We start from the raw sequence: 110,909 nt of genomic DNA on the forward strand, positions 1-110,909 counted from the left end.
TCCAGCTCGCGCTGGATGGTCCGGCGCAGCGGCCGGGCGCCCATGACGGGGTCGTAACCCCGGTCGGCCAGCAGCTGCTTGGCCTCGGGCGAGACCTCGAGCCCCATGTCGCGGTCCTTCAGCCTGGCGTCGACCTGGGCGAGCATCAGATCCACGATCTTGATGATCTCGGCCGGCGTGAGCTGGTGGAAGACCACGATGTCGTCGACACGGTTGAGGAACTCGGGCCGGAAGTGCTGCTTGAGCTCCTCCTGCACCTTCGCCTTCATCCGCTCGTAGTTGGACTCGGTGTCGTTGGACTTGGCGAACCCGACCCCGATGCCCTTGGAGATGTCGCGGGTGCCGAGGTTGGTGGTCATGATGATGACCGTGTTCTTGAAGTCCACCACCCGGCCCTGGGCGTCGGTCAGGCGACCGTCCTCCAGGATCTGCAGCAGCGAGTTGAAGATGTCGGGGTGGGCCTTCTCGATCTCGTCGAACAGCACCACCGAGAACGGCTTGCGCCGCACCTTCTCGGTGAGCTGGCCGCCCTCCTCGTAGCCGACGTAGCCGGGAGGCGAGCCGAACAGCCTGGAGACGGTGTGCTTCTCCATGAACTCCGACATGTCCAGGCTGATCAGAGCGTCCTCGTCACCGAAGAGGAACTCCGCCAGCGCCTTGGACAGCTCGGTCTTACCGACCCCGGAGGGACCGGCGAAGATGAACGAGCCACCGGGACGGCGCGGGTCCTTCAGACCGGCGCGGGTGCGCCGGATGGAGCGCGACAGGCCCTTGATGGCGTCGTCCTGACCGATGATCCGCTTGTGCAGCTCGTCCTCCATGCGGAGCAGGCGCTGCGACTCCTCCTCGGTCAGCTTGAAGACCGGGATGCCGGTGGCGGTCGCCAGGACCTCGGCGATGAGCTCCTGAGTGACCTCGGCCACGACGTCCATGTCGCCGGCCTTCCACTCCTTCTCCCGCCGCTCGCGCTTGAGCTGGAGCTGCTTCTCCTGGTCACGGAGGGCAGCGGCCTTCTCGAAGTCCTGCGCGTCGATCGCGGACTCCTTGTCGCGGCGGACATTGGCGATCTTCTCGTCGTATTCGCGCAGGTCCGGCGGAGCGGTCATCCTGCGGATGCGCATCCGGGAACCGGCCTCGTCGATGAGGTCGATCGCCTTGTCGGGCAGGTAGCGGTCGCTGATGTAGCGGTCGGCCAGCTGCGCGGCGGCCACCAGGGCGTCGTCGGTGATCGACACGCGGTGGTGCGCCTCGTAGCGGTCGCGCAGACCCTTGAGGATCTCGATCGTGTGGCTGAGGCTGGGCTCGGCCACCTGGATCGGCTGGAAGCGCCGCTCCAGCGCCGCGTCCTTCTCCAGGTACTTGCGGTATTCGTCGAGCGTCGTCGCGCCGATCGTCTGCAGCTCGCCGCGGGCCAGCATCGGCTTGAGGATGCTGGCGGCGTCGATCGCGCCCTCGGCGGCGCCCGCCCCCACGAGCGTGTGCAGCTCGTCGATGAACAGGATGATGTCGCCGCGCGTGCGGATCTCCTTGAGCACCTTCTTCAGGCGCTCCTCGAAGTCACCGCGGTAGCGCGAACCGGCGACCAGAGCACCGAGGTCAAGCGTGTAGAGCTGCTTGTCCTTCAGCGTCTCGGGCACCTCGCCCCTGACGATCTTCTGCGACAGGCCCTCCACGACGGCGGTCTTGCCGACGCCGGGCTCGCCGATGAGAACCGGGTTGTTCTTGGTCCTCCGGGAGAGGACCTGCATGACCCGCTCGATCTCCTTCTCACGGCCGATGACCGGATCCAGCTTGCCCTCGCGGGCGGCCTGGGTCAGGTTTCGGCCGAACTGGTCGAGCACCAGGGAGGTCGACGGGGCCGACTCCTGCGGCCCGCCCGCCGCGGCAGGCTCCTTGCCCTGGTAACCGTGCAGCAGCTGGATGACCTGCTGCCTGACACGGTTGAGATCAGCTCCAAGCTTGACCAGCACCTGGGCCGCCACACCCTCACCCTCGCGGATGAGCCCGAGCAGGATGTGCTCGGTGCCGATGTAGTTGTGACCCAGCTGCAAAGCCTCACGGAGCGACAGCTCGAGGACCTTCTTGGCCCGCGGGGTGAACGGAATGTGCCCCGACGGAGCCGACTGGCCCTGGCCGATGATCTCCTCGACCTGCTGGCGCACACCCTCAAGGCTGATGCCGAGGCTCTCCAGAGCCTTGGCGGCTACGCCCTCACCTTCATGGATCAAACCAAGAAGAATGTGCTCAGTGCCGATGTAGTTGTGGTTGAGCATCCTGGCCTCTTCTTGGGCCAAGACGACAACACGCCTCGCTCGGTCGGTGAACCTCTCGAACATCTCGTCGCTCCTCACAGAGCGGTCAGTCAGGCCGGTAAATCCGGTCCCGTCCTCCCGCATGCTAGCCCTGGCTCGGCGAACCGTGCCCACTCGCCGCTGACACGCTCTATAGCAGACACGTTCCCCGAGAGCAGGGCGTTCACCCTCCATCCAACTACTGTTCGGGGGTGACGTGTTCCCGATACGCCGCAAGCGAACGATGTTTAGGACCCTTCGCGGAAGCGGCTGTAAATTGCCGCCCGCGGCGTACGCGGATCCGCACGGGCCGGCCATCGGACGCCGGGGCGTGAAGCCGGCGCAGGGACGCCTCTACTCCCATGCATCTCAGATGCCGCGCCCGTATCTTGATACCTAATCATCCTATGTCCCACCGCAATGCTTGGCCAAGCGAGCGCGCTACGCCCTGAGCACAACACGGTACGGACCGCACATCCGTACGGCGGGACACATACGGTACACACGGTAATCGATAATCCGGCATCCGGTCAGCCCGGTTACCGGATCCATCCCGCATCATGAGACGCCATCCCCGGGCGGCGGCGGGATTCCGGCACTCTCCTCACTCTTGCAGTTGCGTGGCAATCGCACTCTGAGGGGCCGAAGATTGTGCACCGGTGCCCCGGGAAGCGACATTGTGCGAGGGATGCTCATACTTGCGGGTTATGCCCCGCTCCCGGCGGCCGTTATACCCAGCGCCCCCGCAACCCGCCGAGCGAGGCGACGCTTCCGCACAGAGCGGGGTTTGGGCGGCCGGACGCCCATGAAGATCTCGCGAAAAGCGTTACAGCGAGTGATGATCGCCACCGGGTTAACCGCGCCCGCGATTTTCGCGATGGCCCGTTCCACGGGCGCGGTTGGATGGGGGCGGCGCCCGCCCGCCGCGGCTGGCCAATGTCGCCGCCTCGTGGCAATGCACGGCGGGGAACGCCATGCCGCGCGTGCCGGGCGTTCGTTGAATGCGGCGTGGGCACACCACACGGCATTCGGCCGCGCGGAGCATGGCGCCATCACATATCTGGCACCGCCCGGTGAATCAGTGCCGGGGTGGGCAGGAACGTGTGCCCAAAACGCCCGCATATGGGGCCCAGGAGATCAACATCCGGGGAGGATCCCGGTTTCGGGAACACCCCAGAAACGATCATGCGCTTATGGCGGCCGCCGGGGTCCAAGGCGAACATCATAAGCGCATGGTCGAGAGCCGGCTCCTTAGTGAGCAGCTTCGTACTTCTCCACGACGGTGGAGGCGATGCGGCCGCGCTCGCTGACCGGCAGGCCGTGAGCCTTGGCCCACTGCCGGATCTCCGAGCTCTTCTCGCGGCTCATCGCACGGTTGCCGCCGCGGCCACGGCGACGCGTGGGTACGGCGCCCGCCCTGCGCGCATGCTGCACGAAAGGCGTGAGAGCGTCCCTCAGCTTCTTCGCGTTAAGGTCGCTGAGGTCAATCTCATAGGAGGAGCCGTCAATAGCGAAGCTGACCGTCTCATTGGCCTCGCCCCCATCGAGGTCATCGATGAGAATCTCCTGGATCTGCTTGGCCATCTACGCAATCCTTTCGCGGAGCATTGTTTCATTCGCCTGCCCAAACATATACCCGGAAAGGCGTGGAGACAATTCAGCGCTACGGGGATTCGGCTGACTAGCCGATCAGTTCTGGCTCTCGGGCTGATCCTCGCGGTTTCGACGGCCTCCCAGGGCCTCCGACCGGACCAACTTCACTACGCCAAAGATGAAGGCGCCGCCCACCACCACAGGGGGGATGAGCGCTGACAATACGTCTGTAAGGGCTTCCATTCGTCCTCGCCTCCACGGCTAGCGGGGTTTCGGGGGCGCATTATGCGCTGGGAGCGCGGCCCGGTGAGCCCGGCTCCTCATGACAGCGCAGGCGACTACCGCCCGCACCCGACCATAGCGGCACACAGATGCCCTGCGCGTCGCAGGGGCGCCAACATCCGGCAACCCGGACGCCCCATAGCCTAATGCCAGTCTCTCCAGGCTCCTTACCGGATCAAGCGAAAATTTTGCGAAAAGGCACCCACCAGGCATCTGCCCAGGTACGGATGGCTCAGCGAAGATCTTTTACCACCCGCGTACCGGCCAGCCGGTCGTGCGGGCCCCGCTCCAGCGGCTTGTCGATCAGGATGAGCAGCCCGACGCCGAAGAGCAACATTCCCGCCAGCAGATTGGCGACCGGAATGCCCATCAGCATCACGGGGGCGGGATAGACCAGGGCCCGTTTGAGCAGTGCGCGGGACGGCAGGTCACCCGGCGCCAGGCGAATCCTCATGATCGCCTTACCGAACGTCCGCCCGTACCGGGAATGCGCCCACCAGTCGTAGCCCGCATAACCCAGCCCGGCCACCAGCCACGCGAACACGCCCGGGAGCCGCCCCTCGAACACCTCCATCATCCCGACAGTTCGGAAGATGCCCCACAGCGCGATGAACAGAATGTAATAGAAGACCCCGAAGACGAGTGCTTCAATCAACCGGGCGGCGAGCCGTTCCCACCATTCCGCGGGCGGCGCGTCCGGCCGCGGGACCGTCCCGGCCATAACTTCCCACCTCGCGTCATCGTCGGCTTGGATCTCCATTCTGGTACGGGCACGTGGACAAAACACAGGGGCCGGCGGGAAGCCGGCCCCTGTTTTGTGTGTGCGGAGGACTACTTGATCTTCACCACCACGGTCTTCGCGAACTTGTCCGCGAAGGTCAGGTGCAGCGGCTTGTCCCAGAGCTGCGATGCACCATTGAGGGCGTAGATCACAGCGGCGAGCAGGGGGCCGAGCAGAGGCACCCAGTAGAGGATGTAGCCGCCCACCGTCACGAGCGCCCGCTTGAGCGACACGTCGGTCGGCAGGCCCTCCGGCTGCACGTGCCCGCCGATCTGGACGACCTTGATGCCCATCACCATCTTGCCGACCGTCTGGCCCTTCATCTTGACCAGGAGGAAGTCGTAGGCGACGTAGATCAGGGTCGCGACGATCGAGACCACGAGGTAGTACAAAAGCCCGAAGGTGAGGCCGCTGGTGATCCCGGTGATGGAGCTGTAGGAGGGATAGAGCGGGGTGAGGACCAACTGCACCAGGAACAGCACGATGCCGAAGATGACACCGTCGATGATCCTGGCCACCAGCCGCTGCCACCACTCCGCCAGCGGCGCCGGCGCCCCGGGCGGCTGGACGCCGACCGGCTGGCCGTAGGGCTGGCCGTAACCGGGCTGCTGCCCGTAACCGCCCTGGCCGTAAGCCTGGGGCTGCTGCCCGTAGGCCTGGCCGTACTGCTGCTGGTCGCCGTACTGCTGCTGGCCGTAGCCGGGCTGGGCGTAGCCGGGTTGGGACTGCTGCTGCTGCCCGTAACCCTGCTGCTGACCGTAGTCAGGCTGGGACTGGGGCTGCTGGCCGTAGCCCTGCTGCTGACCGTAACCCTGCTGACCGTAGTCGGGCTGGGACGGCTGCTGCTGTCCATAGCCCTGCTGGCCGTAACCCTGCTGCTGACCGTACTGCGGCTGCTGGCCCGACTGCGGCTGCTGGCCGTAGCCCTGCTGCTGGCCGTAGTCAGGCTGGGACGGTTGCTGGCCGTAGCCCTGCTGGCCATAGTCGGGCTGGGACGGCTGGGACGGCTGTTGCTGCTGGCCGTAACCCTGCTGGCCGTAGTCGGGCTGGGACGGCTGCTGCTGCCCGTAACCCTGCTGGCCGTAACCCTGCTGCTGACCGTACTGCGGCTGCTGGCCCGACTGCGGCTGCTGACCGTAGCCCTGCTGCTGGCCGTAGCCCTGCTGACCGTAGTCGGGCTGGGCCGGCTGTTGCTGCTGACCGTAGCCCTGCTGCTGCTCATAGCCCTGCTGGCCGTAGCCGGGCTGGGACGGCTGTTGCTGTCCGTAGCCCTGCTGGCCATATTGCGGCTGCTGCTGGCCGTAGCCCTGCTGCTGGCCGTACTGAGGTTGCTGGCCGTAGCCCTGCTGCTGGCCATAGCCTTGCTGGCCGTACTGGGGCTGCTGCCCGTAGGCATCGTCCGCCCGGTAGCCGACCACAGTGACGTCGGGATCGGGCTCGCCGGGGTGGCGGCCCGTGTTCTGCTGCCCGTAGGGGGTGGCAGGCGCAGAATTTTCGCCGGATTCGTCCTGTGGATACGGCGGCTGTCCGGTGCTCACCGTGTCACCTCGCTTCGAGTGCGCATGTGGCACGTGTCAGGACACATGCCTGTGCTGCCCAACGTATCGACATAGGTATCAACAATCACCTTTCCATCTGGTCAAGGTCCGCGTCACCCGATGTCAGATGGAGCAGCATGCGGGTGTTGCCCAGGGTGTTCGGTTTGACGTGTTCCAGGTCGAGGAACTCCGCCACACCCTCGTCGTACGAGGCCAGCAGTTCGGCGTACACCTCAGGGGAGACCGGTGTGCCCTGAATCGGGCGAAAGCCATGCCTCGCGAAGAAGTCGACCTCAAAAGTCAGGCAGAATACACGCCGCAGACCCAGATCCTTCGCCTGCTGTATGAGAGCTGAGACGATCCGATGGCCGACGCCCATCCCCCGGCACTCGGGGTCCACGGCAACGGTGCGGACCTCGGCGAGGTCCTCCCAGAGCACGTGGAGTGCGCCGCAGCCGACGACCTGTCCGCCCAGCTCGGCCACCCAGAACTCCTGTACGTCCTCGTACAGGGTCACCGTGGCCTTCTCCAGGAGCCGCGGTCCCGCGCCCGCGTAGGTGTCCACCAGGCGCCTGACCGTCCGCACGTCGGGCGTGCGGGCACGCCGGACCACCACCGCGGTCTCGGGCACTGTCAGTTCGGCCACCTGCTCCATGGCTCTCCAGAGTACAGATGTCATTACGGCTCAGCCCTAACTCCCATCTCTGGGCTCATCCTGTTACATCCCGTTGCCATGCGGGCACGCACCCCGCGGATCTCTGCATTCGGCCCCATCGACGGCAAACAGGACATAAAGTCGGTTCTGCACGAGCGTGCACGAGATCACCTTGTGACCCTTCGGTTGTGAAACCTCTACAGACTCGGCAGTTCTGGTTGAGCACGAACCCGGAGTGCATTAGTGTCCTGCGACGATGTTCCCCGCGTATCGCGACGAGGGGGACACGCCCAATCCCCGCGAGGGGAGCCGGGGACCCGCCGGTGGCGTCACCCGACGCCACCACTGGGGTGAATCCGAATCATTCGGTAGGGCTGCTCCGGCCCGAACCCGTCAGCTAACCCGGTAGGCGTCTATGAGAGGAGCTGGTTGGTGGAGCTCACGCTCAACCGTGGGGGGAAGGCGGCGGGCAAGCACGCCCGCCCTCCGGAACGGGCCCGGCGACCGCGCCGCTTCGGTGTGGTAAGTGTCACAATCGCCGCGCTGCTGATAGCCATCCCCGTCGGTTCGGCGTCCGCGGACCCCAAACCGTCGCTCCAGGACCTGGCCAAGCAGGTCGAGAAGATGCACACGGAGATCGAGACGCTGTCCGAGGAGTACAACGGCCAGCGGGAGAAGCTCAAGACCGCCAAGAAGGCCTCCGAGGCCGCGCAGAAGACGCTGGCGACCAGTGAGGCCGATCTCGAGGCCAAGCGCGCCAAGGCCGCCCTGCTAGCCGAGAACGCCTACATCACCGGCGGCCTGGGCAAGGCGCTGGCGTTCGCCACCTCCGAGGATCCCGACACCTTCCTCGACCGCGCCGCCACCACGTACGTGCTCGAACAGCAGCAGGGCGAGGAGGTCAACCAGGTCGCCAGGGCCAGGGAGGCCGCCGAGCGCGCCAGAGCCGGCGCCAAGACGCGCATCGAGGAGGTCCAGGAGCTCGTCTCCGAGCTCGACACCAAGCGCGACAAGATCACCAAGCTGGTCACCAAGGTCGAGAGCAACCTGTTCCAGCGGGCGCTGGGCGAGGCCGGCCGGCCCGGCACGCGGGCGGTGCGCGTGAACCTGCCGATCATCGGCGGCGGCAAGGCGGCGCAGGCCGCCCGGTGGGCGCTCACGCAGCAGCTCAAGCCGTACGTCTGGGGCGCAGAAGGCCCGAACTCCTACGACTGCTCGGGCCTGGTCATGGCGGCCTACCAGCAGGTGGGCATCTCCCTGCCGCACTACACGGGCAGCCAGTGGACCGCCGGCAGGCACATCTCCCGCGAGGAGCTGCGGCCGGGTGACCTGGTCTTCTTCTACAACGACCTGCACCACGTGGGCATCTACCTCGGCGGCGGCATGATGGTGCACGCGCCGCAGACCGGTGACGTCGTCCGCATCGCCTCGATCGCCCGGCGGCCGTTCGCCGGCGCCGTCCGCATCGCCGACTGAGCCCCGGGCACCGCCCGCCGCTAGATCAACTGGCGGCGGGCAGCCCAGGCCACCGCCTCGATCGCCGTGGCCACGCCGATGCGGTCGCAGATGCCCCGCAACCTCCGGCGTACCGTCCGCCCGCTGATATCCAGTCGTCTCCCCACCCGGTCGACCGTGACCCCCTTGGCCAGCTCCGCCAGCAACGCAAGGTCCGCATGGCTCAGCTCAACACCTTCAGTGAGCACATCCATCGGGAGCCCTCCCCCCCAACAGCAGAACTTGGACCGATCGACCCGGCCAAAGTTGCTCCTCGCAGACGGTAAACGCATCCTGGAAAGGTCGTCAAGCATGACAATCTCCACCCTTGACGAGCACTATTGACATGATCCGAAATATGTGACGTACTCGCGATATGTCGGCACCGATCGTCGCCCGATGAGTGATCTCGTCGAGTCTTCTCCAGCTCCGGATCCGGCGTCGATGAGCGCGGCGGACGTCCTGGGTTTCGACCCGTTCGACAAAGGGTTCCTGCGCGATCCGTACGCCCGTTATCGCGAGATGAGCGCGCGCGGGCCTCTCTTCCGCACGCGCGGCGGGCTGCTCGTCGCCACCACCCACGAGCTCTGTACGGTGCTGCTGCGCGACCCGCGTTTCGGCCGCGGCTCCGCCGAGGCGAACCGGAACAACCCAGGTCAGCCCGTCGAATCGTTCCTGTGGCTGGACCCGCCCGACCACACCAGGCTGCGTGCCCTGGTGAGCAGGGCCTTCACCCCGCGCATGCTGGAACGGCTCCGCCCGCGGATCGAGGCGATCACCGCCGAGCTGGTCGCCGGGTTGCCCGAGGAGGCCGATCTCGTGTCCGGCCTGGCGTACCCGCTGCCGGTCATGGTCATCAGCGAGATGCTCGGGGTGCCTCCGGAGGACGAGGAGCGCTTCCGCGGCTGGAGCGAGATCCTGGCTCGCGGCCTTGACCCGATGCTTACAGACGACCTCGTATCGGAAACCGGGCGCGCCAGAAGGGAGTTTCGCGACTACTTCCGCGAGCTCTCCGCGATCCGGCGCGAGCGCCCCGGGGACGACCTCCTGAGCGCCCTGACGCAAGTACGGGAGCTGACCGAGGGCGAGCTGCTGGCCACCTGCGTGCTGCTGCTCGTGGCCGGGCACGAGACCACCGTCAACCTCATCGGCAACGGGGTGCTGCACCTGGCCCGGCACGGCCTGCTGGCGCACGCCGCGGAGCGGCCCAAGCAGGTGGTCGAGGAGGTGCTCAGGTACGACCCGCCGGTCCAGCTCACCTCCAGGCTCACGATGGAGGACGTGGAGCTGGCCGGCGTGCCGGTGCCCAAGGGCACCCTCGTGATGGCGGTGATAGGCGCGGCCAATCGCGACCCGGCGGCCTTTCCCGATCCCGACCGCTTCGACGTCACCCGGGAGCCCGGGCGGCACCTCGCGTTCGGGCTCGGCATCCACTTCTGCCTCGGCGCCACGCTGGCCAGGATGGAGGGCGAGATCGCGCTGTCCGCCCTGGCCGCGGCGGCGCCCAAGCTGGAGCTGGCCGACCCGGCGCCGCCGTACAAGGAGAACGTGGTGCTACGCGGCCTGGCCGCGCTGCCGGTGCGCCTGCCCCGGCCCTAGTGGGTGGGCTTGACCAGCGGGAACAGGATGGTCTCGCGGATGTTGCGGCCGGTGAAGGCCATGATCATCCGGTCGATGCCCGCCCCCATGCCACCCGTCGGCGGCATCGCGTATTCGAGCGACTGCAGGAAGTCCTCGTCGAGCTGCATCGCCTCCAGGTCGCCCCCGGCGGCCAGGAGGGACTGCTCGACCAGGCGGCGGCGCTGCTCGATCGGGTCGTTGAGCTCGGAGTAGCCGGTGCCCAGCTCGGTGCCGAAGCCGATGAGGTCCCACTTCTCCGTCAGCAGCGGGTCGTCGCGGTGGGTGCGGGCCAGCGGCGAGGTCTCCAGCGGGTAGTCCATGACGAACGTGGGCTGGACGAGCGTGTGCTCGACGAGCGCCTCGAACAGCTCCTGCACGAGCTTGCCCGAGCCCCACTTCGGGTCCCAGTGGATCTCGCGATGGTCGGCCAGCTTGCGGAGCTCCTCCAGAGTGGTGGAGGTGGTGATGTGCTCGCCCACGGCCTGCGAGACCGCGTCGTAGAGGGTGACGCGGGGCCACTCGGCGATGCCGAGGTCGATCTCGGTGCCCTCGTGCACGACCACAGAGGTGCCCAGGGCGGCCATGACGGCCTTCTGGTACATCCGCTGGGTCAGGTCCGCGATGCCGTTGTAGTCGAGGTAGGTGCCGTAGGCCTCGACCATGGTGAACTCGGGGTTGTGCGTGGAGTCCGCGCCCTCGTTACGGAAGTTGCGGTTGATCTCGAAGACCTTCTCGATGCCGCCGACCACGAGCCGCTTGAGGTAGAGCTCGATCGCGATGCGGAGGTAGAGCTCCATGTCGTAGGCGTTGATGTGGGTCTTGAACGGCCGGGCCGTGGCGCCGCCGTGGATCGGCTGCAGCATCGGCGTCTCGACCTCGAGGTAGCCCTCCTCGTGCCAGAAGTCGCGCACCGCGCGCACCGTGGCGCTGCGGACCCGCGCCATCTTCCTGGCGTCGTCGTTGACGATGAGGTCGACGTAACGCTGGCGCACTCGCGCCTCGGGGTCGGTGAGGCCGACGTGCTTCTCCGGCAGCGGGCGCAGGCACTTGGCGGTGATCTCCCAGCTCTCGGCCAGAATCGACAGCTCGCCCCGGCGGGAGGTGATGACCTCGCCGCGCACGCCCACGTGGTCGCCCAGGTCGACGTCGCGCTTCCAGCGGGCCAGGGACTCCTCGCCCACCTTGTCGAGCGAGATCATGACCTGCAGGTCGGCGCCGCCGTCGCGGAGCGTGGCGAAGCAGAGCTTGCCGCCCACGCGGTTGAGCATGACGCGCCCCGCGACCGCGACCGTGTCGCCGGTGGCGGTGTCGGGCTCCAGGCCCTGGTATTTCTCCCTGACCTCGGCGTTGGTCGCCGTGCGTGGGAAATTCACCGGGTAAGGATCGACGCCCTCGCTGCGAAGGCGGTCGAGCTTCTCCCTCCGGATGCGCATCTGCTCGGGAAGTTCGTCGCTCACAACATCAAAGGGTAGGGGATATGGCGAACTGCAAGGGCTCGTCGGTTCTCTGCAGGACCGCTGCAAGAGCCCTCGCCTATCAATATCTCACGAGCTCAGGGGGGAGCCGGCAGGGAGCCGGCCCAGGGGAGCTCAAGGAGAGAAGATGTTGAAGAAGATCGCGACCGGTTTCCTCGCTGTCGCCGCGACCACCGCCGTGGCCCTGTCGCTTCCGTCGGCCGCCAGCGCCACCACGTCGGACCACGACGACTACTCCGAGTACTGGGGCCCGGTCTACTCCAAGTACCACCTGGCCAAGGCCGAGGGCCGGGTCAGCGTCGACTGGGACCACCAGGGCGACTCCAACGAGGTCTCGGTCAGAGGCCGCCTGTACGACCTGGACAACCGCTCCTACGGCCAGGGTGGCAAGTGCGCCTTCGTGAAGTTCGAGGCCAGCGACTTCGACCACGACTGGTCCCCGGTCTACTACAAGAAGTACTGCGGCTACCCGGGCTACAAGAAGTTCTCCTTCCAGGAGCACGACGTCTACAGCCTGCGCGCCAAGGTGTGCCAGATCGGCCCGCACAGCAACTACCCCAGCAAGTGCGGCCCCTGGGAGTACCTCTACACCGCCGAGAGCGAGTGACGTCTGAAGACACGAGCGGCCCCCTGCCCGAGCGGGGGCCGCTCGTTCGCCTTGTCAGGTGGTGTTGCGGTGGTAGACCAGGCGCAGCCCGATGAGCGTGAGCCACGGCTCGTGCACGTCGATCGACCGCGACTCGCCCACGACCAGCGCCGCGTGCCCGCCGGTGGCCACCACGGTCACCTCGTCGGGGTCGTCGGCCAGCTCGGCCGCCATGCGCTCCACGATGCCGTCCACCTGGCCGGCGAAGCCGTAGATGATGCCGGCCTGCAGCGCCTCGACCGTGTTCTTGGCGATCACCGAGCGCGGCCGGACGAGCTCCACCTTGTGCAGCTGGGCCCCGGCGGCGGCCAGCGCGTCCACGGAGATCTCGATCCCGGGGGCGGTGACCGCGCCGACGTATTCGCCCTTGGCCGAGACCGCGTCGAACGAGGTCGCGGTGCCGAAGTCCACGATGACGCAGGGGCCGCCGTACTGGTCGATGGCGGCCAGCGCGTTCACGATGCGGTCGCTGCCGACCTCTTTGGGGTTGTCCATGCGTACGGGCACCCCGGTGCGGATGCCCGGCTCCACGATCACCGCGGTCACGTCGCCGTAGTAGCGGCGGCACATCTCGCGCATCTCGTTGAGCACGCTCGGCACGGTGGAGCAAATGGCGATGCCGTCGACGTCGGCCCCCTTGAGCAGCGGTGACTGGGTCAGCAACCCCTGCAGGACGACCGCGATCTCGTCGGCGGTGCGGCGGGCGTCCGTGGCCAGCCGCCAATGCTCGATGACGTCCTCGCCCTCGAACAGCCCCAGCACCGTGTGCGTGTTGCCGACGTCGATCGTGAGCAGCATCAATTACCCCCGCAAATCCAACGCGATGTCCAGGGCCGGCGCAGAGTGAGTCAGCGCGCCTACCGCAAGGTAGTCAACGCCAGTTTCCGCTACATCACGGGCCGATTCCAAGGTCAATCCCCCGCTCGCCTCAAGCGCAACCCTGTTTTTCGCCCGATTTTTCACGACATGTACCGCATGTGCGGTGTCCTCAACCGTGAAGTTGTCCAGCAAGATCAGCTCCGCGCCTTCCTCGAGAACGGGGCCGAGCTGGTCCAGCCGGTCGATCTCCACCTCGATCGGCAGGTCGGGGTAGCGCTCCCTGACCGCCCTGAACGCCTCGGCCACGCCACCGGCGGCCACCACGTGGTTGTCCTTGATCAGGGCCGCGTCCGACAGCGACATCCGGTGGTTGACGCCGCCGCCGCAGCGCACCGCGTACTTCTCCAGCGAGCGCAGCCCCGGCAGCGTCTTGCGGCTGTCGCGCACGCGCGCGCCCGTGCCGTCGATCGCCTCGACCCACCTGCCAGTCAGCGTGGCCACCCCGGACAGGTGCGTGAGCAGGTTGAGCGCGGTGCGCTCGGCCGTCAGCAGCGCGCGCACCGGGCCCTCGACCGTCATCAGCACGTCGCCGGCCCTGACCCGCTCGCCGTCCTTGGCCCGGCGCTCGGCGCGGGCCGCGCCCAGCCGCACGAACACCGCCTCGGCCACCGCCAGGCCGGCCACCACGCCGTCCTTGCGAGCCACCACGTCGGCCACCGAGCGCTGCTCGGCGGGGATGGTGGCCAGGCTCGTCACGTCGCCCGCCTCCTGCAGGTCCTCGGCCATCGCGCGGTCGATCAGCGCGTCCACCTCGGCCGGGTCCAGCCCGGCGGCGGTGAGCTCCTGCGCCAGGCGCGGCGGCATCGCGTCACCGTGGGGCGTGTACGTCATGAAGGGGCCCTCCTCTGCCAGGGTCACGTCCAGGTGGCCCAGCCATTCGTGATCGTCGCGCTCGTCGTGGTCCTCGCGCCAGTGTGAACCGCGCGTCTCCAGCCTGGCGGCCGCCGCGCCGGTGAGCACGGTGGCGACGGTGAGCAGGTTCGTGGTCTCCCAGGACTCGGTGCAGGCCGGCACCTCGACGGGGGTCCAGCGGGCGTCGCGCAGCGCCCGCGCGGTGGCGATCAGCGACTCGCGGCTGCGCAGCACGCTCGCCCCGGTGCTCATGTGGGCCTGGATCCTGGCCCTGACCCTCGGGTCCACCAGCCCCTCGGCGGCCTCGTTCGCGACCGGCTCGCCCGGCGCCGGGCGTACCTCGTGGATGTCCTCGGCGATGCGCTCGGCGAAGACGAGCCCTTCGAGCAGGGAGTTGGAGGCCAGCCGGTTCGCGCCGTGCACGCCCGTGCAGGCGACCTCGCCGCAGGCGTACAGGCCGTCGATGGAGGTACGGCCGCGCAGGTCCGTACGGACGCCGCCGCTGGCGTAGTGGGCGGCCGGCGAGACCGGGATCGGCTCGGTGGCCGGGTCGATGCCGTGCTCGCGGCAGACCACGTAGATCGTCGGGAAGCGGGACTCCCACTTGTCGCGGCCGAAGTGGCGGCCGTCCAGGTACACGTGGTCGCGCCCGGTCAGGCGCATCGTCCGCATGATGGCCTTGGCGACGACGTCGCGCGGCGCCAGGTCGGCCAGCTCGTGCGCGCCCTCCATGAACCGGTTGCCCTCGTGGTCGATCAGGAAGGCGCCCTCACCCCTGACCGCCTCGGAGATCAGCGGCTGCTGGCCGGTCGAGCCCTCGCCGAGCCAGAGCACGGTCGGGTGGAACTGGACGAACTCGATGTCGCGCACCACCGCCCCGGCCCGCAGGGCGAGCGCCACGCCGTCGCCGGTGGAGACCACGGGGTTGGTGGTGGCCGCGTAGACCTGACCCATGCCGCCGGTGGCCAGCACCACCGCCCTGGCGCGCACCGCGCCCACCCCGTCGCGGGCGCCCTCGCCCATGACGTGCAGGGTCACGCCCCTGGCCCGGCCCCGGGCGTCCTTGAGCAGATCGAGCACCAGCGCGTGCTCGATCACCTCGATGGAGGCCGCGCGGACCGCCTCGATGAGGGCCCGCTGCACCTCCGCGCCCGTGGCGTCGCCGCCCGCGTGCACGATCCGGCGCCGGTGGTGCCCACCCTCCCTGGTGAGCTGGAGCTCGCCGTCGGGCGTACGGTCGAAGCGGGCGCCGCGCGCCATGAGCCGCCGCAGCGCGCCCGGCCCCTCCGTCACCAACGTGCGCACCGCCCGTACGTCGCACAGCCCCACCCCGGCGACCAGCGTGTCGTTCAGGTGCTCCTCGGGGGTGTCGCGCGGGTCGAGCACGGCGGCGATGCCGCCCTGGGCCCAGCGGGTGGAGCCCGACGACAGCACGTCCTTGGTGACGACCAGGACCTTGGCCGCCGGTTCCAGCTCGGCGTAGCGCAGGGCCACGGTCAGGCCCGCGATGCCCGAGCCCACGACGACCACGTCCGCCTCTACGGTCCAGCCGGGTGCGGGAGCGGTCAGACGCAGGGGAATCGCCGGTGCACTCATTGGGGGTCTCCTCACTGAGGCGATTTCGTCACTATGACGATAACGCCTGGCGTGGCGTGAGCATGCCCCGGGGGGCTCAGAGACCCTCGGTCTTCTTGATGAAGGCCTCGTACTCGGCGAACGGCTCCAGCCCCATGGCCCTGCGGCGCTCGTCGAGCAGGCCGGGGTCCTCGATCTGCATGGGTTCCAGGCCGTCGCCGCCGTCGTGGAACTGGGTGCCGTAGAGCTGGGGCCGGCCGGAGCGCACGCGTACGCGGTCCTCCAGGTACGCGAAGTCGTGCGCCGAGGCCTCGTCCGACTCCACGGCGTCGGCCATCACGTAGTGGAACAGGCGCTGCACCTCGGGCGAGGTGGCGTGCTGTGCCAGGAGCCAGGCCGCCCGCGCCGCCCGCTCCCCCACCTGGGAGATCAGCGGCCAGCCGCGGTTGGCGACCACGGAATAGAGCCAGGCGGTGTTGCCCTCGTCGAGCCTCTGGAGGCGCGCGAGCCGCTTGTCCCCGGGAAAGCCCTTGGCCGGGTCGCGCATCGCCTGGTCCATCTCCATGCGCCGGAGCAGCTCGGCCCGTAACTCCTCGTCCGTCATGCTCCCGACGGTAATCCGCCTCAGGCGGGATTCAAGGTGAGGGTGACGTTGTCGATCAGCCGGGTGCTGCCCACGCGGGCGGCCACCGCCAGCACGGCCATGCCCTGGTAGGAATCGCTCACTTCGACGAACGTGGCCGGGTCGACCAGCGCCAGGTAGTCCACGTCGAGCTCGGGGCCGGCCTCGTCGAGCACCGCCCGCGCCGACGCTCGGATCTCGCCCGGCGTCAGCTGGGCCGCGCCCGCCCGCAGGGCCCGCGAGAGCGCCAGCGCCATCCGCCGGTCGTCCTCCGACAGGTAGCGGTTGCGGCTGGACAGGGCCAGGCCGTCCGGCTCGCGTACGGTCGGCGCGCCCAGGATCTCGATGGGCAGGTCGAGGTCGGCGACCATGCGGCGGATGAGGGCGAGCTGCTGGGCGTCCTTCTGGCCGAAGACCGCCAGGTCGGGCTGGACCAGGTTGAACAGCTTGAGCACGACCGTGAGCATGCCGTCGAAGTGGCCCGGCCTGAAGGCGCCCTCGACGATCCGGCCCATCTCGCCGGAGGAGACGCTGATCTGCCGGTCGGGGGCGTACATGTCCTCGACGGCCGGGTGGAACACGACGTCCACGCCCTCGCCCCGGCACACATCCAGGTCGGCATCAAATGTACGGGGATAGCGTGAAAAATCCTCGTTAGGAGAAAATTGCAGAGGATTGACGAAAATGCTGACCACAACCTGATCGGCGCGCACCCGAGCCTGCCTGATCAGCGACCTGTGGCCCTCATGGAGCGCGCCCATGGTGGGGACCAGCGCCACCGGCCCATTGCGGCGCGCCTTGACCAGGTCTTCCCGGCTCCTGGCGACGATCAGCTCCATAACTGCCCTCCGAACGCGACGGTCAGGTCCATATATTGCCCCCCAGCGCGTCGAGCAGCCGCTCCGCCTCCTCCGGTTTGAGCAACCCCGCAGCCAGCGCCCGGTCCGCCGTGAGCCGGGCCAGCGCGATGTAGGCGTCGGCCGCCTCGGGAGCCGCCAGGATCAGCGCGTCGACGTGCTTGCGCACCGTGCCGGCGTCGCCGCGCACGACGGGGCCGGTCAGCCCGGCGATGCCCAGCCGCAGCACGTTGTCGAGCGCGGCACCGAGCAGCGGGCCCAGCATCCGCCCCGGGTGCTCGACGCCGATGCCCCGCAACAGGTCGGACGACTCCGCGATGAGCGTGACCATGTGGTTGGCCGCCCCGGCCAGGGCCGCGTGGTAGAGCGGGCGGTCGGCGTCGGCGATCCACACCGGCTCGCCGCCCATCTCGATCACCAGGGCCTCGGCGACCGGGCGCAGCATCTCCGGGGCGGTGACGCCGTAGGAGATGCCGGTGAGCTTGTTGAGGTCGTCGTCGCGGCCCGTGAACGTCATCACGGGATGCAGCGCGAGCGGCAGCGCCCCGGCCCGGGCCGCCGGGTCGAGCACCGACAGGCCGTACGCCCCGCTGGTGTGCACCAGCATCTTGCCCTGGAGGTCGGCCCCGGTGGCGGCCAGCCCGTTGACGAGGTCGGGCAGCGCGTCGTCGGGCACGGTGAGCAGGACGAGCTGGGCCGCCGCCACCACCTCGTCGGGACGGCACGGCGTCACGCCGAGCCGGTCCGCCGCCCACCGCTGCGAGTTGTCCGACACTCCGCTGGCGGCCACCACCCGGTGTCCCGCCTGCGCCAACGCGGCGCCGAGGGCCGAACCGACCTTGCCTGCCCCGAGCACGCCGACGGTCAGCCGTGCCGGGCGATCACCTGCGTCCATGACGTCTCACCCCTGTCGACCGTGATGGCACTGCCGACCAGCGTAACGGCCTCTCAGGAGTGAGAGCGTGACCGGTGCTTTGCCGCGCGTTGAGTTAACGACAAAAGCGACAAGGGCATACAAAACGTGCACCCCCTGTCGGAAGAGATGAGGAGAGGGGTTCATCGCATGGCAGCGGGCGCCGAGGCCCCGGATCGGGACCTGACGCCCGCACGATGCGACCTCTTGGAGGTGCGCCGGCTGGTCACCCGCCGAATGACCAGCGGGGAGACGAGCCCGGGGCGGCCTGCGCCGACCCGGGCTCTTTCCCTGCTCAGTGGTGACTGGGCGCGTACGCGTTCGCGCCACCCTTGCAGCCCGCGACCGCGAGGCCGATGACAGCCACCGCGTTGCCGCAGACGTTGATCGGCGCGACGATCGGGATGTGCACTTGGTTGCCGGAGATCACGCCGCCGGTGCCGTTGGTGATGTCGGCGTGCGCCGGAACGGCCAGCGACATCATGGCAACGGCTCCGGTGACGACCATGACCTTCTTCAGCACGAGGGCTCCTCTCAGTTTCGCGGCCTGCGCCGCAGGTGCTTGCTCGAGAGTGAAGTGCTCCGCCACTTGGGGGTTGGCGCAACGCGATCACTCGATGACAATGGGTAAACGTTATCGCAAGTTGGCGACGTTGAGTAGTCATTCGATGACGATGCGTATCATCGGCCAGTCATGAGATAGTCCAGACATGTGGCTCACCTGGCGCGTCGCAACGGAGCGCGCGCTGTACGGCGAGGAGGGCTTCTACCTCCGCGAACGCCCGTCAGGCCACTTCCGCACCTCGGTCAGCGCCTCGGCGGCCTTCGCCGGGGCGGTGGTGGCGCTGCTGGCGGAAGTGGACGCCGAACTGGGCGAACCCGACGTGCTCGACCTGGTGGACATCGGCGCGGGGGAGGGCGTGCTGGTCACCCAGGTGCTCGACGCCGCCGAGCCACGGCTGCGCGACCGGCTGCGCGTCACGGCCGTGGACCTGTCCCCCCGGCCGGAGGGGCTGCCCGAGCGGGTCGAGTGGTCCAGCAGCCTGCCCTCCGACATCACCGGGCTGGCCATCGCCAACGAGTGGCTGGACAACGTGCCGCTCGACGTGGTGGAGCAGACTCCCGACGGGCCGCGGCTCGTCATGGTCGACGTGCACACGGGCGAGGAGCGGCTCGGCGGGCCGCTGCGACCGGCCGACCGCGCCTGGCTCGAGCGGTGGTGGCCGCTGACCCGCGTGGGGGCGCGCGCGGAGATCGGCCGCCCCCGCGACGAGGCGTGGGCCTCGGTCCTCGTCCGCCTCACCAGCGGCCGGGCGATCGCCATCGATTATGCACACCCTGTGGACAACCGGCCGCTGCACGGAACGCTGACCGGATACCGCGACGGGGCGGTCGTCGCCCCCGTACCCGACGGGACCTGCGACATCACGGCTCACGTCGCGCTCGACGCGTGCGCGGAGGCCGGGCGGCGGGCCGGCGCGATATCCACAACCTTGTCCACACAGCGCGCGGCGCTGCGGGACCTGGGGCTCACCGGCACGCGTCCGCCGCTCGACCTGGCCCGCACCGATCCGCGCGGCTACCTCCGGGCCCTGGCGAGGGCCTCGGAGGAGGGCGAGCTGATCGACGCGTCGGGGCTCGGCGGCTTCGGCTGGCTCAGCCAGCGCCGCTGAGCTCCGCCTCGGCCGGCGCCGCTGAGCTCCGCCTCGGCCGGCGCCGCTGAGCTCCGCCTCGGCCGGCGCCGCTGAGCTCCGTCTCAGGCGGTGGCGCTGAGCTCCAGGGATTCGAGTCCGCGGATGATGTAACCGGGCTTCCAGGCCGGCTCCTGCCGCAGCTCCAGCTTGGGGGCCCGGTCCAGCAGCGCGCCGAACGACTCCACCAGCTCGATGCGGGCCAGCGGCGCGCCCAGGCAGAAGTGGATCCCGGCGCCGAAGGAGATGTGCGGGTTGTCGGCGCGGCCCACGTCGAGCCGGTCCGGGTCCTCGAACACCGCCGGGTCCCGGTTAGCCGAGCCGAACAGCAGCGCCACCTCCGAGCCGCGCGGGATCCGTACGCCGTGGACCTCGATGTCCTCCAGCACCCAGCGCTCGAACATCTGCAGCGGCGTGTCCCAGCGCATCAGCTCCTCGACGGCCGTGGGCAGCAGCGAGCGGTCCTCGCGCAGCCGGGCCAGCTCGCCGGGGTTCCTGAACAGCGACCACCAGCCGTTGCCCGTCACGTTCACGGTGGCCTCGTGGCCGGCGTTGAGCAGCAGGACGCAGGTGCCGACCAGCTCGTCGTCGGTCAGCTCGTCGATCTGGGCGAGGGCGCTGATGAGGTCGTCGCCGGGGTCGGCCCGGCGCTCGGCGGCCAGGGACTTGAGGTAGCCGGCGAACTCCGACGCCGCGCGTACCGCGGTGTGCTGGGCCTCGGGGGCGGGGTTGAGCTCGTACATGCCGCAGATGTCGGCCGACCAGGGGCGCAGCAGGTGGCGGTCCTGGTCGGGGATGCCGAGCATCTCCGCGATCACGGTGACCGGGAGCGGCTCGGCGACCTCGGCGATCAGGTCGCCGCCGCCCTTGTCCACGTACGCGTCCACCAGGCCCCCGGCGATGGCCCGGACCCGGGGGCGCAGCGACTCGACCATGCGCGGCGTGAACGCCCTGGAGACCAGCCGGCGCAGCCTGGTGTGCACCGGCGGCTCCACGTCGAGCATGCCCGCCCTGATCACCCGCCAGAACGGCTCCTGGAACTCCGGCTCCGGCTCCCTGCCGAACTCCTCGTGGGTGGCCACGTGCAGGTAGGAACGGCCCAGCCGGCGGTCTCTGAGCAGCGTGTTCACGTCGGCGTGCCGCGCGATGAGCCACTGGCCCGTCGGCTCGAAGTAGCTGACGGGCGCCTCGCGTCTCAGCTGGTCATAGACCCGGTACGGGTAAGCGACAAAATCCGGATTCCAAGGATCAAAGCCCACTATTGCATCTTAGGAGCGGGGTCCTCCTGCTTCGCATGCCTGCCGCGCATCCGGATGTTGAGCAGCTCCACGATGACCGAGAACGCCATCGCGAAGTAGATGTAGCCCTTGGGGATGTGCTGGTCGAGACCCTCGGCGACGAGCACCACGCCGATCAGCACCAGGAACGCCAGCGCCAGCATCTTGATGCTCGGGTGCGCGTCCACGAACCGGCTGATGGGCCCGGAGGCGAACAACATCACCAGCACCGCCACCACGACGGCCGCGATCATCACGCCGAGCTCGTCCACCATGCCGACGGCGGTGATGACGGAGTCCAGCGAGAACACGATGTCCAGGATCATGATCTGCACGATCACCGAGGTGAAGGAGATGGCGGCGGCCTGCTTGCCGTCCTTGCCGGGGCCGGGCTCCATGCTGTGGTGGATCTCGGTGACGCTCTTGCCCAGCAGGAACAGGCCGCCGAGCAGCAGGATCAGATCGCGTCCCGATATCTCCTGGCCGAGGACCGTGAACAGCGGCTCGGTGAGCTGGACCACCCATGACAGGCCGAGCAGCAGGAGCAGGCGGCTGATCAGGGCCGCGGCCAGACCGAGCACGCGGGCCCGGTCCCGTTGTTCCGGTGGGAGTTTCCCGGCCAGGATGGAGATGAAGATGATGTTGTCGATCCCCAGCACGATCTCCAGGGCGACCAGGGTGAAGAAGCCGATCCAGATCTGTGGGTCGGCCACCCATTCCAGCATCTGCGTACCTCCATGACTCATGGCTGACGGGGGTTTCCGGTAGCAACGAGTCAGGGGCCGGATTAGTTCGCGGCTTGCGATTCCTACCCTGGTGTCGGTTATAGTGCCGAACGTAGGTCATGAGTGCCAGCGACAAGCCCCGGCTAGCTGGCCGGCAACCCTCGCGTCCGCGGCGGGGTGCCCCGGGTGAAGACCTGGTCCGTCACGAGGTGTGGCGGGCAAGCGCGGGCTCCGTGGCTGCTCCCAGGGGTCCGACGACCCTGAGGAGGTTCGCCGTGTCCACTCTGACGATCTTCAGCTCCACCCCTGCCGCCGGGACGACGGCTCCCCCGGCCGCCACCGGCCGGACCATCCCCGCCGTGCTCGGCGCCGACCTCGAGGTGCCGGTCAAGGGCGGCCGGCTGGTGGGGTACGCCAACCTGGACTACGCCGCCAGCGCCCCCTGTCTGGAGCCGGTCAGCGCCGCCGTCGCCGCCGCGCTCCCGGCCTACTCCAGCGTCCACCGCGGCGCCGGCTACGCCTCGCAGCTCACCACCGCCAGGTACGAGCAGGCCCGCCACACGGTCAGGGCGTTCGTCGGCGCCCGCCCGGACGACGCCGTGATCTTCACCCGCAACACCACCGACGCCACGAACCTGCTGGCCGGCTGCCTGCCTGCCGGGACCACCACCGTGGTCTTCGACACCGAGCACCACGCCTCCCTGCTGCCCTGGCAGCGGTCCGTCCGGCTGGCGCCGCCCGCCTTCCCCGGCGAGGCCGTGCGCGCCGCCGACGAGGCGCTGGCCGGGATCGACGGGCCGAAGCTGCTCGTGGTCACCGCCGCCTCGAACGTCACCGGCGAGCTGTGGCCGATCGCCGCCCTGGCCCACATCGCGCACCGCCACGGGGCCCGCATCCTGGTGGACGCGGCGCAGCTGGTGCCGCACCGGCGGCTCAACCTCACCGCGCTCGACCTGGACTACGTGGCCTTCTCGGGGCACAAGCTGTACGCGCCCTTCGGTGCCGGCGTGCTGGTCGGGCGGCGGGACTGGCTGGCCGACGGGGAGCCGTACCTCAAGGGCGGGGGTGCGGTTCGCTCGGTCGGGGAGAGCGCCGAGTGGCACGACGACCCGGAGCCGCGCCACGAGGCGGGCACCCCGAACGTGCTGGGCGCCATCGCCCTGGCCGCCGCCTGCGACGCGCTGACCGCCACCGGCTGGACGGCCCTGGTGCGCGAGGAGGAGCGGCTGATCGCCCGGCTGCGCTCGGGGCTGGCCTCGATCGACGGCGTGCGGGAGCTGTCGCTGTGGGGGGACGATCACCCGCGGGTCGGCATCGTGTCGTTCACCGCGGACGGCTACTCGGCCCGTGAGGTGGCCGAGGTGCTGTCCAGCGAGTACGGCATCGGGGTGCGCGACGGCAAGTTCTGCGCGCATCCCTTTGTCCGGCACCTGCTGGGTACGGCCGACGGCGGGTGCGAGGACGACACGGCCTCCGCGGTGCGGGCCTCGATCGGCATCGGCAGCACGCAGGAGCACGTGGACCGGCTGATCGAGGCGGTGCGCGACCTGGTCACCCGCTGACGCTCAGCGGTTCGGCGGCTTGCGGTGCTGCGGCGGCTCGTCCGAGACCAGGGCGTCGATGTCCCTCATGTCCTCGTCGTTGAGCCTGCCGGAGGTGGGTGCGGCCGGCTGCCTGGGCACGTCCGGCTGCTCCCGGGTCGTCTCCGCGGGCGTCGTGGGCCCGCCGACGTGGCCGGTGGGCGTCGTGCCCGTGGTCCTGCCCGGGGTGTAGGCGGCGAGGTCGTCCTCGGCCGCGCGCCGCTCCGAGCGCCGGCGGAACATCGCGTTGAAGATGCCGTCCAGCCCGATCCGGCCGCCGCCCAGCGCCAGGAACAGCAGGCACAGCGCGCCCAGCGCCCCCGGCAGCTCCCAGCCGCCGCCCTCGGTCAGGATGCCCCTGCCCCCGTGCACGAACGCGATCGCGCCGAGCATGTTGAGCAGCAACAGCAGCGCCACCGGGCGCACCAGCAGGCCGAGGATCAGCAGGATGCCGCCCACGGTCTCGACGAACATCGCGTACCCGGCGGCCAGCTCGGGCATCGGGATCTGCATGTCCCTGAAGCCCTGCGTGGTGGCGCCGTGGCCGCTTGCCCACTTCTGCCACCCGTGGGCCACGAAGATCACGCCGGTGGCGATTCGCGCGATCAGTGCCGCCACATCAAAAAGAACTCTCTTCATGGTGATTTCTCCCCCCGTTCCCGATATTCCTCCCCATGTCCGGCTTCGGGATGCATTTCCATACCATGTCTTGACCAACCCCCCTGCTGGATCACCAGCGGCGACGGTGGCAGCATGGCCGTATGACGGAACGTGTGGTCGGAATCGGCGCGGGCGCGAAAGAGCTGGCCACCGAGGACATGATTCTCAACATCGGCCCTCAGCACCCGTCCACGCACGGGGTGCTGCGGCTCCGGCTGACGCTCGACGGCGAGCGCATCGCCACCGCCGAGCCGATCATCGGCTACATGCACCGGGGCGCGGAGAAGCTGTTCGAGGTACGCGACTACCGTCAGATCATCATGCTGGCCAACCGGCACGACTGGCTGTCGGGCTTCGCCAACGAGCTCGGCGTGGTGCTCGCCGCCGAACGCCTGCTGGGCATGGAGCCGCCGGTCAGGGCCGTGTGGGCGCGCACGCTGCTGGCCGAGCTCAACCGGGTGCTCAACCACCTGATGTTCCTCGGCTCCTACCCTCTCGAGCTGGGCGCGATGACGCCGCTGTTCTACTCCTTCAACGAGCGCGAGCGCATCCAGGCCGTCATGGAGGAGATCTCCGGTGGGCGCATGCACTACATGTTCAACCGGGTCGGCGGGCTCAAGGAGGACCTGCCGCTCGGCTGGCTCGACCGGGTGGCCGAGGCCGTCGCGGAGACCCGGCGCCGCGTGCCCGACATCGAGAACCTCATCCTGCACAACGAGATCTTCGTCGCCCGGACCAAGGGGGTGGGGGTGCTGACGCGGGAGCAGATCATGCAGTACGGCGTCAGCGGCCCCGTCTCCCGCGCCTCCGGGGTGGACTTCGACCTGCGCCGCGACGAGCCGTACCTGGCCTATCCCGAGCTGCCGGTGAAGGTCGTCACGCGGAGCGGGGGCGACTGCCACGCCCGGTTCGAGGTCCTGCTCGAACAGCTCAAGGTCTCGCTCGACCTGGCCGAGGCGTGCGTCGAGCGGCTGCGCTCGCTGCCGCCCGGGCCGATCAACCAGCGGCTGCCGAAGGTGCTCAAGGTGCCGGAAGGGCACACGTACGCGTGGACGGAGAACCCGCTCGGCATCAACGGCTACTACCTGGTCTCCAAGGGGGACAAGACGCCGTGGCGGCTCAAGCTGCGCTCGGCCTCCTACAGCAACATCCAGGTGCTGCGCGAGATGCTGCCCGGTCACCTCGTGGCCGACATGGTGGCGATTCTCGGCTCCATGTTCTTCGTGGTGGGTGACATCGACAAGTGAAGGCCGCCGACGCCACCGACCGCGACAAATACGTCGACTGGCTGCGGGCGCTCAGCCTGATCGTCGTGGTGGTGTGGCACTGGGCGTTCACGATCCTGCAGTGGAAGCCGCACGGGCCCGAGCCCACCAGCCCGCTGGGCTTCACCTCGGGTCTGTGGATCCTCACCTGGCTGCTGCAGGTGCTGCCGCTGTTCTTCTACGTCGGCGGGCATGTCCACCTGCTGTCCTGGCGCCGGGCCCAGACGCGCGGCGTGGGCATCGGCTCGTTCGTCTGGCGGCGCATCCGCGCGCTCGCCTTACCGGCGCTGTTCCTGTCCGGGGTGTGGGTCGTCATCGGGGCGGTGGTGACGTACACGTTCGGGGTGGACTGGATGTGGCGGGTGGTGCTGCTGGTGCTCAGCCCGCTGTGGTTCCTCGGCGTCTACCTGGTGCTCATCGCGCTGCTGCCGGTGTCGCTCTGGCTGCACCGGCGCTACGACGTGCTGACCCTGATCTGGCTCGGCGGCGCGGCACTGGTGGTGGACGTGCTGCGCTTCCGGTACGGGATCGACGGGGTGGGCTGGCTCAACATGGTCATCGTCTGGGGGCTGGCGCACCAGGCCGGGTTCTTCTACGACCGGGTGGTGGTCCTGCCCAGGCGCTATGACGTGGCCCTGCTGTGGACGGGGCTGTTCGCGCTGTTCGGGCTGGTCTACTCGGGCATCTACCCCGGCTCGATGGTGGGCGTGCCGGGTGACAAGTGGTCGAACATGGCGCCGCCCACGTTCGTGATCGTGGCGCTGCTGCTGTTCCAGATCGGGCTGGTCGAGGTGCTGCGGCCGGCCATGGAACGCGTGCTGGAGCGCCCGGGCTGGCAGCGGGTCAACGACTTCATCAACCGGTACTCGCTGGCGCTGTTCCTGTTCCACACCACCGGGATGGCCATCTCGCTGGGGCTGTCGTGGTGGTTGTTCGGCAGCCTCGGCGACCGGATCCCGCCGGACGTGGTGTGGTGGCTGGAGCGGCCGATCGCCGTCCTCGGCCCCCTCATCTGCACGGCCCCGGTCATATACCTCTTCGGCCGCCGCCGCACCCCGGTCAGGCAAATGCAGGACAAGGGTGTCGGCGGGTCCATAAGCTCTGAGCATGGCTGACATCGCCTTCCGGGCCAACGCCGAAGACGAGCGGATCATCCGCGCCGCCCTGCGGGAAGGTGAGCGGCCCAGCGACGTCCTGCGCCGCGCATTGCGCCTGCTCCAACGCGAGATGTGGCGCGACCGGCTGACCACCGGCGCCCGCCCGGCCGTCGAAGGGCTGGGCGAGCACAACTAAGAGCTGTTTCTCAGTCCCGCTTCTGGTCGTCCGGCTCCTTGGGGACGCGGCAGGCGTGCTCCAGGTAGAGGGCGGCGCAGATCAGCACGACACAGGACACGAACGACGCCGTAGCGACGAAGAACTCGCCCCGTGGCGTGTCCCGCTCGAGGATCCGGACCGTGTAGAGGGCGAACCCGGCGAACACGCCGCCGAACACCGCCCCCGCGTACGCCGACGCCTTCGCCAGCGCCGCCAGCCGGGCCACGGCCAGCGGCTCCACCGGCTTGGTGCCCGGCTTCCGGTCGATCCTGGCCTTGGTCGCCCAGGCGGTGTAGCCCTCGCCCAAGGCCAGCAGCAGCACCGTGGGGATCGCGGTCCACGGCATGAGGGGCAGCTCGGAGTAGAACGGGCTGATCGCCGCCATCGTGAGCAGGGCCACGACGACGACGATGCCGACCAGGTGGCCGGGGTGGGTGGGCTTCAGCTTCAATCGGGCCTCTGCAGCTTCAGGTCTTCGCGCAGGCGTACACCTTGCCTGTCGACCCCCTCCAGCAGCTCCGCCACCCGGCCGTGGCCGGGCAACCGGCCCTCGGGGTCGGCCTTCGACCAGGGCACGAGCACGAACGCGCGCTCGTGTGCCCGCGGGTGCGGCAACGTGAGGTCGGGGTCGTGGCAGACGGTCTCGCCCACGACGATCAGGTCGAGGTCGAGCGTGCGCGGCCCCCAGCGCTCCGCGCGTACGCGGCCGAAGGCGTTCTCCACGCCCTGCGCCCGCTCCAGCAACGTGCGCGGCTCCAGCGTGGTCTCCGCGATCACGATCGCGTTGAGGTACGGGCGCTGCCCGCCGGGCCCCCCGACGGGGTCGGTCTCGTAGACGGGCGACGCCTTGACGAACTCCAGCCCGGGGGCGTCGAACAGCGTGTCCACGGCACCCTGCAACGTCTGGAACCGGTGTCCCAGGTTGCTGCCGAGAGAGAGCACGACCTTCATGCGCGGCTCCGCTCGATGGTCACGATCACGTCGTCGAACGGCAACGGGATCGGCGCCGCCGGTTTGTGCACGCTCACCTCGACCTTGTGCACCAGCTCGCTGGCCAGGCACACGTCGGCCAGGCGCTGCGCGAGCGTCTCGATCAGCTCGACCGGCTCGCCCGCCACCACCTCGACCAGCGCCTGCGCCAGCTCCCCGTAGTGGACGGTCTTGGTGAGGTCGTCGCCGGCCGCCGCCGGCGCGGTGTCGAGGAACAGCGTCGCGTCCACCACGAACTCCTGCCCGAGCTCCCGCTCGGCAGCGAGCACGCCGTGCCTCCCCCGGGCCCGCAGGCCCTTGAGAGCGATGCGATCAGCGCTCAAGCTCGCCTTCCTCCTCCTCGTCGTCGTCTCCCTGGAGCACCGGCGAACCGTGGTGCATCCACAGCCGCCAGCCCTGCGAGGTGCGGATGTAGACGTTGCTCGCCACCACCTTGCCCGCGGCGAAGCTGGCCTCACCCTCCTCCCCGGCGGTCAGGATGTTCTCCACGCAGGTGAGGACGGCGACGTCACCCAGCACGGTCGTGTTGACGTCGGTCAGCACGAACTGGATGTAGGTGGTGTTCGCCATGATCAGGGCCCATGACCGCAGCACCTCCGAGCGGCCCGTCAGCAGGGTCCAGCCCGGGTGCACGCAGCTCACCTGGTCGTCGGTGGAGTCCTCGGCCCAGATCTCGGTCATCTTGTCGAGATCGGCGCTCTCGATCGCGGCGTAGAACTCCTGGTTGACCGTCTCGATGGCGGCGGTGTCGACGCTCATGTGTTGGCTCCGGCTCTCTTCCATGCGGCGGCCACGCGCACGGCATCGGCATTGGGACCTACCTCGTGCACGCGTACGCACCAGGCGCCCGCGTCCGCGGCCAGCGCGGTCACGGCCAGCGTGGCGTCGTCGCTGCGACTGAACGGCCGGGGCGTGCCGTCGGGACCCGCCAGCAGCCGCCCCAGGAATCGCTTGCGCGACGCCCCGATGAGCAGCGGGTAGCCCAGCTCGGCCAGCCGCGGGATCCCGGCCAGCAGCGCCCAGTTGTGCTCGGCGTTCTTGGCGAAGCCGAGGCCCGGGTCGAGCACGATCTGCTCCTCCGTGACGCCCTCGGCCAGCACCAGATCGACGCGCTTGCTCAGCTCCTCGCGCACCTCCGTGACCACGTCGGTGTAGACGGCGCGGGTGTCCATGTCATGGCTGTGACCGCGCCAGTGCATCACCACGTAGGCGACTCCGGTCGCGGCCACCACGCGCGCCATCTCCGGGTCGGCCAGCCCGCCGCTCACGTCGTTGACGAGCTGCGCGCCCGCCTCGACCGCGGCCCTGGCCACCTCGGCCCGCATCGTGTCGACGCTGACCGGAACTCCCTCGGCGCGCAACGCCCTGATCACCGGGACGACCCTGGCCAGCTCTTCCTCCAGGGGCACCCGGGCGGCACCCGGGCGGGTGGACTCGCCACCCACATCGACGATGTCGGCGCCCTCCTGGACCAGGTCAAGGCCGTGCCGGATGGCGGCCGCCTCGTCGAACCACATGCCGCCGTCGGAGAACGAATCGGGCGTCACATTGATCACACCCATGACGAGGCACCGCTCCGCACCTCCCGGCACGCTGATGGGCACGCTAGTCATGGGCCAAGCCTAGGCGCTTCCCCACACCTGGTGACATCGTGGGTACCCCGTTCGGTCTTCAGCGGCCCAGGATGAGCGCCATGGCCTCGGATCGGGTGCTGTCACTGGTGCGGAAGCTGCCGCGGACGGCCGAGGTGACGGTCTTGGCGCCCGGCTTGCGCACGCCACGCATCGTCATGCACAGGTGCTCGGCCTCGACCACCACGATGACCCCGCGCGGCTCCAGCACCCGCATCAGCGAGTCGGCGATCTGGGAGGTCATGCGCTCCTGGACCTGGGGCCGGCGGGCGAACACGTCGACCAGGCGAGCCAGCTTCGACAGGCCCGTGACCTGGCCCTTCTCGTTGGGGATGTAGCCCACGTGGGCCAGCCCGTGGAACGGGACGAGGTGGTGCTCGCAGGTCGAGTAGACCTCGATGTCACGGACGAGCACCATCTCGTCGTGGTCGACGTCGAAGACCTTGTTGAGCACCTCTTCGGGCGTCTGGCCGAGCCCCGAATACTGCTCGGCCATGGCGCGGGCGACCCGGGACGGAGTCTCGAGCAGGCCGTCGCGATCGGGATCCTCGCCGATGGCGTAGAGGATCTCGCGAACGGCCTTCTCGATCCGCCCCAGGTCGACGTGGTCCTGCGTCACGCACTGTCCCCTGACGGCAGGGCGTCCTGGTGCCCCGTGGTGAGCGAGCCGTTGGCCGACTGCTCCTTCGGGGTCAGGATCGGCGGACGGTCGGAGGGGAGCCGCTTGCCGTAGCCCGCGTAGGACGGACGGTGCTCCTTCACCACCACCGGCGCGAAGATCTGCAGCACCATGTCGCGGGAGAGGGTCTCCTTCTCCATGAGCTGCAGGACCAGGTTGTCGAGCACGTCGCGGTATTCGACCAGGATGTCCCACGCCTGGTCGTGCGCCGTCTCGATCATCCGGCGGACCTCCTCGTCGATCGTGGAGGCGATCTTCTCGGAGTAGTCGCGCTCGTGGCCCATCTCGCGGCCCAGGAAGACCTCGGCCTGGCCGGTGCCGAACTTGCGGGCGCCGAGCTGCTCGCTCATGCCGTATTCGGTGACCATCCGGCGGGCGACGGCGGTGGCCTTCTCGATGTCGTTGGAGGCGCCGGTGGTGGGCTCGTGGAAGACGAGCTCCTCCGCCGCGCGGCCGCCGAGCAGCATCGCGAGCTGGTCCATCATCTCCGACCGGGTGGCCAGGAACTTGTCCTCCATCGGCAGCGTCATCGTGTAGCCGAGCGCGCGGCCGCGGGACAGGATCGTGATCTTGTGCACCGGGTCGGAGTTGGGCAGCGCGTGCGCCACCAGCGCGTGACCGCCCTCGTGGTAGGCGATCATCTTCTTTTCCTTGTCGGACATGACCCGCGTCTTGCGCTCGGGCCCTGCCATGACACGGTCGATCGACTCCTCGAGGACGTCCATCGAGATCAGCTTCTGGTCGGCCCGCGCGGTGAGCAGGGCCGCCTCGTTGATCACGTTGGCCAGGTCGGCGCCGGTGAACCCGGGGGTGCGGCGCGCGATGACGTCGAGGTCGACGTCGGGCGCGAACGGCTTGCCGCGGCCGTGGACCTTGAGGATGCCCTTGCGGCCCTCGAGGTCGGGGCGGTCGACGGTGACCTGCCGGTCGAACCGGCCGGGACGCAGCAGCGCCGGGTCGAGGATGTCGGGCCGGTTGGTGGCGGCGATGAGGATCACGCCACCCTTGACGTCGAAGCCGTCCATCTCGACGAGCAGCTGGTTGAGCGTCTGCTCGCGCTCGTCGTGACCGCCGCCCAGGCCGGCGCCGCGGTGGCGGCCGACGGCGTCGATCTCGTCGATGAAGATGATCGCCGGGGCGTTGGCCTTCGCCTGCTCGAACAGGTCGCGAACACGTGAGGCACCGACACCGACGAACATCTCGACGAAGTCGGAGCCGGAGATGGAGTAGAACGGCACACCGGCCTCGCCGGCGACGGCGCGGGCCAGCAGCGTCTTACCGGTGCCGGGCGGGCCGTACAGGAGCACGCCCTTGGGGATCTTGGCGCCGATCGCCTGGAACTTGGCCGGGGCCTGCAGGAACTCCTTGATCTCCTGGAGCTCCTCGATGGCCTCGTCGGCACCCGCGACGTCGGCGAACGTGGTCTTGGGGGTGTCCTTGGTGATGAGTTTGGCCTTCGACTTCCCGAAGTTCATCACCCGCGAGCCGCCGCCCTGCATCTGGTTCATGACGAACAGGAAGATCAGCACGATGATGACGATCGGCAGGAAGCTCACCAGGATGCTGACGAGGAAGTTTTCCTGCGGCACGTCGGTGGTGAAGCTCTTGGTCTTCTTCGCGGCGACCTGAGCTTCCAGCTCGTCGGTCAGCTTGGCGCCATAACCGGTGACCCAGTAGGACTGGATGAGTTTGGTCGGGGTGTCGCCCTGCTTGACCACGATCGGGCTGTTCAACGTCAGCTCGATGCGCTGGTCCTTGTCGACGATCTTGGCGTTGCTGACGTTTCCGGCGCGAATCTGCTGAAGAACCGTGGACGTGTCCGCCTGCTTGAAACTACCGCCGCCACTCCAGAGCTGGGTGACGAGCAGGAGCAGCACGACGATGCCCAGGATCCACAGCAGTGGCCCACGTGTAAATCGCTTGAGATCCATCCGATGCGGAACCCCTTGCGGGCCCGTCCCTTCCTGACCATGGCCTGGAACCCCGGGCATGCCCGGGGCCGCGGCATCCGACACCGCGACTTCTGACTACCCGAAGGGGACGCACGGTCACCCTTCCGGAGTCTGAAGGTACACCGGCAGAGCGCACGGAGGGACCCGCCGCTACACCGGCCTTGCCCTATCAACGTACGTCACGTTGCGCGATGTTCCCGGCCATGGCGGAGAGTGCTACTTATAAACGTGTGGTGCCAGAGTTCCGATGAACGGCAGGTTCCGGTATCTCTCGGCGTAGTCGAGCCCATAACCGATGACGAACTCGTTGGGAATGTCGAAGCCCACATATTTGACGTCGATCGGCACCTTCACGGCATCGGGTTTGCGCAGCGCGGCGCAGATCTCCAACGAGGCCGGATTGCGCGACTTCAGGTTTTCCAGCAGCCAGTGCAGGGTCAGGCCGGAGTCGATGATGTCCTCGACGATCAGCACATGACGGTTCAAGATGTCGGTGTCGAGGTCTTTCAGCACGCGCACGACGCCGGAGGACTTGGTGCCCGCACCGTACGACGACACCGCCATCCAGTCCATCTGCACCGGGACGTGCAACGCTCTGGCCAGGTCGGCCATCACCATGACGGCGCCCTTCAACACGCCCACGAGCAGGATGTCCTGACCCGCGTAATCCTCGTCGATCCGCCCGGCAAGCTCTTTGATCTTCGCCTGGAGCTCGTCCTCGGGAATGAGGACCTTTTCCAGGTCATTGCCCATGTCGGCAGCGTCCACCTGTGGTTCCTTACGGGATGGGACTGATGGCGAATATCAGGGTGCCATACCGCCGTGCGGCGGCCAGACCCCCGGGCAGGTCCACGGCCTTCTGCCCGCGCCACCGCGTGATCAGCCGGTCCACGGCGAGCACATGGGTGGCGGACAGGGCTCCGGACGGGGCGCCCGCGGCGAGTGCCGCCTTCCGCAACACCCTTCGCCTGACGGCATCGGGCAGCTTCTCCAACTCCGCCACCGCGAGCTTTATCGACACGCCGATATCGCTAAGAGCGCAATTCTGGTACGCCGTCTCGGCCCATTGATCGAGCGCGTCCGCGTCCTCGCGCGCCATCCCGGCAGTCCTGGCGAGCGCCTCGGCCACCCCCGGACCGAGCTCCGCCTCCAGCACGGGCAGCACCTTCCGGCGGACGCGGACCCTCGTGTAGCGGGGGTCCTCGTTGTGCGGGTCGTCCCAGGGGTCGAGACCCAGGGCCCGGCAGGCGGCGACGGTGGTGGATCTGGGGAGGTGGAGCAGGGGGCGGCGGTAACGGCCGGCCGTGGCGGCCATGCCGGACAGCGAACGGGGCCCGCTGCCCCTGGCCAGGCCCAGGAGGACCGTCTCGGCCTGGTCGTCCCTGGTGTGGCCGAGCAGCACGACCTCCGCTCCCAGGCGGTCGGCGGCCTCCGCCAGGGCCGCGTACCGGGCCTCCCTGGCCGCCGCCTCCGGGCCGCCCGCCGTGCCCACCGTCACGGTGAGCACCTCGGCCGGGGTCAGGCCCAGCCGGTCGCGGGCCAGGCCCGCCACCGTCCTGGCGCGCTCGGCGGAGCCGGGCTGGAGCTGGTGGTCGACGGTGAGCAGGCCGGCGCGCAGGTGCATGCGGGGCGCGACGAACGCGAGGGCGGCGGCCAGGGCCAGGGAGTCGGCTCCGCCGCTGCACGCGGCGAGGATCAGCGCGCCTTGCCGTACGTCGGCCAGCGCCTCACGCACTGCCCGGCGGACGTCGGCTACGGCTGGTTGTGGGCCCACGGCTGCCATTGTCCCGGCTCCCCACCCACCACCGCGCCACCCACCCGCCCTGGACGGCCGGTCACGGTGAAGGGGCGCCCACCGCCGCGGCGCTGCGCACGCGCGCCCGACCCGCCGATACGCCCCGCGCGGGCACCGTGAACGGGCGCCGGGCGCCGCCGCACCGCCACCCGCCGGTGCGGGGCGGCTTACGCGGCCCGGCCCGCCGATACGCCCGGCTGGGGCCGTGAACGGGCGCCGCGCTCCACCGCGCCGACCCTCCGACGCGGCGCGGCCTGCGCGGCGAGCGGTCGGGCGGGTCAGGCGGAGCGGTCGGCGGGCGATGGGTGGACGGGTCAGGCCGGGAGGGCCGGGGTGCCGATCACGCGGCTGATCCAGGCGTCGGGGTCGGCGATCTCCTGGGTCGTCGGGAGGGTCTCCGGGGACGTCCAGACCTTGTTGAAGCCGTCCATCCCCACCTGGCCGACCACCTTGCGGACGAAGGCCGAGCCCTCCGCGTACTGCTTCATCTTGACCTCGATCCCCAGCAGCCGCCGCACCGTGCGGTCCAGGCGGGAGCCGCCCTCGCGGCGCTGGGCGAACTTGGCGCGGATGTCGGCCACCGAGGGCACCACTGAGGGCCCCACCGCGTCCATGACGTAGTCTCCGTGGCCTTCCACGAGGGTCATCACGGCGGTCAGGCGGTCGAGGATCTCCTTCTGGCCGGGCGACTGGATGGCGTCGATCAGGTTGCCCTCCCCGCCGCGCACCACGTCGGCCACCGTGTCGGCGGCGTTGCGGAGGCGTTCGAGGAGTGTCGGCAGGTCGAGGTCGGAGGCGAGCAGGAACTCGGTCATCTGCGAGCGCACGTATTCGCGCAGCCAGGTCACCCCGGTGAACTGCACTCGGTGCGTCTCCTCGTGGAGGCAGACCCACAGGCGGAAGTCGTGCGGGTTGACGTTCATCTCACGCTCGGCGTGGACGATGTTGGGGGCGACGAGCGTCAGGCGGCCGGCGGCCTCCTGGCCCGTGGGGTCGGGCGGGAGGAACAGCTCGTACTGTCCGAGGACGCGCGAGGCGAGGAAGGCCAGCACGGCCCCGACCTCGACGCCCGTGATGCGGGAGCCGACGGCCGTGACGATGGCCGGCGGCGCGTTGGAGCCGTTGCTCATGCGCTGCGTCAGCGGTTCGAGCACCACGCGGAAGCCCTCGACGTTCGCCTTGATCCAGCCGGGCCGGTCCACGATGGTCGCGGGCTGCGGCGCGGTCTCTGTGTGGATCTTGGTGAACTCGCGCACGTGGCCCTCGGCCTCGCGTGACAGGGTGCGGAGCTCGGTGACGGCCTGCCTGGCCTCCTCCCGGCTCACCTGAGGACCGGGGCGCACCAGGCGCGTGCCGGTCGTGACGGCCAGATCCCAGTCGATCACCTGCATAACGTCCACCGTACGTGGTTCTCCTCGACGCTGCGAAGGACCGCCGTCACGAACGTGCGACGGTCGCCGCCAGCCGGTCGAGCACGGGCTCGGCGTTCACCGGCACCTGGTCGGCCATGAACGCGAACGTGACCAGCCGCCCGTCCTTGGTCGTCGCCATCCCCGCCAGCGTGTTGATGTTGTTGAGCGTGCCGGTCTTGGCGCGTACGAGGCCCACCTGCCCCTTGCTGTCCTTCCCCGTGAACCGGCGGCCGTTGCCCAGCGTGCCGGTGAAGCCCGCGATCGGCATGCCCGAGGCGATGGCGTGCAGGTCGGGGTGGCTCGCGGAGCCGGCCAGGGCGAGGGCCTTGGCCAGGGCGTTCGGGCTGATGCGGTTGCGGATGGACAGGCCGCTGCCGTCGTCGAGGGAGACGTTCTGGGCCACGCCGAGGCGCTGGAGCACGGCGACCACGGCCTTGGCGCCGCCCGCGAAGGACGCCGGCTGGCCCTCCTTGAGCGCGACGTGCCGCATCAGGGCCTCGGCGAGGTCGTTGTCGCTGCGGGTGAGGGTGTGCTCGACGAGGGAGTAGAGGGGGGCCGAGTCCACCTTGCCCAGTTCGGGGGCGTTGGCCGGGGCCTTGGCCGGGCGTACGGACTTCGCGACCGAGATGCCCTGCTTGGTGAGGAGCTTGGCGAAGGCGGCGGCGGCGTATTGGGGCGGGTTGGGCACGCGCGGGCTGCGGAAGCGGGGGTCCTGGCGGCCCTCGTCCATGGTGAGGGCGTAGACGGGGGCCACCTCGCCGTCGGGGATGTAGTTGGGCTTCCAGCCGGGGGCCTTCGGGGTGCCGGTGAACAGGGTGGTGTCGTACGACAGGGTGACCTTGCGGATGCCCTGGGACTTGAGGGTGGCGGCGGTACGGGCGGCGAGGGTCGCCAGGCCGGCCTGCTTCGGGTAGGTCGGCTTGGCCGAGGGGCCGGCGAGGAGGGGGTCGCCGCCGCCGACGAGGACGACGGTGCCCGGCTTGGGGCCCTGGACGGCCCTGGTGGACAGGCGGGTGTCGGGGCCGAGGGAGGCCAGGGCGGCGGCGCAGGTGACGATCTTGGTGGTGGAGGCCGGGGTGACCGCCATGTCGGGGTTGGCGGCGAAGAGCTGCTCGCCGGTCACCGTGTCGATGACGACCGCACCCACCCGGCCGCCGAGCGCTTTGTCACCCAGGGCGCTGGTGAGCTGCCGCGTCAAAGTACCCTTAGTCGGGAGAGGTCCGTCTCCTGACCTCGCCGACAGCTGGGCCAGCACAGGCCCGGAGGTGACCACGGGGACGGGGGGAGTGCCTTCCGCCGGTGACGCCGTCGGCTTGGTCGGTGAAGACCCGCTCGTCAGCGCGCCAAGGCTGAACTCGGTGGTCATCGCGTAAACGCCGGTGACGATCGTCAGGGCCTGGAGCACGGCGAGAGTGGTCAGCATCACCCACCGGTCGCGCCGCGCCACGTCGCCTGCCCTCTCTCCTGTGTTCGCTTACGAGACATTAACGCCCAGCCGGGGGTGCCCGGGGGCCTGAGCGGAGGAACCGCGGTGGAGTTCGACGTTGTCGTTGAGATTCCCAAGGGGCAACGGAACAAGTACGAAGTGGACCACGAGACCGGGAAGATCAGGCTGGACCGGCTCCTGTTCACCTCCACGCAGTACCCCGCCGACTACGGCTTCATCGAGCACACCCTCGGTGAGGACGGCGACCCGCTGGACGCGCTGGTGCTGCTGCAGGAGCCGACGTTCCCCGGCTGCTACATCACGTGCCGGGCGGTGGGGATGTTCCGCATGACCGACGAGAAGGGCGGTGACGACAAGGTGCTCTGCGTGCCGTCCACCGACCCCCGGATGCATCACATCCAGGACATCCATCACGTGTCGGAGTTCGACCGCCTGGAGATCCAGCACTTCTTCGAGGTCTACAAGGACCTCGAGCCCGGCAAGTCCGTCGAGGGCGCCAACTGGGTCGGCCGCATCGAGGCCGAGGCCGAGATCGAGCGCTCGTTCCGGCGGGCCAAGGAGGAGGGGCACCACTAGAGCCCCCTCAGCGGGGCCTGGTGGCGCCCACCAGGTCCCCGCGCCAGATCGAGGCGACCCGCACCACGTCGCCGGTCTGCGGAGCGTGCACCATCTGGTCGTGCCCGACGTAGATCCCGACGTGGTGGATGGTCGATGGGTCGCCGGTGTGGGCGAAGAAGAGCAGGTCGCCGCGGCGCAGCTGGTCCAGCGGCACGTGCGGGCCGGAGGTCCATTGCGTGCCGGTCCAGTGGTCCAGCCGCACGCCCGCCTTCTCCCATGCCCGCATCGACAGGCCCGAGCAGTCGTAGGTCTCCGGGCCGTCGGCCGCCCACACGTACGGCTTGCCGAGCTGGGTGAGCGCCCAGTTCGCGGCCGCGTCGCCCATGGTCGACCCGCCGGCCACCAGCCCGGCCAGGGCCGCCGCGCGCCGCCTGGCCAGCAGCTCCGCGCGGCTGCGGGCGGCGTCCACCTGGCGCTGCAGGCTCTCCTTGCGCGCCGTGAGCTCCTTGGTGTCACGCCGCTGCGCGGCCACCGCGGTCTCGGCGGCGATCTTGGCCTGCCGGGCGCGCTCGGCGGCCGCCTGCCGAGCCGCGTACGCGCCCTCGGCCTGGGCCCGCAGGATCGCCGCGACCTCCTGGGCGTCGCGCATCCGGCCCAGGATCGCGGACCGCTCACCCCTGAGGTGGCCGAGCACGCCCGCCCGGTGCAGGAACCCGTCCGTGCCGCCCTGGTCGAGGAGCATGCCCACGACCGGCTTCATCAGCCCCAGCCCGCCGTAGCTCTCCGCCGCCAGCAGGGCCACGTCCCGACGGGCCAGCTCCACCTCGGCGTCGGCCGCCGTCAGGCGCGCCCTGGCCTGCGCGTACGCCTGCTCGGCCTGCCGGAGCCGGACGACCTCCCCGTTGTACGCCTCGACCAGCCGCTCCACCTGGGCGGCCAGCTCGTCCAGCCGAGACTGCGCGGTGACCAGCTCGGCGGTCGTCCGGCTGAGGTCCTGGGACCGGTCGCGGACGGCCTGCCGGGCCTTCTTGACGTCGCGCGAGGAGGGGCCGGGCTCGGCCTCGACGGGCGGGCACAGGGCGACCAGCAGGCAGCCCGCGAGGAGCCCGGCCCGAAATGCGCGCATAGGTCCCCCTGACCACGGATGGTTACTCTATGCACACAGTTCCCGGCCATTCACTCACGTAACGTAAAGACTCCTCACGTCAGCTCGTCGTCTCCGACGGGGTGACCGAGGGCTCCTCGGTGGGCGTGGGGGTGGCCGTCTCCGTCGGCGTGGCGGTCGGGGTCGGGGTCTGGGTGGGAGTCGGGGTGGGGGTGGGCGTCGGGGTCGGGCAGGGCGTCCGCGTGCCGGGGCCGGACGGTTGCGGCTCCTCGGGCGCGTCGGTCGGCGGGGCCTTCGTCGGGGGCTCCTCCGGCGGCCGGCTCGGCTCGGGCCCGGGATCGGAGCCTGGGTCGGGCTCGCCCGGAGGTGACGACGGGGGCGGGCCGCTGGTGGGCGAGGACTGGACGTACGACGGCACCGCGGCCGGCGGCCCTGGCGTCGGCGACCCGGTCACCCCGAGGGGCTGCGTCGAGGTGCTGTCGAGGATGGGCACCACGGTCAGCGGCGCGTCCTGGGGATCGGCCTGCCAGGGCAATCGGATCCCGGGCGGCTCGCCCGTCGCCGGGAACGCGGCCGTCGCGACACCTGTCACCCCACCGTTCTCCCTCCCGATCTGATCGAAGATCACCGCTATCGCCACCACGGCCGCGACCGCCGCCAGCGCGCCCGCCAGCGCCTGAGGCCACTTCCGGCCCTGCCTGCCCGCGGAAACGGGAAACCCGGCGGCGCCCAGCACACCGCTGCGCCTGGCGACATACCGGCGGTAGGGCAGCAGCTCGGGATCGACGAAGCAGCTCATCACCCTGATGCGCAGCGAGTCGGGCAGGACGGCCCCGGGCAGCAGCTCGTAGACCTTGGCCGCCGAGATCTCGCGCGCGCGGTGCGGCGCGCAGACCTCGCAGCGCGGAAGGTGCCTGACGAGGTGCTCGCGCATCTCCTGGGTCAGCTCGCCGGAGAACCCGGCCAGGATGCGGGCGCGCCGCGGGCAGTCGTACGGGCCCTTCCTGGCCAGGATCTCGGCGGTGATCGCGTCGCGCAGGCGCTCGCGGGCCTCCGCCAGGAGCAGCTCCACCTGGCGCGGCGGCAGGCCGAGCACCTGGGACAGCTCGGCGGCGGGCAGCTCGTGCCGGTGGACGAGCTCCAGCGCCTCCCGTTCGGCCAGGGGCAGGCTCTGCACGGCGTTCCACGCCATGACGCGCAGGTCGGCGTCGGCCGGATCATCCAGTGGGGGCGCCTCGGCCAGCGCCTCCGCCGCGCCGGGCGGCGCGGCGGCCCTGCGGCGCAGGCACTCGACGCGGGCCAGCGCGTAGAGCCAGGCGGCCAGCCGGTCGGGGTCGGCCAGGGCACCGGCGTGCGCCTCGGCGGCGATCAGCGTGTCGCGGAGCGCCACCTGGGCGCTGTCGGCGCTCAGGAGCAGGGACCAGCAGTAGCGGTAGACGCTCTCCGCGTACGCGTCATAGAGCGCGGTCAGTGCTCCTGGATCACGGGCGCGGAGTGCTTCGACCAGGACGCGGTCATTCATGTAACCGAAGGTAATGGATCGGTAACTAGTAGTTCTACCGGTTCCACGCCGATGGCATCGCTTGTCGGGCAGGACGCCCGAATTCCGTGCTGATAATTCGGGCTATCGCGCTATAAAAGCGATTTACTGCTTGTGCTCGGAAACTACCTGTGTGCTCCGGTCCACCACGAACGGCTCGCTCGTCGGCTTGACCGTGTGCATGGGCACGGCCCCGGAAAGGGCCAGGTCCTCGTACGGGCGGCCGGTGGATCCCCAGGTCCTGGCGGCGATCTCGGTCTTGGCCACCTCGGTGCCCTTCGGCAGGCCGGTCACGGTGAGAATGAAGCGCGGCGGGCTGCCGGCCTCCACCTCGTCCACGAACGTGCTGCCGCCACCGAGCAGTTTGCCCGACTTGTCGCGCAGCAACGCGTTCACAACGAGCGTGGTCGCCGAGATTTTATAAGGATTTCCGACATATCCCGTAATAAGGTATGAGCCATCTTTCTGGCGCATAGTCTGAACACGCGAGATCGGGAACCGCTGGAAGGCCGAGGCGATCCGCGCCGCCGGCCGCCACTGCGCGGGGCGGTACTGGATCGTCACCTTGGCCGGCTTCTGCGTGGCGCTGGCCTGGCCGGTGAAGGCCAGCGACCCGCCCGGCGGCACGGCGTCGAGCGGCTGGTCCATCTTGAGCACCTCGGCGCCCTTGGCGTCGTGCCCGACGATCGTGGCCACCACGTGCTCGCCGAAATGCCACGGATTGGCGTTGCTGAGCACGCCCGCCCAGTTGACGGCGTACCCGTCGGCGGACTTCACGATATTCGAGACCTGCTCCTTGAGAGCGAGCGGCTTGAGCTGTTGTACGGGCTGTTCCTCACTCGCGCACCCGGAGAGGCAGAACGCCCCGAGTGCGAGGAGGCTGACGGTTCGGCTACGCGGGATCACTTTGCCGTGATAACCCGAGCATGGGTACGGCTGGCAGTGGACACGCGCCAGCCGTACCAAGTCTTTAACGCTGACGGACCACTCTGGCCTCGTCCCAGACCGGTTCGGAGGATTCGTAGACGTTGCCGTCGGAGCCGAAGACCAGGTAGCGATCGAAGTCGGCGGCGAACCAGCGGTCGTGGGTGACCGCCAGGACCGTGCCGTCGAACGCGTCCAGGCCCGCCTGCAGCGCCTCCGCGCTGGCCAGGTCGAGGTTGTCGGTCGGCTCGTCGAGCAGCAGCAACGTGGCCCCGGACAGTTCGAGCAGCAGGATCTGCAGGCGCGCCTGCTGCCCGCCGGACAGCGTGTCGAAGCGCTGCTCGGCGATCAGCCCGGCCAGCTCGTAGCGGGCCAGGGCCTTCATGGCCTCGTTCTTGAGCTTGGCGTGCTCGGCCATGACGATCTCGACCGGGGTGCGGCCGAGCAGGTCGGGCCGGGCGTGGGTCTGGGCGAAGTGGCCGGGCACCACGCGGGCGCCCAGCCTGGCCGCCCCCTCGTGGGCGATCTGCTCCCCAGCCAGCAGGCGCAGGAAGTGGGACTTGCCCGAGCCGTTGGAGCCGAGCACCGCGACGCGCTCGGAGTACCACACCTCCAGGTCGAACGGCCGCATGAGACCCGAGAGCTCCAGCCCCTCGCAGATGACCGCGCGCTTGCCGGTGCGGCCGCCGCGCAGGCGCATCTTGATGTTCTGGTCGCTCGGCGCCACCTCCGGCGGCCCGGCCTCCTCGAACTTGCGCAGCCGCGTCTGGGCCGCGTGGTAGGCGGCGGCCATGCCGTCGTTGTAGCGCGCCTTGTTCTTGAGCATGTTGACCAGGGCCTTGAGCTTGGCGTGCTCCTCGTCCCAGCGCCTGCGCAGCTCGTCGAGGCGCTCGTTGCGGGCCTTGCGGGCCGCGGCGTACGTGGTGAAGCCGCCGCCATGAATCCAGATATTTCCGGACTCGACGGTGATGATGCGGCCGGCCGCGTTCGCCAGGAGCTGGCGGTCGTGGCTGACCAGCAGCACGGTCTTGGGCGTCTCCTTGAGCTGCTGCTCCAGCCACTCCTTGCCGGGGACGTCGAGGTAGTTGTCGGGCTCGTCCAGCAGCAGCGTCTGGTCGGGCCCGCGCAGCAGCGCCTCCAGGACCAGGCGCTTCTGCTCCCCGCCCGACAGCGTCGACACGTCCCGGTATTTCACCCGGTCGAAGGGCACGCCGAGCGCGGCCACCGTACAGGTGTCCCAGAGCACCTCGATGTCGTAGCCGCCGGCGTCGGTGTAGTCGCTGATGGCCTGCGCGTAGCGCATCTGCGTCTTCTCGTCGTCGCGCTCCATCATGGCCAGCTCGGCCGCGTCGAGCCGGTCGGCCGCCTGCCGCACGGCGGGTGGCGCGACGCTCAGCAGCAGGTCGCGCACGCTGCTCCCGTCGCGCACGCTGCCGATGAACTGCCGCATCACGCCCAGCCCGCCGGAGCTGGTCACGCTGCCCTCCACCGGCTGCGCGTCGCCGGCGATCAGGCGCATGAGAGTGGTCTTGCCTGCGCCGTTGGGCCCGACGAGCGCCGCCTTGACGCCTTCGCCGATCCTGAAGGACACGTCGTTGAGCAGGGGCCGCCCATCGGGCAGCACGTGTGTCAAATGTCCTACTTCAACGTGGCCCATCCTGGCAGGGTAGCCGCCGCCCGCCACGCGGTCACCCGGATTTCCGCTCGCTCACACAGGCCCTAGACAGTAAGTGATCTAATGACTAGAACTGTAGGGAACCCCCTCCCCTAGGACAAGTGATGACGCGATTCCGCACTGCCCTCGCACCCCTCGCCATCGCGTTGCTCGGCCTCACCGCCGTACCGCAGCAAGCCTGGGCCGCCCCGCCCAAACCCGTACCGCCCGTGCAGGGGAAGCAGGCCGCCACGGCCGCCTCCCCCTGCGCGCCCACGGTCACAGGGGCCACCACGAACGCCCGGCTGACCAGCCTGTTCACCACCCACGGCAACGACAACAGCAGCCTGAACGACTGGACCGGCGCCGACGGGACCTACTCGCTCAGGCTGCCGAGCGGGCGGGAGCTGTGGGTGTTCTCCGACACCTTCCTCGGCCGGGTCAACCCCGACGGCTCGCGGCCCCCGGTGGTCGAGGAGGGCGGTACGACGGTCTTCCTCAACAACTCCTTCGCCGTCGAGCGGGACGGCCGGCTGTCCACCATCCATGACGGCACGGCCGCGAAGCCGGAGGCCGTCATGCCGCCGCGCGACAAGAACCACTGGTACTGGGCCGGTGACGCGACCCTGGCCGGCGGGATCGTGGAGGTCACCTACCAGGAGTACGAGCGCTACGGCCCCGGGGCGTGGGACTGGCGCTGGCACCGGAACGTGCTGGCCAGGTTCGCCCCCGGGCGGCTCCAGCAGCCGATCAGCGTGCACGACCTGCCCTCGGGGCACGGCGCTCCTGGGCCTCCGGGACCCTCAAGGACGGGGGTTACACCTACGTCTACGGGGTGGAGGACCTCGGCTCGCCCAAGTACATGCACATCGCCCGGGTCAAGGGGCAGAGCCTGCTCGGCGCCTGGGAGTACCTCAAGGCCGACGGCACCTGGTCGGCGAGCGAGGCCGACTCGGCGCGCGTGATGAGCGGGGTGGCGAACGAGTACAGCGTCAGCCGCGTCGGCTCCGGATACGTGCTGATCACGCATGACACGACCGAGGCGCTGAGCGCGAACATCGTGGCCTACTCCGCGTGCTCCCCCTTCGGCCCGTTCACCGGCAGGCAGCACGTCTACACCACGCCCGAGACCGGCGGGAACATCTTCACCTACAACGCCCACGCCCATCCCGAGATCGCCGGCGGCGGGCTCGTGGTGTCGTACAACGTCAACAGCTTCGTCAACACCGACCACTACCGCGACGTCTCCATCTACCGGCCCCGGTTCCTGGATGTGACGTTCGGGTGAGACGCAACTGGGCGGCGCGCCTGCGGCTCGGCACCATCGCCGGGCTGCGGGCGGTCACGCTGGAGAACGAGCGGCTGCGCGTGACCGTCCTGCCCGGCAAGGGCGGCGACGTGGTGGAGTTCCTGCACAAGCCCACGGACACGGACTTCGTCTGGCTCTCGCCGCAGGGTCTGCGCGACCCGCACGACCACCTCCGGGGCGCGGCCGACGACGTCGCCCAGTTCGTCGACCACTACGAGGGCGGCTGGCAGGAGGTCTTCCCCAACGGCGGCGCGCCGAGCGAGTACCGCGGCGCGCGGCTGGCGCAGCACGGCGAGGTGTCCGGGCTGCCGTGGGAGTGCGCGGTCGTGGCCGACTCCCCCGAGGAGGTCGCGGTACGGCTGAGCGTGCGGACGCGGCGGCTGCCGTACCGGGTGGAGAAGGTCTTCCGGCTGCGGTCGGGCACGGCGGCGCTGGAGATCGAGGGGCGGGCCACCAACGAGTCGGACCTGCCGCTGCATGCCATGTGGGGGCAGCACATCGTGTACGGCCTGCCGTTCCTGCGCCCGGGGGCCCGGATCCGGCTGCCGGAGGGTGTGCGCGTGATCCCGCACGAGAGCGCGATCAACCCGGCGGCCGGGCGCAGGGTCCGGGCCGGCGGGCCGTGGGAGTGGCCGGTCGTGCCGGCCGACGGCGGCGGCGAGACGGACCTGAGCGTGGTGCCCGGGCCGGGCGGGCCGAGCGACATCGTGTACCTGACAGGCTTCGACGAGGGTTGGTACGAAATTTCGGGGGATATCGGTATGCGGGTGGAGTGGGAGGCGGCGCTGCTGCCGTACCTGTGGATGTGGCAGGAGCTCGGCGCGTCCACGGGCTACCCGTGGTGGGGGCGGGCCTACACGGTCGGGCTGGAGCCGTTCTCCAGCATGCCGACCGACGGCCTGGCCGCCGCCGTGGCCAACGGCACGGCCCTGGCCCTGGACCCGCAGGAGACGAAGGTGCTGAGGTTGCGCGCGGAGGTGCTGGCATGAACGAGTTCGGCGGCAAGGTGGCGCTGGTCACGGGCGGTTCGATGGGGATCGGGCGGGCGGTGGTGGACCGGCTGGCCGACGGCGGGGCGTCCGTGGTCTTCTGCGGGGTCGACAAGGACGCGGAGCTGGACAGCGAGCACGTCACCGGCAGGATCGCCGACGTGCGCCGGGCCGGCGAGATGCGCGACCTGGTGGACCTGGCCGTGACCAGGTACGGCGGGCTCGACATCGTGGTGACCTGCGCGGGCGTGCAGCGCTACGGCACCGTCGAGGACACCCCGGAGGACGTCTGGGACGAGGTGCTGGACATCAACCTCAAGGGCGTCTACCTCGCGTGCAAGGCCGCCGTCCCCCGGATGCGCGAGCGCGGCGGCGGCTCGATCGTGATCATGTCGTCGGTGCAGGCGTTCTCCTCGCAGGCGCAGGTGGCGGCGTACACGGCGAGCAAGGCCGCGCTCAACGGCCTGACCAGGGCCATGGCGCTCGACCACGCGGCCGACGGCATCAGGGTGAACGTGGTCTGCCCCGGCTCGGTGGACACCCCCATGCTGCGCTGGGCGGCGGACCTGTGGCGGGGCGAGCTGTCGCAGGAGGAGCAGGTGGCGCAGTGGGGCCGCGCCCACCCGCTGGGCCGCGTGGGCCGGCCGGAGGAGGTGGCGGAGCTGGTGGCGTTCCTGGCGGGGCCGCGCTCGTCGTTCATCACGGGGGCCGAGCACCGCGTGGACGGCGGCCTGCTGGCGCAGAATCCGGCGGCGCTGCCGGAATAGCCGCACCGATCGCCGCGCGAACAGCGTCACGAATGGCTTCCGAATAGGTCTTGCGCAGCCCACGGGTTCCTCCGGTCGCACACCCGAGCTGGCAAGAGTTGCGTCAATGCGACGAAGTCTCCGGTCATACCCCTGATACGAGTGGGTCTGGCGGGCCTGGGCACGCGACCCCTTTCCCGGGGCGCGCAGCCCTTATGGAATCGGCGAGTCACGACGGCTCGTATTCGATTCGGCACGCTAAGTTACGAGGTCGAAACGACTCACCCATGAGGAGAGACCTGTGAGGCTATCCAAGAAGGCCGCCGGCTTCGTCGCCGCGGCCGCTATCTTCGCGGCGGTCGTCCCCGCTGCCGCCGCGGTGGCAAGCCCCCGCTCGACCTGCTACGGCGGTCGTGTCTGCCTGTACGCCGGCTTCGACTACAACCGCGGACAGGTCGACCACTGGCGGGACTTCGTCAAGGACGATTCCAACTTCGCCGACAACAACTGGCTGAACTGGGACTTCAGCAACTCCTGGCACAGCATGAACAACGAGACCAGCTCCGTCAGGAACCGCATCGGCTGCAGCGCCACTCTCTGGCAGCACCCGGGTTACACGGGCGCCCACAGCACGTTCACGCACAACTCGAACGACGGTTTCCTGGCGAACAACGCCATCGGCAACAACCGCACCAGCGCGATCGACATCTGGTGCCACTGAGCAATAAGGGGAGTGCCGGTTTCCGGGCTTGGCCGCCGGAAACCGGCTGCCGCGGTCTCCTCGCCAGCGCGCTGTTGCTGGTGACGACCACCGCGGCCTGCGGCGCCGACGAGCCCGCGCCACCGACGCCCGTGCGGGGCGTCACCAAGGTGTCGCAGCTGGTGCTGCCGTTCGACGCCTACAAGACCACTCCCGAGCAGCGGGCCGTCCTGGGCAACGCCCACAACCACCTCGTCGTCCGATGCATGCGCAAGCAGGGCATCAGCGTCGCCCCACCGGCCGAGGACCCGGCCGAACTCGCCGCCGTGGACCCCGGCAACTCCCGCCGCTACGGCGTCACCGACACCGAGGCCGCCAAGCGTCACGGTTACCACCTGGCCAGGCCGCCCTCTCCCGACACGACCGGCGCCTGGGCCACCAAGCTGCCGAAGCGGACCCGGCACCGCCTGTACGGCACCGCGGCGGACCGCGGCTGCCTGGACCGCGCGACGCTCACCCTGGACAAGGGGGCGCGCAAGGCGGACTGGCCGTGGCTGTCCCTGCAGGACTCGCTCACGCTGGAGCAGGCCGCCAAGCACCCGTCGGTGACGGCGGCGATCAAGCGCTGGCAGTCGTGCATGAGCCAGGCCGGCCACTCCTACCCCGCTCCCGAGGCGGCCATCGCCGACGGCCGCTGGAACCTCGACGAGGCCGCGGTGAGCGAGGAGGAGCGGCAGACCGCGACCGCCGACACCACGTGCAAGTGGTCGTCAGGCCTGGTCGCCGCCTGGTACGCGGCCGACGCCGAGTTGCAGCGGACCGTCATCCGCGACAACCCGGGCCGCTTCGCCGCCCTGCGCGCCAACCTCAGGCAGCGCCTGAGCCGGGCCTCACGCCTGCTCGCCGAGCACGAAGGCGGCCAGGTCCGCTGACTGGGCGAGCCTGCTGGGCTCGTGGACGTACATCATGTGGCCGGCCTCGTAGTACCTGAACTCCACGTTGCCGGCCAGCTCGGTGGGCACGGGCAGGTGGGCGAAGGTGTGCTCGGCGGCGAAGTACGGGGTCGCGCCGTCGTGGTACCCGCAGGCCACGTGCACGCGCAGGTGCGGGTTGGCCCGCATGGCGGCGGCCAGGCGCGAGGCCACCTGCACGTGCGCGTTCTCGAACTCCTTGTACGACCAGGGCCGCACGCGCGAGGTGAGCACCTCGTACGGCAGGTCGTTGGCGTAGCCCAGCTCCGAGCGAAGGTAGTGGTTGAGGGCCGCGCTGTAGGGACCCATGATCGCGTCCATGCTGGGGTCGGCGGTGAAGTGCTCGCGACCGGAGTCGGGGTCCCAGCCGGTGAAGCGGCCGTCGAGCCGCCCCACGATCTGCCGCCGGGAGCGCAGCACCTCCGTGAAGTACCGGATGTGCTCGATGCGCAGGTTCACCCGGTCCACGTAGTCCTCGCTCAGCCCGGTGAGCGCGGCCACCCTGGCGACCGCGGCCGCACGCTCCTCGGGCGTCAGGCGGTTGCCGCGGGTCAGCGCCCACAGGTAGTCGCCGCCCGCGTACTCCTCGGCCTCGCGCAACACCTCGGCCAGCGGCCGGTCCCCGTGCAGCCCGTGGTAGTGCGCGATGGCCGCGTAGGTCGGCAGGTAGAGGGCGTAGGCCAGGTCGTTGCCCTCGTTGAACTCGCCCGTGATGAAGTCGAGCACCGAGGAGATCAGCATCACGCCGTTGAGGTACATGCCGTAACGCGACTGCAGGTGGTCGGCCAGCCCGGCGGCCCGCACGGTGCCGTACGACTCCCCGGCCAGGAACTTCGGCGACATCCACCGCCCGTTCCTGGTGGTCCACAACCTGATGACCTCGCCGACGGACTCCAGGTCGCCGGTGAACCCGTGGTACGGCTCCGCCTTCTCCCCCTCGGCCGCCCGCGAGAACCCGGTGGAGACCGGGTCGATGAAGACCAGGTCGCTCACCCGCAGCAGGCTCTCCTCGTTGTCGGCCAGCCCGTACGGGGGCGGCAGCAGCGCCCCGGCGTCCCCCATCACGACCCGGCGCGGCCCGAGCACCCCCAGGTGCAGCCACACGCTGGACGACCCGGGCCCGCCGTTGAACGCGAACGTGACCGGCCGGCTCAGCGGCTCGGCCCCGTCCAGCGTGTACGCGGTGACGAACACCTCGGCCTTCGGTCGCAGACCCTCGAACTTGCCGTCGGTGATCACCTCCTCGCGCAGCACCATGGTGCCGGTGGTGGCGGTGTAGGACTGGCCGGACGGCAGCGTGTGGGAGGTGGCGACGAGGTTGTCGGCAGGCGCGGCAGGCTTTGACTCTTCAGACATATCGCCCCATTATGGTGCGATTTCCCGATGCGGGTCCGCGAAGCGCTCGTTGGGCACCGTGGCGTACCAGCCGGGCCGCCCGGGGTCCCGGTCGTACGGGTAGCCGCCCAGCTCCCGGTAGAGCTCCGCGTAGCGGGCCACCCGCTCCCGGTCCAGCCGCACGCCCAGCCCCGGCCCCGGCGGCACGGCGATGGCGCCCTCCGAGTACGCCATCTTGCCGCCCTCGATCACGTCGTCCCTGAGCTGGTGGTAGTGCGCGTCGGCGGCGTAGGTGAGGTTCGGCAGCACCGCGCCCAGGTGCAGCATGGTCGCGAGCTGGATGCCCAGCTCCCCCGACGAGTGCACGGCCACCCCGAGCTGGAACGTCTCGCACACCCCGGCCGCCTTCACGCACGGCCTGATGCCGCCCCAGAAGGTCGTGTCCAGCAGCACCACGTCGGCGCCCCTGCGCAGGACGTTCGAGGCCAGCTGCTCGAAGTTGACCACGACGGTGTTGGTGGCCAGCGGCACCCGGACCTGCTCGCGTACGAGCCTGAGCCCTTCGAGCCCCCAGACCGGGTCTTCCAGGTAGTCGTTGTTCAGCCCCTCGATGGCCCGGCCGAAGCGCAGCCCCTCGGCCACCGAGAGCACGGCGTTCGGGTCGTAGCGCAGCCGGTCGCCGGGGAACGCCGCGGCCAGCGCCCGGTAGCACTCCAGCTCGTAGTCCGGCGGGAAGACCCCGCCCTTGAGCTTGTGCACGGTGAACCCGTGGGCCTCCTTGAGCGCGGCGGTGTGCGCGACGAGCTGGTCGGGGGTGCGGATCTCGGCGTGGCCGTCGGCGGCGTACCGGAAGAACAGGTAGGAGGCGAACGGCACCTCGTCGCGTACGCGCCCGCCGAGCAGGTCGTGGGCGGGCACGCCGAGATGCTGGCCGACGAGGTCGATGCAGGCGAACTCGATGGCGGCCAGCAGCTGCGTGCGGTTGTTGTAGAGCGAGGCCGTCGGGTTGGCGATCTTGAAGCGCAGCGCCTCCAGCTGGAAGGGGTTGTGGCCCTTCAGGTACGGCATCAGCGCGCGGAAGGCCGACTCGGCGCTCTCCCCGCCACCTCCCATCTCCCCCAGGCCGATCAGCCCGTTGTCGGCCTCGACCTCGACGATCGTGCGGACGAACCGGCCCCAGTGGGCGCCGTTGCTGTGCCGCAGCGGCGCCTCCAGCGGCACGGCGACCGTCGTGGCCCTGATGTCAACGATCTTCACTGGCGCGTCCCCCTGACGACGGCCACCCCGCAGGCGGGCAGCCGTACCTCGACCGTCTGTTGCCCCGGCATCGACACCCTGACCTCGACCGGCTCGGCGGCCAGCGACTGCAGCCGCACGCCGTCCCAGCCCAGGGACGTGACCAGCACGTCGGGGTGGTCCACGGACACGTACGTCTCGGAGACGTCGGGGCTGTCGGTGATCAATGCGCCCACGAACGGCTCGCACAGCCCGGAGGCCGCCGCCGCGCCGAGCCGCCTGCCCTGGACACCCGCTTCCGAGGTCACCGCGTAGCGGAACGTGGTCTCGCCCTGCTGCTGCGCCGGGAAGTTGGTGTCCCAGATGTTGTTGAGCGCCCAGGAGTAGACCGTGCCGTCCTCCTGGTCGAGCGTGGGCGGGAACGGCGCGTACGGCATGTGGATGGTGCCGAGCTGCACGAGCGGCGCCTCCAGCGTGGCCCAGGCGACGGTCAGCTCGGGGTCCTCGAAGGCGATCCAGTGCCTGATCGGCAGCATGTACTCGGCCGAGCCGGGCACCCGGGGCACGTCCGGGCCGCCCACCCCGCCGGTCAGCTCCCAGGCGGTGGACCGGCCGGCGGCGAACGGGAAGGCCAGGAAGACCGCCTCCTTGGCCGGGGTGCCCTGCTTGGCCAGCTGGTAGGTGAGGTCGAGGCGGGGCACGCCGTGGTACAGCTCGATCGTGGTGCGGATCCAGTCGACGCCCTTGCCGCTCAGCTCCACGACCAGCTTCTCGCCCACGGCCGTCCGCTTGGCCTCGGTGATGGTGGCGTGCCTGCCGATGGCGCGGTCGCCGAGCAGCGTGCGGTCGTGCGCGCCGACGTGCCCGGACAGGTGGTTGAAGTGCGGGGCGGTGGCGTACTGGTCGTAGACGTACTGGCCGAAGCCGGCCGCCGCGTCGCCGTTGACCAGCTCCCGGCCCGCGCGCTTGTCGAAGATCGAGCTGAGGTAGCCCTCGCGCACGTCGTACGCCACCCGGTAGAACTCGTTCTCGATCACCCCGCTCAGGTCCAGCTCGACCGGCTCGGGGGCCTGGCTCTCACCCGGCACCACGTCGACGCGGGCGTAGCCGAACCCGGCGACGTCCGGGACGACCGCGTGGACGTGCCGCCCGATCGGCCGGGTCGGCCAGTCCACCGGGTCCACGAACTCCTCGTGGTGCGGCAGCGTCCGGCCGGTCCGCGAGTCCACCAGCGCGATCGGCACGTCCACGCCCACCACGTCCCTCGGCAGGAACGCGCGCACGATGTCGGTCCGCGTCCAGGTGCCGGGGTTGAAGACGGCGAAGGAGGCCAGGGCGCCGCCCTCGGTGCCCGACTCCGACAGGGCGGCGGCGAACCTGCGGGTGGCCGCGTGCAGCAGGTCGGCCGCGTCGTCCTGGGCCGAGTACGCGCCGGAGGACTTGCGCGTCCACTGCAGCCCGCCCGAGTCGCCCGCCTCCTCGGCGTCCTCCCACGGGTTGGCCGCGCCCCAGGTGTGCTCGTTGAACAGCGCGACCTTGTCGTAGGCGGCGTCGATCTGCTCGGTGGCGTCCACGCCGGCGATGGTGTGCAGCGTCTCGGCGACGCGCAGGGCCGACTGCGCCCGGCGTACGTACCCGAGGGGGCGCGCGCCGGAGCCGAGCCCGTCGGCCCACCAGTCGGTCCAGTCGCCCTCGTGCACCGCCAGCCGGTCGTGGTAGCGCTCCTCGACGTGCTCGAAGAAGTCGCTGTTCACCGCACTTCTGAGGCGGGGGTAGGCCCACTGCTCGTTCCACCGGCGCGCGATCGACGCGGGCACGATCGACGGCCCGGCGTTGTCGGCGTGCGCGCCCTGCACCCGCAGGTGCAGCACGTCCAGCTCGTACGGCTCCTTCGGCGCGTCCGGCCCCTGCCACCCGAACGTCCCCGGCCCGTACGGGTAACCCCGCGTGGCCAGCGCCGACAGGTAGCGCGGCAGCAGGTCGTCGGCCAGCGCGTAGGAGTCGGTCAGCCCGACCGTGTTGCCCTCCATGTACGCCATCCCGTGCGGCGTGTCGGTGAACCACACGATGATCTCGTTCCCGCTCGGCGCCCGCCACCGGAACGGCCTGGTGAGCTTGTCCCCGCCGTGCAGGTAGGGCACCGACCGCCCGGCCCAGTTGTGGGCGGCGGCCAGATAGCGCACGCCCGCCGAGCTGAGCGCGTCCACCAGCCCCACGACCGCTCCCGGCACGTCGGTGTGCATGGCCGACCTGGTCGCGAAGCCGTACTGCCGCTCCAGCCGGGCGGTGAAGCGCAGCTGGCGGTACAGCTCCTCGGTCGAGCACGCCTCGGTGTGCAGCTGGAACGGCAGCGCCGTCACCTCGATCACGCCGGCCCTGGCCAGCGCGGCGAACGAGTCGACCATCTCCTTGGGCCGGGCGTCGAGCCACTTCAGTGCCGGCATCGACGACTCGACCGTCCACCTGAACTTCGCGTCGTCCGGCCAGGACGCGGTCTCCTCGGCCAGCCGCAGCGCCGCGTCGAGGTAGTCGAGGTGGTGGCGCAGCACCGTGCCCTGCGGGTCGGTGTAGCCGATGTCCAGGTGCGAGTGGTGCACCACGAACACGCTCCACTTGCGCTGGGGGGTCACCGTGACCTGCGCGGTGCCGACCACCCCGGCGTCGTCGCGGCACTCCAGGGTCAGCTCGCGCGGCGCGTCCACCTCGGGCACCAGCAGCGTCACGTCGGTGCCGGACGCGCTGTCCACGCCGACCAGCACGTGCGTGAGCGGCTCGGTGCTGGAGACCCGGACCGCCTGGCGGCCGTCGTGGGTGAACAGCGGCAGCACCGCGACCCGTACCTCCAGCCCGCGCACGCTGATGACGGGCGTCGAGGTGTCGTCGCGCAGCGCCTGCCTGATCCCGTCGTAGTCGGGGCTCCCCAGGCTGCGCTGGAGCAACCGGCTGGTCATTGAACACTCCCTAGAGACAGGCCCCTGGCGAAGAGGCGCTGGGTGGCGAGGAACAGCACGACGGTCGGCAGCGAGACCACGAGCCCGGCGGCCAGGCCGACGGGGACGGGGGTGCCGGCGTACACGTCGGTCATGAGGCCCGCGATGGCGGTCATCACCGGCCGCACGTCCTCGGTCTGCGTGAGGGTCAGGCCGAAGATGAGGTCGTTCCAGATGAAGGTGAACTCGAGGATGAACACGGCCATCAGCGCGGTGAACGAGATCGGCAGGTAGATCCGCCAGAAGATGCGCCAGGTGGTGGCCCCGTCCATCCGGGCGGCCTCGAAGATCGAAAAGGCCACGCCGGTGTAGAAGTTGCGCAGGACGAACGCGGCCAGCGGCACGTTGATGGCCGTGTAGATGAGGATCATGCCGACGCGGCTGTCGTACAGGCCGGCGTCGCTGTAGCCGACGAAGAGGGGCACGAGCAGCATCTGGGAGGGGAACACGGTGCCGCCGAAGATCAGCAGGAACCACCAGAAGCCGTGCCTGAGCCGCAACACCACGATCACATACCCGGCCAGCGCCCCGATGATCACGCCGAGCAGCGGCGAGACGAGGCTGTAGAGCGCGGTGCTGGCCAGGCTCTGCGTGAGGTTCGCGCCCTCCAGGGCCCGGCCGAAGTTCTCCAGCAGCGCGAAGTCGCCGGACGGCACCCACGCCCGGCCCGGATCGTACGACTCCGCCGGCCGGGAGGCGTTCACGAGCAGCAGGTACGTCGGCCCGAGCCAGATCAGCCCGAGCACGACCAGTACGACCCGCCTGATCATGCGGCCGTCACCTGCCTCCGGAGGTACAGGTAGGACGCCAGCCCCGTGACGACGGTCAGCATCACCGCCACCGCCGAGCCGTAGCCGTAGTCGCTGGCCACGAACGTCTCCTTGTACATGGTCACCGCCAGCGTCTCGGAGTTGCGCCCGGGGCCGCCCTGCGTCAGCACCCACACGATGTCGAACGTCTTCAGGCTGGCCACCAGCGCGAGCCCGACCACGACCGCCGTCAGCGGCCGCATGAGAGGCCAGATCACGTGCCGGAACAGCCCCCACCCCGACGCACCATCGAGCCGGGCCGCCTCGATCGGCTCCTTGGGGATGGACTGCAGCCCGACCACGAACAGCAACGTGTTCACGCCGAGCTGCTGCCACGTCCAGACCGCGAGCATCGCGAACGTGTTGGCCGGCGACTCCTGCAGGAACGCGGTGTCCACGCCCAGCAGCAGGTTGGCCACGCCGTCATGCGACAGGATCGGGCTCCACACCATGGCCAGGCCCGCGCCGCTCAGCGCGTACGGCAGCATGAACGGCACCCGGAACCACGCGCCGCCCTTGATGTCGTAGGACAGCACCGCGACCAGCAGCCCGAGCCCGACCGGCAGCACCATGGTGCCGATCACCCAGATCAGCGTGTTGCGGGTCGAGGTGAGCAGCGCCGCGTCGTCGAACAGCTTGGCGAAGTTGGCCAGGCCGATCCACTGCGGCGGCTCCAGGCCGTCGTACCGGGTCAGGCTCAGGTAGGCCGTCCACAGGAACGGCGCGTACAGCAGCCCCGCGACCAGCAGGGCCGCCGGCGCCACGTAACCGTGCCGGAACCGCCCGAGCATTGGGCGTGCACTCACTGATGCGTGCTCCAGTACTCGTCGGCGGCCTTCTGGATCGTGTCCAGGACCTCCTTGTAGGTGTCCGGCTCGGTGACGAACTTGGAGAAGCCGTCCAGCGCGGCCGTCAGGATGGGCGGCGGCGTGGCCTCGAAGTAGCGGTTGACCAGGCGGTACTTGCCGCCGCCCGCGTCCTTGGTGACGGTGCCGAGCACCTTGTCGTCGATCGTCACCTTGGGGTTGGCGCTCACGTCACCCCGGCTCGTCGCCCACTTCTCCTGGGCCTGCGAGGTCGTCCACCACTTGAGGTACTTCATGCCGGCGTCGGGGTCGGCCGCCTTGGTCAGCGAGCACAGCGGCCCGCTCTCGAAGATCATGGAGGTCTTGGGGAGCGACGGGTTGACGTTCGGGATGACGAAGAAGTCGTAGTCGGTGCCGGCCTTCATGCTCCGCTGGGTCATGCTGGTGTTGAACCAGGTGCCGAAGGAGACCATCGCGGCCTTGCCGTTCTTCATCACGTCGCCGGGGTCCGTCTTGTCACCCGGGTTGATGAAATATCCGGCGTCGATGAGCTGCTTCCACTTCTCCATCACCTGGACCACGCCGGGGTCGGTGTACTTCGCCTTGCCGGTGGACAGGCGGTCGTACAGGTCGGGGTCGGTGCCGGCCATGAGCTGCTCGAACCAGACGAAGGAGAACAGCACGCTGGTGTGGTAGAAGGCCTTGACGCCGTTCTTCTTGAGCGTCTCGGCGGTGGCGACCAGGTCCTCCCACGTCTCCGGGGGCTTGAGACCGTACTTGTCGAAGATCTTCTTGTTGTAGAACATGCCCCAGTACGCGACGTTCATCGGCACGCAGTACTGCTTGCCGCCGATCGTGTAGTAGGGGACGAGGTCCTGCGACAGGTCACCGGCCTTGATCGCCTCCTGCCAGACGGCCGTGGTGTCGGCCACCTGCTTCTGCTTGACGATCTCCTCCAGCATCCCCCCGGTCTGCCAGGTGAACAGGTCGGGCTTGACGTTCGTCCGGAACGACGCCTTGATGAACGCCTGGTACTGGGCCGAGTCGGTGTATCCCGTCGGCTTCATGCCCAGGCCGATGCTCTGCTTGGACAGCGCGCCCATCTGGTCGAAGTACTTCGTCCACGCGCCCTTGTCGTTGTACAGCGTCAGTTCGGTCTTCTTCTGCGGCGCCGCGGCGCCGTTGCCACCGCAGGCGGTCAGGACGAGCGCCGCCACGCCGAGCGTGGCCACACGTGACCGGAACATGGGCCGGCCTCCTTGGTTCTTATCGGGGGGTTCGCAACCTTTGCTCTACAACCGTCTTCACGTCGACCAGGTGGGCCCGCATGCGCGCCTCGGCCTGCGCCGCGTCGCCTGCTTCGATGGCCTCCAGGATCGCCAGGTGCTCGTCGTAGTCACGGCGCCGGTCGTCGAAGATCTGCAGGATCTCGCGCTGCTCCGGCCCGTGGACGGTGAGCAGCGAGTCGACGACCTCGTGCAGCACGCTGTTGCCCGCCATCCGGGCGGTCGCCCGGTGGAAGGTCATGTTCGCGTCGTGCAGCTCGGCGTCCTCGCCGCGCAGGTGCCTGCCCGCCTCGTCGAGCACCCGCCTGAGCGCCGCCAGCTCCTCGCGGCCGACGTGCTCGGCGGCCATCGCGGCCAGCGGCGGCTCGATCACGATGCGCGCGCCGAGCAGCTCCAGGAGCTGGGCGGCGTGGATCTCGCGCATGTTCGGGTTGGGCAGGACCAGCCGTTCGATGTCGGCCCCGACGTAGATGCCGGAGCCGTGCCGCATCTCGATGGCCCCGGTGGCCTCGAGCCTGCGTAGCGCCTCGCGCAGCGTCGGGGTGGTGACGGCGAAGCGCTGGGAGAGCTCCCTGGTCGAGGGCAGCCTGTCGCCGGGCCGGTGCCCTCCCGTACGGATGAGCTCCAGCATGCGCTCGGTCAGAGCGTCGGAAAGCGTGGGCCGCGCAACCTCGGACATATCAAGTGATCTAATCACTTCTGGCGATCGGCGTCTATGAGGAAAGTGTTTTTCGCCCCAGGAGACGGGTGATGGTGCGGATCGCGGCCGTCCTACTTCTTGATCAGGTTCATCATGATGTCGATCTGGCCCTTGCGGGAGCTCTGCACCTGGGCCGCCCACCGCTGGACCTCGGGGTTGGCGCCGCCCGACACCTCGGCGGCGGCCATCTGAACGGCGTCGTCCTGGTGCGCGATCAGCAGGTTGCACAGGTCGTACTCGAAGTTCTTCGACTTCTTCAGCGCCTGGACCTGCTTGACGTCGGTCTCCGGCATGCCGCCGTGGTGATCGTGGGCGCTTGTGGCCGGGGCGAGCGGCTGGTCCCAGGAGTGCAACCAGCGCAGCATCATCTCGACCTCGCCCTGCTGCGTGCTCTCGATGGCCGCGGTCAGCGTCTTCAGCTCGGGAGTGGTGGCGCGGGACGTGCCCACCTTGGCGATCTCGATGCCCTGCCGGTGGTGCTGCACCATCATCTGGACGAACATCACGTCCTCGGCGTTCACCTGCGGCTCGGGCTCGCCCTGACCGCACGCGGCGGCCAGCAGGAGGCACAGGGCCGCTAAGACCTGCCTTACGCGCACTGGTGACTCCTCTAACTGATAGGAAACCTTCCTAAGAGTTGACGATTTCCACCAGGCGCGCAAGGCCCGGCACATCCGCACCGTAACCGTACACAAGGGGTTACGTCATGTCCGCAGGAAGCCGAGCGCCTCCTCCGTGTGCTGCCGGGCGATGCCCAGCATGAACTCCCGGTCGGGGAAGTCCCCGTCGAGCAGCCGCAGCGGCCCCGCGACCAGCGACAGGTGCTGGGCCAGGCGATAGAACCGCAGCCTGCGCTCGTCCAGCCCGTCGACGCGCAGCGCCGCGTAGTGGTCGTGGAAGCGGATGCGCAGGAAGACGTGCTCCCATTCGACGTCGAAGAACATGGTGCCCTCGATGTCGATGAGCACCGGCTCGTCGTGCTCGTCCATCAGCACGTGGTCGGGCCCCAGCTCGCCGTGGATGAGACCGTGGTCGGAGCGCGGCTCCACCCTCGCGGCCAGCTCCCGCGCCTTCTCCTCCAGCGCCTCCCGGGCCCGCCCGATCGTCACGACCCGCGACGCGGCCTCGGCCAGGTCCCGCAACGCCCACTCCAGCACCAGCTCGGGGCAGGACCGCCGCAGACCCTGGCCGCTCTCGACCAGCGCGACCCGCCCGAGCTCCGGCGACCGGCACCCGGCCATCGCCCGCAGGCTGCCCGCGAGCCGGTCCAGCGCCTTCGGGTCCCTGCCGAGCCGCTCCTCCAGCGTGCCGCCGCGGACGTCCTCGATCAGGGCGACGTCGGCCGGGTAGTGCTCGTGGCCGGCGTCGGCGAAATGCAGGCGCGGAACGCGTACGCCGAGGGAGCTCAGGCGCGCGTGCGCGGCCTCGAAGAGCCGCAACCCGGACGGCTCCGTATCCCTTGCCGCGGTGTCCCAGAAGTTCTCCTCCTCGGACCAGACGTAGAGGACGACGCTCGGGCCGCTGTCGAAGGAGAGCCGATAGACCCCCTTGCTGCTGCCCCCTCGGAGCCGGTCCACCCCGGCGAGCCGGCGGCCGGGCCCGAAGACCTCGCGCACCAGGCCGCCGAGCCGCTCCCGATCCGCGAACCTACGCGGCCCCCTGCCGCACCGATCCCCCACGGCCGGTGCCGCGTCGCTCATGTCCCCCGCTCCAGCCGGGGCCGCGCCGGTCATGTCCCCCGCCCCAGTCGGGCCCGCGTCTGCCGGCTCGCTCACAGCCGCTGCTCCAGCCAGTGCCGCATCGGCGCGAAGCCCAGGCCGTCCTCGAAGAACGCCAGCGCCGTCTTGTTGACGGCCCACACGTCCGTGACCAGGCTCGTGCAGCCCACCTCCCTGGCCGCGACGCGAACCGCCTCGACCAGCGCCGAGCCGGCCCCGCCCCTGGCCGCCGCCGGATCCACCGCTATGTGCTCGATGGCCGCGAAGTTCCTGGGCCGCGTCAGCACGTCGCCGGCACGTCGGTGGACGGTGGCCGTGACGTAGCCGATCGCACCCCCGCGCGACTCGGCCAGGACGGTGGCGTCTTCCTGTGTGGCGGGTCGCACCCGTATTCGGTCGTCTGTCATGGAGGGATCGTGGACCTCGATCATCCGGCGGCTCCACGGGTTTCCCGGCCGGTCCACGATTGACATCAACTTCGCTTGAGGTTGCACCGTGTCGGCATGGGACTCTTCGAGATCGGCGTCATTCTGCCCGGGGTAGCCGTACAGCGCAGGGACGGCCTCACGCTGCAGGATGCCGCCCGGCACGCCGAGGACGCGGGGCTGGACGGCATCTGGCACGGCGACCACCTGGCCGTCGGCGGGCCGACGCTGGACGCGCCGATCGCCCTGGCCACCGCCGCCGCCGTCACGAGCCGGATCCGGATCGGCACCAGCGTGTTCATCCCGGCCATCCGCCCCCTGGCCTGGGCCGCCAAGCAGATCGCGACCCTCGCGTACGTGTCCGGCGACCGCCTCGTGCTCGGGGTGGGGTCCGGGGGCGGCGCTGGGCAGTGGGCGGCGGCCGGGGTTCCGTACGGGGAACGCGGACGGCGTACGGACCTCGCGCTGGAGCTGCTCCCCCGGCTGCTGGCAGGCGACCCGGTCACCCTGCCGACCGACCACACCCCACCCGGACCCACCCCTGACCAGCCACCCGCACCCGACCCCGCCACCCCCGCGCCCGTCCGGCCGCGCCTCCCGTCCGAGACCGGACACCGGCAGAAGCCGGGACCGCCATCACCGGCCAGGCAGCCCCAGGAACCAAGGCTGCCGTCGGCGGACGGCCAGTCCCAAGGGCCGGGGCCGGTTTCAGCGGCCGGGCAGCCGCAGGGGCCGGGTCGTGCCGGGGCGAGGGTCCAGTTGGCGCCTGCCGTGGCGATGCCGCAGGTGTGGGTCGGGAACGCCTCGGCGGCGGCGATCCGGCGGGCGGCCCGCCTCGGCGACGGCTGGTTCCCTTCCCTGATCTCACCCCACGAGGTCGCCTCGGGCCGGGCCCGTCTGGCGGAGCTGGCCGCCGGGCACGACCGCCCGGCGCCGCTCATCGCGATCGGCGGCACCGCAGCCCTGGGCGCCGGCCCCGGCCTCCCCTCCCGCGAGGAGATCGCCTCGAACATCGCCACCGGCTACGGCCGCCCCCTCCAGGACGTCATCGACCTCCCGCTCACCGGCCACCCGAAGGCGGCCGCCGAACGGCTGGCCGAGTACCGCGAGGCCGGCGCGACCCACGCGGTCATCGGCATCTCGGGCGGCGACTGGCGCGCCCAGGTGGACCTGCTGGCCGAGGTCAGAAGCCTGCTGGGCTAGCGGCTCCCCAGGGATCGGCGACCCGCAGGGGTCAACCGCTCCCCAGGCGTCTGCCCTTCGGCGCGCGCGTCAGCCGAGCCGCGAGGCGGCGGTCCAGCAGTCCTCGGCGCCCGGCTGCCCGCACCCCCTCAGCCGATCGAGCACCCTGCCCAGATCGGCGGTCCTGGCATGGTCCGGGTCGTTGGACTCCTGCCCCGGATCCCGCACGGTGTCGTAGTACTCGGGCCTCGGATCCCCCTCGTACTCCACGTACAGCTCCCCGGCCGTCCGCACGGCCGCGTAGCTCGGCGGCCCCGGGTTGCCCGGCTGCGGTTCCTCGGCATCCGGGTCCGGCTCCCCGGGCGCGGCCGGATCCGGCTTGACGTGCTCGATCAGCGCGGCCTGCCGCCAGTCCGTCACCTTGCGCCCCTGGACGAGCGGCAACAGGCTGCGCCCGTCGCGGTTCTCCGCCGTCACCCCCGCCATGTCGAGGAAGGTCGCGAAGAGGTCCACGTTCTGGGCCAGGGCCGCGCTCACCAGGTCACCCCGCCGCCCGGCGGCCGGCCGCTTGACCAGCAGCGGCACCCGTACGTCGTGGTCATAGGCGGTGGACTTGCCGCGTACGAGCCGATGCTGCCCCAGGTGGAACCCGTTGTCGCTGGTGAAGACCACATAGGTGGCCCGGCGCTCGGCCTCGGTCAGCGTGGCCAGCACCCGCTCCACCATGTCGTCCACCGACTGCACCATCCGGATCCGGTCCCGGAAGTCCTTGCGCAGCTCCTTGACCAGGCTGGGCCCGATGGGCGCCCGCCGGACCCAGGACGGCTTGTCGGCCGTGTCCTCGTCGAACGCGGGCAACGCGGCCACGTCGATGGTGGCGCAGTCGGGCCCGCCGCAGTCCCCGTGCGGAAACTCGCCGGCGGGAAACTGGTTCTTCGGCCGGTCGCGCCGCGCGGGCGGGAAACGCGGCTCCTTGTCACCCGGCTGGGCCCCGATCCTGGCATGCGGCGCGAACGGCGAGACCTGGAGGAAGAACGGCTCCCCCGGCGCGTGCCGCCGAGACCGCTCGATGAAGTCCACGGCGCGCTGCCCGAGCTCGTCCACCAGATAGGTGCCGCCGGAGGGGTCGATCGGCTTGTCCCCGGCCGTCTCCTCCTTGATGTAGCGGGTGAGCTGGTACTTGAACTCGCTGTATCCACCGCCCGCCGACACGTGCCACTCGTCCCACCCGACCGGCACGTGATAGTCGTCGGCCACCGGATATTCGTTGATGTACTTGCCGAGGTAACCCGTCCGATAGCCGGCCTGGTCCAGCGCGACGGCATACGTACGCCCCTCGTGTGGCGCGAACGCCCGGTAACCGCCACCGTCCGACCCCGTGTTCGTGGCGACCCCCGTGTTGTGCGGGAACTGGCCGGTGAACATGGAGGCCCGCGACGGGCAGCAGAGCGAGTTGGACACGTAGTAGTCGGTGAACGTCGTACCGTCGTGGGCCAGGCCGCGCACGGCGTCCATGTACTGGAGCAACTCGGCCGACATGTCATCGACCAGGAAGAAGATGATGTTCGGCCGCCTGGGCGCGGCCGACGACGTCCCGGCCCCCGCCTGCGTGGCCACGGTCATGGCCAGCACGACGGCCAGCGCCACCGCCAGGCCTCTCCTGATGTTCCCCGCCACGGACATGACTGCCCCTCTGACAGACGATGGAGATCGGCGTCGACGCTAATCCCGGACGAAACCTCCGGGCAACCGATCCGCCCTCCAAATCTCCTGGGAAACCGCGAAGTTGCCGCTGGCCAGCGAAGTCCAGCAGGATTGTCGGCACACTTTCCACGAAGGCGGCCTGGTGGATTTCACCGTTCAGTACGACCCCACTCCCGACGAAGTCGTGCGGGCTTTCGAGCAGGGCGCGAAACGCCAGCTCAGGTTCTTCTACCGGCTGCTCCCGTCAATCCTGGTGATCGCGGGCGTCGTATGCGTCCTGACGGGCGGGCGCGCCCTGGGCGTCGGCATGTTCGCCGGAGCGGTCGCGTTCCCCTTCGTCCTGAACTGGTCGATCCGCCGGATGTCCAGGCGCCAGGTCACCTACCTCTGCGTGCCCACCACCCTCCACCTGACCGGCGACGGGTACGAATGCCGCACGGAACAGATCACCACCACCATGCGCTGGTCATTCTTCACCGAAGTGGTGACGGGCCCGGAATTCTGGCTGCTCTTCGTGAACAAGCAACCCGCGGCCTTCCTCCCCAGGCGCGCCTTCACCCCGGAGCAGCAGGCCGAACTGGAGGCGGTCCTGTCGGCGACGGGAAAGGCGGGGGCCGGCTGAGGCACGGCTCACACGGCCTCGCTCTGACGCCTCCCCGGCCGGCCCTTGGCCTCGCGGTTCTTGCGCCCGTTCCTCCTGCGCTGCTCCACCACGAAGAGCAGGAACGGAAAGATCAGCGAAAGGGCGAACTCCTTCATGCCCAGGCCTCCCAGCCCCACGGCGAGGCCGCCGGCGCCCACGGAGACCACGACCAGCCCCGACGGCCAGTGACGGGTCAGCCTGGAGCGCAGCACGACCTTGCGGTGATGGGCGCGCAGGATGGCGGCCGGCGAGCGGTCCCGCGCGCTGCCGCGCTGCACGACGACGGCCTCCCGCGACCAGGTCGTGATGTCCCCGGCCCGCAGCAACGGCACGCGCTTCAGGTCGAGGAGGGCCTGCATGCAGGGCCAGGTGCTCCAGAGCGTCGGCTGCTTGCTGGTGTACTGGCCCGGCCAGTAGCCGGAGAAGCGCCTGTCGTCGTCCTCGGTGATCTGCGAGCGGATGATGGTGTTGGCGGCCCTGGTGACGAGACCGGCGGGCGGGCCGTCGGGGTGGCGCAGGAGCGCCGACAGCGCGATGGGCAGGGCGTGATGGTAAATGACCTGATCCCATCCCTGGTCGCGGTCCCGGTCGTCATTTCTGGAATTCGGGTACGGGCTCACGTGATATGACTCGATGGACCCGTCGATAATGGTCGGATCGACATTCTCGCAGAGCCAGGAATAAGCCCGCAGCAAACGCTGGTCCCGCCACGTCGCGTTGATCTCCGAGAGGGTGAGGAGCACGAAAGACGTGTGCGGCACCGTGGTCTGCTCCCCGGCATTGGCGCTCCATCCGAAATTGCCCTCGTCCTGTTGCCGCAGGAGCCAGTTGACCCCGTCCGCGACGGCCTTGTGCCGGGGGTGGAGGCAGTTCAGCGCGCGCAGGCCCAGGCAGGTCAGCCACACGCGCGATCGGCATCCGCGATGCGACCCCCAGCCGCCGTCGTCGTTCTGGTTGTTGATCAGCCACGAGAGCGCGCGCCCCACGTCCGGCCCGCCCTCCGCATGGTGCAGTCGGGCGTGTCCCAGGAACCTCGCCACCCAGCCCGTCGCCTCCATCAGCGGGACCCGGGCCTGCGTCTCGGTCCACCAGCCGCCGTCCTGGAGGGGGTCGTCGGACGCCACCTGGCTGGCCCGCAGGAACGACAGGCCGGCATCGAAATTCGCGAACCCCACCTGTTGCTCATGGAACGCGGTCAGGGCGATGGCGGTCGCGGTCGCCGCCGGCTTGGGGTCGGCCAGCCTGTGGTGCCACCCGCCCCCGTGGGGTGTGGCGGTGTAGGTGGCCTTGAGGAGGCCGAGCGCAGCTTTCAGACACTCATCGACGTGCATTACGTCAATCGCTTGCGCCATACGGAATGCCGATCTACCTGAGGGGTTGTCTAGAGAGATACCCGGCATTCATGCACATATCACCTTGCGTACTTTATGAGCACTATGCGGCTGGAGTAACACAAGGGATTGCATGCAATACTGACTTGGGTGTCATCTCGCAAACACTCACTCGGGCATTTTGTATCATTCCTCCCAAAATGGGGAGATGTGGTCATGATAGGCGGCCACCACGATGATGCGGCACAATTGATGGCAGATGGGCGATATGTAGCCCATCATGCGCAGTGGTCGGGATCGAATTCGCCGGGGCACCCGCGCTCGCTGAGACGCGCCCCTCTCGGCGACTCCAAGCTCCCCTACCCGGCCGCCGCCTTCGCCGGCGCCTGGCTCCACGTCGAAGCAGACACCCCCAACCCTGAGAAGCTGCTCGGCGAGATGGCCCGTACGGTGCGTGCCGAAGGCGTGATCGGCGTGCACACGGCGGACGCGACCGACCTGCACGACTCGATGCTCGCCGAGGCCGACCGCCTCGGGCTGCGCCCACGACCCGACGGAGCGGGCCAGTCGATCGTGGCCACCGCCCCCCACCTCGCGGACGGCGCCCACGGCGACGAGCACTGCGTCTTCTGCCACCCGCTCCGGTTCCGGATGAACAGCGTCGCGGGCCTGCCCGGCGCGGCCGGGGTGCTGTGGGGCGACGACAACGTCTTCGTCATGCCCGACCTCGCGCCCGTCGCGCCCGGGCATCTCCTCATCGTCACCACCGAACACCTCACCGCGCTGGCGAGCGCCGACCCGGGCCTCATCGACGTCGTCGAATCGGCGAAGAACCGCGTACGAGAGCTGTTCCGGGCCGCCTACGACGGCTCCGACACGGTCTTCGTCGAGCACGGCCCGGCCCAGCCGTCCGGCGGCGGCAACTGCGTCGACCACGCGCACCTGCACTGCCTGCCGGCCGCGCTGGTCGGCTCCATCGGCGACGAGCTGGACGCGTTCCTGGCGGAAGGCCGACTCCCGGCGAGCCGGACGCGGGTCACCTCCCCGCACGACGTGCGAGCGCCGTACATTTATCTGGAGGAGGCCGGAACAGCCCAGGTGGCACACCTGGGACCGGTGGTCACGAGCCAGCTGCTGCGCCAGATCGCGTTGCGGACGACCGGCGACACCGGGCCCTTCCGGTGGCAAGAACGCTTCGTGCGACACGACAGTGTGCGACTCCACCACGACACACTCGGCTCCCTACTACCTTTCCTTGGCCCGTGAAATGAACCTGCGTCCCGGCGCGACCCTCGCACAGTACGGCGAGCGCGCCATCCTCGAAGACGTCGTCCTGCCCCGCTTCGGCATCCAGTCCGACGACTGCGCCACGCTCGCGCCCGTCCCCGCCGGTCACGACATCGTCATGACCATGGACCCGTGCCCGACCCCCGTCGTCTGCCTCCTCGAACAGCACCTCGACGGGAAACCCGTCGACTACTGGCACTACGGCCGGCTCACCGTGCTCATCAACGTGAGCGACCTGGCGGCGATGGGCGCCAGGCCCGCCGGTCTGCTGGTCTCGACGGTGATGCCGGCCGACATGCCGATGACCGACTACAACCGGTTCCTCGACGGGCTCGAGGAGGCCGGCGAGGAGTGGGGCTGCCCCGTCCTCGGCGGCAACATCAAGGACGGCGACGTCTTCACGGCGACGGGCACCGCCGTGGGCACCGTCCCTCGCGGGACCGCGCTCGCCAGGACGGGCGCGAGCACCGGCGACCTGGTGTGCGTCCTCGGGGACATGGGCCTCTTCTGGTCCGCCGTGCTCGCCCGGCTGCGCGACGTACGGCTCGACGGTCTCGACCCCCAGCATTCACGTGCCCTCGACCAGGCCCTCTACCGGCCCTCCGCCAAGGTGGAGATCGGCATGGCGCTGGCGGCCGAGGGGCTGGTCACGGCCTGCATGGACGCCTCCGACGGTGTGAGCGGCTGCCTGGTGGAGCTGGCCCGCCGCAACGGCGGGTCCGTCCACCTCGACCAGGCGCTGCTGACCCCGTCGGCGCCCGTCGCGTACGTGGCCGAGGCGCTGCGTGTCGACCCCCGCAGCCTCATGCTGGCGTGGGGCAACTGGGAGCTCGTCGTCACCACGCCACCCGGCCGGCTCGACGCGCTGATGGCCCTGGCCGCCCGGCACGGCACCACCTGCCGACAGATCGGCGAGCTGCGGGACCCCAAGGATCATCTGGTCCTGCTCGACGGGGAAGAGGTGACGGACTTCTCCTCCGAGCGCTTCACGAACCGCTCCTACTTCACGCACGGCCTGAACGCGTACGCGGACTGGCTGCTCAAGCAGACCTTCACCGTCCCGCCCGCGGCAGAGGAGGGCCTCTAGGCTCTCATCACCCCGCCATGCCCCGGCCACCTTCCGCCCGGGGCATGGCACCGCCGACCGGTCAGAGCGTGAGGCAGCCCACGAGCGGGACCTCGGGCGGGACGGTCACGGCGGCGACGGGATCCGCGGCGCCGCCGGTCGTGCAGTTGGTCATCAGGATGGGATCCACCTTGCTGGCCGACTCCAGGACCTGGACCTTCGCGGGATCGACGACGGCGTGGGCGGCTGTGGCGGGCAGGGTCATGCCACCGGCGACGGCGATCAGCGCGGCTACCTTACGGGGCGATACACGCATCCGAAACCTCCTCGATGTGTATGCGAACAACTATCGTTCGTTACGGATAGTAGTTAAGCTCTAACGCCTTGTACATGACAGGTACATGAGAAACGCGCCGCCGTTGCGCTCCCGTATCGGTCAGGGGGTCAGGACGGTCTTGCCGGCCAGCCGTCCGGCCGCGGCCTCGTCGTGCACGGCGGGCAGGTCGGCCAGCGTCCGTCGCCCGGCGACGTCGATCCTCAAATCCCCGGCGTCGACCCGGGCGACGAGCTCGGCGAGCTGGGCGGCATCGCTGCGCACGAAGACCCGCACCGTACGCACCCTCCGTCCGGCGTCCTCGGGCCCCGGGGTGGTGGTGCTGACGAAGACCCCGCCGTCAGCGACCAGCTCCACCAGCGCCGCCGTCTCCTCCGGGCCGGTGGACACCAGGTTCAGCACCGCGTCGAACCGCTGCCCGGCCACCGCCTGCGGCAGCGGGGTGGCCGTGTAGTCGACGATGCGATCGGCACGATAGGAGCGCACGCGGTCGAGGCTGCGCGGGCCGGCCGTGGCGGTCACGGTCGCACCGGCCTGCTTGGCCAGCTGGACGGCGTACCCGCCGACGGCACCGCCCGCGCCGTTGATCAGAATCGTCTGCCCAGCCTCCAGACCGGCGTGCTCGAACAACGACTGCCACGCCGTCAGCCCGGCCGCGGGCAGGGCGGCGGCGTCGGCCAGGTCACCGGTACGGGGGGCGGCGGCCAGCGTCCCGGCGGGCGCGGCGACGTACTCGGCGGCGGCGCCGGGCGCGGTCATCGGCAGGAACGCCACCACCGCGTCCCCGGCCTTCCAGCCGGTCACCCCCTCGCCGACCTCGGCGACGACCCCGGCCACGTCGAAGTTCGGCACGTGCGGGAGAGCCAGCGGGAACACCTCCCGCAGATAACCGGCCCGGATCGCGACGTCCACCGGATTGAACGAGGTGCCGGCCACCTTCACCACGACCTCCCCCGCACCGGCCACCGGACGGTCGGCCTCCTCGTGGACCAGGACGTCGCTGTCGCCGTAGGAGTGGTAACGCACTGCCTTCATGATCTCTCCTCCGCTTGGTGCTTCGAATTTGAAGCGCATGATGACGGTAACGTGCTTCGAGTTCAAAGCAATACCTTTGAGGGGGGTGACGCTCGTCACAGTGCTACGAATTCAAAACAGATACGGTGGAAGAGTGATCCAACAGGCCGATGACGCCGGCGCCGATGACGTCCAGCCGCTCGACCCCCAGCAGCTGGGGGCCTACTTCGTGCTGAGAGAGGCCGTCAGCCTCCTTGAGCACCAGGTCGAGCAGCAGCTACGCGCCGACGGCGACATCAGCTACGTGCAGTTCACGCTCCTGGCCCGCCTCCACCACGCCGACGGCCCCCTGACCATGACGCAACTGGCCGACGGCGTCGTCTACAGCCGCAGCGGCCTGACCTACCAAGCCGGCCTGCTGGAGAAGGCCGGCCTCATCACCCGCGGCGCCACCCCGGAGGACGAACGCGCCACCCTGGTCACCATCACCGACGAGGGCCGCGCCCTGCTCGAACGCGTCCTGCCGGGTCACGTCCAGCTCTCCCGCCGCCTGCTGTTCGACCCCCTGACCGACGACGACGTACGCCGGCTCGGCGACATCATGACCCGCGTACGCGACCACATGCGCGCCCAGCCACCCCGCTCCGCCGCCCCCCGCAAGCGCCGCTCCAGCCCCAAACAGGACTGACCCCCGACTTGGGCTCAGCGCGCATGCCTCGAGATGGCCGTACCGACACCTAACCGGCGCGCCCCGACAGTTCACCCCGCACCCGGTACCGGTAGCGCAGCGGCGACACCCCCACCTCCCGCTTGAACGCGGTGCTGAAGGCACTCTCCGACGCGTACCCCAGCTCGGCCGCCAGCGACCCGACGCGGACATCGCCGTCACGAAGAGCCCGCTGCGCCAGCAGCATCCGCCAGCGGTTGAGATAGGTCAGCGGCGGTACGCCCGCCACGGTCCGGAAGCGTTCGGCGAACGACGTCCGCGACATCGCCGCGGCCCGCGCCAGTTCCTCCAGACCCCAGTGCCTTCCGGGTTCGGCGTGCATGAGGCCGAGCGCCGGGCGCAACCGCTCGTCGGTCAGCACCCGTAGCCATCCCGGGGGCAGCTCGGCCTGGTCGACGTACGCGCGCAGCACCTCGAGCAGCAGGAGCTGGCCGTACTGCCGGATCGCGAACGCCGAACCCATCCGGTTCGCGATCACCTCCTCGAACAGCCGGTCGAGCGTGCCGCGCAGACTCGACGCCGCGGCAGCCGATGCCCGGACCACCCCCACCGGCGGAAGCGCCTGCAGGAGCAGGGTCCGACCGGCCGGGTTGAGGTCGACGCGCCCGCCGATGACGACGTCGTCGGTACCGCAGTCGGCGCCGACGAAGCGGGTGAAGGAAAAGCCCTCCTCAGGCACGATCTCGCGGGGCGGCCCGTCGCCCGTGCCGCCCTCGAGCCGCAGCCACGACCGGTTGTTCAGGATGGCGACGTCGCCCGGTCCGAGCTCGACCGGCCCCTCGATGCCGTCGGCGGTCAGCCGCCCGCGCCCGCACACCACCGCGAGGAGCTTCAGCGGATCCTCGACGGCGGTACGCGACACCCAGGGCCCCCGCGCCGCGAAACCACCCGACAGCAGACCACGGACCTCGACGAGGTCGAACACCTCGGACAGCTGATCGACGACCATTTCCGTACTATCGCGCAAGAAAACCGGACCGTCAAAGATTCAAAGTACGAGCGGCCACGCGCAGAGTGGTGACATGACCAAGAACCAGTACCCCATCGGATCCGGCTTCACCGCGGCATCGACAGCTGACGAGGTGCTCAAGGGCATCGACCTTTCCGGCCGGAACGTCGTCATCACCGGCGGCCACGTCGGGCTCGGCCTGGAGACCACGCGTGCGCTCAGCAAGGCCGGCGCGTCCGTCACCGTGGGGTCGCGGAACCCGGACAGTGCCGCCCCCGCGCTGGCCGGGATCGAGCGCGTCGAGGTCGGCCGGCTGGACCTCCTCGACCCGACGTCGATCGACGCCTTCGCCACCCGCTACCTCGATTCCGCTCGTCCGCTCCACATCCTGATCAACAACGCCGGCATCATGGCCGTCCCGCTGGTCCGAGACGCGCGCGGCTACGAATCACAGTTCGCGACCAACCATCTCGGCCACTTCCAGCTGACCCTGGGCCTGCTCCCCGCCCTGCGCGCCGCTCACGGCGCCCGAGTCGTCAACGTGACGTCCGGCGGCCACCGGCTCTCCGACATCCGCTGGGACGACCCCCACTTCACCACCGGCTACGACGGCATGCTCGCCTACGGCCAGTCGAAGACCGCCAACGTCCTGTTCGCCGTCGAGCTGGACCGCCGATGGGCCGCGGACGGAATCCGCGGCTACGCCGTCCACCCGGGCATCGTCGTCGGCACGAACCTGGCCCCGTCGATAACCGAGGACGCGCTGCGCGCCATGGGCCTGATCGACGCCGCCGGCCGGCCGATCATCGACCCCGACCGCGAGAAGAAGACACCCCAGCAGGGCGCCAGTACCAGCGTCTTCGCCGCCACCAGCCCACTGCTCGCCGACATCGGCGGTGTCTACCTGAAGGACAACGACATCTCCCCACTGGACACCCCGAGACCCATCAACTTCGGCACCGAGGACGACATCCCGTCCGACGTCGTACCGCACGCCGTCGACCCGGACTCGGCACGACGGCTGTGGAAGCTGAGCGAGCAACTCCTCAAGGCGTAACACCCTCGATCACCGAAGTGGCCGCCGACGCCCACGCAAAAGGCCCTCCCGGATCATCCGGGAGGGCCTTCGAACTGTGAGCCGCCTTGGGGATTCGAACCCCAGACCCCTTCATTACGAGTGAAGTGCTCTGGCCGACTGAGCTAAGGCGGCATCTGCCGTGCAGCGTGAAAGAGTCTACAGGAGCCCGGGGGGTTCTCGCTCCCACCGATCATCCGATGCCAGGACAGATCGCCTCGCCCTCCGGCGCCACCCCCGCCACCAGGTGTCGGCCACACACCGCGACCCCTTGAGGTACGCGGTGTGCCCGTCGCCTCCGTACCTCAGCAGCACACCCGACCCCAGTTCGCCGGCCAACCCCCGGCCCACTTGTAAGGCGTGGCCGGATCGCGCTCGGTGCCGATGACCAGCATCGGCCCGGCCCCCTTCGCGGTCAGGGAACGGTTGTGGAGCAGGAGCGGCCCGTCCCCCTGAACGCCCGCCAAAGGATCTCGGTCAGCAACGGCCGCCGGTCCGCACGCCGAAGCAGAGCACCCACCTCTCCCCGACCTGCCGCTGACGGTACGGCTCCGTCGCCACGTTCGGCGTCATCGTTCATTCGGCGTCATCGTTCATGAGGAGCCTGCTGGCGCGCTAACTGTTGGTGTCCAACAGCGCGCGACCGAGTCCGGTCAGGCGATGCAGCGTCCGGTTGAAGTCGCGATGGCTGGAGATCAATCCGGACTGCCGCAGGACGGTGGTGTGCTCGCTGGCCGAGGCCGGGGAGATGCTCAAGTGGCGGGCCAGCGCAGTTGTGCTCATCCCCTCGCGCATGCCGATGGCATCCAGCACCGCAGCCCGGGTCGATCCGATCAGCGCTCCGAGCGCGGCTGACACCATCGAGGTGCGCGACGGCAAGGTGTCCGGCCCGCGCACGACAGGGTAGATCAACACCGGCGGCAGATCGGGATCGAACATCGTCAGTGGTCCGCTGACGCAGAAGTACGACGGGATGAGCAGCAATCCTCGGCCGCGAAGGTGAAGCTCCTGGTGGCGGTGTCCGGGGATGCGAAGTTCGCCGGCTGACCAGGTCATCATCGGGCGCAGGCCGGCCAGCATTCCTTCCACACCGCCGGTGGCCAGGGCGGAGGTACGGATCCGGCGGTCTTTCTCCAGGGCGGCGTCGATACTGCGTCGGTAGGGCATGACGATCAGGTCGTAGCAGGTACGCATGGCCTCGGTCAGGTCGGCAATCACGGCGGGTTCGCCGGCGGCCAGGCGCCACGCACTGTCGGGTAGCCGACGCGTGGCTGCGAGGCGGCCGACGTCCCGCTTGAGCATCGGGATGGGAGTGGTGCGAAGCGCCTCAATACCATGATCCAGACCGTGTATCGCCTCGATGGGGTTCAAGAAGTCCGGGAAATAGCCCACGTTCGGGGTCAAGGTCAGCAGCAGGCCCCGTGCCTTTCCGAGCTTTGCGTGCCGTACCGCCTTGCATGCCTCCTGGCGCCATGCGGTGAACAGCAGGTCACCTCGCTGCGGTCTGAGCATCTGCAGGCTCAGGACCAGTTCCCACAGCGGGTCCGCCCCGGCGGCGATCCTGGTCCGCGCGATGTCGTCGCTCGTGAAATAGATCCTGAGCATGAGCGGCCATCCATGGGTGGGTGACGAACCCTCTGACTGTTTCGTTGGAGAATTGCTATTCAATAGCATTTTCAATGAAGTTCGCCATTCAGGCCGTCGGCATACCTGGTGCGGCGCCCTATGCCGGCCTTACGGCGCCGTAAGTACGCCGCGTTGGCGCGTTCCTGGCTCTGACCTGCCCGGAGCTGGGTCTTTCGGCCACAACCGAAAGACATGGACAAGGGCGCGGCCCCCGTGGACGATCCCAGGAAGAACGGGGTTCACGATCTACGAGGGGATGAGAATGCGTTCGATCATTCGGCTCGTGTTAGCGGCATGTGTCGCGTTGCCTGTCTTCGGAAGCAGCCCGGCCGCCGCATTCACCGCCGCCGACTCCTGGCACCGGGATTCGATCCCGTACACGCTTCACGCAGGCTACGTAAATGGCGTGTGGCGGAACGTCGCCCGCCTCGGCGAAGGCGAACTGTACTGGACCGACTACGGCGCGCGAGTCACCGTCTCGTTCTGGCTCAAGGACTTCGCCACGGACGGATACTGTGCGGCAGGTTGGGTCGACGAGTTCGGCTACGAACCTGTGCAGACGCACACGCGTCTGGAGTGCAACGGCGTGGACAAGTGGGTTTCGGTAAGCCTCCCGTCCACCGGGCAACGTATCTGTCAGATCACCGTTCGAGTGGGGCGTCAGAAGAGCAGCGGAGCTCTTCCACCCGAAAGCGCTGGACCCTGGTGGACGACAGTGGGTAGCTGGAGCAACCGCGATGGGTGCTGAAACATCCTGAGCACGGCATTAGTCCGGCCCTCGATGGCCCGCGCGCAAACCGTCGAGGGCCTTGATGTTTCCGTACCAAGGCCCGCAGCCCCCGGACTCCCCCTTGCCGTAGCGCGTCCCGCATCCCTGCCCGCGGGAAAACGAGCCTCCCTCCGCCTCGCTTCACATGACAACGGGCCGGCGGCGCTCGTAGATCAACGAACCGCCTCGCGCCGACAACGCTGCCCTCAGCCCTCACCGGAGGGGTGCTGGCCGGTCGAATCCTGCTCCTTGCCGTACATCGTCTCGTGCTGGATGCGCGGCGAGCACACCGACGCTGAGGGGCACGCACAGCGCCGTCCACCGTCGTCGAGGCGCACCGTCACCGTGTCCGACGGCACGTTGTGCCCCACCACGGTCCCGTCCCCCACAGGGGTGCTCACGCGGCTTCCGGCCCTGGGCATTCTGTTGCGGGTCTCGACGTACAACGGGTGCTCGTACTTCAGGCAGCACATGAGCCGCCCGCACGCTCCCGCGATCCGGAGCGGGTTGACCGGGAGGTCCTGGTCCTTGGCCATGCGTACGGAAACGGGCTCGAAGTCCTTCAGGAACGTGGCGCAGCACAGGTCACGGCCGCAGGGGCCGATGCCGCCCTGGAGCCGCGCCTCGTCCCTGGGCCCGATCTGCCGCAGCTCGACCCTGGCCCGGAGGTTGCGGGCCAGGTCGCGCACCAAGGCACGGAAGTCCACCCGATGCGGCGCCGAGAAGTAGACCGTGTAGACGTTGTCCTCGTCGAGGTAGTCGATGCCGACGACCTTCATCGGCAGCGTGTGCCGCTTGATCAACCGTTTGGACACGCTGCGTGCCTCGGCCCTGCGGCGCTTGTTGGTCTCGTCGCGGCCCAGGTGCTCCTCTCCCGCCAAACCTGCGCACACCGGCAAACCGTCGATGTCCTCGCTCGTGTATTGCGGCGCCCACACACACTCCGCCACCTCGGGACCTGAGTCCGTCGGCACGAGCACCTTGTCGCCCACTTTGGGGCTGTGCTCGCCGGGATCGAGGTAGTAGAGCCTCCCGTAGCGGGTGAAGCTCACGGCCATGATCATTCCCATGGGCTCGAGCTCGCCTCCTGACGGCCTAGGGGTAACTGGCTGCCTTCCTTGCCACATTACGTGTGTCCGTGGGCCGGCGGTCAGGGGTGCCGGCCCGGATCTTCGGTGATCACTTCCCGGCGGGGCACACCTTGCTGTCAGGAAGGAGCAGGCCGAAGTTGTCGGCCAGCGCCAGCCGGTCGTCCGTGCACGGCTGGTAGAGCACCTGGGCCACCCCCGGTTGCCGCTTCAGCTCACTGACCAGGTCCTGCCCGTCGAACGCCGCTGTGAGCCTGATCCTGAACCTCTCCGGCATGTCCTCCACCTTGGTCGCCTTGATCAACGCCTCGTTGTCCTCGAACGCCTGCTGGAAGTTCTTGAACGCCGACGCCTGATCCTCGAAGAGGACCTCCTCCACCCCGGGCATGCTCTCGATCAACTTCTGGATCGCCGTCTTCTGGGCCACCGTCGCGCCCTTTCCCTCCTTGGTGACCACCGGCTCGCCGTTCTTTCCGTTCACGCTCTCCCCGCCGCACGACGGCAGGCTCGCCCCCTTCGAGCACAGGAAGACACTGATCTGCCAACTCCGGCCGGCCTCGGTCTGCGGGCGGACGTCGGACTCGGCCTGGTCGGCGACGTGCTGGATCCCGCCGAGCCCCCGGAGCGACTCCTTCACCTGACGCCGGTCGCCATCGTGCCTGGTCCTCAATCTGAACGCGGCCGGCAGGTCGGTGAGCTTGATCTCCTCCGTCAGTGACGTGTTGTGCGCGAAGGTCTTCTTGAAGTTCTCGTAGGCCGTCGCCTGGTCCACGAAGAACACGCTGTCGACCTGCTGCGACTGGTGCAACGCGCGCTCGATCGCGCTGACCTGCTCACGGCTGGCGGCGCGGCCCTGGCAGGGCGACTCCTTCGGCGCCGACTTCGTACACAGGAAGACGGTCATCTCCGTCCCGCCGCTCTGGGCCGGCGGGTCCGCCGCCACCGCGCGGTCCTCGGCCCCTGGGCCACCGCGCAGCACCACGGCGGTGGCCGCCCCCGCGAGCACCACGGCCACCGCCACGGTCACCAGCCGGAAGTCCACCCGGGACCTGCGCCGCTCCGGCACCCGCAGCGGCCGCAGCGTGCCGATGTCCACCGTCGCCCCGGCCTCGACGAGGGCCTCCCGCAGTCGGTCTTCCACAGGGCTGTTCATGAATCCTCCCCAAGCGCTCGGCCGAGAGCCGCCAGCCCCCGCGCGATCGTGGACCTGGCCGTGCTCGCGCTGATCCCCATCGTCTCCGCGATCTCCTGGTCCGGGAGATCGAAGTAGTAGCGCAACGTCAACGCCTCCCGCTGCCTCCGCGGCAGCCGGCGCAGCGCCAGCATGACCTCCCGCCGCTCCTCGCCCATCAGCGCGGCACTCTCCGCCGACCAGACAGGCGGTTCGTACGGCACCGCCCGCCGGAACACCGTCGCCCGCCTGCGCAACACCGACCGGCACCCGTTGAGCACCGCGGAACGCACATAAGCGAGGGCCTTGTCGCCATCGCGCAACCTCGCCCGGCCGGCGTGGGTGCGCGCGAACGCCTCCTGCACGACGTCTTCCGCGGTCGCCTGATCGCCGACCATGATGAGGGCCAGCCGCACGAGGCCGACGTGGTGCTCGGCGAAGATCGACGCCACATCGACCCGCCGCCGCGCAAGGTCTTCTTGTTGGGTGAGCAGTTCGACTTCCACATAACAGAGACGCCTGTCGGCCTCATCTGCTGCTCGGGTCACACGGTTATCTTCGGCCTCTCACCGCACCGGGCCGTCCCGATGAGCGCACCCTGTGGACGGGAGCCATGCCCACCCACACCGCGTACGCGCGGCCCTGGCCGGGGGTGCCGGGTCGCCGCTTACCGCTGCCTCTGCGCCCACACGCCCGGAACTGGCGTCCGCAAGCCGATCCCGTACGCCACGCTCAGCTTCGTCCGGCCGGCCCGGCCGCCGCTGCTGACGTACAACGCGGTGGGAAGGCTGCTGGGATCAGTCTTCACGAACCACGCGCTCGTACCGCGGCCGCTCAGGACTTACTCGTCTGGCTCAGGGCCGCAGTGCCAGCATCATCGCCTCGACGGCCATCTGCGGATTGACGTTCGCCGCCAACCGCTCCCTGCACTGCATGATCGCGTCGATCCGCCGCAACGTCTCTTCGGGCGTGGACGACTTGGCCAGCTGATCCAGGTCGAAGCGGATGTCGTCGTTGGCCAGCTCCACCCCGGCCGCCCCGAACTGCATCGTCAGCACGTCCCGATAGAACGACACCAGCTCCAGCAACGCCGCGTCCAGCGAGTCACGCTTGATCCGCGTGGCCCGCGACTTCTGCCGGTCCTCCAGCTCCTTCAGCGCCCCGGCCCCGCCGCGCACCAACCCCCGGTTGAGCCCCTTGCCCGTGGACCCCTCCCCGTACAGCTTGCGCAGCTCCGACGTCTCGCTGTCGTTGAGCAGGGCCGTGGCGGCGGCGGCCTCCTCCTCGGCCGTCTTCACCAGCCGCTCCGCGGCGGTGACGCACTCACCGACGCCGGTCAGCGAGCGCGGGATGCTCAGCACCGCCTCCCGCCGCGCCCTGACGCCCTCGTCCAGCGCGAGGGCGCGCGCCCGGCTGATGTGCCCCTGGGCGGCCCGCGCGGCGAACCTGGCGGTGTCCCAGGGCACGCTGTCGCGGGTGGCCAGCACGTGGGCGACGGCCTCCGTGGCGGGGGTGGTCAGGTTGACCATGCGGCAGCGCGACCGGATGGTGATCATCAGGTCGTCGGGGGCGGGCGCGCACAGCAGCCAGACCGTCCGCGGCGGCGGCTCCTCGATGGCCTTGAGCAGGGCGTTCGCGGCCGACTCCGTGGCCCGGTCGGCGTCCTCGAACAGGATGACCCGCCACCGCCCCTGCGTTGGCGCCCCGGCCGCGCGCAGGATCAGCTCCCTGGTCTGCTTGACGCTGTAGGAGAGCCCTTCGGGGCGTACGGACTCCAGGTCGGGATGCGAGCCGATGAGCACCTGGTGGCACTGGTCGCAGTGGCCGCAGCCGCCGTCGCGGCACATGAGCGCCGCGGCGAAGGCGCGGGCGGCGTCCTCCCGGCCCGAGCCCGGCGGGCCGGTGAACAGCCAGGCGTGCGTCATGCCGGCGCCGCGCCCCCCGGCGACGACCTCGCCGGCCGCCGTCGCGGCACGCGACAGCACGGCTGTCGCCTGGTCCTGTCCTACGAGGTCATCGAAAACCGTCACGACGTAAGGCTAGTTGCACTTCACCTTACGAGGGGACGAGTGGCGGCTAGTCGCGGATGGCGGGCATCGTGCCGGTGATGTCCTCCGACTCGCGCGGCACCGGGTCGGGCAGGATCTCCCTGATCCGGTCCTGGATCTGCCGGGTGATCACATCCTGCGGCAGCGTGCCGTCCACGACGAGGTAACGCTCGGGCGCCGCCGCCGCCAGCGACCTGAACTCCTTGCGCACCCGCTCGTGGAACTCCAGCGGCTCGGACTCGATCCGGTCGGCCGCCCCGCCCAGCCGGGTCAGCCCCACCTCGGGCGGGGTGTCGATGAGCACGGTCAGGTGCGGCACCAGCCCGCCGGTCGCCCAGGCATTGATCTTCGACACGTCCTTGGGGTCGAGCGCCCGCCCCGCGCCCTGGTAGGCCAGCGAGGAGTCGACGTAGCGGTCGGTGACCACGAGCGAGCCCCGGTAGAGGGCCGGCCTGATCACCTTCTCCACGTGCTCGGCCCGGTCGGCGGCGTACAGGAGGGCCTCGGAACGCGCCGACAGCCCCCGCTCGGCCGCGTCGAGCAGGATGGCGCGCAACCGCATGCCCACCTTGGTGGAGCCCGGCTCGCGCGTCTGCACGACGTCGAAGCCCTGGTCGCGCAGCCAGATGGCGATCAGCCGCGACTGGGTGGTCTTGCCCGACCCCTCGCCGCCCTCGAACGCCACGAACAGCCCGGGCACGTGCTCGGCCGCCTCGGTGGGGAAGCGCTCGCCGCGCACCGCCGCGATCAGGTCGGCCGACAGGGAGACGCCCTTCCTGTCGTCCATGTGCCGCAGCGCCAGCACGCCGACGCCCATCGCGAGCGCGCCGCCGATCACCAGCACCAGGTTGGTCCCGTCGAACCGGTAGCTGAACTCGCCCAGCCCCAGCACGTGCACCCCGAAGAGCGCGCCCAGCGGGTTGGCCACGGAGACCACGAACAGCAGGGTCACCCGCGCGGTGGACTGCAGGAACGAGAACGTACGGCCCCGCAGCGAGTCCTCGACCTCGAGCCCGATCAGCGTGTAGCCGATGATCCAGGCGATCCCCGCGCACGCCCCCAGCACCACGGTCAGCATGACCACGATCACCAGGTTGTGCACCAGCGCGATCGCCACCAGCACCAGGCCCGCGACGGTGATGGCCAGCCCGAACAGCCGCCGCCGGGACAGCTCGCGCAGCAGCCTGAGCCCGAAGAACATGCCCAGCGCCATGCCGACGAAGACCGCCCCGAACACCACGCCGTAGGCCGCGTCACCGCCACCGAGCGCCACCACGTAGACCTTCGCCACGCCCACCACGGCCCCGCCCGCGGCGAACGCCCCGAGCATGCCGATGACCAGGCCGCGCACCAGCCGGTTGCCGCCCACGAACCGCCAGCCCTCGACCACCTGCTTCAGCACGGAGGGCGTGGAGATCGCGCCGTCGCGCTTGGGGATGTCCCGCAGGGTGAAGATCAGGAACGCCGACACGAGGTACGCGCACGCGTTGACGACCAGCGCCAGCCCGGTGGCGTCGCGGCCGGCCAGGAACGGCACCATGCCGGTGACCAGGTCGCCCGCCACCGACAGCGCGGCGAACAGCATGGCCGCGATCGGCGCGGTGCCGTACGTGACCAGCAGGTTGAGCTGGTTGGCCGCCTCGAGTTGCGCCTTGGGCACCAGGTTGGGCACCGTCGCGTCCTTGGCCGGCACCCAGAACAGGTTGACGCACTCGACCAGGACGGTCGCGATGATGACCCACTGGTAGCTGTTGACGAACGGGATCGACAGCACCACCGCGAACCTGGCCAGGTCGGCCGTGAACATCGTCAGCCGCCGGTCGAACCGGTCGGCGAACACGCCGGCGAGCGGCCCGAGCAGCACCGCCGGCAACATCTTGGCGACGAACACGCCGCCGACGGCCAGCGACTGCACGCGGTAGTCGCCCTGAGTGAGGTTTCCGGCCAGGGCCGTGAGCGCCAGGAGGTTGAGCCAGTCACCCAGACTGCACACCGACATGGCCGTCCAGAGCCGTCGGAACGGCGCATTGGCCAGCACGTGGGTGGGGCGGCTTCGGCCAAGGGCAGTCATGATTTCAGCGTATCCAGGTGTTGGCCGGAGTGGGGCAGACAAGAGAGGAGCCGGATATTCCCGGCTGCTCGTGGCTGAGGGTATTACGTGATCGGGCTCGGGCGCAGGTTACACACCTGGAATAGGCCCCCAAAAACATCATCAATTCATAACTCCGGCCTCATGTCGCGCCTCTTCTACCAAAGGCCCCCACTCGGCGCGGATCTCCTCGGGGAGCACGAGCTCGTCCCACAGGTCGATCAGCAGCACGCCGTCCACGTGATCGAGCAGCTCATCGGGCCCGCCCTCGCACAGCAGCGCGGTGTAGGCCGCCCGCCGCTCGTCCCGGTCGGCCAGGTCGTAGGCCCGGCCCGCCACCCGCACGACCCCCAGCGCGGCCGCCACCGGCAGCCGCGGCAGGCGGCTGGGCACGTGGAACTTCCGCCCGTCGCCGGTCACCCGCGCCGCGCACTCGACCTTCGCCTCCAGCACCAGCCGGAACCCGGCCGCGTCGAGGATGCGCCCCGCGGTCTCGAGCGTCGGCGACTTCCTGCCGTGCTCGTAGGCCGACAACGTCGTCCTGGACGTGCCGCTCACGCTGGCCAGGGCCTTCTGGTTGAGGCTCGCGGCATTCCTGGCCTGCTTGAACAGCAGACCGCCCCGCCTGGCCCAGATAGCGACGTCCTGCCCCAGCACCCGCTCCATCGGCGAGGAGACCATGCCCTACCTCCGAAAAGTATCCGGTCGGATACTCTACGCCATCATGGCGCCGGGTGACTACCGCATCACGAAAAGTCAGCTCCGGAGTTCCAGGATCGTGATCTCGGGCGGAGCCCCGACGCGCACCGGCGGTCCCCAGAAGCCGGCGCCCCTGGTGACGTACACCTGTACGCCGCCCACCGTGGCCAGCCCCGACACCACCGGCTGCTGCAGCCCCACCACCAGGTTGAACGGCGCGATCTGCCCGCCGTGCGTGTGCCCGGACAGCTGCAGGTCGACGCCGTGCCGCGCGGCCTCGTCCACCTGGACGGGCTGGTGCGCGAGCAGCACCGTGGAACGGCCGGTGTCGCGCCCGCCGAGCGCCTTGGCGAAGTCGGGGCCGTCACCGTCGGCGGCGCCGCCGACGTCGTTGACGCCGGCCAGGTCGAGCACGGCACCCTGGTGCCTGATCTCGACCCGCTCGTTTCGCAGAGAGCGTACGCCGAGCTCCCCGAGCTCCTCGATCCACTCGCCGGGTCCCCCGGGGGAGAAGTACTCGTGGTTACCGGTCACGAAATATGCCCCGTAGCGGGACTCAAGGTTCTTCAACGGCCGGGCCAGCGCCCCGAGCTGGGCCACCGACCCGTCCACCAGGTCGCCCACGATCGCCACCACGTCGGGCTGGAGGCCGTTGATCATCCGGACGATCCGCTCGGTGTGCCCGATGCCCGTGAGCGGCCCCAGGTGGATGTCGCTCACCACGGCGAAGCGCAGGCCGCCCAGCCGCGGATCCAGCTTCGGCAGCGTGACCTTGACCGGCTCGATCACGGGGTCACCCAGCGCGCTCGTCATGCCGTACCCGACCGTCCCCAGCGCGCTCACCCCGGCGATCGCCGCGGTGGTCCGCTCCAGGAAGATCCGCCTGCTCATGGGAGCGACCGCCGGGGCCTCGACCTCCGGCGCGGCGGGCTCGAAAGCGGCAGACCCCGAAACGGCAGGCCCCGAAACGGCAGGCCCCGAAACGGCAGGGCCCGAAACGGCAGGCCCCGAACCAGCCGACCCGGAAGCGGCCGACCCCGAAGCGGCCGACCCGGAAGCGGCGGGCTCCTCCGACGGCGCCGCGCCCGCCGGCACCGCGACGGGCGTGGCCACGGGCTCGGGCGCCCGCTCCCGCCGCTCCGCCCTGCGCAGGAACCCCAAGGCCACGGCCCGCGGGATCTCCAGCACGGCGAGGATCACGACCAGGTAGAACATCAACGCCAGCCAGATGTAGCCCGGCCAGGCCACCCAGCTCTCCAGGCCCATCCTCGTGCCCACGAAGGTCGTCACGAGAATCGCGAGCAACGCGACCAGGCTCCAGGTCAGGGTCTTGCGGACCCACCCGGGACCGGTCGTGCGACGCACCAGGCGATTCCACAGGTACCAGTGCGCGAGCAGGACCGCGGCCACGAAAACCAAGACGAACACACGAACGATGCTACTTCCGGCGGCCATACCCCGTTGACCGCCGGAATGTGATCTATGACTTGGTGGCCGGCTTCTTCGCGGGAGTCTTCTTCGCCGGGGCCTTCCGCGTGGTCGTCTTCTTGGGCGCCGGGGCCCGCTCACGCCGCTCGGCCAGCAGCTCGGCCGCCCGCTCGATCGTGATGTCCTCGACCGTGTCACCCTTGCGCAGCGACGCGTTCGTCTCGCCGTCGGTCACGTAGGGCCCGAACCGCCCCTCCTTGACCACCACGGGCTTCTTGGAGTTGGGGTCGTCGCCCAGCTCCCGCAGCGGCGCCGCGGCCGCGGCGCGGCCCCGTCCACGCTGCTTGGGCTGCGCGAACAGCTCCTTCGCCTGGTCGATGGTGACCGTCAGCAGGGCGTCCTCGGAGGCCAGCGAGCGGGAGTCGGTCCCCTTCTTCAGGTAGGGGCCGAACTTCCCGTTGTGCGCCACGACCTCCTCGCCCTCCAGCTCGCCCACGACCCGCGGGATCGTCAGCAGCTTGAGCGCGTCGTCCAGCGTGATGGTGTCCAGCGACATCGACTTGAACAGCGAGCTGGTGCGCGGCTTCGGAGCGTCGGCCTTCTTCGTACGCCGCTTCGGGGCCTCCTCGTCGGCGGCCGGCTCCGGCAGGACCTCGGTCACGTAGGGCCCGTATCGTCCGTCCTTGGCCACGATCATGTGCCCGGTCGCCGGGTCGTTCCCGAGCTGCCGGTCGCCCGTCGGCCGCGAGAACAGCTCCTCGGCCTTCTCCGCCGTCAGCTCGTCGGGCGTCATGTCCTCGGGGACGTTGACCCGCGCGCCGTCCCTGTCGAGGTAGGGGCCGTATCTTCCGACCCGCAGCACGATGTCCGTGCCCTTGACCGGGAACGAGCTGATCTCCTTGGCGTCGATGTCGCCGAGGTCGGTGACCATCTCCTTCAGGCCCTCGTCGCCGTCGGCGCCGTAGTAGAAGCGCTGCAGCTCCGGCACCCGCTCCGCCCGGTCGTTGGCGATGTCGTCGAGCACCTTCTCCATGTCGGCCGTGAAGTCGTAGTCGACCAGGTTGCCGAAGTGCTGCTCCAGCAGGTTGACCACGGCGAACGCCAGGAACGACGGCACCAGCGCCGTGCCCTTCTTGAACACGTAACCGCGGTCGAGGATGGTCCCGATGATCGAGGCGTACGTCGACGGCCGCCCGATCTCCCGATCCTCCAGCTCCTTGACCAGCGACGCCTCGGTGTAACGCGCGGGCGGCTTGGTCGAGTGACCGGCCACGTCGAGGCGCGACACGCTGAGCGCGTCGCCCTCCACCAGGTTCGGCAGCCGCTTCTCGGAGTCGTCGCGGTCGGTCGAGGGGTCGTCGGCCCCCTCGACGTACGCCTTCAGGAACCCGTAGAACGTGATCGTCCGCCCGGAGGCGCTGAACTCGACGTCCTCACCGGCCGTCGACCTCCCGCCCACCTTCACGGTGATCGACTCGCCGACCGCGTCCTTCATCTGGGAGGACACGGTGCGCTGCCAGATCAGCTCGTAGAGCCGGAACATGTCGCCCGACAGCCCGGTCTCGCCGGGCGTGCGGAACTCCTCGCCCGAGGGCCGGATCGCCTCGTGCGCCTCCTGCGCGCTCTTCACCTTGCTGGAGTAGACGCGCGGCTTGTCGGGCACGTACGCGGCGCCGTACAGCTTGATCGCCTGCGACCGCGCGGCCGCCACCGCCGTCTCCGACAGCGTGATGCTGTCGGTACGCATGTAGGTGATGAAGCCGTTCTCATAGAGCCGCTGCGCGACCTGCATCGTGTATTTGGCGGAGAAGCCCAGCTTCCGGCTGGCCTCCTGCTGCAGGGTGGTCGTCCGGAACGGCGCGTACGGCTTGCGCGTGTACGGCTTGCGCTCCACCGACTTGACCGCGAACGACGCCCCCTGCAGCCGCCCGGCCAGCTCTCCCGCGGCGGCCTCGGACAGGTGCAGCACGTCGGCGTTCTTGAGCTGCCCCGTGCTGGCGAAGTCGCGCCCCTGCGCCACCCGCCTGCCGTCGACCACGGTCAGCGTGGCGGTGAAGTCGCGCGGCCGCTCCTCGGGCTTGTTCGTGTCGAACAGCGCCTGCAGGTCCCAGTAGTGGGCGGAGGTGAACGCGATGCGGTCACGCTCGCGCTCCACGACCAGCCGCGTCGCCACCGACTGCACCCGGCCGGCCGACAGCTTCGGCTTGACCTTCTTCCACAGGACGGGGCTGACCTCGTAACCGTAGAGGCGGTCGAGGATGCGCCGGGTCTCCTGGGCGTCCACCAGCCGGAGGTTGAGGTCGCGCGGGTTGGCCACGGCGTCCCGGATCGCCTGCGGGGTGATCTCGTGGAACACCATGCGATGCACGGGGACCTTGGGCTTGAGCACCTCCCGCAGGTGCCAGGCGATCGCCTCGCCCTCGCGGTCCTCGTCAGTGGCCAGATAGAGCTCGTCAGCGTCCTTCAGCAGCTGCCGCAGCTTGGCGACCTGTGACCGCTTGTCGGGGTTGACGACGTACAGCGGCTCGAACTCGTGCTCGACGTTGACCCCGAGCCGTGCCCAAGGCGCCCCCTTGAACTTCTCGGGGATGTCGTCGGCCTTCTCCGGCAGGTCGCGGATGTGACCGATGCTCGATTCGACGATGTAGCCGCGCCCGAGGTACCCGGCAATCGTCTTCGCCTTGGCGGGCGACTCGACGATCACCAGGCGTGTTCCGCCGGCGCTGCCGTTGTTGGCTGGCACGCTGCTTCCTACCTCGCTGTTCGCTTGCAAATCCCCCTGCCGGGAGTCGGCACAGACTGAAAGGTAACCCGACTCGCGGAAATTTCCTTCCCCCGGGCTACCCACTAGCTTCCGGGTCCACCCACAAGCACGCAGAATAAGGCCCATCGAGCGGCATGGCGCCCTGACTCACCCTGGAGACTAATCGTTGTGCTCGACTACTCCTACATGGATATCTTCATCCCGCGCGACCTCACTCGCGAAGCAGCACGTCAACTGCTGACCGAACACGCAGAGTACGGTCAGTGGGAGCTCGCGCGCGTACGTGTACACCCCGACGGGAGCCGTCACGTCCGCCTGCGGCGCAAGATCCTGCGAGTACGCCGCACGCTCTGACCGCGAACATGGCTTTGCCCGCCCCGGGCCGCGCCCCCGGAACGGGCAAAGCATCTATCGCTTACTGCTCACGGGCTGTGAGCAGCAGCCGTACGGTGTTATGTGCTTCCTGATCCCTTACTTACGGCCGATCCGGAACCGGCGGGCCGAGGCGAACAGCGTCGCCGAGGCGGCCAGCAGCGAGCCCAGCACGAGAGCGAGCAGGGAGCCGGAGTTCATCCCGGTGAGACCGGCGGGCTGCTCGGCGCTCATCAGGCCGAGGTCGCCGACCGGCAGGCTGCGGGTGGCCGATGTCACAACGCCGCCGGCCGGGGTGGAGGCGACCAGGTCGGTGGCCGGGTCGAGCGCGGAGATCGGGCTGGAGGAGGTGGCGCGGCCCTTGCTGTCGACCGGGGCGGACACCGGGTTCTTCCTCGGCTTGGCCGGGGCCCCGGGCAGGCCGGGCAGCTCGGGGAGCTGCGGCAGGCCGAACGTCTGCGTGAGGTCCTGGACGGCGGGCACCTGCTGGGAGACGCCGGCGACGTTGCCGACACCCTCGATGGGCTTGGTGACCTCGGCGAGGTTGCCCATGTCCTGGAGCTGCTTGGTCAGCTCGCCACCGCCGGCGAGACCCTGCACCTGCCCGGTGAGACCGCTGACGTCGGGGACCCCGCCCAGGACCGGGAGGGCGGGCGTGATGGGCAGCAACCCGCCCTTGGCCGCCGCCACCTTGGTGTTGGCGCGGGCGAAGCGCTCGAACCCGTCGGGGCCCTCGGGCCCGGGCCTGCCGACGTGCGAGCCGCCGAGGCACCCGGCCGCGGCGTCGCCCAGCACGGCCGCGGCGTTGCCACAGACGTTGATCGGCGCGGCGATCGGCGCGACCGCCTGGTTGCCCGCCAGCACCCCGGCCCGGCCGGAGGTGCGGTTGCCGCCCCCGCCGACCCCGTCCTGCGGCCAGACGCCGGCTCCGCCCCTGCAGTGGGCCTCGGACCTGCCGAGCACGGCGGCCGCGTTGCCGCAGACGTTGATCGGCACGGCGATCGGCGCGACCGCCTGGTTGCCGGCCAGCACTCCGGCCGCGCCGGAGGTGTGGTTGCCGCCGGCTCCCCTGCCGCCCTTCTTCACGGTGGCGCCGCCCTTGCAGCCGGCGAACGCGTGGCCGAGCACGGCCGCGGCGTTGCCGCAGATGTCGACCGGGGCGCTGACCGGCGCCACCGCCTGGTTGCCGCTCAGCACGCCGGCGGTGCCCGACGTGGTGTTGCCGCCCGCGCCGGAGCCGCCGCCGGAGTTCAGCACCTTCGAGCCGCCCTTGCACCCGGCGGTCGCGTTGCCCACGGCGTTGCCGCAGACGTCGACCGGCAGGCTGACCGGGGCGACGACCTGGTTGCCGCTGCCGGCCCCGAAGCGCCCGTCGGTGTCGTTGCCCGTCGAGCCCGCGGCCATGTGGCGGGCCTGGTAGCGGTTGCCGGGGCCGCCGTTGTTCGTGACGGTCGAGCCTCCCTGGCAGCCGGAGAACGCCCGCCCGAACACGGCCACCGAGTTGCCGCAGATGTTGATCGGCGCGGTGATCGGCGCGATGACCTGGTTGCCGCCCAGCACGGAGGCGTCACCCGACGTACGGTTGCCGCCCGCGCCCACGCCGGTGTTGTAGACGCTGGAGCCGCCCTTGCAGCCGGCCGTCGCGTCCCCGAAGATCGCCACCGCGTTGCCGCAGACGTTCAGCGGGGCGGAGATGGGCGCGGTGATCTGGTTGCCGCCCAGGACGCTGGCGTTGCCGGAGGTCTGGTTGCCGCCGGCGCCGCCCCTGCCCTGGTTGCGGACGGTGGCGCCGCCCTTGCAGCCCGCGTCGGACTTGCCGATCAGGGACACGGCGTTGCCACAGGCGTTGACCGGCGCGCTGATCGGCGCGTTCAGCTGGTTGCCGCCGAGCACGCTCGCGTTGCCCGAGGTCCTATTGGGGATGCCTTCCCGGCCCGAGTTGACGACCTCGGCGCCGCCCTGCGAGGTCGCCTCCGACTTGCCGGCCCCGGCGACGGCGTTGCCGCTGATGTCGATCGGCAGGGAGACGGGGAGGTTGACCTGGTTACCGCCGCCGACGGACGCGTCGCCCGAGGTGTCGGCCAGCGCGGTGCCGCTGCCGCCGAACGACATGACTGCCACGGCCAGCAGGGCCGCGGGGCTCGATGCCTTCGCCCACGTACGCATGATGAATGCTCCTAGTGGTTCTTGGGGGGATTACCTGAACGGTTCGCGGGCAGCCCGAGGCCGTGCGCGGTCTCACGCGACCTCACGCGACTTCATGTGATCTCATGCGATCTCATGCGACTTCGCGCACAGCGGAGACCTGGGACTCGCGAACCAGCTGAACTGACGTGTTCACCCGCAGGCGGAGGGATTCAAGCCACGCTCCGCCGCGCTACTTTCCGGGGACCCGCCGGCCGACGTCGTTCGTTGTGATTCGTCGGCTCCGGCCAGGGTCCTGGCGGGATCAGTCAGGTGAGAAGGAGGGGTCGTCCGCCGCTGTGCGGACGACGGGGGGAAGCAGGCGCGCCAGGGGGGCGCGCCCAGCCTGGAGCCGCGGGTCGAACACGGACCTCGCGACATCCCCGGTTGCGGGCCCGAAGGGGCCGCTGCCACCGCCGTTGGGCACCAGACCATTGGTGTCCAGGATCTTTCCGGCGCTGGATGGTGCAGGCAGGCCAGGATCCCGCTGGCTGTTGAGGCCGTCCACCGTACGCCCGGCCATGGCCTCGGCGTTGTCCGACGCCGAGACACGACCCGGGATGTCGGGAGACTGATGTGCAGCCCCGGCACCGTCCGTGACCCCTGTCGCCGCTGTGCCGTCTCCGGTCGCTCCTGACGCCTCGACGGCGTCGCCGGCCGTTCCTGTCGCCGCGGTGGCGTCCGCGGCCGCCGGAGCGGCGGTGAGCATGCCGAACACAACAGCAAGCAGCCACCCGGCGGCCACTAGGGCGCCAATCGCGACTGCCCGCACGACGAGCCGACGGGCACCGGCCGCGAACCGCGCCATCCGGTCGACCCGATCGGTGGTCACGTCCTGCGCCGGGACAGTCACGCGCGGGCGACGCGCAGCACGGGCCTCAGCCCTCTGCAGTCGCACCGCCTCGCGCGTCACATGCCCTCCCGAGCTCCAGAACCGGCCTCACGTCGTGAGGCCGGTCCGTGGACTCACCCCTCAACGGTCCGTAACCGTAGCACCACCCAAGGTTGCCGCAAGGCCTTTTCACCTGAGACCCAGGAATTGGCCAACTCCCCACCACCCAAACCATCCGCAACCACCCCATCACCCTCCGCGCGCCCCCACGTAAGCCCCAATGGAGGCCCTGGGGGCGGTCTCTACGGGGGTGCGGATTCTTGGTATGACGCACTCCTCAGAGTTTGCTAACCTTACTGAGCCGACGCGGGATGACGGTCCCACGTGCAGGCACCAAGTCCGGGTGGCGGAATAGGCAGACGCGCTAGCTTGAGGTGCTAGTGCCCAGTGATGGGCATGGGGGTTCAAGTCCCCCCTCGGACACCCAGGAGACCCCGAGTTTGTGCAGGTCACAGGCTCGGGGCTTTTGCTTTTTCGCCACCAGAACGAGCCGTGATACTGCTCTGATACTTCCCGGCCTTGATCAGCCGTTGCCGCCCATGATGGCGGCGAACCTCTCGACGGCTTCACGCTGAATCGTCGGGAGGCAGTGCGAGTAGATGTCGAGCGTGATGCTCACCGTCGAGTGCCCAAGGCGCTCGCTCACGATCTTCGGGTTCACGCCGGCAATCAGCATGATCGTGGCGTGCGTGTGGCGGAGGTCGTGGAGCCGGATGTCGGGCGGCGGCTCGACTCCCTGCTTGGCGAGTTCCCTACGACAACGGGCGAGCTGCTCCTTGAACGTGCGGCTGAACCGCTCAGGGTGCCGCCACACGCCCTCATGGTCACCGAACACGAGGCCGTCGCCCTGGGCCAGCTTGTGAGCCAGGCCGCCGCGCTCCTTCTTGTGCTGACGAAGGAGCGCCACCGTCACGGGGTCGAGGTCGATCACGCGGGCTTTGCAACTCTTCGTGGTGCCCTCCTGGATCTTCTTCCCCTCCCCCTTGATCCTGATCAGTCCGACCGACCGCCGGACGCTCATCTTGCCCTTGTCGAGGTCGAGGTCTCGCCAGCGGAGCGCGAGGAGTTCACCGCGCCTGATGCCCGTGTAGGCCAGCACGAGCCACGCACTGTGGAGGGTGCTGTTCTGCCGTGACCAGTCGAGGAAGGTCCGGAGCTGCTCGTCGTTCCACGGGTGCATCTCGGGGGCCTTGGCCTCCTTCGCGGTCGGCGGCTTGGCCTTGTCGGCGGGGTTCTTGGCGAGAAGGGCAGGCTCGGCATCCACGGCGGCCTGAAGCGCCGACCGCAGGATGGTGTGGATGTAACGGACCGTACGCGCGGACAGCCCCTCGCCGATCAGCTCTCCCTTGCCGTTGCGCATGCCCTCTTTCTCCAACATCACGTACAGCGCCGTGATCTTCGCGGAGGTGAGGGAAGCCAGGGGGATGCTGCCGATGTACGGCTTGAGGTGCAACCGGATGTTCTTCTTGTACGAGGCGACGGTGCTGTCAGCCTTGCGTAGGCCGTTCACCCAGTCGTCGAGATAGCCGCCCGTGGTTTGCTTGGACGGCTCGATGAACTCGCCCTTGTCCACCTTTGACAGGGCCTCACGCACGGCCTTCTGTGCCGCCGCCCTCGTGGTCCACGCCTGCCCTCGTCGTCCCGACGACGAAGCACGGGCTTCTTGGTCCCGTCCGGCTGAGGAACCATGAACTTGATTCCGAACTGCGTCTTGCCGTTGGCAAGCTTGTACTCGAAGACGCCGCCCTCGCCGGGGGACCTCCGCCGGGGCTTCTTCTCGTCTTTACTGCTCACTCGTTCTCCTCGGGGTCGAGCGCCTGAAGCGCCTGCGGATGGCGGATGACGCCTGTTGCGCGTATCTCCTCCGCCCAATCGGAGGTGTAGGCAGGCACAGAAATGCCCGCCTTGATCATCTGGTCGAGGACCTTTGCAAGCTCGACGAAGGCTGCGGCCCGGGACTCGGCATCCTTCCGCGCTCTGACGACTTCCTCCGCGTCACGCAGCGAGCGGTACAGCTCGACGGGGTAAACGACCTCCCGCCACGCCTCGAAACGATCTTTGCCTGTCTTGGCGATCGTGGAGAAGTCAGCGCGCGCCTGCCCGTCCTCTTGCATGTGACCGGGGGGTTCCTCCCCCATGGCCCACCTCCAAGCCGCGTAGGGGTTCAGCCCTCCCTTCCAGTGAGGCGGCGTCAGTGCAGGCTTCGGGCCCTCCAGGGGGAAGAGCAGGAGAAGGGGCGGGACCGCGAGGGCGTAGGCGATGACGAGCAGTTCGTCCACGCTGATCTCACGTCGCCTGACCCCAGTCTTCGGGTTCTTCCGGCCAGTCTCGATGTTGGTGAGCGCGGCGAAGGTCAGTTGGGGAGCACCCAACTTCGCGCACTCCTCCGCGAGCTGCTCTCGGGTGATGCCGAGCCGGTCTCTGTGGACCTGGATCTGCCGACCCACAACATCGCTGGGGGTTCGGTCTCCATCGTCGATCTCATTGTGCATATCGACAAGTCTATTCGTCGTGTTGCCGAATGTCAGTAGATGTCCCTAAGATCGACGCGGTGTTGTTCGTTGATATGCGCATCCCTCTGTGCAAATCGACAAGGAGGTGAAGTTGAAGACCGCTACCGATTCCGACCCGTTCGACGGTCGTCTGTTCGCGACGGTCCCCGAAACGGCTGGCCTGTTCGGGGCGGACGAACGAACCGTTCGTCGCGCGATCAAAGACGGCCAGATCCCCGCCGTCCAGGTTGGCGCTACTTACCGCGTACCCGTGGCCTGGCTCCGTGCGCAGGCGCTCGTGGACCTTGACGGGAGCGCCGCCTGATGATGCGCCCCACCAAAGTGTGCGGCCCCGGGAGCACCACCTCCCAGGGCCGTCAGCATGTCGATGCACCTACCAAGTCCAACGACTACTCCACGGTAGCGCGCCGCATGGCGTCACACCGCGTAGCCCCTCTGGTCTGCGGTCACCGTGACCCCCTCGACTGTCTCGCGACTTCTGCCGCCCCCAGCTCGTTCGGCCTCAGCCGCGCCGAGTTGGTCGCCGAGATCCAGCGTTGCCAATCGTCCGGGTGGCAGACGTGGGAACTGGTCGAGAGGTTCCTCAGCGCGGCAGCAGAGGAGGTGGCGTGAACCCGTTGGACAGTGTGTTCAGCGCCCCACCGTTCTGCACTCAGTGTCAGGAGGTGGCCGTCTACTGCCAGTGTGACGCGCAAACGGACGCAGAGGAGGCCGCCCAGCAGGACCCTCCGGACGAGGACCCGCCCATCTCGTCCACGTGGCGTCCCATTGACCTCGCTGCCGTTCTGAGCGGGTCTTACGAGCCGCCGCGCCCCACAGTCGGGAAGCGTGACGACGAGATTGGTCTCTTCTACCCGGGACGTGGCCACGTGATCGCCTCCGAGTCCGAAGCGGGCAAGACCTGGCTTCAGCTCTCGGCGCACGCCGATGAGATCCGCGCCGGCCAGGCAACGGTCTTCATCGACTTCGAGGACGACGAGGGAGGCGTGGTCGGCAGGCTGCTCACGCTAGGTCTGACGGCGGAGGACATCAGGGCTCGCTTCATCTACATCCGGCCCGAAGAGCCCATCACCCTCCACGCGCGTTCGATGCTCGTGCAAGTGCTCGGCGACCTTCACCCCACGCTGGTCACGCTCGACGGCGTGACCGAAGCCATGACCATGCACGGCCTCAACCCGCTCGACAACAAGGACATCGCCCGGTTCGGGCGCATGCTCGTCCGGCCCCTGACCGAAGCAGGACCAGCGGTCGTCAGCCTTGACCACGTCGTCAAGGACAGGGAGGGACGAGGCCGCTACGCACTCGGCGGCGTCCACAAGCTCAACGGCCTCAACGGGGCCATGTACACGCTGGAGAACCGCAAGCCCTTCGGCGTGGGAGTGACCGGCCGAAGCGGCATCTACATCAGCAAGGACCGTCCCGGGCAGCTCCGGAGGCATTCTCTGCCGTCCTCCGATGGTCGCCGTTGGTTCGGCGACCTTGTGGTCACCTCCCACGCCGAATTCTTCGTCGAGGTCAGCATCGAGCCACCCGCAAGCGACCGCACTGACAAGTTCCGACCCACCAACCTCATGCGGAAGGTGTCCGACGCCCTCGCACGTGCAGGCCAACCGCTCAGCAAGCGTGACATCGAGACCCGCGTACAAGGCAAGGCCGAACACGTACGCGCCGCTGTCGCCTGCCTCATCGACGAGGGATTCGTCCACGTCACGCCGAAAGGCAACGCACAGATGCACGACCTCATCAAGGCATTCAACGAGGAGGAGAGGTGACCTCCAGTCCGTCAGGCGCGATCTCGTCCCGCCAGGCCAAGATCAAGGACGAGAGTTTCCCTCGTCCCGTCTCGTCCCCCGATCTCCCTCCGGGAGACCAACACACAGGTAAGGAGGGTCGAACTCTCGTCCCGAGTTTCGTCCCCACTCGTCTGAACCCGGGTCTCGTCTCTCGTCTCCCCCTTTATAGGGGGGACGAGAGCGGACGGAACAGGAAGAGGCCGCACCGTTCTGTCCTCCCTGCCTCCGCGATCGGCAGAAATGCCGCGCGCGAGAGGCGCTCCGATGCCCTTGATACCGGCGCGAAGTATCACGGCTGGTTCGCTGCGCTGGGAATGCCAGCGTTTCGCCAGGTCAACGCCACGCATGTCGGGGACTACCTGTCCCCCACCGTGCTCCGGAGGTACTCCATGGTCCTCGACGAGAGCGGCCTACCGGCTAAGGCTGAGGCCCTTCCTAGGGCGTTGACGTGGTTCTTGGCCGCCTATGAGCCGCTCGGCCGTCGTCGTGCCGTGCTCATGCCGCTGAGGCGTGTGGACGCCGTGTCGCGGCTCGACGTAGGACCGGGGGCGGCATGAGTGAGATGTCAGAGCGCGGGCGGGTGTGGGTTCCAGAGTTCCCCGGGCAGCGTCCGCCGTTTCAGCCCGGTCACGAGCTGAGCATGCGGCATGGGGCCTACTCGCCTCGCCGCGTTGACCCGCTGGCGGTCGAACTGGTCGAGGGTGTGCTTGCCGACGACGCGCTGTCGTTCCTCCGTCAGCCCGCGTACCGCTCCGCGCTGTGGGCGTGGGGGCGGGCGGAGGCCAGGGTCCAACTCCTCGCGGAGCACCTGGCCGACCACGAGGCGGACGGATGCCGCTCGTGCCCGGATTGCGCGCGCTGGGACGAGCAGCTCCGCAAGTGGGAGAGCGCGGCGGCCACTCAGCGGGCGCGGTTGGGTCTTGACCCGCTGTCTCGTGCGCGGTTGGGGCGTGATGTGGCCGCCGCGTCGGTGGACGTGGCGCGGTTGATGGCTGGGCTCGACGACGGCCAGGACGACGAGGAGGTACGACATGATGCGGGTTGATCGGGAGACGCTCAGGGCCGCGCGGCGTGACCCGCAAGTGTTCGCGCGGGTGCTGGTCGGTGCGGAGTTGTGGCCTCATCAGCGCGAGGTGGCGCGCTCGACGGCGCGGTACCGGGCGATCTGCGCGGGCCGTCAGGTGGGCAAGTCGCGGCTCCTGGCCGTGCTCTGCCTGCACCAGGCGTTCTCGACGCCGGGTAGCCGGGTGCTGGTCGTGAGCGCGGGTGAGGTGGCCGCTCAGCGGCTCCTCGACGAGGTGGCCACCCTGGCGACCTCCTCGCCGTTGCTGGCCGGCTCGGTGCTGGACGAGACCAAGTCGCAGGTCACCTTGTCGAACGGCTCGACCATCATGAGCGTGCCTGCCTCGCAGCGGCAGATCCGGGGGTGGGCTGTTGATCTCCTCGTGCTCGACGAGGCGGGGTTCATCGATCCGGACATCTGGCGGGCGGCAGAGCCCGTGATCATCGCCCGTCCCGGGTCGCGAGTGATCCTGTGCTCCTCGCCTTGGGGCACGGCCGACCACTTCTTCCGGGTGCTGTGGTCGCGCGGGATGGGCGCCCCTGACGAGATGTACGCCTCCTGGCACTGGCCCTCCAGCACGAGCCCGATGGTTGATCAGCGGCTCCTTGACGAGATCCGCGCTCGGGAGGGAGACGACTACTTCGAGCGCGAGTACCTGGCGAAGTGGACCGACGAGGCGGGGGCGTACTTCACCGTCGAGGAGATCGAAAGCGCTACGGCGGACTACCACCTGCGGCCGCCCGACGAGGTGGGGCAGGTGACCCGCAACGCGCGACCCTACGTCGTGGCGGCCGGCGTGGACTGGGGCGTGAGCCGCGATGCCAACGCCCTGTGCTTGGTGGCCCCGCTCGACGACAAGGGGTTGAACGACCCGAAGGACGGGCTGCGCTACTTCGTGCCGTGGCTGGAGTACGCCTACCGCTGCCCCTACGGGGAGTGGATCGAGCGGATCTGCACGGTCGAGCGAGCCTACGGTCTGCACGTGGTCGCCTCGGAGATCAACGGCGTGGGGGCGTATCCGACCGAGCAGCTCCGTGAGCGCCTGGCCGTCGTGGGAGCCGTCTACGGGGTGGCGGGTGTCTGGACCGACAACCGCCGCAAGCAGGCGGGTTTCGGCAAGCTCAAGGTGATGTTGCAGCGCGGTCAACTCGTGCTGCCGCGCGTTCCGGAGCTGCTCAAGCAGCTCCGGAGTCTGGAGTTCGAGCAGATGCCGGGAGGGTCCCTGCGGATCGAGGTCCCGGCGCGCGCCGGACATGACGATCTCGTGCTCGCTCTCATGCAGGCGATCTCCTGCGTCAGGCCCATGCCCGGCCAGGCGTGGCGACGGGTCGCCGACGTGGACCACACCGTGACACGGCTGGGGGTGCGGGTTCCGGTGGACGCCTGGCCGCTGGCCTGGCACACCGCCTCCTACACCTGGCCTGCCGGGTCGCAGGCCGACAACACCGCATGGTGAGCCGCCCGAAACGCGGCGGCCAGCCGATGAGAAAACGTACGAATGAGAAGGAGAAGACCATGGCCATCCCCATGGACATCCAATTCCGCAAGACCGACCTCTACGCCCTGCCGGTGAAGGTCACCGCCGTCCGCAACGGCCTCGTGACGGCTCTCGGCGCGACGTCTCGTGACGCCCGCTACTCCATCGAGCACCGGGAGAAGCTGGCCGAGAAGCTCCGCGAGGAGGCCACGGCCCAGCTCGACCAGATCGAGCGCGAGGCCGACCGCGCCGTGCAGGACATCACGACCTGGCTCGACAAGCAGCCTTCCGCGCCGGGCGACCCGCAGCGGGAGCTGCTCGACGAGGTCAAGCGCCAGAGCGCTTGGTCGCGCGCCAAGGCGCTGCTCGACAAGGGTATGGACGTCCAGGCCCTGATCAAGGACGCGGCGGTGAGCAAGGACGTTGCGACCCTGACCGCGCTTCGCACCGAATGGCCCGTCTACGCCCGCACCGGAACCAACCGCGAACTCCACCCTCGCGCCTCGGCGGAGATCCTCGACGGCATCGAGCGCGGCCTTGCCGACGCCCTGTCCGGTGACCAGGGCGCGGCGGCTCGACTGAGGATCAGGACCGACGAGTCACGAGAGGTCCTGAAGCGTGCCCTCTCGGAGGCGCGGAACCACGTCCAGCGGCTCACCGACAACCCCACAGGAGAACTGCACAGGAACGAGCGGCTGGCCGACGTGGAGGCCAACTCCACCGGTATGGCGATCATCAATGGCCAACTCGTGAAGACCGGTGGCCGGTCGGGCAGCGAGTTCCCCGGCGGTCACACCGCGCGATAGCGGTGGAAGGTGGCCCCGCACACGCCCTCCTTTTACGTCATGCACGGGGCCACCGGCTCGATCCGCCACTGGTCACGCAGCGACGAGCCGAGCGGCTTCAGGGGATCGGCTCCAGGCACATGCCGTCCAACCGGACGACCATTTGCAGGGCGAGGCAGGATGCGTGCCGGGCGAATTCGTCGAACCCGACGTAGATGTTGTGCCCGGTGTGGATCGCGGTACCGCCCGCACCTGGGGTGAAGGTGTCGGCCAGGACTCCCACCGGTTCGGCGCTGGCGGCGGTGTAGACCGCTGAGGACTTGCGGAGTTGGGGACAGTAGGCCAGCGACTCGGGAATGCATGCGGGACATGTGGGCGGGGCGTTGGTGAGCCCGCTGTCTTGGCTCATCGCGCGGAACGCGGTCTCGGTGATCACCCACCACATGCGCCCGGTTCGGGGATCCCTGCCGGTCTTCCCGCACACCTGGCACAGGCCGCGAAGCATGGCCAGCCATTGACGTCTGACGTTCAGCATCCGCCACAGCGGTTGGCCACGTCGGTTCTGACGGATACGGCCACGAAGGATGCCACCGACCCAATCGCTTGGACGTGGATCGGGATAGGTGAGCCGGATGTCGCCGAAGGGGTGCTGCTTGGCGAACAACAGGCGGTGTTCGATGGCTTCGCCGGACCAGGCGATGACGTAGGGGACACGCAGTGGTGCGAGGCTCTCGGCCGCGCTGCTCGATGGTCGTTGCAGAGTGGTCACTGGGAGGTCTCCGCCTCCCGCCAGGTGTGAACCACGCTCTTGGCCATCGCCAACAGCGCAAGCCGCCGAGGAGTGTCCGCCTCGATGAGGTCACCGGACGCGTGGTGCCTGCCGTGCAGCATGTCGCCTACTCGCCACATGTCGAACTCCAGGAGCAGGGGGGCCGACGTGGCATTGCGCTCGCGTTCCAGATGAGAACCGTGTTCGGAGGGCATGACCGCGACGGTAAGAACGCGTGATACCGCACCTCAACGAGGTTGCTCGTCTTTGACAGAGGGCGAAATAAGGAGGCCGATCTAGAAGACGAGCGGCAATCTCTGGCAAACATCTTGAGTCGGGTCATCTCTGCACGCAAACTCAAGCACAGCATGTCCAACCCCGTAGGAGGACCTCATGGCACTGCGATTCCTCGGTAAGGACCCCGACAGCCCCGACGGCGACTCGCCCACTGTCTGGGAGGCGACCTGCCAAAGGGAGAGACGGTGATCCGCTTCCCGAAGCGCATGATTCAGTTCTTCCCGGAGGTAGCCGGTGCCAGCCGGACGGACGCTTGAACAGTTCCTCGCCGACTGCCAGCACTCCGCCGTGCACCTTGAGATGCGCGACGCGTACACCCTGAACGATTCCAAGTTCGATGCATGGAAGGCGGGCCACCGCATCGATCTCGACGACCGTTCTTCATGGTGGCGCCCGTGGCTCCAGAACATCGTGAACGCGGTTGCTCGCGGTGTGGAAGTACGACGGGCGCGGATCGTCTCCGAGCCCCTCAGCAACTACATCAGGTACGAGTACGACATCACCGTGCCTAACCTCCGGGCCGGCGAGCAGGTTCGTTGGCTCCCTCGTCGTAGGGCGACCGACCTGGCCTTGCCAGGCAACGACTTCTGGTTGTTCGACGGCACTACCCTGCTCATTCACCATTTCAGCGGCGAGGGCGACAAGGTGGACAGCGAAATCATCACCGACCAGGCGGTGACCAAGCTGTGTGCCGAGGCGTTCGAGGCCGTCTGGCAACGCGCCGTTCCCCACGAGGACTACCGGCCCGTCTGACAGTCCATGACCACGCTTCCCTCGTCCAGCGCCCAACAAGCGCTCGAAGTGATGGGTGCTCGTCTCCGGAGCATCCGACGTGAGGCCAGCCTGTCCGGTCGCGATCTCGCGCGACTGGCGGGCTGGCACTCGTCGAAGGTCAGCCGTATCGAGCATGCCCAGCGCACCCCTTCCCCCGCCGATATCCGCGCCTGGTGCCGCCACTGCGGGGTGCCGGAACAAGCGCCTGACCTGGTGGCGTCCCTTGAGGCGATCGAGGGGATGTTCGTCGAGTGGCGGCACATGGAACGCACCGGGCTGAAGAAGGCTCAGGAGGCGGTCGTGCCTCGATGGGAGCGGACACGCCACTTCCGCATTTACTCCTCCAAGCTCATCCCCGGGCCGCTACAAACCCGTGCTTACATCTCCGCGATTCTCACCGCCCTCATGCGCCGTCGTGGCCTGCCGAACGATATAGAGGAAGCGGTTCAGGTGCGCGTGGACAAGCAACACGTTCTCCACGATGGCGATCACCGGTTCGCGGTCATCTTGGAGGAGAGCGTCCTACGCGCCCCGATCGGAGGTGCCGAGGTCATGGCTGGGCAACTGGGCCACCTACTCACCGTGAGCGCCCTGCCCTCGATGTCGCTGGGCATCATCCCTCTCGACGCCGACCGATCCACCATGTGGCCGGTTGAGGAGTTCTTCATGTTCGACGACGCCGAGGTCACCGTCGAGCTTGTCTCCGGCCACGTGACGATCACACAACCCCACGAAGTCGCCCTATATGCCGGTGCCTTCAGGGAACTCGCCGCTCTGGCGGTGTACGGCAAAGCCGCCCGCGCCTTGATCACTGCTGCAATTCAAGCGCTGGACAGGGACGCCTGATCCACGTCTTCAATGTCCGCTGATTAACTGAGGAAACCATGATCCAGAACAACGGCTTCGTGTCGAGCATCCACTACTTCAACCGGACGGGCTGGGTCGCCATCTTCACCGGCACCGAGACCGAGACCGGGCGCACGGTGCACGTAGAAGCCTGGGACCCGGTCACAGGTACCGCGCTGGTCGTCGATTCCCAGCGTGGTGCCATGCGCCGGGTCGACGACTACCCGGACTTCTCCCATCTCGAACGAGCCGACCAAGTTGCGGCCGTGCTCCCCGGCGGCGGATGGCGCGTTTACTGGAAAGACGAAGGACCTGGTGGGACGCCCCTAACTGAACAGGTCCTTGCTTGGCTGATCACAGAGAAGGGGGGAGCCACGGCGATCACCGTCGATGCCACCGGGTACGTTGACGCCGCTGACAGTGCCGACCGTTTCCTAGCCCCCGGAGAGGACCTCACCGCGACCGATCAGCAACCGCCCTCATAGCCTTCTCACCGACATCAGTGGAGGCGACAGCACGGTTCCGTCTGATTCCTCGCGTGATACTTCGCGTGATACTGCCGCCTATGTATCCGGGCGTTCTTGGATGCACACGCCGGAGATCGAAAACCGCTTTGGAGCAGCTCACGGCATGTTCCTAGGTATCCGGATGCCCCCCGATGTCCCCCGGGTGCCGAGAGTTCAAGTCCCCCCTCGGACACGTAAGTCGTATGTATCTGGATGATTCTGGATATGACGATCGGTCACCCGAGATCAGCTCCGGCTGAGCCTCGGGTGATTTCGTTTGCGGCGCCCCTCCCTCCTGGTACGGGCGAGCGATCCACGATGAACGGCGTCGCTCCGGGAACATCCACGCGCAACGCATTCGGTCAGCGTGCCTCCGACGGCGAGCAGGTACGCGGCCAGCGGGTGGTCGCCGAACGGGAGCCGGACGGCCTCGGCCGCCTTCACCGTCATCGGGTGGTCGCACGGAGCTCGTCGAGCGCGCGGAGCCGGAGCCCGCCCCGCACAGCCGCGCGGCATCCTCGACATCCCTCGACGTCCATGCCCGCCGGAGCTCGCACGACTCGATCCGGCCTGTTCGAGCAGGTCTGGGCGCACGCGGCGGACCTCGAACCGCACCCCGCGCCGGCCGCAGCCCCAGGGAATGGCAGGTGCTGCACCTGCTGTCCGGCGCCGACAAGGACGAGACCGCCGCCAGGGAGCTGGGGTGAGCCTGTGGACCTACCGCAAACACACGTGGCCGAACTGCTCGACCGGCTCGGCGCCGCGAACCGCTTCCAGGCCGCCCTGCCAGGGTGATGCGCCGGAAATTTCGGGCTGTATATACGTCTGCAGATTTAGTCTCGCAGCGAGGTCTGCGGGCAGTGGAGGTCGCGCTCTCGCGGGGAGGAGCGTGTCGAGGTATCTGCCTCCGGTACCCGGGTGGCTGCGGGCTTCACCCGAGCAGCGACGCGGTCAGCCGCGCCTCCGGCGTGCCGATGGCGGAGAACAGGTCGTGAGCGTGCCGCCAGCACTCCCGCCCGCCCCGCCGATCGCCGGTGCGGAGGCGGGCGCGGCCGAGGAGCAGCAGCGCACGGGCGTGCTCCAGCCGTTGCCCCGAGCGCGCGGCCAGGTTCGCCGCGCGCTCGCCCGCCAGCATCCCCTGCTCCTCCTCGCCGTCCGCCAAGTGGATCGCCGCCAGCAGGGTGTGCAGCCGCGGCACGTCCAGCGGGCTGAACTTCCTGTTCAGGGCGAGGGATCGGGTCGCCAGTTCGCGGGCCGCGCCGTGGTTCCGTACGCAGAATTCGGCCCGGGCGCGGCCGAGCAGGACCTGGCCGCTGCTCATGCCCGACTTCACGGCGAGCCGGCGAGCGGCGGTGAGCCGGTCGAAGGCGCGGTCCACCCGGCCGAGCCGCAGTTCCGCGTCCGCGAGGCCGAGCAGCGAGGCCAGCTCGGAATTGCGGTTCTCGACGGACACGGCGATGTCGAGGGCGCTGCTGAAGGCGGCGACGGCCTGCTCGGGGCGCCCCGCGTCGCAGTGCACCAGTCCGGCCGTCTCATGGGCGACGCCCTCCGCGTAGCGCAGGCCCGCGGCCCGGGCCACGGCCAGCGCCTCCTCCAGGATCTCCGTCGCCTCCGCGAACCTCGCCTGCTGCTGGCGGACCAGGCCCAGGTTGACCAGGGTCAGCGCCTGCATGTGCCGGTCGCCGGAGGCGCGGGCGAGCGGCAGGGCGGCGGCCAGGCACTCCTCGGCCTGCCGCAGCCGGGCGAACTCCAGGTGGACGGAGGCCAGGTTGCCCAGCCCGCGTACCTGGCCGTGCGTGTTGCCCAGCGTGCGGTTCAGCGCCACCGCTCGCCGGTAGCGCGGGATCGCCCGGTCCGGCCGGCCGAGCTGCTTGAGCATCACCCCGCAGGCCGACAGCGCCATCGCCGCGCCGCGTATCCAGCGGGCCCGGCGGCTGAGGTCCAGCGCGCGTTCGCTCTCCCGCAGGGCCGTCCGCAGATCCGCCATGCGCCAGCGCGTCGTGCCGAGCACCAGGTACATGGCGGCCTGGCCCCGGAGATCCCCCTCCCGCTCGGCGGCGGCCAGCCCGATCCCGGCGACCCGCAGCCGCTCCCCCAGCGTCGCCCGGTGGTGCAGCAGCTCCTGGGCCGCCTCGACCAGCAGCCAGGCGTAGCGCCGCGGGCCGTGCGCGGCGGCGTGCGACACCGCGGCCGCCAGGTTCTGCCATTCGCTCTCGAACCAGGCGACCGCCTCGGCCTGGTCGCCGAACGGCCGGCCCTGGCCGCGGGGCAGGTCCGGGGTCTGGAAGCCGCACGCCTCGGTGGCCGCGACGAGAAGGTGCAGGTAGTGGTCGAGCAGGCGGCGCACCGCGGCCTCGCGCTCGGCGGGCGGGTCGGCCTCGCGGGTGCGCTGCGCGGCGTACTCCAGGACGAGGTCGTGAGCGGCGAACCGGCCCGGGCCAGACTCCTCGATCAGGTGGATCCGGGCCGCCCCGCCCAGCAGTTCCTCGGCCGCGGCCTGGCCGGTTCCCGCCAGCGCGGCCGCCGCGGCGACGGAGATCTCGGCGCCGGGCACCAGCCCGAGCAGGCGAAACATGCGCTGGGCAGCCGTGGGAAGGGCCTCGTACGACGCGTCGAGCGAGGCGCGGACGGCCACGTTCTCGTCCCCCGTCCACGCGCAGCCCGGTCATGCGGCCCCGGGCCGTAAGGCGGTGTACGCAGTCGTCCACCGTCCGGTGGCCGTACTCGCCGATCCAGGAGGCGGCGATGGAGAGCGCGAGCGGAAGGCGGCCGCACAACCGGACGAGCTCGGCCGCGGCGGCGGGGTCGCGGCGGGCCCTGGCTTGGCCGACGGCCTGGGTGAGCAGGCGCAGGGCCTCGTCCTGGTCGAGCACGTCCAGCGTGACGCGCTCGACGTCGTCCACCGCCACCAGCCCGCTGAGGCGGTGGCGGCTGGTGATGACGATCCCGCAGCCGGGGGGCGCGGCCAGCAGCTCGCGGACCTGCCGCGGGTCCGCGACGTCGTCCAGGACGATGAGCACCCGCCGGCCGGCGAGGGTGGTCCGGTAGAGCGCGGTCTGCGCGTCCACGTCGACCGGGATGTCCGCGGCTCTCAGCCCGAGGCCCTGCAGGAGCAGCGTCAGCGCCTCGGGGAGGGATCTCGGGTCGGCCGGGCCGAAGCCCCGCATGTCGACGAAGAGCTGCCCGTCGGGGAAGCGCCCGGCCGCCCGGTGCGCCCAGTGGACCACCAGCGCCGTCTTGCCCACCCCGGCGGGCCCGACCACGGCAACCCGATGCGCCGCGTCGAGCCGCCGCAACGCCTCTTCCCGGCCGACGAACCGCGTCAGACCGTGCGGCAGCTGATGCGGCGTCTGCGCTCCGCCCGGCCGGACGTCGTCCTTCAACAGCCGCTGGTGCAGGTCGCGCAGCTCCACGCCGGGTTCGACGCCCAGCTCGCCGACCAGCCGGGCGCGGAGCTCGCGGTACACCGCCAGCGCCTCGGGCAGCCGGGCGTCACGGTGCAGCGCCCGCATGAGCAGCCCGTGCGGGCGCTCCCGCAACGGGTGCTCGGCGACGAGCCTGCGCAGATCGGCGAGCACGCCCTCGCCGTGGCCGCGCTCCAGCAGGAGTTCGGCCCGCCGCTCGGCCGCCTCCACGTGCAGCTCCACGAGCCGGCTCCGCTCGGTTTGGGCGGCCAGGCCGGTCAGGTCGGGGAACGGGTCGCCGCGCCACATCGCCAGGGCCCTGTCGCAGCTCGGCAGGGCGTCCGCGCCGGCGTGGCGGGCGCCTTCGACCAGGGCGGTGAACTCGGCGAGGTCCAACTCGTCCGGCCCGACCCTGGCCAGGTAGCCGGGGCTGCGGGTGACGATGATCGAGTTCCCCCGAACGCCCAGGGCCCGGCGTACCTCCGCGACCAGCGCGCGGATGCGCGGCGCGGCCGACGACGGGGGGCTCTCGCCCCACAGCGAGCCGGCCAGGCGCTCGGTGGGCACCACGCGACCGGGTTCGAGCAGCAGCGTCGCCAGCAGCGCCCGCTGCCTGCCGGTCAGGTGCACCGCCCGGCCGTCGACCGTGACCTCCACGGGACCAAGCAGGAGGAACCGGACGACAGACACGGGCCGACCGTACCAAGATCCATGCGGAATCCGTGCAAGATCCGTGCCGTCCGGTGCGAAGTTGGTCGCCGACGGCACGCGAACAGGGAACGATCGATGCGACCACGGCTCAAAGAACTCTCCTGGGAACGGGACGGCGACCGGCTCCGCCTGGTCTACGACCCGCGCGACCAGTTCCTGCTGGCGGACCCCGACGGCTCGGTGGAGAAGCTGCTGGCGCTGCTCGGCGAGGGCGGCCGGACGGTCGAGGAGCTCGCCGGCGTCCTCACGGTCGACGCAGCCGATGTACGTGCCGCCGTGTCGGCGCTGGACGCCCACGGGCTGGTCGAGGACGGCGACCGCCTCGGCGGGCTCACCCCGGACGAGGCCGAGCGACACTTCAGCACCCTGGCCTTCCTCGAGTCGTTCGGCTCCCTCGACCGCAGCCATGAGGACCTGCACCGGCGGCTGCGCGAGTCCCACGTGCTGGTGCTCGGCACCGGCGGCCTGAACTCCACCGTGATCCCCCACCTGGCCGGTCTGGGCGTCGGCCGGCTGACCCTGCTCGACCGCGACCAGGTGGAGCCCCGCAACTTCGCTCGGCAGTACCTGTACCGCTGGGCCCACCTCGGCGCTCGGAAGGCGACGCAGGCAGCCGAGTGGGTGCGGACGTTCGACCCGGCCGTCGAGGTGGACGCGATCGACGCCTCGATCGAGGGGCCCGACCAGCTCGCCCAGCTCGTCGGCCGGCTCCGGCCCGACGTGGTGGCCGCCGGCGTCGATTCCCCGAACGAGATCGACCTGTGGGTCAACCGGGCCTGCGTACAGCACGGCGTGCCCTTCGTCCGCGGCGGGTTCCTGGTCACCACCGGGGCGGTGTGGTCGGTCGATCCGGGGGTCAGCGCGTGCCGGGCGTGCATTCCGGGGGATCCGGTGGATCTCACGGCGTACGCCGATCCGGACGAGCCGACCCGCAACGCGATCTCGGCGATGCGCCTGCACCTGAACCGGCCGCAGCGCAACCGGGGCATCGGCCCGGTCGTCGGGCTGCTCGGTTCCTATGCCGCCTTCGAGGTGCTCAGATACTTGACCCGTTTCGAGCCACCGGCACACGCCGGTCGGCCGCTCGTCCTCGATTTCGCCCACGGTTGCGCGGCGAATCACCCGGACGAGTGGCAGCGCGATCCAGCCTGCACGGTATGCGGGGGGAGGTGACCATTGTGAAGATCGAGATCGTTCGCGTCGAGAGCACCCGCCTGACGGGCAACATCTGCATGTCCACCTGAGCGAGCGGCCGGGGACCGCGCTTCTGCGTGCGGCCCCGGCACTCGCCTTTCGTCCAGCATGCTCACGCACCTCGTCCTGCATTGTCACGGACCTCGTCCAGCATTTCCCGGAGCGAAGATGACCGCCCTCCCTGCGACGGAGCTGCGCGCGCGGGCGGCCTGCCTGACCGTCGGCTTCGACGGCGAAGCGTGGATCCTCGGACGACCTGACCTGGGCGTCTTCGTCGCCGTGCCCGAACCGGGAGCGGTCTTCGTCACCACCCTCCAGGAGACCGGATCCGTCGCGGAGGCCACCGCCCGCGCCAGTGAGATGGCGGGCGAGCACGTGGACGGCGACGAGTTCGTCGCCGGGCTCACCGCCGCCGGCCTGTTCGAGGCGGCCGCGGAGCCGGACGCCCCCGGCCGGATCAGGTGGATCGAGGGAGTCGGCCCCGAAGCGGCGGCCCGGCTCTTCGGGCGAGCGGGGTGGACGTGTTATGCCGCAGCCGTCATGACGGCCCTCGCCATCCTGGCGACGCGCCCCGATCTGCGCCCCTCGTGGAACGACGCCTGGTTCCTCCCGAGCCCCGGCCTGTCGCTGCTCGCCGTGCTGCTGCTCACCATCGCCTGCACCGCCCTGCACGAGGCCTGGCACTGGCTGGCCGGCCGGGCCATCGGCATCCCCGCGATCTTCAGGCTCAGCTACCGCGGCGTCTACGTCGTCTTCGAGACCGACCTCACGCAGATCGTCACCGTGCCCAGGAACCGCCGGCACGGCGTGTACCTGGCGGGCATGGCCATCGACGCCGTCGTCCTGGCCATCGTCCTCGGCCTGCGCCTGCTCGAACCGCCCGGCGTGCTCGACGGCCTGCTCGCCGCGACCGCCCTCTTGCAGCTCTCCCGGATCATCTGGCAGTGGGCCGCGTTGCCGCTGCGCAGCGACTCGTACGCCCTGCTGGCGAACGCGCTGCGCTGCCACAACCTGTACCGGACGACCTGGCTGACCGCCAAGGCAAGGCTGCTCGGGCTCACCGCGAAGGAGACCGCCGAACTGGACGCGGCCAGCGCGAGAGATCGCCGGGTCGCGACCTGGTTCGCGGTGCCTTACCTGGCGGGCATCGCGGTCATGGCGTGGTTGTTCGTCACCGTCGCGCTGCCCTTGGCGATGTCGCTCGGGCGGTGGGCATGGGGGCAGCTCGGCAGCGCGGGGATCGGGTCGTTCGGGTTCTGGGAGGCCGTTGTGGTGGTCGCGTTCACGGGGGCGGAGCTGCTTCTTCCGGTGGTGCTGGCAGTGCGGGAACGCCGCCTGCGCCGGACCGGCCGCCTCCTGTAGGTTCCGGGGCTTTCGACGTACGTGACCTTGATGCGGCGGTTGTGCCGGTCCAGAAGCTCGACGTTCAGGCCGAGGACCTGGCCGGAGCGGGCGGCGGTCCCATACAGCCTCGTTGGTGTCGAACGCCGACGCTGCACCCGACTGGTTCGGCTGGCACACCGCCATGCCCAGCGGACGCGGCATGGCCGCGGTGGCGGCATGGCGAGCGGTGGATGTGTGGGACAACGAAGAGGTGCTGCTCATCGACTACGACGGCCCCCATCCCCACACGCTGATGGCCCGGGACCTCAAACCTGGCGGGCTGATGATCGACAAGATCGGGATCCTGGAAATCGGCGCCGCCGCGCAGTGGGACCGACTACGCGAGGCCGACGAGGCGCCCATCGCCGAACGACTCGCCCGCCGCCTCCTCCCCTGATCAGTTGGAGGTACCTCGTGGCATCGAGGGCGTGCAGTCACCGCTGGCCGATGCAAGGACCGCGCCGGAGCTCCCGGTCGTGATCTCCGGCATCCGCGGGGGTTCCCGAAGCCCCACCGGGGCGATATCCCCACGCAGTAGTTTTGGTTCCGCGGCAGAAAGGGGGGATTCCGTGCCCGGCATGGCCCGTGAACGACTGGCCGAGTTGCTCGATGCGTCGGCCGAGCCGGCCGCGTCCAGCGTCTATAGAAAGGTCTCCAAGACCGATCTGTCGGTGGTGGTCGAGGGGGTCGGCCCGCTGCGGTTTCCCGTCTCCGACAAGCAGGCCGTGCAGCTGCGCGGGCTCGGCCGCCGTGCGCGGTTCGGGCGCGGCGAGCAGACTCTGACCGATCCGGAGGTTCGCGACACCTGGGAGATTCCCAAGGAGTCGGTGCGCGTCGAGTGGACGGAGGCGTTCGCGGCCGTCCTCGACGGAATGCGCGCGGAGCTGGGCTTGCCGCCGCTCTGCGAGCTCACACCGGAGCTGCACTCCATGCTCCTGTACGAGACCGGGCAGTTCTTCGTCGCCCACCAGGATTCCGAGAAGGACGACGCGATGGTCGCGACCTTGGTGGTGACGCTGCCGTCCGCGCACACCGGCGGCGAGCTCGTCGTCGAGCATCAGGGTCGGACCAAGGAATACCGGGGGCTGAAGACCGCGGTCTCGCTGGTGGCCTTCTACGCCGACTGCCGGCACCAGGTTCTTCCCGTGAAGACGGGCAACCGCGTCACCCTCACTTACAACCTGCTCCTGACGGGCGACGGCCAGGCCGTGACGGCCGGGCATCCGCTGGTCAGTGATCTCGCGGCCTGCCTTCACACGCACTTCGCCACCCCGGTCGTCCTTCCGTACAGCAATCGCAGGGGCGATCCGCCGGCGCGGCTGGCGTACCTCCTCGACCATGAGTACACCGCCCGCGGGCTGAGCTGGTCCCGGTTGAAGGGCTCCGACGCCGCACGGGGTGCCCTGCTGCGGGCGGCGGCGGAGCGGGCGGGTTGCGAGATCACCCTGGCCCTCGCGGAGATCCAGGAGACCTGGGATGCCTACGATCCCGACGAGGACGAGGATGCGTGGTACGGCGACCACGAGGACGAGGACCCCGACGACCACGAGGACACTCACAGCGCGGACGACAAGCAGTACGTCCTTCAGGACATGATCGAAACCTCCACCACGCTAGCCCACTGGATCGGCCCGGAAACAGGGCGGCTCGAGAACATCTCGCTGGACCTGAGCGATGCCGAGGTGGCCTCGACGACCCCGACGGCTGACATGGCGCCCTACTCCTCGGAGTACGAGGGCTACATGGGCAACTACGGCAATACCCTGGACCGCTGGTACCGGCGAGCTGCGCTGGTCATCTGGCCGCGGGGCCAAGGCTTCGCCAGCCGGGCCGAGGCGTCTCCGGGATGGGCGCTGGACGAACTCATTGCGATGGCCCACGCCGGAAGGGTTACGGAGGCATGTGAGGCGGCGCGGTCGCTGGAGCCCAGCTGGCACGCCGCAGGCCGTTACGCCGATCAGACCGAGCTTCTCCGCAAGGCGCTGGAGGCAGCCAGGGAGCTGGATGACGCGCAGATCGCCGCCATGCTGCTGCGGCCGTTCGTGTTGGAGCGGCTGGTCCCAGGGCACGGCCCGGCATTCGCCGACCTGGCGGCGCACTACGGTGACACCTGGATCGGTGGTCTGCTGCACGGCTGGTCCGAGGGCTGGAGGCCCAGCTCCTACGGCCTCGCCCAGGAGTCGCTGAAATGGCTCGAGAATCTCCCACGGCTGTGTACCGCGCTCTCGGCGGAGGGAAGCCCGTCCACCGAGGCCGCCCGCCGCATCGTCGATCTGTCCTGGACGATGTTCGCGGGCCAGGTCGGTCCAGCGCTCGACGGGCCCCTCACCTCCCGGCAAGAGGCATGGCTGACCGCCTTGGGGGCGCCATGCTCCGGGATCATCGCGGCCGCGGCCCAGCTCGGATCGACGAGCGTGCTGGAGGACGCCCACAAGCTCGCGCGGACGGCCGGTGACCGGGCGCACGCGCTGGCGATGGCCACACTGCGCGCTGCCGGAGGGCACAGAGCGGGCTTCGACGAGCTGGCCATCGACTGTGCCGAACGGATCCGGGCATTACTGGCGCAGCCACGACGCGCGCCGGGCGACTGGTCGATCGAGCTGCCCACCGGATGCGCGTGCGAGCTGTGCGAAGTGCTCGGCACGTTCCTCCGGCATCCTGAACGGCGAGCTCTCGACTGGCCGCTCGCAAAGGACAAGCGCAGGCATGTCCACGCCCGGATAGACGACGCGGAGCTGCCCGTCCGTCACCAGACCAGACGGCAGGGCCGCCCGTACACCCTGGTTCTGGCCAAGACAGAAGCGTTGTTCGAAGCGGAGCGTCTCGCCCGCGAGCGCCACGAGACGGACCTGGCCTGGCTCACCACCCGCAGCCGGAAGGTCTCCACCTGACAGCGACCTCCTGCGCACGGCCCTCGGCACATGACCGTTCCATGAAGCTGTCTCGCCCCGCGGGGTGGACCCTTTGGTTCGTCACCGGTCCCGCGTTCGCCGAGGCACCATCATCGGGAGGCCGGATGAATGCCTGACCGGCCGCCCGGATGTTCAGAACTTACCGATATTGATCGAGCCCAGGACATCTCCGGCCTGAATAACCGGCCCACTAACGCGAGCGTTGCCGCCAATGGTGTTACTCACGTCGCGCTTGTGTTGAGTGAGATGGATCGTATCGTTCGTCCACCCGATCAACGATTCTGCGAATTCCGCGTCCGCGTTGGCGTGGTCTACCAGCGCCTTTGTGATCTCTTCCGGCGACTGTGTGCCGAGCCGCTCAAGGGCCGCGACAGCATGGGGGTTGGTGTCGGAACTCCGACGCACGAGAGTGATCAATGAGGTCCACGCGTGCTTGCCGGCTTCTCCTGCGGCTCCCCCGATTATCGCCGAGACGATCGCAGCCAGGGCGGAGATTGCGCTCGGGTCCATCGCGCCTCTTTCGGTGCGGGATTTTCTCCCAGCTTACGTCCTGCGGTATGTGTCCCGGCTCGCGGTCGCGGGCATCGGTCGGGAGCTTCCGACTCCACCCGGGCGGACGGCACTCCGTCAAGCGCGGTGCGTGGGCTCCGGCGCCAGGGGCGCCGGGTTCGGCCATGGGTCCCGGCGCATTGCGGGGCACCTGATAATCCGTCATCGTTGCACTTGTGTCTTTACACCAAGCCGCTTGAACGCGTATGGAGGGATGCCGGGATTCAATCTGAAGATTGGTGCCGAAGCAACGTGATGGTCAACCGAAATCTGTCCGAAATTGTACATAACGATGTGACGGGAGTGGTTCACGGGCCGTTAGTCCAAGCTCATGATATTTTCGGCGGCATTCATTTCCATACTGTGGCTTCACTGCCTGCGCCGAGCCAGCTTCCGCCGCGGCCACGCCTCGTCGATCGCGAATCCGTCATCGCCCACCTCGATGCGCTGCGGGAGGAGGCTACCGATGTCCCGCTGGCCGTGTTGCTGACGGGGTCTGTGGGCGTGGGAAAGAGCGCGCTGTCGCTGGCCTGGGCGCACATGATTCGCGAGCGTTTCCCGGATGGGCAGTTGTACACCGATCTGCGCGGACATTCCACCGACATCCCGGCGTCCCCTCACGAAGTACTTGGAGACTTCCTCCAATCCCTGGGTGTCCCGACGGACCTCATCCCCGGCGAGCTGGCACAGCGCTCGGCGCTGTATCGCACGGTGACCAGGGACCAGCGGGTTTTGGTAGTCCTCGACGACGCGATAACCGCAGCCCAGGTACGGCCGCTGCTCCCGGCCTCGTCCGCGAGCATCACCGTGGTGACCAGTAGATACCGGCTGGCGGGCTTGTTGATGCATGGAGTGCGTGGGGTTTACGTCGATCGGTTCGACGCCGAGGCGAGCCTTGCCCTCCTGCGCGATGCGCTGGGAAGTGACCGGCTCGAGCAGCAGCACGAGGCGGCTGCCGAGTTGGTGGAGCTGTGCATGCGGCTGCCGCTCGCATTGAGCGTCGCGGCGGCCCGCCTGGCTGCACGTCCGAGCTGGCCCATCCGCGAGATGGTCGCCGCGCTGGCCGAGGAGCAGAGGGCCCTGGCGGCGCTGACGATCGGAGATGACGTGGCAATGCGCTCCGCGCTCGACCTCTCCTACCGCGCGCTGCGCTCCGACACCGCCCGGCTGTACCGGCTGCTAAGTCTCTGCCCTGGGGACAAGTTCGGCGGCGATGCGGCAGCGGCGCTGGCCGGCATCTCGAGGATGGAGGCGAGGCGGATGCTGGGAGAGCTGACCGACGCGAACCTGTTGACCGACATGGCCGACGGGCGCTGCCGCTTTCATCACGCGTTGGTCCGGCTGCACGCTTCCCACCTGGTCGAGATTGAGGACCAGCAGGAGGCCCGAGACCTTGCCGTTGGCCGCCTGCTCTCCTGGTATCTCGCCACAGCCGCGTGCGCGGAACGCCGATTGCGGCCGCACCGCACACGACTGCCCCGAGACGCCGAACCACCTCCCGCCGAGGTGACGGACTTCGGAGGTCCGGAGGACGCACTCAGGTGGCTGGAGTCGGAACGCGCGAACCTGAGCGCCGCGGTCACTCTCGCACACGAGCAAGGGCGTGAAGCGACCGCATGGCAACTCGCCGACGCAATGTGGGCCCTGTTCCTCTTCATGGGCCATCACGTGGAGCGGCTCGAAGTGGAGGAGACGGGACTGGCCGCCGCACGCTCCTGCGGCGACATGTACGCCGAGGGGAAGATGCTGAACCGCCTGGGGCTGAGCCTCAATACCCTCGGCCGTCACGATGAGGCGGCCGCACGATTCGAGGAAGCGCTCGAGATCTGGCGACGTCTTGGTGAGCGGGAGAGGGAGATCGGGTCGCTGCGCAGGCTGGGCTTGGTCGCTGCCGGGCGTGGTGACCACGGCGCCGCCATCGCCCGGCTCACGGACGCGAGTGCCGCATATCAGACACTGGGGGCCGGCCGGAAAACAGCTCTGGCCTTGATCGACCTCGCGGGTGTGCTCCTGGCTCAGGACCGCGGTCTGGACGCGGTGATCCATCTGGAACGGGCGCGGCGCCTGCTCGCAGAAGTCGACGACTCATACAACCGTGCTCGTGTGGACATCTTCCTCGGTCATGCGCACGCCGGGCTGGGAGAACACGACAAGGCCGGCCGGGAGTTGCGCGCAGCGCTTGAGGCGATGGCTGAGCTGGGGTCCTCAGTGGGCCGGGCCGCGGCGCTGGAAGGGCTGGGGGACCTGGCTGAACGCACCGGTCGTAGGGGCGAGGCGAGACGGATGTATGAGGCGGCACTGGAAACGATAGGGCAGGAAGGATCTATCGGATATTTCAGGATCAAGGAACGTCTTGAGGCGTTTGACCGTTATCCTGGAGTTTGTCATGAAAATAAAAAAGGCCACCGTCCGGATGGAGCGGCGGCCGAGGGGGCAGATTAGGGCTGATCAGCCCATCATGATACCCAGAAGACCCATCATGATACGCACGACGACTTCCTGGGTGGTAACGAGCATTTCCTGGTGCAACTTACGTCCTTTCCAGACATTCTGCACATCGTCGATCATGAGCCCCCGACGCGCTCATAATAAGCGGGAAGTGGCTGACCCGCCACATGCTTCACATAATCAAGCCCCAGCAGCTTCCAGCGCCTCCAGGCGCTGCCGCAGGACGCCCGCCTCCGGTGCGCTCAGACGTTCGAAGATCGTGAGTGCTTGACGCCACGGTCGTGCCGCGACCCTCCTTCCGTGCATGCACAGAAGGGCTTCGCCCAGTCCCAAAAGTGAGCTGGCCTCGAGAAACGGGTCGCCAAGCTGACGAGAGAGGGCCAGCGCCTGCTCGCATGTTTCCCGAGCGGAGGCGAACTGGCCACTGAGTCGCTGACTGTCTCCGATCCTCAGGAGCGCGCGTGAGGATTCGTACGGATCTCTTATGTCCCGTGCAATAGCCAGCGCTTTCTGGAAATGGATCAGCGCCTCGGCATTGAGGTCCATGCCCAGATATGTCGATCCGATATTGCTGAGCGTGTCGGCCTCATGGCGCCGGTCGCCGGTCTCCTGGTATATCGACAGTGAGGTGATCTCAGAGAAATAATTCGGGCGATTTGGGGATGGACGGGACGCCAAAGGTGACGTTTCGGGCCTATCGGGAGAAGTCGTCGAAGGCCGGAGACAGACGTGGAGCCTCCGGTAGATGAGT

Annotated in this window: 101 protein-coding genes, 2 tRNA genes, 1 pseudogene and 2 riboswitches; of the genes and pseudogenes, 37 read left to right on the forward strand and 67 right to left on the reverse strand. The window is 69.4% G+C overall.

Annotation, left to right across the window (positions count from 1 at the left end):
• From ACTWPW_RS25550 to ACTWPW_RS25570, 5 genes are all read right to left on the reverse strand, one after another.
• The coding region (locus tag ACTWPW_RS25550) for an ATP-dependent Clp protease ATP-binding subunit (protein ID WP_443170121.1) at positions 1-2,336 on the reverse strand (2,336 nt) is incomplete at its 3' end.
• Positions 2,337-3,542: 1,206 nt separating this feature from the next.
• Positions 3,543-3,875, reverse strand: a complete 333-nt coding sequence (locus ACTWPW_RS25555) for a histone-like nucleoid-structuring protein Lsr2 (protein ID WP_375110687.1) — start codon at positions 3,873-3,875, stop codon at positions 3,543-3,545.
• Between the two features lie 523 nt (positions 3,876-4,398).
• Positions 4,399-4,887, reverse strand: a complete 489-nt coding sequence (locus ACTWPW_RS25560; protein WP_375110686.1) for an RDD family protein — start codon at positions 4,885-4,887, stop codon at positions 4,399-4,401.
• Between the two features lie 110 nt (positions 4,888-4,997).
• Positions 4,998-6,485, reverse strand: a complete 1,488-nt coding sequence (locus ACTWPW_RS25565) for an RDD family protein (protein WP_443170122.1) — start codon at positions 6,483-6,485, stop codon at positions 4,998-5,000.
• 85 nt (positions 6,486-6,570) lie between these two features.
• A complete protein-coding gene (locus ACTWPW_RS25570; protein WP_364115714.1) occupies positions 6,571-7,140 on the reverse strand; it encodes an amino-acid N-acetyltransferase in 570 nt (189 codons plus the stop codon).
• 277 nt (positions 7,141-7,417) lie between these two features.
• Positions 7,418-7,567, forward strand: a riboswitch (cyclic di-AMP (ydaO/yuaA leader).
• A gap of 5 nt (positions 7,568-7,572) precedes the next feature.
• On the opposite strand from ACTWPW_RS25570, the gene ACTWPW_RS25575 reads away from it, so the two are divergent.
• Entirely contained in the window at positions 7,573-8,616 is a 1,044-nt protein-coding gene (locus tag ACTWPW_RS25575) for a C40 family peptidase (protein ID WP_375110684.1), read from the forward strand.
• 20 nt (positions 8,617-8,636) lie between these two features.
• Here the strand turns inward: ACTWPW_RS25575 and ACTWPW_RS25580 are convergent, their stop codons facing one another.
• Positions 8,637-8,849 carry a LuxR C-terminal-related transcriptional regulator gene (locus tag ACTWPW_RS25580; protein ID WP_043615366.1) on the reverse strand — a complete coding sequence of 71 codons (213 nt, stop codon included), beginning with the start codon at positions 8,847-8,849 and terminating at the stop codon, positions 8,637-8,639.
• 184 nt (positions 8,850-9,033) lie between these two features.
• On the opposite strand from ACTWPW_RS25580, the gene ACTWPW_RS25585 reads away from it, so the two are divergent.
• Entirely contained in the window at positions 9,034-10,233 is a 1,200-nt protein-coding gene (locus ACTWPW_RS25585; RefSeq protein ID WP_443170123.1) for a cytochrome P450, read from the forward strand.
• On the opposite strand, the gene lysX is transcribed toward ACTWPW_RS25585, so the two are convergent.
• Positions 10,230-11,711 (reverse strand): bifunctional lysylphosphatidylglycerol synthetase/lysine--tRNA ligase LysX, encoded by a 1,482-nt coding sequence (lysX, locus tag ACTWPW_RS25590; RefSeq protein WP_443170124.1) that lies wholly within the window; start codon positions 11,709-11,711, stop codon positions 10,230-10,232. The two genes, ACTWPW_RS25585 and lysX, sit on opposite strands and share 4 nt — an antisense overlap.
• Positions 11,712-11,856: 145 nt before the next feature.
• Here lysX and ACTWPW_RS25595 point away from each other — a divergent pair, with 145 nt between their 5' ends.
• Positions 11,857-12,336 carry a hypothetical protein gene (locus ACTWPW_RS25595; protein ID WP_364115726.1) on the forward strand — a complete coding sequence of 160 codons (480 nt, stop codon included), beginning with the start codon at positions 11,857-11,859 and terminating at the stop codon, positions 12,334-12,336.
• 54 nt (positions 12,337-12,390) lie between these two features.
• Here ACTWPW_RS25595 and ACTWPW_RS25600 read toward each other — a convergent pair whose 3' ends face one another.
• The 6 genes from ACTWPW_RS25600 to ACTWPW_RS25625 form a co-directional block, all read right to left on the reverse strand.
• Positions 12,391-13,173, reverse strand: coding sequence for a type III pantothenate kinase (locus ACTWPW_RS25600; protein WP_364115729.1), 783 nt, complete (start codon positions 13,171-13,173; stop codon positions 12,391-12,393).
• Between the two features lie 3 nt (positions 13,174-13,176).
• On the reverse strand, positions 13,177-15,702 hold the full coding sequence (locus ACTWPW_RS25605; RefSeq protein ID WP_443170125.1) for an L-aspartate oxidase: 2,526 nt from the start codon (positions 15,700-15,702) through the stop codon (positions 13,177-13,179).
• A 76-nt stretch (positions 15,703-15,778) separates the two neighbouring features.
• The gene (locus ACTWPW_RS25610; RefSeq protein ID WP_443170126.1) at positions 15,779-16,285 is read right to left on the reverse strand and encodes a DUF6624 domain-containing protein; all 507 of its coding nucleotides are present in this window, start codon (positions 16,283-16,285) and stop codon (positions 15,779-15,781) included.
• A gap of 20 nt (positions 16,286-16,305) precedes the next feature.
• A complete protein-coding gene (panC, locus tag ACTWPW_RS25615; RefSeq protein WP_375110680.1) occupies positions 16,306-17,142 on the reverse strand; it encodes a pantoate--beta-alanine ligase in 837 nt (278 codons plus the stop codon).
• A 22-nt stretch (positions 17,143-17,164) separates the two neighbouring features.
• On the reverse strand, positions 17,165-18,055 hold the full coding sequence (locus tag ACTWPW_RS25620; protein ID WP_375110679.1) for a Rossmann-like and DUF2520 domain-containing protein: 891 nt from the start codon (positions 18,053-18,055) through the stop codon (positions 17,165-17,167).
• A 313-nt stretch (positions 18,056-18,368) separates the two neighbouring features.
• Complete coding sequence (locus tag ACTWPW_RS25625) at positions 18,369-18,596, reverse strand: chaplin family protein (RefSeq protein ID WP_375110678.1); 228 nt, start codon at positions 18,594-18,596, stop codon at positions 18,369-18,371.
• Between the two features lie 187 nt (positions 18,597-18,783).
• Here ACTWPW_RS25625 and ACTWPW_RS25630 point away from each other — a divergent pair, with 187 nt between their 5' ends.
• Positions 18,784-19,746, forward strand: coding sequence for an SAM-dependent methyltransferase (locus tag ACTWPW_RS25630; protein ID WP_443170127.1), 963 nt, complete (start codon positions 18,784-18,786; stop codon positions 19,744-19,746).
• Between the two features lie 83 nt (positions 19,747-19,829).
• Here the strand turns inward: ACTWPW_RS25630 and ACTWPW_RS25635 are convergent, their stop codons facing one another.
• Together ACTWPW_RS25635 and ACTWPW_RS25640 are read right to left on the reverse strand one after the other, a co-directional pair.
• Positions 19,830-21,023 carry a cytochrome P450 gene (locus tag ACTWPW_RS25635; protein ID WP_375110676.1) on the reverse strand — a complete coding sequence of 398 codons (1,194 nt, stop codon included), beginning with the start codon at positions 21,021-21,023 and terminating at the stop codon, positions 19,830-19,832.
• Positions 21,023-21,766, reverse strand: coding sequence for a TerC family protein (locus tag ACTWPW_RS25640; protein WP_375110675.1), 744 nt, complete (start codon positions 21,764-21,766; stop codon positions 21,023-21,025). The genes ACTWPW_RS25635 and ACTWPW_RS25640 overlap by 1 nt, the downstream gene beginning before the upstream one ends.
• Positions 21,767-21,881: 115 nt before the next feature.
• Positions 21,882-21,997, forward strand: a riboswitch (SAM riboswitch).
• Between the two features lie 44 nt (positions 21,998-22,041).
• Between ACTWPW_RS25640 and ACTWPW_RS25645 the strand changes: the two genes are divergently transcribed.
• Positions 22,042-23,328 (forward strand): aminotransferase class V-fold PLP-dependent enzyme, encoded by a 1,287-nt coding sequence (locus ACTWPW_RS25645; RefSeq protein ID WP_443170128.1) that lies wholly within the window; start codon positions 22,042-22,044, stop codon positions 23,326-23,328.
• Between the two features lie 3 nt (positions 23,329-23,331).
• Here the strand turns inward: ACTWPW_RS25645 and ACTWPW_RS25650 are convergent, their stop codons facing one another.
• On the reverse strand, positions 23,332-23,985 hold the full coding sequence (locus ACTWPW_RS25650) for a DoxX family protein (protein WP_375110673.1): 654 nt from the start codon (positions 23,983-23,985) through the stop codon (positions 23,332-23,334).
• A gap of 122 nt (positions 23,986-24,107) precedes the next feature.
• Between ACTWPW_RS25650 and ACTWPW_RS25655 the strand changes: the two genes are divergently transcribed.
• Genes ACTWPW_RS25655 through ACTWPW_RS25665 form a run of 3 tightly spaced genes read left to right on the forward strand, consistent with a single transcriptional unit; the run spans position 24,108 to position 26,564 of the window.
• Positions 24,108-25,253 (forward strand): NADH-quinone oxidoreductase subunit D, encoded by a 1,146-nt coding sequence (locus ACTWPW_RS25655; RefSeq protein ID WP_364115759.1) that lies wholly within the window; start codon positions 24,108-24,110, stop codon positions 25,251-25,253.
• A complete protein-coding gene (locus tag ACTWPW_RS25660; RefSeq protein WP_443170129.1) occupies positions 25,250-26,386 on the forward strand; it encodes an acyltransferase family protein in 1,137 nt (378 codons plus the stop codon). Before ACTWPW_RS25655 ends, ACTWPW_RS25660 begins: the two co-directional genes overlap by 4 nt.
• The gene (locus ACTWPW_RS25665) at positions 26,379-26,564 is read left to right on the forward strand and encodes a hypothetical protein (protein WP_375110671.1); all 186 of its coding nucleotides are present in this window, start codon (positions 26,379-26,381) and stop codon (positions 26,562-26,564) included. The genes ACTWPW_RS25660 and ACTWPW_RS25665 overlap by 8 nt, the downstream gene beginning before the upstream one ends.
• A gap of 10 nt (positions 26,565-26,574) precedes the next feature.
• On the opposite strand, the gene ACTWPW_RS25670 is transcribed toward ACTWPW_RS25665, so the two are convergent.
• The 11 genes from ACTWPW_RS25670 to dacB all read right to left on the reverse strand — a co-directional run bounded on the left by ACTWPW_RS25670 (position 26,575) and on the right by dacB (position 36,491).
• Entirely contained in the window at positions 26,575-27,036 is a 462-nt protein-coding gene (locus ACTWPW_RS25670) for a DUF3180 domain-containing protein (protein WP_375110670.1), read from the reverse strand.
• Positions 27,033-27,536: a 2-amino-4-hydroxy-6-hydroxymethyldihydropteridine diphosphokinase gene (gene folK / locus ACTWPW_RS25675; RefSeq protein WP_375110669.1), complete on the reverse strand. Its 504-nt coding sequence runs from the start codon at positions 27,534-27,536 to the stop codon at positions 27,033-27,035. Before folK ends, ACTWPW_RS25670 begins: the two co-directional genes overlap by 4 nt.
• On the reverse strand, positions 27,533-27,898 hold the full coding sequence (gene folB / locus ACTWPW_RS25680; protein WP_443170130.1) for a dihydroneopterin aldolase: 366 nt from the start codon (positions 27,896-27,898) through the stop codon (positions 27,533-27,535). The genes folK and folB overlap by 4 nt, the downstream gene beginning before the upstream one ends.
• A complete protein-coding gene (locus ACTWPW_RS25685) occupies positions 27,888-28,334 on the reverse strand; it encodes a nuclear transport factor 2 family protein (protein WP_364115776.1) in 447 nt (148 codons plus the stop codon). Before ACTWPW_RS25685 ends, folB begins: the two co-directional genes overlap by 11 nt.
• Positions 28,331-29,188: a dihydropteroate synthase gene (folP, locus tag ACTWPW_RS25690; RefSeq protein WP_443170131.1), complete on the reverse strand. Its 858-nt coding sequence runs from the start codon at positions 29,186-29,188 to the stop codon at positions 28,331-28,333. The genes ACTWPW_RS25685 and folP overlap by 4 nt, the downstream gene beginning before the upstream one ends.
• A gap of 58 nt (positions 29,189-29,246) precedes the next feature.
• Entirely contained in the window at positions 29,247-29,825 is a 579-nt protein-coding gene (gene folE, locus ACTWPW_RS25695) for a GTP cyclohydrolase I FolE (RefSeq protein ID WP_364115779.1), read from the reverse strand.
• The gene (gene ftsH, locus ACTWPW_RS25700) at positions 29,822-31,816 is read right to left on the reverse strand and encodes an ATP-dependent zinc metalloprotease FtsH (protein WP_364115782.1); all 1,995 of its coding nucleotides are present in this window, start codon (positions 31,814-31,816) and stop codon (positions 29,822-29,824) included. Before ftsH ends, folE begins: the two co-directional genes overlap by 4 nt.
• Positions 31,817-32,053: 237 nt before the next feature.
• The gene (gene hpt / locus ACTWPW_RS25705) at positions 32,054-32,605 is read right to left on the reverse strand and encodes a hypoxanthine phosphoribosyltransferase (RefSeq protein WP_375110667.1); all 552 of its coding nucleotides are present in this window, start codon (positions 32,603-32,605) and stop codon (positions 32,054-32,056) included.
• A gap of 10 nt (positions 32,606-32,615) precedes the next feature.
• The gene (gene tilS / locus ACTWPW_RS25710; RefSeq protein ID WP_443170132.1) at positions 32,616-33,620 is read right to left on the reverse strand and encodes a tRNA lysidine(34) synthetase TilS; all 1,005 of its coding nucleotides are present in this window, start codon (positions 33,618-33,620) and stop codon (positions 32,616-32,618) included.
• Positions 33,621-33,946: 326 nt separating this feature from the next.
• Complete coding sequence (locus ACTWPW_RS25715; RefSeq protein ID WP_375110942.1) at positions 33,947-35,023, reverse strand: zinc-dependent metalloprotease; 1,077 nt, start codon at positions 35,021-35,023, stop codon at positions 33,947-33,949.
• A 46-nt stretch (positions 35,024-35,069) separates the two neighbouring features.
• The gene (dacB, locus tag ACTWPW_RS25720) at positions 35,070-36,491 is read right to left on the reverse strand and encodes a D-alanyl-D-alanine carboxypeptidase/D-alanyl-D-alanine endopeptidase (protein WP_443170133.1); all 1,422 of its coding nucleotides are present in this window, start codon (positions 36,489-36,491) and stop codon (positions 35,070-35,072) included.
• Positions 36,492-36,575: 84 nt separating this feature from the next.
• Here dacB and ACTWPW_RS25725 point away from each other — a divergent pair, with 84 nt between their 5' ends.
• The gene (locus ACTWPW_RS25725) at positions 36,576-37,067 is read left to right on the forward strand and encodes an inorganic diphosphatase (RefSeq protein WP_106243463.1); all 492 of its coding nucleotides are present in this window, start codon (positions 36,576-36,578) and stop codon (positions 37,065-37,067) included.
• A gap of 7 nt (positions 37,068-37,074) precedes the next feature.
• On the opposite strand, the gene ACTWPW_RS25730 is transcribed toward ACTWPW_RS25725, so the two are convergent.
• From ACTWPW_RS25730 to ACTWPW_RS25745, 4 genes are all read right to left on the reverse strand, one after another.
• Complete coding sequence (locus ACTWPW_RS25730; RefSeq protein ID WP_443170134.1) at positions 37,075-38,175, reverse strand: NlpC/P60 family protein; 1,101 nt, start codon at positions 38,173-38,175, stop codon at positions 37,075-37,077.
• Between the two features lie 79 nt (positions 38,176-38,254).
• Positions 38,255-39,676 carry an RNA polymerase sigma factor gene (locus tag ACTWPW_RS25735; RefSeq protein WP_443170135.1) on the reverse strand — a complete coding sequence of 474 codons (1,422 nt, stop codon included), beginning with the start codon at positions 39,674-39,676 and terminating at the stop codon, positions 38,255-38,257.
• Positions 39,677-39,799: 123 nt separating this feature from the next.
• A complete protein-coding gene (locus tag ACTWPW_RS25740; RefSeq protein ID WP_375110662.1) occupies positions 39,800-40,600 on the reverse strand; it encodes a hypothetical protein in 801 nt (266 codons plus the stop codon).
• Between the two features lie 64 nt (positions 40,601-40,664).
• A complete protein-coding gene (locus tag ACTWPW_RS25745) occupies positions 40,665-42,275 on the reverse strand; it encodes an ABC-F family ATP-binding cassette domain-containing protein (protein WP_443170136.1) in 1,611 nt (536 codons plus the stop codon).
• A 122-nt stretch (positions 42,276-42,397) separates the two neighbouring features.
• On the opposite strand from ACTWPW_RS25745, the gene ACTWPW_RS25750 reads away from it, so the two are divergent.
• From ACTWPW_RS25750 to ACTWPW_RS25775, 6 genes are all read left to right on the forward strand, one after another.
• The gene (locus tag ACTWPW_RS25750; RefSeq protein ID WP_443170137.1) at positions 42,398-43,237 is read left to right on the forward strand and encodes a hypothetical protein; all 840 of its coding nucleotides are present in this window, start codon (positions 42,398-42,400) and stop codon (positions 43,235-43,237) included.
• An 8-nt stretch (positions 43,238-43,245) separates the two neighbouring features.
• A complete protein-coding gene (locus ACTWPW_RS25755) occupies positions 43,246-43,560 on the forward strand; it encodes a hypothetical protein (protein ID WP_443170138.1) in 315 nt (104 codons plus the stop codon).
• A complete protein-coding gene (locus ACTWPW_RS25760; RefSeq protein WP_375110657.1) occupies positions 43,557-44,570 on the forward strand; it encodes a DUF4432 family protein in 1,014 nt (337 codons plus the stop codon). Before ACTWPW_RS25755 ends, ACTWPW_RS25760 begins: the two co-directional genes overlap by 4 nt.
• A complete protein-coding gene (locus tag ACTWPW_RS25765; RefSeq protein WP_375110655.1) occupies positions 44,567-45,337 on the forward strand; it encodes an SDR family NAD(P)-dependent oxidoreductase in 771 nt (256 codons plus the stop codon). Before ACTWPW_RS25760 ends, ACTWPW_RS25765 begins: the two co-directional genes overlap by 4 nt.
• A gap of 280 nt (positions 45,338-45,617) precedes the next feature.
• On the forward strand, positions 45,618-46,037 hold the full coding sequence (locus ACTWPW_RS25770) for a peptidase inhibitor family I36 protein (RefSeq protein ID WP_364115816.1): 420 nt from the start codon (positions 45,618-45,620) through the stop codon (positions 46,035-46,037).
• An 80-nt stretch (positions 46,038-46,117) separates the two neighbouring features.
• The gene (locus tag ACTWPW_RS25775; RefSeq protein ID WP_375110653.1) at positions 46,118-46,948 is read left to right on the forward strand and encodes a hypothetical protein; all 831 of its coding nucleotides are present in this window, start codon (positions 46,118-46,120) and stop codon (positions 46,946-46,948) included.
• Here the strand turns inward: ACTWPW_RS25775 and ACTWPW_RS25780 are convergent.
• From ACTWPW_RS25780 to ACTWPW_RS25825, 10 genes are all read right to left on the reverse strand, one after another.
• A complete protein-coding gene (locus tag ACTWPW_RS25780) occupies positions 46,907-48,343 on the reverse strand; it encodes a S10 family peptidase (protein WP_443170139.1) in 1,437 nt (478 codons plus the stop codon). The two genes, ACTWPW_RS25775 and ACTWPW_RS25780, sit on opposite strands and share 42 nt — an antisense overlap.
• A gap of 9 nt (positions 48,344-48,352) precedes the next feature.
• Positions 48,353-49,579, reverse strand: a complete 1,227-nt coding sequence (locus tag ACTWPW_RS25785; RefSeq protein ID WP_375110651.1) for an enolase C-terminal domain-like protein — start codon at positions 49,577-49,579, stop codon at positions 48,353-48,355.
• Positions 49,576-52,509, reverse strand: coding sequence for a glycoside hydrolase family 38 N-terminal domain-containing protein (locus tag ACTWPW_RS25790; RefSeq protein ID WP_443170140.1), 2,934 nt, complete (start codon positions 52,507-52,509; stop codon positions 49,576-49,578). The genes ACTWPW_RS25785 and ACTWPW_RS25790 overlap by 4 nt, the downstream gene beginning before the upstream one ends.
• The gene (locus tag ACTWPW_RS25795; protein WP_375110649.1) at positions 52,506-53,318 is read right to left on the reverse strand and encodes a carbohydrate ABC transporter permease; all 813 of its coding nucleotides are present in this window, start codon (positions 53,316-53,318) and stop codon (positions 52,506-52,508) included. Before ACTWPW_RS25795 ends, ACTWPW_RS25790 begins: the two co-directional genes overlap by 4 nt.
• The gene (locus tag ACTWPW_RS25800) at positions 53,315-54,163 is read right to left on the reverse strand and encodes a carbohydrate ABC transporter permease (protein ID WP_375110648.1); all 849 of its coding nucleotides are present in this window, start codon (positions 54,161-54,163) and stop codon (positions 53,315-53,317) included. Before ACTWPW_RS25800 ends, ACTWPW_RS25795 begins: the two co-directional genes overlap by 4 nt.
• Positions 54,160-55,410, reverse strand: a complete 1,251-nt coding sequence (locus ACTWPW_RS25805; protein WP_443170141.1) for an ABC transporter substrate-binding protein — start codon at positions 55,408-55,410, stop codon at positions 54,160-54,162. The genes ACTWPW_RS25800 and ACTWPW_RS25805 overlap by 4 nt, the downstream gene beginning before the upstream one ends.
• A gap of 19 nt (positions 55,411-55,429) precedes the next feature.
• Positions 55,430-56,128 carry a FadR/GntR family transcriptional regulator gene (locus tag ACTWPW_RS25810; RefSeq protein WP_375110646.1) on the reverse strand — a complete coding sequence of 233 codons (699 nt, stop codon included), beginning with the start codon at positions 56,126-56,128 and terminating at the stop codon, positions 55,430-55,432.
• Positions 56,129-56,220: 92 nt separating this feature from the next.
• On the reverse strand, positions 56,221-56,748 hold the full coding sequence (locus ACTWPW_RS25815; RefSeq protein WP_375110645.1) for a DUF305 domain-containing protein: 528 nt from the start codon (positions 56,746-56,748) through the stop codon (positions 56,221-56,223).
• 105 nt (positions 56,749-56,853) lie between these two features.
• The gene (locus tag ACTWPW_RS25820) at positions 56,854-57,849 is read right to left on the reverse strand and encodes a phosphotransferase family protein (RefSeq protein ID WP_443170142.1); all 996 of its coding nucleotides are present in this window, start codon (positions 57,847-57,849) and stop codon (positions 56,854-56,856) included.
• A 71-nt stretch (positions 57,850-57,920) separates the two neighbouring features.
• Positions 57,921-58,274, reverse strand: coding sequence for a GNAT family N-acetyltransferase (locus ACTWPW_RS25825; RefSeq protein WP_443170143.1), 354 nt, complete (start codon positions 58,272-58,274; stop codon positions 57,921-57,923).
• A gap of 96 nt (positions 58,275-58,370) precedes the next feature.
• On the opposite strand from ACTWPW_RS25825, the gene ACTWPW_RS25830 reads away from it, so the two are divergent.
• Positions 58,371-59,495 carry an LLM class flavin-dependent oxidoreductase gene (locus tag ACTWPW_RS25830; protein ID WP_443170144.1) on the forward strand — a complete coding sequence of 375 codons (1,125 nt, stop codon included), beginning with the start codon at positions 58,371-58,373 and terminating at the stop codon, positions 59,493-59,495.
• Positions 59,496-59,564: 69 nt separating this feature from the next.
• Here ACTWPW_RS25830 and ACTWPW_RS25835 read toward each other — a convergent pair whose 3' ends face one another.
• Complete coding sequence (locus ACTWPW_RS25835) at positions 59,565-61,157, reverse strand: sulfatase family protein (protein WP_443170145.1); 1,593 nt, start codon at positions 61,155-61,157, stop codon at positions 59,565-59,567.
• Between the two features lie 103 nt (positions 61,158-61,260).
• Here ACTWPW_RS25835 and ACTWPW_RS25840 point away from each other — a divergent pair, with 103 nt between their 5' ends.
• Positions 61,261-61,800: a YcxB family protein gene (locus tag ACTWPW_RS25840; protein WP_443170146.1), complete on the forward strand. Its 540-nt coding sequence runs from the start codon at positions 61,261-61,263 to the stop codon at positions 61,798-61,800.
• A gap of 8 nt (positions 61,801-61,808) precedes the next feature.
• Here the strand turns inward: ACTWPW_RS25840 and ACTWPW_RS25845 are convergent, their stop codons facing one another.
• A complete protein-coding gene (locus ACTWPW_RS25845) occupies positions 61,809-63,221 on the reverse strand; it encodes a prenyltransferase/squalene oxidase repeat-containing protein (protein WP_375110639.1) in 1,413 nt (470 codons plus the stop codon).
• A 183-nt stretch (positions 63,222-63,404) separates the two neighbouring features.
• Here ACTWPW_RS25845 and ACTWPW_RS25850 point away from each other — a divergent pair, with 183 nt between their 5' ends.
• Positions 63,405-64,418, forward strand: a complete 1,014-nt coding sequence (locus tag ACTWPW_RS25850) for an HIT family protein (protein WP_443170147.1) — start codon at positions 63,405-63,407, stop codon at positions 64,416-64,418.
• Positions 64,408-65,526 (forward strand): thiamine-phosphate kinase, encoded by a 1,119-nt coding sequence (locus tag ACTWPW_RS25855; protein ID WP_375110637.1) that lies wholly within the window; start codon positions 64,408-64,410, stop codon positions 65,524-65,526. Before ACTWPW_RS25850 ends, ACTWPW_RS25855 begins: the two co-directional genes overlap by 11 nt.
• A 61-nt stretch (positions 65,527-65,587) precedes the next feature.
• On the opposite strand, the gene ACTWPW_RS25860 is transcribed toward ACTWPW_RS25855, so the two are convergent.
• Entirely contained in the window at positions 65,588-65,821 is a 234-nt protein-coding gene (locus tag ACTWPW_RS25860; RefSeq protein WP_364115867.1) for a hypothetical protein, read from the reverse strand.
• Between the two features lie 120 nt (positions 65,822-65,941).
• Positions 65,942-66,874: an NADP-dependent oxidoreductase gene (locus tag ACTWPW_RS25865; RefSeq protein WP_375110636.1), complete on the reverse strand. Its 933-nt coding sequence runs from the start codon at positions 66,872-66,874 to the stop codon at positions 65,942-65,944.
• Between the two features lie 133 nt (positions 66,875-67,007).
• Here ACTWPW_RS25865 and ACTWPW_RS25870 point away from each other — a divergent pair, with 133 nt between their 5' ends.
• Positions 67,008-67,541, forward strand: coding sequence for a MarR family winged helix-turn-helix transcriptional regulator (locus ACTWPW_RS25870; protein WP_375110634.1), 534 nt, complete (start codon positions 67,008-67,010; stop codon positions 67,539-67,541).
• Positions 67,542-67,590: 49 nt separating this feature from the next.
• Here ACTWPW_RS25870 and ACTWPW_RS25875 read toward each other — a convergent pair whose 3' ends face one another.
• A complete protein-coding gene (locus ACTWPW_RS25875; RefSeq protein WP_375110633.1) occupies positions 67,591-68,529 on the reverse strand; it encodes an AraC family transcriptional regulator in 939 nt (312 codons plus the stop codon).
• Positions 68,530-68,602: 73 nt separating this feature from the next.
• Between ACTWPW_RS25875 and ACTWPW_RS25880 the strand changes: the two genes are divergently transcribed.
• Positions 68,603-69,586 (forward strand): SDR family NAD(P)-dependent oxidoreductase, encoded by a 984-nt coding sequence (locus ACTWPW_RS25880; protein ID WP_443170148.1) that lies wholly within the window; start codon positions 68,603-68,605, stop codon positions 69,584-69,586.
• A gap of 79 nt (positions 69,587-69,665) precedes the next feature.
• Here the strand turns inward: ACTWPW_RS25880 and ACTWPW_RS25885 are convergent.
• From ACTWPW_RS25885 to ACTWPW_RS25895, 3 genes are all read right to left on the reverse strand, one after another.
• Positions 69,666-69,739, reverse strand: a tRNA-Thr gene (locus ACTWPW_RS25885).
• A 170-nt stretch (positions 69,740-69,909) separates the two neighbouring features.
• Positions 69,910-69,999, reverse strand: coding sequence for a hypothetical protein (locus tag ACTWPW_RS25890; protein WP_375110631.1), 90 nt, complete (start codon positions 69,997-69,999; stop codon positions 69,910-69,912).
• Positions 70,000-70,219: 220 nt separating this feature from the next.
• Complete coding sequence (locus ACTWPW_RS25895; protein WP_443170149.1) at positions 70,220-71,209, reverse strand: ArsR/SmtB family transcription factor; 990 nt, start codon at positions 71,207-71,209, stop codon at positions 70,220-70,222.
• 283 nt (positions 71,210-71,492) lie between these two features.
• Here ACTWPW_RS25895 and ACTWPW_RS25900 point away from each other — a divergent pair, with 283 nt between their 5' ends.
• On the forward strand, positions 71,493-71,978 hold the full coding sequence (locus ACTWPW_RS25900) for a hypothetical protein (protein ID WP_443170150.1): 486 nt from the start codon (positions 71,493-71,495) through the stop codon (positions 71,976-71,978).
• 227 nt (positions 71,979-72,205) lie between these two features.
• On the opposite strand, the gene ACTWPW_RS25905 is transcribed toward ACTWPW_RS25900, so the two are convergent.
• The 8 genes from ACTWPW_RS25905 to topA all read right to left on the reverse strand — a co-directional run bounded on the left by ACTWPW_RS25905 (position 72,206) and on the right by topA (position 83,265).
• Entirely contained in the window at positions 72,206-73,069 is an 864-nt protein-coding gene (locus tag ACTWPW_RS25905) for a PSP1 domain-containing protein (protein WP_375110628.1), read from the reverse strand.
• 109 nt (positions 73,070-73,178) lie between these two features.
• Positions 73,179-74,240, reverse strand: a complete 1,062-nt coding sequence (locus ACTWPW_RS25910) for a permease-like cell division protein FtsX (RefSeq protein WP_443170151.1) — start codon at positions 74,238-74,240, stop codon at positions 73,179-73,181.
• Positions 74,237-74,764: a SigE family RNA polymerase sigma factor gene (locus ACTWPW_RS25915; RefSeq protein ID WP_375110626.1), complete on the reverse strand. Its 528-nt coding sequence runs from the start codon at positions 74,762-74,764 to the stop codon at positions 74,237-74,239. The genes ACTWPW_RS25910 and ACTWPW_RS25915 overlap by 4 nt, the downstream gene beginning before the upstream one ends.
• Positions 74,765-75,112: 348 nt before the next feature.
• A complete protein-coding gene (locus ACTWPW_RS25920) occupies positions 75,113-76,288 on the reverse strand; it encodes a DNA polymerase III subunit delta' (protein ID WP_375110625.1) in 1,176 nt (391 codons plus the stop codon).
• 46 nt (positions 76,289-76,334) lie between these two features.
• Complete coding sequence (tmk, locus tag ACTWPW_RS25925) at positions 76,335-78,377, reverse strand: dTMP kinase (RefSeq protein ID WP_443170152.1); 2,043 nt, start codon at positions 78,375-78,377, stop codon at positions 76,335-76,337.
• Between the two features lie 141 nt (positions 78,378-78,518).
• Positions 78,519-79,076 (reverse strand): helix-turn-helix transcriptional regulator, encoded by a 558-nt coding sequence (locus ACTWPW_RS25930; protein WP_375110622.1) that lies wholly within the window; start codon positions 79,074-79,076, stop codon positions 78,519-78,521.
• A 75-nt stretch (positions 79,077-79,151) separates the two neighbouring features.
• On the reverse strand, positions 79,152-80,522 hold the full coding sequence (locus ACTWPW_RS25935) for a metallophosphoesterase (protein WP_443170153.1): 1,371 nt from the start codon (positions 80,520-80,522) through the stop codon (positions 79,152-79,154).
• Positions 80,523-80,574: 52 nt separating this feature from the next.
• Positions 80,575-83,265, reverse strand: a complete 2,691-nt coding sequence (gene topA, locus ACTWPW_RS25940) for a type I DNA topoisomerase (RefSeq protein WP_375110619.1) — start codon at positions 83,263-83,265, stop codon at positions 80,575-80,577.
• 189 nt (positions 83,266-83,454) lie between these two features.
• Between topA and ACTWPW_RS25945 the strand changes: the two genes are divergently transcribed.
• Positions 83,455-83,640 carry a DUF5703 family protein gene (locus ACTWPW_RS25945; protein WP_364115906.1) on the forward strand — a complete coding sequence of 62 codons (186 nt, stop codon included), beginning with the start codon at positions 83,455-83,457 and terminating at the stop codon, positions 83,638-83,640.
• 117 nt (positions 83,641-83,757) lie between these two features.
• Here the strand turns inward: ACTWPW_RS25945 and ACTWPW_RS25950 are convergent, their stop codons facing one another.
• Together ACTWPW_RS25950 and ACTWPW_RS25955 are read right to left on the reverse strand one after the other, a co-directional pair.
• On the reverse strand, positions 83,758-85,824 hold the full coding sequence (locus ACTWPW_RS25950) for a chaplin family protein (RefSeq protein ID WP_443170154.1): 2,067 nt from the start codon (positions 85,822-85,824) through the stop codon (positions 83,758-83,760).
• Positions 85,825-86,107: 283 nt separating this feature from the next.
• The gene (locus ACTWPW_RS25955; protein WP_443170155.1) at positions 86,108-86,674 is read right to left on the reverse strand and encodes a hypothetical protein; all 567 of its coding nucleotides are present in this window, start codon (positions 86,672-86,674) and stop codon (positions 86,108-86,110) included.
• Positions 86,675-87,071: 397 nt separating this feature from the next.
• Here ACTWPW_RS25955 and ACTWPW_RS25960 point away from each other — a divergent pair.
• A tRNA-Leu gene (locus ACTWPW_RS25960) sits at positions 87,072-87,157 on the forward strand.
• Between the two features lie 100 nt (positions 87,158-87,257).
• Here the strand turns inward: ACTWPW_RS25960 and ACTWPW_RS25965 are convergent.
• Together ACTWPW_RS25965 and ACTWPW_RS25970 are read right to left on the reverse strand one after the other, a co-directional pair.
• The gene (locus ACTWPW_RS25965) at positions 87,258-88,328 is read right to left on the reverse strand and encodes a tyrosine-type recombinase/integrase (RefSeq protein WP_443170156.1); all 1,071 of its coding nucleotides are present in this window, start codon (positions 88,326-88,328) and stop codon (positions 87,258-87,260) included.
• Between the two features lie 196 nt (positions 88,329-88,524).
• Positions 88,525-89,226 carry a helix-turn-helix domain-containing protein gene (locus ACTWPW_RS25970; RefSeq protein ID WP_443170157.1) on the reverse strand — a complete coding sequence of 234 codons (702 nt, stop codon included), beginning with the start codon at positions 89,224-89,226 and terminating at the stop codon, positions 88,525-88,527.
• A gap of 88 nt (positions 89,227-89,314) precedes the next feature.
• Between ACTWPW_RS25970 and ACTWPW_RS25975 the strand changes: the two genes are divergently transcribed.
• The 5 genes from ACTWPW_RS25975 (at position 89,315) to ACTWPW_RS25995 (ending at position 94,386) form a co-directional block, all read left to right on the forward strand.
• The gene (locus tag ACTWPW_RS25975) at positions 89,315-89,551 is read left to right on the forward strand and encodes a helix-turn-helix domain-containing protein (RefSeq protein ID WP_443170158.1); all 237 of its coding nucleotides are present in this window, start codon (positions 89,315-89,317) and stop codon (positions 89,549-89,551) included.
• 304 nt (positions 89,552-89,855) lie between these two features.
• Positions 89,856-91,019 carry a hypothetical protein gene (locus ACTWPW_RS25980; RefSeq protein ID WP_443170159.1) on the forward strand — a complete coding sequence of 388 codons (1,164 nt, stop codon included), beginning with the start codon at positions 89,856-89,858 and terminating at the stop codon, positions 91,017-91,019.
• Between the two features lie 574 nt (positions 91,020-91,593).
• On the forward strand, positions 91,594-92,085 hold the full coding sequence (locus tag ACTWPW_RS25985; protein ID WP_443170160.1) for a hypothetical protein: 492 nt from the start codon (positions 91,594-91,596) through the stop codon (positions 92,083-92,085).
• Positions 92,072-93,559, forward strand: coding sequence for a terminase large subunit domain-containing protein (locus ACTWPW_RS25990; protein ID WP_443170161.1), 1,488 nt, complete (start codon positions 92,072-92,074; stop codon positions 93,557-93,559). Before ACTWPW_RS25985 ends, ACTWPW_RS25990 begins: the two co-directional genes overlap by 14 nt.
• Positions 93,560-93,618: 59 nt before the next feature.
• Positions 93,619-94,386: a hypothetical protein gene (locus tag ACTWPW_RS25995; RefSeq protein WP_443170162.1), complete on the forward strand. Its 768-nt coding sequence runs from the start codon at positions 93,619-93,621 to the stop codon at positions 94,384-94,386.
• A gap of 97 nt (positions 94,387-94,483) precedes the next feature.
• Here ACTWPW_RS25995 and ACTWPW_RS26000 read toward each other — a convergent pair whose 3' ends face one another.
• Positions 94,484-95,134: a hypothetical protein gene (locus ACTWPW_RS26000; protein WP_443170163.1), complete on the reverse strand. Its 651-nt coding sequence runs from the start codon at positions 95,132-95,134 to the stop codon at positions 94,484-94,486.
• Positions 95,131-95,349 carry a hypothetical protein gene (locus ACTWPW_RS26005; protein ID WP_443170164.1) on the reverse strand — a complete coding sequence of 73 codons (219 nt, stop codon included), beginning with the start codon at positions 95,347-95,349 and terminating at the stop codon, positions 95,131-95,133. Before ACTWPW_RS26005 ends, ACTWPW_RS26000 begins: the two co-directional genes overlap by 4 nt.
• A gap of 316 nt (positions 95,350-95,665) precedes the next feature.
• Here ACTWPW_RS26005 and ACTWPW_RS26010 point away from each other — a divergent pair, with 316 nt between their 5' ends.
• From ACTWPW_RS26010 to ACTWPW_RS26020, 3 genes are read left to right on the forward strand one after another with little or no spacing between them, the layout of a single operon-like run.
• A complete protein-coding gene (locus tag ACTWPW_RS26010) occupies positions 95,666-96,184 on the forward strand; it encodes a DUF6879 family protein (protein WP_443170165.1) in 519 nt (172 codons plus the stop codon).
• A 6-nt stretch (positions 96,185-96,190) separates the two neighbouring features.
• Positions 96,191-97,051, forward strand: a complete 861-nt coding sequence (locus ACTWPW_RS26015; RefSeq protein WP_443170166.1) for a helix-turn-helix domain-containing protein — start codon at positions 96,191-96,193, stop codon at positions 97,049-97,051.
• Positions 97,052-97,089: 38 nt separating this feature from the next.
• Positions 97,090-97,536 carry a hypothetical protein gene (locus ACTWPW_RS26020; RefSeq protein WP_443170167.1) on the forward strand — a complete coding sequence of 149 codons (447 nt, stop codon included), beginning with the start codon at positions 97,090-97,092 and terminating at the stop codon, positions 97,534-97,536.
• Positions 97,537-98,488: 952 nt separating this feature from the next.
• On the opposite strand, the gene ACTWPW_RS26025 is transcribed toward ACTWPW_RS26020, so the two are convergent.
• Both ACTWPW_RS26025 and ACTWPW_RS26030 read right to left on the reverse strand, forming a co-directional pair.
• Complete coding sequence (locus ACTWPW_RS26025; RefSeq protein WP_443170168.1) at positions 98,489-100,192, reverse strand: tetratricopeptide repeat protein; 1,704 nt, start codon at positions 100,190-100,192, stop codon at positions 98,489-98,491.
• Between the two features lie 163 nt (positions 100,193-100,355).
• A pseudogene (locus tag ACTWPW_RS26030) lies at positions 100,356-101,729 on the reverse strand (BTAD domain-containing putative transcriptional regulator); the annotation flags it as partial.
• A gap of 18 nt (positions 101,730-101,747) precedes the next feature.
• On the opposite strand from ACTWPW_RS26030, the gene ACTWPW_RS26035 reads away from it, so the two are divergent.
• From ACTWPW_RS26035 to ACTWPW_RS26050, 4 genes are all read left to right on the forward strand, one after another.
• Positions 101,748-102,845, forward strand: coding sequence for a HesA/MoeB/ThiF family protein (locus ACTWPW_RS26035; protein WP_375110614.1), 1,098 nt, complete (start codon positions 101,748-101,750; stop codon positions 102,843-102,845).
• Between the two features lie 189 nt (positions 102,846-103,034).
• Positions 103,035-104,228, forward strand: a complete 1,194-nt coding sequence (locus ACTWPW_RS26040) for a hypothetical protein (RefSeq protein ID WP_443170169.1) — start codon at positions 103,035-103,037, stop codon at positions 104,226-104,228.
• Between the two features lie 115 nt (positions 104,229-104,343).
• Positions 104,344-104,646, forward strand: coding sequence for a hypothetical protein (locus ACTWPW_RS26045; RefSeq protein ID WP_443170170.1), 303 nt, complete (start codon positions 104,344-104,346; stop codon positions 104,644-104,646).
• Between the two features lie 181 nt (positions 104,647-104,827).
• Positions 104,828-107,140, forward strand: a complete 2,313-nt coding sequence (locus tag ACTWPW_RS26050; RefSeq protein ID WP_443170171.1) for a 2OG-Fe(II) oxygenase — start codon at positions 104,828-104,830, stop codon at positions 107,138-107,140.
• Between the two features lie 153 nt (positions 107,141-107,293).
• Here the strand turns inward: ACTWPW_RS26050 and ACTWPW_RS26055 are convergent, their stop codons facing one another.
• Positions 107,294-107,671 carry a hypothetical protein gene (locus tag ACTWPW_RS26055; protein ID WP_375110611.1) on the reverse strand — a complete coding sequence of 126 codons (378 nt, stop codon included), beginning with the start codon at positions 107,669-107,671 and terminating at the stop codon, positions 107,294-107,296.
• A 294-nt stretch (positions 107,672-107,965) separates the two neighbouring features.
• On the opposite strand from ACTWPW_RS26055, the gene ACTWPW_RS26060 reads away from it, so the two are divergent.
• Positions 107,966-110,152, forward strand: a complete 2,187-nt coding sequence (locus ACTWPW_RS26060) for a tetratricopeptide repeat protein (RefSeq protein WP_375110938.1) — start codon at positions 107,966-107,968, stop codon at positions 110,150-110,152.
• Between the two features lie 186 nt (positions 110,153-110,338).
• Here the strand turns inward: ACTWPW_RS26060 and ACTWPW_RS26065 are convergent.
• On the reverse strand, positions 110,339-110,909 hold a 571-nt coding region (locus tag ACTWPW_RS26065), incomplete at its 5' end, for a tetratricopeptide repeat protein (protein ID WP_443170172.1).

This window comes from Nonomuraea sp. KM90 (genome assembly GCF_052246675.1).
Lineage (GTDB): Bacteria > Actinomycetota > Actinomycetes > Streptosporangiales > Streptosporangiaceae > Nonomuraea.

Coding starts and splice junctions, on each gene's coding strand:
- ACTWPW_RS25805 (WP_443170141.1), bottom strand. CDS start 55,410: ATGTTCCGGTCACGTGTGGCCACGCTCGGCGTGGCGGCGCTCGTCCTG.
- ACTWPW_RS25905 (WP_375110628.1), bottom strand. CDS start 73,069: ATGGGAATGATCATGGCCGTGAGCTTCACCCGCTACGGGAGGCTCTAC.
- ACTWPW_RS25585 (WP_443170123.1), top strand. CDS start 9,034: ATGAGTGATCTCGTCGAGTCTTCTCCAGCTCCGGATCCGGCGTCGATG.
- ACTWPW_RS25715 (WP_375110942.1), bottom strand. CDS start 35,023: ATGCAGGTGATCGACTGGGATCTGGCCGTCACGACCGGCACGCGCCTG.
- ACTWPW_RS25595 (WP_364115726.1), top strand. CDS start 11,857: ATGTTGAAGAAGATCGCGACCGGTTTCCTCGCTGTCGCCGCGACCACC.
- ACTWPW_RS25970 (WP_443170157.1), bottom strand. CDS start 89,226: ATGCACAATGAGATCGACGATGGAGACCGAACCCCCAGCGATGTTGTG.
- ACTWPW_RS25555 (WP_375110687.1), bottom strand. CDS start 3,875: ATGGCCAAGCAGATCCAGGAGATTCTCATCGATGACCTCGATGGGGGC.
- ACTWPW_RS25860 (WP_364115867.1), bottom strand. CDS start 65,821: ATGCGTGTATCGCCCCGTAAGGTAGCCGCGCTGATCGCCGTCGCCGGT.
- ACTWPW_RS25820 (WP_443170142.1), bottom strand. CDS start 57,849: ATGAGCGACGCGGCACCGGCCGTGGGGGATCGGTGCGGCAGGGGGCCG.
- ACTWPW_RS25605 (WP_443170125.1), bottom strand. CDS start 15,702: ATGAGTGCACCGGCGATTCCCCTGCGTCTGACCGCTCCCGCACCCGGC.
- ACTWPW_RS25930 (WP_375110622.1), bottom strand. CDS start 79,076: ATGGTCTCCTCGCCGATGGAGCGGGTGCTGGGGCAGGACGTCGCTATC.
- ACTWPW_RS25845 (WP_375110639.1), bottom strand. CDS start 63,221: ATGCCGGGTATCTCTCTAGACAACCCCTCAGGTAGATCGGCATTCCGT.
- ACTWPW_RS25650 (WP_375110673.1), bottom strand. CDS start 23,985: ATGAAGAGAGTTCTTTTTGATGTGGCGGCACTGATCGCGCGAATCGCC.
- ACTWPW_RS25580 (WP_043615366.1), bottom strand. CDS start 8,849: ATGGATGTGCTCACTGAAGGTGTTGAGCTGAGCCATGCGGACCTTGCG.
- ACTWPW_RS25685 (WP_364115776.1), bottom strand. CDS start 28,334: ATGAGCGTCGACACCGCCGCCATCGAGACGGTCAACCAGGAGTTCTAC.
- ACTWPW_RS25880 (WP_443170148.1), top strand. CDS start 68,603: ATGACCAAGAACCAGTACCCCATCGGATCCGGCTTCACCGCGGCATCG.
- ACTWPW_RS25865 (WP_375110636.1), bottom strand. CDS start 66,874: ATGAAGGCAGTGCGTTACCACTCCTACGGCGACAGCGACGTCCTGGTC.
- ACTWPW_RS25560 (WP_375110686.1), bottom strand. CDS start 4,887: ATGGCCGGGACGGTCCCGCGGCCGGACGCGCCGCCCGCGGAATGGTGG.
- ACTWPW_RS25600 (WP_364115729.1), bottom strand. CDS start 13,173: ATGCTGCTCACGATCGACGTCGGCAACACGCACACGGTGCTGGGGCTG.
- ACTWPW_RS26035 (WP_375110614.1), top strand. CDS start 101,748: ATGCGACCACGGCTCAAAGAACTCTCCTGGGAACGGGACGGCGACCGG.
- ACTWPW_RS25640 (WP_375110675.1), bottom strand. CDS start 21,766: ATGCTGGAATGGGTGGCCGACCCACAGATCTGGATCGGCTTCTTCACC.
- ACTWPW_RS25810 (WP_375110646.1), bottom strand. CDS start 56,128: ATGTCCGAGGTTGCGCGGCCCACGCTTTCCGACGCTCTGACCGAGCGC.
- ACTWPW_RS25570 (WP_364115714.1), bottom strand. CDS start 7,140: ATGGAGCAGGTGGCCGAACTGACAGTGCCCGAGACCGCGGTGGTGGTC.
- ACTWPW_RS25745 (WP_443170136.1), bottom strand. CDS start 42,275: ATGGGCCACGTTGAAGTAGGACATTTGACACACGTGCTGCCCGATGGG.
- ACTWPW_RS25610 (WP_443170126.1), bottom strand. CDS start 16,285: ATGACGGACGAGGAGTTACGGGCCGAGCTGCTCCGGCGCATGGAGATG.
- ACTWPW_RS25830 (WP_443170144.1), top strand. CDS start 58,371: ATGGGACTCTTCGAGATCGGCGTCATTCTGCCCGGGGTAGCCGTACAG.
- tmk (WP_443170152.1), bottom strand. CDS start 78,377: ATGACTGCCCTTGGCCGAAGCCGCCCCACCCACGTGCTGGCCAATGCG.
- folP (WP_443170131.1), bottom strand. CDS start 29,188: ATGACTAGCGTGCCCATCAGCGTGCCGGGAGGTGCGGAGCGGTGCCTC.
- ACTWPW_RS25875 (WP_375110633.1), bottom strand. CDS start 68,529: ATGGTCGTCGATCAGCTGTCCGAGGTGTTCGACCTCGTCGAGGTCCGT.
- ACTWPW_RS25990 (WP_443170161.1), top strand. CDS start 92,072: ATGATGCGGGTTGATCGGGAGACGCTCAGGGCCGCGCGGCGTGACCCG.
- ACTWPW_RS25995 (WP_443170162.1), top strand. CDS start 93,619: ATGGCCATCCCCATGGACATCCAATTCCGCAAGACCGACCTCTACGCC.
- ACTWPW_RS25780 (WP_443170139.1), bottom strand. CDS start 48,343: ATGTCTGAAGAGTCAAAGCCTGCCGCGCCTGCCGACAACCTCGTCGCC.
- ACTWPW_RS25825 (WP_443170143.1), bottom strand. CDS start 58,274: ATGACAGACGACCGAATACGGGTGCGACCCGCCACACAGGAAGACGCC.
- ACTWPW_RS25835 (WP_443170145.1), bottom strand. CDS start 61,157: ATGTCCGTGGCGGGGAACATCAGGAGAGGCCTGGCGGTGGCGCTGGCC.
- ACTWPW_RS25850 (WP_443170147.1), top strand. CDS start 63,405: ATGGCAGATGGGCGATATGTAGCCCATCATGCGCAGTGGTCGGGATCG.
- ACTWPW_RS25895 (WP_443170149.1), bottom strand. CDS start 71,209: ATGCTCAGGATCTATTTCACGAGCGACGACATCGCGCGGACCAGGATC.
- ACTWPW_RS25765 (WP_375110655.1), top strand. CDS start 44,567: ATGAACGAGTTCGGCGGCAAGGTGGCGCTGGTCACGGGCGGTTCGATG.
- ACTWPW_RS25630 (WP_443170127.1), top strand. CDS start 18,784: ATGTGGCTCACCTGGCGCGTCGCAACGGAGCGCGCGCTGTACGGCGAG.
- ACTWPW_RS26020 (WP_443170167.1), top strand. CDS start 97,090: ATGATCCAGAACAACGGCTTCGTGTCGAGCATCCACTACTTCAACCGG.
- folK (WP_375110669.1), bottom strand. CDS start 27,536: ATGAAGGTCGTGCTCTCTCTCGGCAGCAACCTGGGACACCGGTTCCAG.
- panC (WP_375110680.1), bottom strand. CDS start 17,142: ATGGAGCTGATCGTCGCCAGGAGCCGGGAAGACCTGGTCAAGGCGCGC.
- ACTWPW_RS26050 (WP_443170171.1), top strand. CDS start 104,828: ATGGCCCGTGAACGACTGGCCGAGTTGCTCGATGCGTCGGCCGAGCCG.
- ACTWPW_RS26040 (WP_443170169.1), top strand. CDS start 103,035: ATGACCGCCCTCCCTGCGACGGAGCTGCGCGCGCGGGCGGCCTGCCTG.
- ACTWPW_RS25735 (WP_443170135.1), bottom strand. CDS start 39,676: ATGAATGACCGCGTCCTGGTCGAAGCACTCCGCGCCCGTGATCCAGGA.
- ACTWPW_RS25620 (WP_375110679.1), bottom strand. CDS start 18,055: ATGGACGCAGGTGATCGCCCGGCACGGCTGACCGTCGGCGTGCTCGGG.
- ACTWPW_RS26015 (WP_443170166.1), top strand. CDS start 96,191: ATGACCACGCTTCCCTCGTCCAGCGCCCAACAAGCGCTCGAAGTGATG.
- ACTWPW_RS25890 (WP_375110631.1), bottom strand. CDS start 69,999: ATGCTGGTCATCGGCACCGAGCGCGATCCGGCCACGCCTTACAAGTGG.
- ACTWPW_RS25790 (WP_443170140.1), bottom strand. CDS start 52,509: ATGACCAGCCGGTTGCTCCAGCGCAGCCTGGGGAGCCCCGACTACGAC.
- ACTWPW_RS26055 (WP_375110611.1), bottom strand. CDS start 107,671: ATGGACCCGAGCGCAATCTCCGCCCTGGCTGCGATCGTCTCGGCGATA.
- ACTWPW_RS25730 (WP_443170134.1), bottom strand. CDS start 38,175: ATGCGCGCATTTCGGGCCGGGCTCCTCGCGGGCTGCCTGCTGGTCGCC.
- ACTWPW_RS25950 (WP_443170154.1), bottom strand. CDS start 85,824: ATGCGTACGTGGGCGAAGGCATCGAGCCCCGCGGCCCTGCTGGCCGTG.
- ACTWPW_RS25910 (WP_443170151.1), bottom strand. CDS start 74,240: ATGAACAGCCCTGTGGAAGACCGACTGCGGGAGGCCCTCGTCGAGGCC.
- ACTWPW_RS25795 (WP_375110649.1), bottom strand. CDS start 53,318: ATGATCAGGCGGGTCGTACTGGTCGTGCTCGGGCTGATCTGGCTCGGG.
- tilS (WP_443170132.1), bottom strand. CDS start 33,620: ATGGCAGCCGTGGGCCCACAACCAGCCGTAGCCGACGTCCGCCGGGCA.
- ACTWPW_RS26060 (WP_375110938.1), top strand. CDS start 107,966: ATGGTCAACCGAAATCTGTCCGAAATTGTACATAACGATGTGACGGGA.
- ACTWPW_RS25900 (WP_443170150.1), top strand. CDS start 71,493: ATGCGTTCGATCATTCGGCTCGTGTTAGCGGCATGTGTCGCGTTGCCT.
- ACTWPW_RS25985 (WP_443170160.1), top strand. CDS start 91,594: ATGAGTGAGATGTCAGAGCGCGGGCGGGTGTGGGTTCCAGAGTTCCCC.
- ftsH (WP_364115782.1), bottom strand. CDS start 31,816: ATGGATCTCAAGCGATTTACACGTGGGCCACTGCTGTGGATCCTGGGC.
- ACTWPW_RS25750 (WP_443170137.1), top strand. CDS start 42,398: ATGACGCGATTCCGCACTGCCCTCGCACCCCTCGCCATCGCGTTGCTC.
- ACTWPW_RS25665 (WP_375110671.1), top strand. CDS start 26,379: ATGGCTGACATCGCCTTCCGGGCCAACGCCGAAGACGAGCGGATCATC.
- ACTWPW_RS25655 (WP_364115759.1), top strand. CDS start 24,108: ATGACGGAACGTGTGGTCGGAATCGGCGCGGGCGCGAAAGAGCTGGCC.
- ACTWPW_RS26005 (WP_443170164.1), bottom strand. CDS start 95,349: ATGCCCTCCGAACACGGTTCTCATCTGGAACGCGAGCGCAATGCCACG.